Genomic DNA, 115,343 nt, shown 5'->3' on the forward strand with positions numbered 1-115,343 from the left:
GTTTGCCTCATCATCTGAATCTTCTTCAAAAATCAACGATTGACCATCCAACGAATTGTCATCTTGAGTCAGAACGAATTCGCCTTCTTCATCAAATTCTAGATCGAATTCGCTTTCTTCAACAAACTCTAGATCGAATTCACCTTCTTCGACAAACTCTAGATCGAAACCTTCTTCATCAACAGGGTCAAGTTCAATCTCTCCCTCGATTTCAGATGGTTCAACCATCTCTTCTTCATCCTCAATTGTCGAGACAGGAAGAGGTGTCGTTAACTCAAAAATGAGACGGTCCAAATGACCGTGGGACCGAATGCGGCATTCAAAGTCAAGATCTGATTCATCGGACATTCGTTTTGGGAATAGGTCTTCATCAATGACCATAGCCCCGCCATCGCCTGTGATTTCTTCGGGGCGATAATACAAGCCAAATGGCTCATAAAACTTTTGGTCGATTGTTAGGTTTCTTGCAATTGTATCCATCCCTTCCCTTACGCGGTCACGATAATCTACCACTACCAAAGGAATTAGATCAATAAATGCATTAATGCATCCTTTGATTGTTGGAGCATTCAACGGTTTCTCAATATGAAACTTACGCCAGTTTGCGATCCACCAGCCCACCATGCCATTTTGATAAATCTCAGTACATTCAAAGGGATGCTCTTTCTCCTTCACGTATCGTTTCAACCAGGATGGCATCTTACCTTCAAAGTAGATACGGATGACCTTGGAAGGATCTTTCGGGTGGAGCTGGAGCTTGATTGGCTTTGCTTCAAAGTGATGACGGGTCGGAGCCGAGGAAGTTCCCTTCGACTCGTACCACTCAATTACAACAATGCCCGTAGATTTTTCAAAGAAAGGTGCTGCCATTGGCTAAACAACCTCCTTTTGATCTACAAACTCATATCCAACTATCATCCATGTCGTGCCGTTCGTGTATTCTCTTGCTTGATCCATATTCTCGAATGACTGACTATGCTCTTGTCCACCTTGTTTGCATTTGAATGTAACCGTTACATAATATGTTGTCATTGTCTTGTCCTCCTCCTCAAATTAACGAATTCTGTGAGAGCTGCCTTTTCGCGGCAGCCTCACTCTCTCTTGCTGAGCAATATTCGTAAACCCGTTTAATTCCAGAACGGAACGAAACATAGTACCCTCTCCTCTTATCTTTATTAGGCAATTTGCGAACGAGACGTTCCACTCTTGAGCATCTGATGAGCAAACTCCTCCATGTCCATCGACTTTGTAGAAGCAAGTGCATCACCTTCGAACTCGTTCGCGATTTCCTCAAAATCAAGCGACTCCCGATCAATAGCCAAGTTCACACCACTGATCTTCGATAAGCAAAGACCATGCATATTAACATCTATTGTGCCAACATTCATTAGCCACCAGATATCAACGACGTCTCTCTGACCCAAACGTACGGCTCGCGAATAACACTGTTCAATACGCTTGCCGTTGAAGTCTAAATCGAACAAAAAGACACTCTTCCCTTCGGTTAAGGTATACGATTCAGCTCCTGTACGATGGGACAGAATGAGAATCGAAAGCGGATCATTCGGATCCTGGAACCGTTCGATCAACTTCCAACGGTCCTCTTTCTTTACTCCACCATGAATGAATTCCGCCCTCTTCCCAAATACGATATTATCGAGGGACAAAGACAGATACTCAATCGTTTCCTTGTGACCGGAAAAAATGAGCATTTTCTTATTCCTACGAAGGAGGTCAATCGCCTTGGTTTCAAGGAACTGAATTTTAGCCGTCTTAACGCCTTTGGAGGCGTCGTATTCTGGGAAAACCCACGGGCATGAGGCAGCTTGTTGGAGTTTGCGCATCCACGTACAGATTTCAATCGTATTGATGCGGTAAACGTCCCCTCGCCCCACCGCTGCTTGTTTCTTCATGAGCTCCATCTCGTACCAATCGGAGAACTCCTGAACCTTCTTGTCGTATAACTCCTTCTCGGCCGGGAACATATCTACGTGATAGCGATGATGTTCCGGTTTCGGCACAGCAATATGAGCTTGTACATCTGCATCTTGCTTTCTTTTTCTGTACATAATGCTGTCTAGGACTTTCCACAGTTTCTCGTGGTTGGATACTCTTGCTTGCACAGAGTCGATGTCCAATACCGCTCGTTTCTTCCCGCCCCCGTAAAATTCTCTGAAATTTTCATATCCAACCTTCCCATATCCTTGAAACGGACGAGGATTACCGGTTACATTTGCTAGTGGGTCGTCATATCGGGAAGAGAAACCAGTTAACCAGCCGAGGATCCAGAACAAATCCTCTGTTCCGTTTTCAGCCGGTGTACCAGATAGTGCCACTTTAACTCTCGTCTTAACTCGTCGAACTGCAAGAGCCCTACGTGTGTCACCGCTTTTGATATAGTGAGCCTCGTCTACCACGCAAGCATCATAACCGTTGTGATAGAACTGATAGAGCGCTGGCTTCTTCGACTCAATGATTGAATAGCCACAAACGCGCTTCTCCCTCCGACCAATATGCTGTTCGATGACATTGCTGCAAATATGCTGACCAGGTTTCCACTCACATTTGCACTTCGGACACTCTTCCGGCCTATCCTTGTCGCTCCATCGCTCTTCGAGCGGATTAGCTTGCTTCTTGCAAACGGTACAATAACGAAGGTTCCGCTTGAACACCCCGCCAAATGAGATTTGGCAATGCGGGCATTCGGTATGCTCCTTTTGGCGATACACGACCCGTCCTGCATCATTAGCCCACTTCTCGTATGAAACAAGATGGAAACGTTTTGTACTATGCAGGTCACTAGGATTCGAGAGAATGATGTAATCATCTTCGAAACCCAAATTCTTCAACTCCCGTATCCAGTCGTTCAAGTTACGTGACATCGTAATAATGAGGATGCGTTTATTGGATTCATCAGCAGCTACGCCTACGATGGAGGTCCTTGTCTTGCCCAAGCCCATATCCATCGCATTTAGCAGCCGCTTCTTAGCCACAATGTACGAGGCACACTCTATCTGGTAATCATAAAGCTGTGTACCATCCGCAAAAACGACGCCTCCGAACTTGTCTTTGACCTTCTGCTGAGCATCCACAAACCGTTTCGTCATCTTCATCTCCGATAAAGGAATCATATCCAGTTCGTAGTTCTTGCGTTTACGACGGAGAACCGATTGAAGCTTTACCAGCTCCTCCGAATCGGTCTCTATACCCCAATGTTCAAGCTGGCATACAACTCGATGATTGGTCATCGAATCGTTACTTCTTGTCACGAGGTAATGCCATGATAATTCTTTCTCCTGTACTCCCTCGGAAGCGAAGCATTCAGAAATCACAAGCGAATCACGGATATGTTCCCCCCGAAAAACCAAAGCTTTATCGTTATAATTCACTCGAATTAAACTCATCAAAAAGCCTCCGCGAATTAATATCGCGGAGGCACTCACCTCACTTTTTGTGATTTTTTTAAATGCCGGCTGCTACTGCTGCTGACTTCGAAGTCGCAGCAGTAGATGGTGCCGAATTCAACTTCTCTACTTCCGTCACGACAACCGGTAGGACAGTCATGTTTACGCGATCTTGACCATCAAGTCCGATTGTAATCGGCGACCGATAACCACTTACGTAAAGTACAATTTCATCCGAACCGCGATAATGAGGCGATTGGAAGTACGTTGCAGCGATTTCCATGTGTTCTGCATGAATTGCGATTGCAGCAACACCATCACCATCGACAGCACCACCTAAGTCCTGCACCAGGGATCCATCAATCGTCTGAGCCGTTACGCGTCCATTTTTCATGAGCAAAATCGTATACGGCTTGTTGTTTGCGGCTACCTTTCGGACTCGGCGCATGAGCTCAATAAGCTCAAGCCGATCCAGCCTAATCTTGGTTTTTGCCTTGTAGTCGAAGGCTTGGTCCATATAGGCGACTGGAAGTTCCCCGTTGAGCGGCGCTGCAATGCACGTTGCAAGACCAGTATTGAACACGACCAAACCCGATTTCGTGATCCCGACTTGTACTTCTGCGTCCGGTGGCAAAACTTCCGAAACGGCTTGAAGCATTCGAGCATCAAGTGAAAGGTTTTTGTCGAACCAATCCAGCTTCTGTGCCAAACAACGAACATACTTGAAACTGTCCGTTGCACGCAGAAAGACCTCTCCCGTTTCCTCTTTACTGAAATGAATACCGAGAATTGCCGGAAGCGAACTTGCTTTTTCGTGACCCGGCAATGCGCAAAATGGAATCATCATACGAACGATCCCGTGCAGCGCGCCTGGCTTCCAGGAGACAGTGGATTCCGGTGTAGGCGGTTCTAGCATTGGCATTGTCTCCGGCATCAAATCAACTGCGATGTGAGAGTCTCTCCCGCCCCATTTCATCATCAAGCGGGAACCCTGGACTTGTATCAGGATTTCTTCATTTGATGGAAGAGCAGATACCTTCTGATCGATTTCGAATAGCATAGTTGCGACAGCCATTTCAGCCTCAATAGCTACATTTGCCTTTCGTTCCACACTCAGGGCAGCATCTGCGAAATAAAACGAAACACTGCTCTCCTCAGTCGTGGAAATATAAAGTGTTTTGTTGCCAGCTCCGGATTTGCGTGCAGACTTAGCTAACGGACCAATAATGCCTTTAAGCATCTCAGCAGGAATTTTGAACATAAAAATGGGACCCAAAAAAACAGGTCCCTTCACCTCCTCAAAAATATAATTTTGTTTTTAATCAAAAAGCCTTGTTGCCCTCTCCTTGATTTCTTCACCTCCTTGTATTTCGGACAACAAAAAAAGCCCTCAAAAGGAGACTTCTGCTTTAGAAAGAATCTAAAGCTAACAGTCGCCTTTGAGGGCGTTTTTGGGCATATTTATCCCTATCATGAACCAATAGTAAATCAACGGTACACCTTGAGCCGCATGGCAGGTGCATAAGTAAAATGATAGGTATATTTATATTGTATTAAATAGCGCGAAAGAATACAAGATATCCCCTTCCAAAATCGCCTCACTTCCCGCCTTCCCTTATGCTAGAGATAGCAGATTTGAAAGGCGTGATCCAATTGGAGTTGGTAAAGAATCGGTCTCTCGAGGCAGGAGACCGAGTACAAGTTTATCAGAATCTAAATCGATCTTGTTTCTCCATTAGGAGTAAAAAAACAGGATTGGTTGTTGCGTATGCGGATACTGTGACTATTGGAGATGCCCTCTTTAAGGTATCTGATAAGGGAAGAAGCCGGGTTTTGTCGACGGGTGTTCGTAGTGTTCATGCATATGTAGAAGGAACCTTTATAATTGCCAACTCCCCTAATCCGCCCGCTGGCGCCAACCAAATTGCATACTATAACCCCTTCATCACAGAACAATTTATTGTGGAGGGAAGCAAGCTTAATGTTCATCAATCGGAAGTCGCTCATTGCCAGAATCGCAGAGTTTTCTTTGCGAAATGAAAGCAAGCCATAAAAATATCCAGAGGTGAATCTTATGTCCGAAAAGTGTTGCAGAACAGAATGTCTCATCAATTTCAAACCCATATTATCTTCTTTTGATGACGGGAAGGACAAAATTATTCTGTGCCCAAATCATGCTCTTGAATATGTGATCCACATCTCCAATAGTGAGAAACCTGAAGTCCTCCCGCTTCCAACCGAATCAACATTACCAATCGGTCCCTGTGATGCGTGCGGCCAAGTCCATGATACGCTTTTATATCTAACCGAAGATTACAACGAGGTGACGCTAAGAATAAATGTGTGCCGAACACATCTTCACCGACTACTTGCTAGGAGCTTGGAGCCAACTGCGTATAAAGAGATTCTAGCAATGCACGGAGTCTTCTATGAGATTCATGATGATTTTTATGACGATGAGGGAAAAGCAGTTCAACCGCTACATATTAACCTCTAACAAGTATTCATAAATTCATCTACAAGGGTCTGTTTTCACTCACTGTGAAAATAGGCCCTTTCAAAATTCGTCCCCACGTCTCCCCTCCTCTACAATAAATATATAGAGGACGTTGGAGGGAATCTCATGACCCAATTATGTTTCAACCTATATCAGAAATACGGACCCTGGCTCATCACAAACAAAGGCGATCAGGATTGCAGGGAACTCGCCGACCGCCATTATAGTCGTCAGAAAGTAGGCTCGAAACAGTTTACCCGTCCCGGCCGGAACCTCGTGCTGCGGACTGTTGATGCCAAAGCGGTATGGGTTACTTGGAGCGGGATTCGGGACGATGGTCATGTAGCCTTCGAGTGTACGATCTTCAGGAACGAATCCGATCACCTCAGCTCTGAGCTAATCAAATGGGCGATTTTTGCCACCGTCTGTGAATGGGGCGGCCAAATTCCCCGAGACGGCTTTATTACATACGTGAACGAGCAGAAGGTAATCAGTGAAATACCGGGATATTGCTTCAAACGAGCAGGATGGAAGAAGATCGGTAAAAGTAAGCGGCGCGGGCTGGCACTATTTCAAATCTCGATGGAAAAGAACTATTTGGCCATGCAGAAGCTTAATACCGTTAGAGATTTAAAAGATGCTCAAGAATCGATCCAAATCGCATTGGCCTCTGGTGAATGGACGGATGCCCACTGGTTCCATCAGCAGGCCGTTAGTCTACAGAATTACGTCAGCCATGCTGATGAAGCCATGCGAAGGCTCGGCATCGGGCAGCTCCACGATCCGACGATTCATGAATGGGAACTACAAGACATCATTTCCCCTTTCGAATGGTTCGAAGGGGAACGGCATATCAAGAGAGCAGAATACATGTATTCCTAAAGGGGGAGCGAGCAATGCAGGTAGCGCGGAAGATATTTGATATATTGGAGCATGATGAGAAAGACGTGGAAAAAGGTTTAGAAGTGGTTCGCGGCAGCCGGAAGAAAGATCGCATCAAGGAAGGCGCGATCGATAAATTCCTCCAAAGCTATAAACCAGAAGAACGGTTATTGAAGAACGCCCTTGTCTCTCAGATCGAACGTTCGCCTCTATACATAGAGCCGGCGCATGATGTAGCATTAAGCCAACATTTCGGATGGAATCGCGGCATGGCGATGAAACTTGAGACAATAATCCGTGGCCGATGGAGCGCATGGCTTAACATACTGAACAACCAACGTTTCGAATTCACCTCGGATATTATTCCAGATTGCCCGTTCAGTATGTTTGATGGGGCTGAGCAAGTTAAGAAAATGCTAAGCAAGTACATGGATCAAGCTTATAGTAACGGATACAGCGGTCATGATTTCATGGAATGGCTTGGATACGGACTAGGGATCGGTTGGTTCGAAAAACCGAACATCAACGAGAGGACATGGCGACATTGGTACGAAACCTTCGATATCTCCCTTATGCTACTCTATCCAAGCGACTATCTCTCCAATTTTTTAATTGATTACTCGGGGCAGTCCGGAGTTGGCGGATATCCAACGCCATTAAACGTTACAATGGCTATCATGAAAATGTTAGGTGGCAGAGATAGTGGCGATCCTTCTCGGCGAAGCGAATGTGTTTTTGAACCATGCCTTGGAGCGGGAGCGATGCTGCTTACTTCCGACAACTTGAACCTCGTTGGAGCGGACTATAACCCTGCGATGGTGAAAGCCGCGAGCATCCAGGCATTTTTATACCAGCCCTGGCTCCTATATGTACCTCATCCGATTATAGGACTTCATTTTTCCGAGGAAGAAATGCGGATTCACCGCTACTATGAATTTAACACCAACAGCCGTATCTACCTTGGGGACAGTTTGCTTGGAGAATATGTCGCTCCCGCAGATATCTTCTCAGAAAACAAGGAGCGTGTTGAAATCTATGTTCAGCCACTTGATCTGCAGAAGAACAGCGCCCTCAAGTGTGAGTGGGAATTCATGACTATCCCATGGTCGGAGATGCCTGCCGGAATGAAGCTAGAGATCGTGAAAGCCCAGGCTCGGAACCTGAAGTTTGAGGTAGTAGCGTCCAACCCACCGTTCGGTAACATGAACAAATACACAATGGAACAAATCCGAAAATATCAGAAGTCCAACGAAGAATTCCTTGCCCGACGTAAAACATGGTTAGATGAACTCGACAAGTCACCACATCCACATACGGAGGAAATAATAGACCAGGCATTAAGTTTAATCGAAGAAAAGACGGGACAGTTGGCATTTTTCTAAGGAGGGTCACAACCCATGACACGGCTATACGAAGACCTGAAACCGGAAGAACGCCGGCAGTACGGGTTTGTAAAACTTAGCAAGCAGGAAATCAATAGGATTATGTCAATGAAGCCCCACACTGCGGCGTTCGAGAAAATGGAAGTACAGCGCAAGAACCAAAAATAGCAAAAAAGAAGGCGCGCACCTTAGGCGCCTTCTTTTTTCAAAGTTCATATTAGATTGACTTTAAGCTTCTTATTCCAGTATTAAAAGAAGCCGCAGTGTTAATTCCCTTACTTGCCTTCCACTTCTTCATCGTTAATAGTAACAATCTCTTCGCTCGGTTTAGGAGCCAGGCCGTCCATTATACCAATCATCCATTTTTTTGTAGTCCCCTCGTAAGTAATTTTCGTGATAATTGGAACTAACATATCGGATTTACTAGAGATGGCCAATGCTAGCGCTTGCTCAGGTTTTAATTTTGCTTCGCCCGATATCGAAATAGGTAAGACGACAACGCTGCTTGCGGATCCGACGCCAGGGTAGGAGGAATCGATATCTCCTTCCAAAGTAGCCTCTACGTGTTGTCCGATAACAAGGCTGTCGTCGGAGGATCCAAGCCATATGGCCCCGTACATCTCGCTACCGGTCATTTTCGTTTCTGAAGCTACAAGAATTCGATCAGGGGTTTTTTTTGTGATGTAACCCGTGTAAGTAGCTTTTACAGGCTGCGGTTCGACAGCTTCATTCTGTTTGTTACAAGCCGTGATACCAAGCAAACTGATAAACATTAACACGACGACTGAAATTCGCATCTTATCCCCCCCTTTTCTCCAAAAATCTATTAATTTATCCTAATATGGAGTAGCAGATAAGTAAATATTAATCGATGGCCAATAATATGAAAAGTACGATATTTTGCTAGCGGTGGCAAAAGCGTTAGCATCCTGAGTACTTGATTTCCGTGACATAACACCATGTAACACTTCTCCACTCCATAAAGTGGCTCCACTATCTCCTTCATTTTGGAATGTCCAGTTGGGATTAGCTATTTTAATCTGGTCAGGTAGATCAACACCAGTAGTTGGATTCATACTAGTGTATGATGTACTCAGTACAGTACTGCAAGTATAGTTGGTTGCTAAACCAGCTTTGCATACAGTTTGCCCTTGAGTTACAGAACCAGTACTCGTAAACTTCGCGTCATAATCTGTTGCACCATTCTTTAATACCAAACTACTAATTTTTCTCGTAGTATCTGTAATTTGAACGAGACCAATATCTTGGCCGCCATTTACATACGCCGTAGCATAATCAACACCGACAGTAGTAGTGTACTGTTTCACTGTTGAACCGGTTCCTAACATGCAATGACCTGCTGTAATAATATACTTTTTATTATTCCCATCGTACCCAGTAGCTGCTGTCGAACAACCTCCGCTCCTAACAATACCGATTCCTCCACCAAGAACCGTATTATTTCCAGTTCTTGAAGCAACGGTATCAATCATGTCTGAAAATGATTCATCAATTCGAATATCAATTGCATTTCCGAATAACAGTTCAAGAGATTTTTTGGTGGAATCAGGCATTAATTTTGCCTCTACAATTACTTTATCTAGCACCTCATCAATATAACTTGCGACAATATTTGTACCATCTTTCTTTATTTCATCTAAATGATCAAATATATACTTATTGATATTCAATAATTCATTGGTTGAATATTTATGTTTGTCCTTACCCTTAATTTCCAGGATATCTGATGGAATTACATTCTTGAGTTTTTCTTGTATTAATTTTAACTTTTCATCATCTTTGGACAAGGCTAATACAAGTTTAAACCCGTTTTTACGGTCAATATAAAATGATCCACTATCATTAATATCTCCTATTATTTTCTTTGCAGCTGATAAATATGTACCTTCTAATTCTCGATCAGATTGTTCTGCAGACCCTTTGTTTACATCAAATGTTGTCAATGTTAAAACAAAAATTAAAGTTGTAATCAGAAGCAATGTAACTGACTTTTTAAAATTCAAGTATACTCCTCCTAAAATGAATGATAAGCCCTTTGCCTCGCAATGAAAGACTGACTCACCTCGCTATATTTATATTACAAGATTCTTACATATCCACATGCTACCATCCGTGGAGTTATTAGTAAATGGTGGTAAAACGTCATTTTATGTCGATTATTATCGAACATCGCGTAAGATTCTATCAACGTAGCTCTGACTTGCTGCTTAGCCTAATTGACACATTTAGCGATATACCAGTGCGGATCACCGACTCGCAAGTTAGCTCATCTAAATGTATTAAACGAGAAAAACCCCGATCTCCTGTTAAATATCAAAAACTGATTCCTTATAAAAAAAAGTTGACAACATTTTACAATTAACGTTATTATTTGAGGGTTGCGGAAGCAGTGCACAAGTAAGGACAGAGGTAAGCATCCCCGGCCTTTTTCGTGATGCCAATCGTGGATTTTACTCAATATAAAGGAGAGTGTCACATGTTTTTACTCGCTGCAAATGTTAATGTTATCCAGGCATCAACAAATACAAATTGGGTGTGGTCTATTAGTCTGATATTAAGCGCATTAAATCTGGTTGGGTTGATAGGTGGGTTCATCACTGCTGGAGTGACTTGGAGAAAATATATATATGAGAAAAATAGAGATATCTTTATAAGACGTTTGAATGAGGTTTACGCCCCCTTATACGGTTTATTAGTAAAGCAAGAAACCTTAAGAAAGATTCGTCTCGCCCACATAAAGCGCGAAGATGCACCAATAATAACATTAGTAAAAGAGACATCAAAGGAGACTTTGAACTTTTCTGGAGCGACCATGTCCAGTGAAGTAAGAGAAGAGATTGGGGAATTAGATCGTAAGAATTTCTTAAAAGTGCTTAATGATACAAATAGAGGATTGGCACGACCGCAACTATTAAATCTTCTCTTTCAATATGAAATGCTTATTTATCTAGAGGAGTCTACTGTTCATGATGAAGGTTGGAAGAAAGCAGCTATTGAAAAAGTTAGAATTGAAAATATGTTAATTAAAGAAATTGTTCATGGGTATCGTGATACAATTAAAAGTCTTGATATCGATGACAATCATTCAATAACGATGACAGAGGATTTCTTTGAAGGTTTCTAATTGCTGCTTTTCGTCCAACTATCATGAACTATCATCATTACACGAGCATCCATAAAAGGTTGCTTCGTTTGTGAAAACAATTGCACTCACCAGTGCAGTTGACTTATTAAGATAAAAGAAAGCGACGGGAATACATATCCCCGTCGCTTTCTTATTTTCACTTTACGGTGCGGTAGTCATTTCATTTGATTCAAGTGGCTTGCCTTTACCCGACGACGACTTATTCGGATCGCTCTTTTTAGCCTTAACCAATTCATGATACCACTGATATTCAAGCAACATGATGCCTCTCTCCCCTCAATCAGATCGCTTCGGGCAGGATAAATAACACAAGTTGTTCTACTTGCTTCTCTTCTTCCATATTTGCCCGCTCCCTATGTGCCATTGTGATTCGCTCTATGGCTTTTAAGTCCTCTTCAGAAAAGGTGTCCACACCGCAGCCCCACGGGTCCCAGATTGGCGAAAACGATGTTTCAAAATAACCGGGATGAACCAGGAGGAATGCGAACAAAGCATCTTGGAATCTGCCACTTAGCGCGATGCCTTCGGAAAATTCCCGCTGTCGAACCTCCCTGTAAATCTGAAACACTTCCTTCTGAGGAATCTTTAAACCCAAATCATGCATTTTTTCGAGTAACAGTACCCGGACATCCAGCGTCAAATCGCCGAGCCCGCTTGAAAGCAGACCCTGCATATAATAACCGTCAGCTATCGCTTTCGAGCCTTTTCTTTCCCGTTTATAACCGGTCAAAGATCCGTAGCGGATTTCTTGGGCTGCCTTGAGCACCTTCCGCATGATGACGAAAGGCACCAACTGTTCGGGGTAATCCTTAGCCATATTTTCAAGTGAGGTGTCCTGCCGTACCACCGAGCACAAGACGCAGCCCATTCTTGCTGAATTTGAGCTCGTACAGGCTGACACTCCATCGTTTATATCGGACATTGCAGCTCCGATCGGACACTCTTCCCATCCCCCCGCGGCCGAGCCATACAGGTTGATAAGATTGAAATTTCCGTAATCTCCCCAAGGGGCCTCATACCTCACCAAATAGGTAATCACATCACGTGCCGACCAACGCTTTATTGGCGCGCAAGTCTTTATCCCTGAGATTGAATGCTCCCCGAAGAACTCATCGCCGAAGTACTTGGAAACACTTCGGGACCGGTTGCTGCTCTCTTTGCTCCGCGTACCGATAAGCAAAACAATTTGATCACCGGTACTTTCGGCATAGTATGCTGCAAATTCTTCGAGAACTTCATCTGCAGGCGACTTTTTTAGTCGATCCACGCACCAGCGATTCAAGGAACTCGGCGGCGTATAACCCTTACCAAACACGCAAACGTGGAAGGTATCCTCCAAGTCTGGAGTGACAACTCGGAAATCGATGTCGAGTTCTAATGATTCAACCCGCTCCTTCACTTTGTAAACATGTTCAATAAGCAGAGGGTTCTCAATTAGCGTATCGGCACTTATGACGGAAATCTTCGTGCTGCAATCTGGATGTCTCATCTTATATCTGATCGCCATTTGCAGGCACGTGTGGCTGTCCTTGCCGCCGGAGTATGCAATCAATACATGTTCAAACGAATTCATGCAATGTTCGATGACCTCAAACGACTCTTCCAGCATCTCTTCATCCACTTCATCTGCGATCTCAAACGCTTCGCCTTCTGTTACATTCTTAGACGGTTTCGGGAGATCCAAACCAAAATAATCGAAGAGATCCATTTTTACCACTTCCGAACACTCATCCAGCGAAGGCCAAGGAAGCGGTTCACCTACGCCATACGGCGGGAGCGGGAAATCGAAGAAGAATTCTGCCAGAAAATAATCTTTTCCGTCCGTGATCCAGCAGAGGAGCTTGTGTTTTGGCGAAAAACCATGCCAATTACGCTCGATGCCTGGGATCATGCGGGATAAGATAGCGTTGCTCCAATCGTCAATCCAAGCTTGATACGGCAAGCGAATAACATACCCGTTGCTCTCCATGTGGGCGAGAAACTCTCCTGCCGGTTCAGCACATGAGAGGGCCTCATTCCAGAGAATATCAGTCGCGTAACCCATTAGGTCCCCGACTGGCATTTCATTCAAAAAGTGATGCAGAGCCATATAATCCGATCCTTTTGAAAAAATGGCACTGTGCTCCCGCACCACACCTCTGAAATCCCAGGATTCCTCCTTAAGATATGACCATATCCTTCGGGAGACATTATTGGGTTTCCTCAGGTTTTCTTCAATGGCAATTCGGTGGTTAGTCGGAACAAATTCAAATTTTACGTCCATTCCCACTCGCCGTGGCCTTAAAGCAGAAGCGAGAGTTGGCATCGCCAACTCCAGCTCCTACTTACAAAGCCAGAGGGCGATGCCTCCTCTCTATTCTGTTCTATTTACATATCCTCGTGAGATCACCATTCGTTCGTCAGTAGCGATAAACCATTGATAGATTCAATCGAATCGACGCTGATATATACAATTGGATTGTCCTCCACGTCGAAACGAAAGCCTTCCAAATGGTATTCTCCACTAGGTAGCTGCGCCCAACTGCGAAATAAAACCGCCCATTCACTTGTCCTATCAGTGCACTTAATCTCTACCAACTCACCAAGACAAAATGCAGGTAATTGTGCTATGGTTGACGTCATGCTGTCACCCTTTCCTTCTTTGCTCTCTCGAAGTCATTGACTTGATCAGAAGTCAAAAACGTTGGCTTCATTTGCCCGAATTGAGCATTGAAATTGATTACGGAAGCGTAAATGCTCTTGGTATGAAAGAGATTATTCATCACCATGGAAGCAACCTGTGCAGCAAATTGATTGGTCATAATCCGCTGCGGATTTTCAGGCAACAACTCACCGCAGGATTGACCTGGGAAAGCAGTGTGATCGTTTTCTAAAATGTTCGGGTACACCCTGGTCACAGGAGGACAAATTACTTGCCCGCCCCATTTCAGCCCGATTACACATTGTCCGCCAAACCCACTTTCGATCATGATCTTCTTCTCCTCCGAATTCGGACGCTTATATTCCTTCATTCCTTCAATGCCAAGATCGATCCAAACCAAATCTGACACTGCCTCGGAGTGAAAGAACTCATCAAAAAGCTGGCGGGAACGATCGTTATCAACCATTCCAACCAGAATCGGGATAATTTGGCGGCCATTATCGGGTTTTGGGAACAGACGCTTAAGCAAATCCAGTGAGGTAACGTACTCCGTCACACGCTTCGCATCTACGTCATAATGCCCTCCGTAACGATCTGCCAGTGCAATAACCTTCTTCTCAGAAATATCATCCATGGAAAAAAGTTGGTTCCTCAGATTCTTCTTTTCTACTTCGTCACCATCGGCGATCAATATATCAAACGAGGCCTTATTATGCTCAGATAAATTCACAGCCTTGTAAGACGAAATGAGTTGTAGTAAGTTCCGGAAGAAGTAGCCCCCGTTACCACCAGCTCCAATCTGCCGAATCATAAAGTGAACATACTGGTTTTCCTGGAGACAGATCGTCTTCATCTATTCTCCCCCCACAATTTCGAATGTGACATACGCACATCTCCTTCCAATGGTTTTTTATAAAGGCAAAAAAAATCGCCTTTCCAAAAACCCCATTTCGACCCACTTCGGGCGTAAAATGGCGCTTTTTGGAAAAGCGATTTTAAAACAACAGTACTCCCTGAGCCGCGTGGCAGGAGCAATAGAATAGAAAAGAGAGATGGATTCATTATACCAAAATGCAAGGAGAGGTGCTATAGAGCAAACCGTCCCCTCCTAGCTTCTATACCGACGGCTTTTTCTGAGGCTAGTAGTCTATTTGGGCTTAAGGGCACTTTTTTTCAAATGCCGGTTATTATTTTGGGAGGTGAGGTTGCTAAAGGTTTGGTTTAAGCGGGCAATACAATAGAACCACTAAAAATCGGAATCAAAAAGAGCCAGTCGGCTGCCACCGGCTACGGCTCTTTTTTGCGCCACTAAGGAGGTGATACCATGCGTAAATTTAAAAAAGTAGATGTGCTGCTAAAAATTGTTGGACTATTCTCGGTCCATGTTAAGCTCGAAGCTCCTGATCGCCCTGTAAAGAAACGCCGATAATGCACTCATACCGAAAAAAAACAAGGGCAGCTGCTTAGCTGCCCTTCTTCTCACATATCGTATTTTTGTGGCATTATTTGTAAATCAAGAGATCAGTTCACGAAAAGCGTAATTGATGCTAACTTCACCGTCAAAGGAGTACGACCAGATCTGTTCTTCGGAGTCAGCATCGCCAGGAGTGACACGGACAATTTTTGCATAACCATCTTCTGTAGCCAGCTCCTCTTCTCCGAATCCGTTGTCCGCCAAATACCCCTCAATCGCTGATCGAGCCAGCCCCGTTAAACGTATACGGTCCGGTTCAACGATCACTTTCTTGCACTGACCCTTATCCATAATGACAAATACGAAGATCTCCTTCACAGGCTTAAAGCTCTCTTGGGCAGAATCAAGCAGCCGAACGGCATCTTCTACACGCTTGAGCAAAGCCTGATCCTCGTGTGCTCCAACAACAGAAGCGGATCTCGCAAAATCAAGCACAACCCCCCATGCCCATTGAGTAGCACTTGCAATCATCATATCCTTATCCATACTGTTTCCTCCCGTGACGACCCGCTCCACGAGGTCGTCAAGAATTAGACCCCGCGGTGGGTTAGTTACGATGCAGCTATTACATAATGGATTGTTATATCCTTTGAAACCTTGCAACTTCTGCCTTCAAATGGTCCGGCGTAAATTGATATCCAATCTCTTCAAGATGTCCAACGAAGTCCTGGCGGTATTTTAGAGCCAGTCTAATCTTGTATCCATCAGATGAACTAGATCCAAGAAACATGTTTGCGTTTGCTGAAAATAGTGCGAAATTATAGAAACTCAATGCACCAGACAGAATGCATAGGACGAAAGGTATATCCATATTGGCGGTAAAGAATAAAAGCCAAAAAAAGATAGCTGCGCAAAGGAACGATGCAAGTGGCCCAGATCCGCTTATTACGAACTGTTTCATCCATGCGTTCGAGCGATCTCTATTATAGAGTTCCCAATAGAAATCGTCACCAAAAGCAGAAGTGACAAAGAATTTAGTTTTTAATCCTCTTCCACAATAACCGAACCGTGGTTTGCCTCGATAAGACAAAATAGCGAGATAATGGCCAAATTCGTGGAAAAATATTGATACAGCAAACCCAATAACTAAGCCACCGAAAAGCGCCACTACCTCCCATTCGTGTGAGTACATCTCAATTAATCGATCTAACATTCTAACCCCTCCATGATTTCTTATTAATCTATTTATAGACTCTTGCCATTATGAATCACTCCACCTCTTGCAAGTAGGCGTCCCATGCTGGACCGCAATCACGAATGAAGGAATCAAGGTTTGTTATTTTTATTCCTTCAACCATGTCAGCAGCGTGCACTCTCGGAAAATTGTGATTGATCATAGCGTCTTCATAAATCTCCTGCTCACTAGCTTCCGCGATCCAATACTTGTACATGAGTGGAATCATCGTTTCAATATCGTACTTATAGATAGAGGTACACTTATGTACGCGCTGATGCCACTCATTTGGATAAGTAGCAATTTGACATAAATCCGGCTTGTCGAAGATGTAATCGACGGAGAGTGAGATAAACTGACCTCTTACTCCAACCCTCAACTTCATCTCTGGTGTCTCCCCCATCAAATTACCGACCACTGCATACAGCATGTACCCCGTCTCATCGGAGTCGTCCTTAGGAGAGAAGTATGCCGGCATCGCATTATGCGAGTGGATATGAAGTACCTGGACGTAACGTGGATCGTTTAACCGCTGTGTACAATCAGCTTCAATGGCATCCCACCGGACCGTTTGCTTCGGGCAGTCTAGCTCATAATTGCCGGTCTGAAGATCATAATACACTTGTACCATTACTTCATACTGCTCATCTCGGTTGCAATATGCCTTAAAGAAAGAAATGGCGGTAGATAGTAAGTGACTAGGAATCTTCGGCAATTGAAAATCGAATCCCTCTTTGATTTCATCAAGGGAAGGGAAAAGCGGCCTGTGTAACACAAGCCGCCCAAACAAACTGTCCCTAACCTCATATAACCGTCCATCACGTCCGGCGATGATATTGTTAGGCTGACGGTTTTCTGCCTTGAGAAAGTCGCGCAATTTCCAGAAGAGACCCGGCATTAGTAGCACCCCTTTGATGTACCAAACGCATCCAGAAGAAGGAGCTTCTCCGCTTCCTTTTCAAAGTCCCATTTCGCGCGAGCCTCGGTGAGTTCTACATTCCCCTCATCGATTGCAAGCTTCTCGCGGATTTCATTAAGCGTAGCTTCCGTCTTTCCAGTCGCGATTTCCTCTTCAAACAAAGTATTGATGAGGTATGTCTGTCCGCCAAAACGCACAGACCAGGAATCCGGCTCATTCAACGGAACCTTCTCCAATTTCGGCTTTAGCGGAGCGGGAGGTGTTTTTGGAACTGATCCCTTCCCTGCTGCTTTCGATACCGATTTTGTCGTTGCAGCGCCTTTGCCTTTCTTCTCTTCTACAGCACCCGTTACAGGATCCGGACCGAACAAAGAAAGTTGACCATCAGGGTTCAGAACCATATCGAATCCGGTGCTTGATGAGCCAACGTCCAAATCGGATACTTGATCACTTTGATCCTCTTCGGCTATAACTGCATTATCCGATAACAATCCTTGCTCTTCCTCCAACGTATTGTGCTCCATATATTCCATCTTGGGTTTCTCCTCTCAAATTTAAGGTATTTATACAGCGACTGCCGTTTGATTGGCATCATCCTGCAGCATCTCACTGTCGGCGGGTTCAGCAGCCGACTTGAACATCTCAAAGAAATCCTGAACGTTCACATTGAGTGACTTGAGTTCCGAATCATCAAAATCTTTGTTCTGTAGCTTATAGAACCATTCCCGAAGGTTCTCACCTTCAAAGAGGTCGTTATTGGCCGGTGAGTTAAAGAACAACTCTGGCAAATTTTGAAGCTGGAACAGATTTTGAATCTCGATATTCGCTAGATCCGGCCAACAAGCACTGTTGCTCGAACGGACGTTAGAAAATGGATACCGAAACAGTTTTGTCTTTGGTCTAATGGTGACATCTTTAACCGCGACAATTTGGCAATCCACGATCCTACCCTGTTTTACCTTAAAAGCAAACATCAACTTCGGATGACCCACTTGGCTATATGAGGTTGTGTGAAAGATCACATCTCTCCTAGCCCGGTCCCGCTCCAGGACAACGATTTTTGTCCCATCGAATTCTTTCTGATATAACACAGTTCCTTTCGGCAAGATCGGTGTAGAAACCGTCTTTACCTTCGGAATAAACTCAGCAGCGACCCCTCTGAAGAACTCCTTTGCCTCGTCGTTCTCAAATTTCTTTAATGCACCGAGAACGCCACGGATAAGTTCTTCATTACGGTTGCTTGCCAATTTCACTTTAGACAGCAAAAACAAGAACATTTGGGCAAAGACCTCGTCGTTCTTGATTCCTTGCACCCTCATAAAGAGATAGTCGAGGAAGCCCTTAAAACTTCTCTCGTCCAGTACACTAAGATCAAATTTTACTGCAACAGCCTTAAATAGATCAGCGATTAGAGCTAGATCTTCTGTCTTCTCGGCTTTTTCTAAAACCATCTCGAGGGCTTTGGAAAGGCTCTTCCCCGACAAGTTGGAAATTGCCGGCTCAACGATTTCACTCACGACATCATCACTCTTCATGATGAGTTCGGTAAGCTCGAACGGTTCAACCATTGAAAGCATCGCATTTAATAGGTCCCCAATCCGAATTTTCTGATCCTTAACGGTGAACCCTTCCTCCCTGCTGATTACGCGGGCTAGGTTCGTATCCGATTCAGGAAGCAAGATAATACGGCCATTATCAGGCATGCGGTCCATCCACAGCCACTCCTTTCGTCTTCTCATCCAATCTCATTTTGAATTGAATAAACTCTTTCAGCGCCCCGTAGGAATATCCAAACGAGCCTTTGATAACCACCTGTAGTTCCCCATCGCCAAGCGTGGTTTCGAACTCCAGTTCAAACTGATCGCAAAAGATCGACCTCAACGGGGCAACGAGTTCCTGTTGTTCTTCTGGTGTAAGCTCCATTATCGTGGGAACAGGGATAACGAGACGTCGTTCATCCTGATCCACTTCTTCATCCAACTCAAACTCTTCATCGAATAGTAGATTAATACAACGATAGAATAAAGAATCTGTCTGGGAATGAAAGTTGTCGACAGAAAAAATGCACGACCCCGAAAGATGCTTATCGAGGTCATGCATCATTTTTGCCATCACGATGTTATCCATTGTAGGATAATATTCCCATAGAGTGTCAGATCCATAGGCGCAAGATTTACCCATCTTTGCACGAATTCCCCTCTCAAATAAAAGATTTTTTCGGAGGTCGCAAACCATCAACAATTTGCCGAATATGCGCAATCTGATTGATCTGCGTCAGCATGTTGTTGCTATTGACCTCTGCCTCGTTTTCCGATTCATAACAAGCAAACCATCCGACATGTTCAAGAGCGTGTACTGCCTGCTTTAAGGTAAATGAGTCGAAGTCGATCTCACTTAACCTGCTGCAGGTGAGCATGTACTCAATTACAAGCATCGCCCCTTCATCCAACACTGCATCGTCCGGGCTTAGAGTCGCTTCTGAAACCATCTGATCGAAACGTTCTAATGAAACACCCAACACCAGTACCTCCTTCTGTCATTCGAATATGAGTGCAAATAAAAAAACACTCATTCAATGACTAAATGAACGTCAATAGACGTTTCTCTACCAAAATTGGGCAGATTTAGTCACTCAATGAGTGTTTCTTAAAACAACGGAATCCCTTGAGCCGCCTGGCAGGGACAAATAAAAGTAAAATTAGATGGCTTAATAATATCACAAAATCATCGCGAAAAAAACTCCCTATTATTTATCGCGAATGTGAAGCTCTCCCTTGCCGGACTTGCCTACACCTGATGAATAGGGTTTCTTGATGCTCGACTTCCCTACTTGAATTCCTAGTCCCATTCTCTTTAATGAACCTATGACATTCTTTAATTCTTGTTTTGATTTTCTATTAACCACTGTACTGCCCCTCCCAATAGATTTGATAGAATCCATTATTGTCGGTATACAGATGGTTATTCATAAAAACAAAAAAAGAGAACAGTCCGAAGGACCATTCTCATCTCTGTTTAATCTAATTAACAACTAATTCACGTTTATGCTTATTAGAAACGCTTGAATAATAAGGGATCTCAGAGGGCCTCATTCCAGTTGCAGCAACTTGTAAGCCAGCCTCTTTCAATTCCTGCAGTATCTGCGCTTTCGCCTGCGCGAGTGCGTTTGCTTTGATCTGCGTTTGTTTGAGATTATTCCGCCTGCTCATGTTGATCACCTCCTGTATTCTCTTCATTTCTAGTATACACCACTTCAAACCAGTTTTGTAGACCACTCAAAAACCGACTTTGAATCTGATCCAGCTGCTCTTCGGCTGCATGTTCCTCAAGAATATCCGGATCCAGTGTCACCAAGAACACATGGTTTACATCCCAAAGAAAAACCTGACGTGCCATATACAGACGCCCATTCTTTTCTCCAAGTCCAGTATGCGAGAAACGATAGTAGCTATTCTTCAAAAGGATAGCTCGAAGAATTCCAGTCCGTTTTGCCTCGTTTAATCTTACCAGGGTTTCTTCCTGTAGATTAAGGTCAATTTCTACGGAATCATAGAACTCCTCATTAAACCAACCTTCGATTAAATCTACTACAAGCTGGACTAACGCAAATTGCGTTGCTTCTTTCTCAGTTACACTCTCAGGTGTCATTCCGCGAAATCGTGATCTGTGTGTCCGTACAAAATTGAGTAAAGGTTGAATCTCTCCATGCTTGTCCAATTTCGATTTCGCTGAAATAAACTCCTTGTACATCCCTTTATCCAAATGGTAATAGATTTTCACAAGTGCGTTCAGCCCAATACCTTCATGAACGTATCCGTCAACAAACTCTACCTTGACTTCAATTTCACCGAGCTTACGCTTTAAAGAGTATTTATACAACTGAACTGCCTGAACAGCATCTTCGCGCTCAACATACGAAGTAATGAAGCTCTGGAATAAATCCTTCCTTCTGTATGCAGAGAGCTGTTTGTTGGCCTTAATCTGCAACTCCATTTCATTTTTCATGTCTGATTCTAGTGAGCTTATCCTGCTACTATAATACTCTCGTAAAGCAAGAATAGGGATCACGAACCATACAAGTGGGATGGATAGCTTATCGAATATCGGCTCTATGTATTTATCGAAGAAGCTCGATGCAACTTCGGAGTTTTCACCCCAAAGCTGCAGAGCGCCAACAAATAGAGCGGCAATAATATATTTTAGAAACTTTCTCACTTGATCTCTTCAGCGCCCTTCTATTAAGAGAAGTGTTTTGGCATATTATAGCATTAAACATAATTGGCCGTCATTTCCCATCGACATCGGAATCTTAGATTCCTCTTGACCTGTACCTTTTGCTGTAGAGTTCTTCTTTATTTTTGGACTCAACAAAAAGAGCTCAGCTATGGCGTTCGAGAACATTTTTATTACGTTTCCGTCAATTCCTTGTCCTAGCATTTCATACTGTCTTGATAGTGGTGTAATACTAGGGAACTCAAACCATTCCGGCACCGAGAATATCCGCCTCAACTCCGAAATTGTGAGGAAACGGAATTGCTTCTCATCATCCGACAAAACGTATGAATTGGAACTAGACTGGGAACGATAGCGTTTAGGAATAGTTTGTAATTCCGTGGCATCAGGCTTCACAAAAGTCTTAGTAATGCTCCGATTTGCCCACGAATTCCCCTTTTCTGCCTTAGACCTGAAGCTTTCAAGCCAACGCTCGACCGGTTTCCATTCAAACGCAGATTCATTCCCCTTGTTCTTACCATCTAAGAAATCACGAAGTTTCTTGCGTAGGAAGCGGGGTTTACGCGGAACTTGGAATGCAAACATATCCTCCTCACTTTTAAATGCGAGAGAATATGCACGCGGCCGGTGAGCGATAGAGCCCCAGTCGTAGCTGTCGATCTCAATTGGGGCCAACCAATACGGATACATATCCCGTAGAGCCAATTGAAGCTTCGAGTATGCAGATGACTTGTAAAAGGATGGAACGTTCTCAATAAAAATAGTTCGACTATCAGCTGCTCTCAGAATGCGTGCTGCACCGATAATCAGGTTATTAAATACCCCTTCTCCCCCATTGCCTAAGTTCGAGAACTCGTTACACGGGAGTGTAACAAGCGAAACATCGGCTTTTACTACGGTTTGCAAATCTCGTAAATCACCGATATAGAGTAGAGAATTGGGGTAATTATGCTTCAGCACTTCGGCGGAATCATCCTCAAATTCTACCTCCATGACTGGGCGGAAATATTCCGACGCTAAAAAAGAGGCTGTTCCAAAACCTGCGCCTGCGCATAGAGACAGTAACTTCAAGCGTTCATCACTTTGCGTGGTTATCGTTGTCGCTGCGTGAACATTGAATTTAAGCGGACGAACAACAACATTGGAAAGGCTCCCATCCCGGTATACCGTGATTTCAACTTTGTCTTCTATACTAATAATAGACGCATATTTCGCGCCGGCCGTATCGACAAGTGGCCGATATTTGCCGGACAGCTTGTTCATTCGCCCAGAAACATGCACTGATGCAATAGCATCCTCTACAGGTTTGCTTGATATATGAATCTCTTGTTCATGTTCGAGTACCCGAACAAACAACTCCTGACCCTTCGAAAAATTCGCTGCCTCGCAAATTAGTGACTGCAAAAAAACTCTTGGTGCAGACTCTTTTCGACTCACTCGGTACACCTTTTTCAATGTCATGTTCATCTAATACGTCCTCCCTGATATGTCATGCGAACAATTCGCATACCATTTCTTCTTCTTTGGGTTGCGACCCCAATATTCTCCTTACAGCTGCCCAAAAGGTAGCTGCCCTCGTCTTTTCGTCGGCTTGAACGCCGGCTAATCGCATCGCCTCAAATTTCGATTCCAGTTCCTCAAGATAGCTGTCTTTGAGAATGCTATATCCGATCAATCTTTCAGCTCTCTTCGCTTTCTCCCATACATCCCGGCGCCTGCAGTAAACGACATACCAATGCTGTTTACCCGCTCGTAAGCATCCAGTGCAATTGGCGTGCTTCCAGATCTGATATGTCTCTGGAGGAGCAACACCAATTTCCCCTGTGCTTCGAATGGTATCCTTCCATTCCGCCAAAGGGTACGCACTCCGGTAGCCCTTGTCTTGGAGTATGCTGCGACGACGCTCGATCCGCTCCGTCTCCCCTGCTTCAAAACCATAATAAATGATGATTTCGTCGCTTCGTCCCGTTTTGGGATCCATGGGGAAGTTATCATTTAGCCATTTATGGAATGGAGCAGTCTTCAACCGATTCGTGCAGAGCGGATGAACACCGGCCTTAAATGCCCTAGCCTCCACGCATACATCGAATTGATCCTTTTCATTCCATCCCGGCATATTTGCATATGTGATCTCCACACCAAGGAGTGCAGCCAACTCCAACTTGTACCTCTTGATGTCCCAATGCTCTACCCATGGATTAATATCGTGATTGATCAAAATGACTTTCTCGGCGCCATAACGACGAACTACTTCATAAGCAACAATGCCCGATGTCTCCCCTCCGCTGTAGCAAACAACGTGCTTAACGTCAAGGTTCACTTCTGGTGCATCATCCTGCTTATCGAGTACGTCTGGAGCCTGGTGCTCCATAATGCCGCCATATAATAGATCAAACTGCAGCTGCTGCACCATGACTTTTCCTCCCAACAAAAAAGGCAGGCTCGAAATACGCCCACCTCTCTTGTATTTGATTTAGATGATGCTTCAGTACCGCCACAATACGACGCGGTTGCCGTTGAAACCAGCAACATAACGATCCTCGCACAAAGTAGCAAGTTCCTTTACTTCATCTTCACTCAGATCATCCATATGGAGCGTAAAAAGCTGCCCCTTTCCATATGAATAATATCGATCAAAATCTTTACTAATCGCTTCTTCGTAAGCGCGCTTGTCATTGATATCGAAAACATATGCAGCCTGCATGGTTTTCGGTTGGTCCAACAGATAATCATCGATGGCACCAGTAATCACGTCCAGAAGTGTATCGTTCAAATCTTTGTTGTTCGTGAGCTTTTGGGCAATATCTTCATACTCTTCGGAAGAAAGTGAGAGGTTGTGCTTTTTGCAATACCCCTCAATCTCTAACTTCAAAGCCGAAATAAAGCACCCGGGGCCATACACACAATCTTTGAGCTCCAACTCAATCATCTCAGTCGCATGAAGGTTATGCGAGGCACGGTAATCGGTATATTCGGTATGGACGCGACTAACTTCGGCCAACAAAAATCGAATATCCGAAAAAAGATCCGTAACAGTATCCTCACTAACGACATGCTTATACCCCGGTTCAGCTTTCTCCCGTATTGCTGCAAGGCGATCAGTTAATACCTGATGCATCATAAACAACTCCTCAGAAATGATGTTTAATTTACTTTAGATTCAAAGCACCGATAACTGTGCATTCTTTCAACTTTCTCAGAGACTCAATTTTGCGTTGCATCGCCATTAATTGAACTTTGCTCATGTTATTCGCCCCGATAAAATGAAAAAGGAAAAATCCCCTTTCATTCACCCTGAAAGGGGCTTCCCTCCTTCACCATCATTTGATTTTTTGTTCGTCAGAAAAATGACAAATACTCACTGCAAAAATAGATGCCGTTCCGCCACGAGAAACCTCATGGACCTCAAAAAGAGTGATCCTCCTCCGAATCGTTATGTGGGCGCAAAAAAAAAGCGTCCCTCACACGGTCGATTCCGAAAAGTAGGCATACGTATCCTACATTTCATCAATCGGTCGTCTGAGCGACGCCTTTTCGCTGTAAAGCCACGGGACTCCTTAGGCCGCTTGGCAGGAGCAAAAATGAAAAAATAATATAATCATATTATACCATACACCTAATTGGGAAAAAAGCAGCTGAGCAGAACTTGTTTCAAATTGCAAAACTGTCATGCTCTGAAAACAAGTATTAGACTGGCCCCTAAAACGGAACAGCAGCAGCCATGGACCAGAAAATAAAGTCCTAGACTGCTGCTGTTTTATTGAACTAACGTTCCCCGTTATCCATTTAATGCATCTCTTCTTTGCACCACAGAGCATGAAAGTAAATTCGTTCTTTCATGGTAGTTGAATGTAAGGCAGCAGTTCATTTTGGGCTGCCGTTATCGTGATTACGATCCTTTTTGCCCATCACAGCAAACATTGAAGGTAAATTGTCTACTGCATTAGTGTCCCTTTCCAATTCATCGACTCGAGTTATTATGAATCCTGAAGTAAGAAAATCATTTAAGTATTGTGAAAGCGGTCGATGAAAAGCACCTAAAGTAGAGCGAATTGTACCCACGCCTTCCGACTTCCAAAACTGCGAGTCATATCGAATAATCTTTCTAGAACCGTCACCTAGCGGATAACTAAATGGTGATTGAAAACAAGGGTGCATTATTACCCATATCATCATCCCATTTGGTTTTAAGACTCGATATACAGCATCAAACACCTTCTTATGGTCCTGAACATCCATCAGCATTACGCTAGATATTACATAATCAAAAGCACTATCTTCCAATTTATGTAGCGACATAGCATCATCTTGCACCCAAGTAACCTGATTTGTATGATTTTCTGCGTACTCCAGAAGCTTTTCACTTAAATCGACACCAGTTACCTTTACTCCAAGCAGAGACAGTTGATAAGCTAATTCACCTTGTCCACAACCGATATCACATACATTTAGACCGGCAAGATCAGATTTATCTTTTAAGTACTGCAAAATATATCTGTATGAGACACTAGGTCCCCCGGAGGTCACCATGTCGTTATATTGCTTTGCAAAGTCATTATAGCTCCCCATCTTCGCCCTCCTTTTATACATGTTATGTATATCAAAGCCCTTTACCAATACAAGATATTCCACTGAATCTAAAATTATCCTGCCCGTTAGCCATTCATGCATCTCTTCTTTGCACCACAGAGCATGAAAGTTAATTCGTTCTTTCATGGTAGTTGAGAAATGGCAGCCCTTATGCCAGATACCGTCTCTTGATGGTTATGGTTATTGAGCTATCGTGCCCCAGATTTTTCCCGGTGTTCCTCGTTTGGGAAAGCTCATGAATAAAGGCAAAGTTCTTAAAAAGATAGTATTATTAAAAAAATTCCTCTCTTACTGAACCTTTTTCCTTATAGGAGCGAATTAAGAGTTGTAACACGTTCAGGAGGGGCCCCTATGAATGATAAAGAATTAATTCCATTGCTTGAAAACGCGACGTTGGGCGACGAGTCGGCTTTTCAGCTTGTCTATCAGGCGACTCACCAAGATGTCTATCGGACGGTTGCTTTTCTCGTCTACAACAAACAGGACATTGAGGACATAGTGAATGAGGTTTATCTGCGAATGTGGCGGTCGTTTCACACATACGACTCGAGCCGGCCTTTCAAATTTTGGTTGCACGGTATCGCTATACATCAGGTCCAGGATTGGAAGAGAAAGGCTTGGCGGCGAATTCGACTCATTGAACGTAACCGCCAGACGACTGGCGAATATTTCGACTGGACAGACAAAACTGTCCTGCAGTCCGAAATGCAGCATGAGCTGTTCAGCCTAGTCCGCCAGTTATCTTACAAACTACGAGTGGTCATCATCCTGCGTTATTTGTACGACTATACGATGGAAGAAATCGCAGATATGCTGCAAATCCCCGTTGGCACAGTGAAATCCAGGCAGCACCTGGCACTGAAAGAACTACGAAAACGATTCAAAATGACGGGAGGAGACGCGTATGTCTATTGACAAGCAGTTACGAGACGAGCTTCGTCAGGTGGCAGATTCGATGCAATGCCCTCCCGATTTGTATGGACGTGTCCGACAGTCATATCAACACTATGCGAACGAAAAGAGAGGTAAATCTCCCATGAAAAAACGTATTCTCATTGGAATTGCCGCAATAGTCATCTTAATTCCATCCGCCGCATTTGCTGGTTCCTATCTGGCTAATGATATTTTCGGTTCTTCTACGACCATTGAAGAGCACGGCGGTACGCAGGAAGATTATAAAGAGATTGAGGGTATGCTTCAGACAGCAAAAGGAAAGCTCACGGAAGACGAGTTTAAGGAGTATACGGCACTGACCAAGCAGCTTGTGCAATTAAAGCTGAAAATCACCGATGAAAATGGGGTAGTACATGAAGAGAGACTGACTAAAGAAGAACAGCAGCAGTTTAAGCAGCTCGCCTCCAAGCTAGCCCCGTACTTCGAGAAGATTAACGAGACCTCCAAACCGTAAGAAAAAGAAGCAGGGGCCTCGTCCGATGTGGATTCGGTCCCTTTTTTCTGGTCAAGGGAGCTTACTTTCTGCGCTTCACGCAGCTCAATGGAGGTAAGGTCTACGAAGGTATACTCTTATCACTTAACAAGAAAGGAACCCGACGTATTCGTCGCCCTGCCCTAATGTATTCGCAAAATAAGTTACGTTAACCTGCCCGTTAGCGTAATGAAGGCTGCCGAATCAATAGTTCGACAGCCTCGTTGATGTTTATTAAACTATCGTTCCCGGTTAGCTTAATCATAGTATAATTTAGATAAGGTTTAGGTTAAGTGTATGGTAAAGCATATTGATACAAGTGACCTTCTGGAAGAAATAGAGGGGAGTCAGGATCGTCTTGGAAAGCGCCATGGATTTTATTCTCGCCTTCATTAGCTACGATTACGTAGGTCGTTTCATCTCCCCTCTTTTTAACCCAATCTCCTATCTTTAAGGTGGACAAATTAGGGTCGGTAACAGCTATGTTTACTAATTCATCTGTCCAAGTTTCCCCTTGATCCCTACTAACCATAAATAATATCATACGGGGCTCGTGACGACGGTCATTTATATAGGAGAACACTGCGTCCAGAATGACTTGTGCATCACTTTTGTCTATTTCGTAACTATTACTGAGAGCCGCCCTCCGTTTTTGCCTGCGTACTTTCCTTCTATCTATTTTGTCTTTACTCATCTCGGTCTCAACTCCAATAAATTCATAAATGTTTTTAAGCCAGCCACTCCATTTACAGGCAGCCTCGGCTTGTGGTGTGATTGAGCTATCGTACCCGTTAGCTTAACGTATTCGTCGGCTGACTTCACCACAATGATGTTATAGTTTACCGTTCTTCCCCATTATCATGTCAACGACTTGTTTCGCGAACGCAGAAAAGGATTCAATATGGACTGGACTACAATTAATTGCCCATCTAAGGTTATCAAAAGCCTTCAATAACAGAAAATGTCTTATTTCAGTAAAGTTTTCTTCGCTCAACCCGTACCCTTCAAGAAACGCTTTAAATTCTTCCATAGTTGGAGCTTCTGCTAATCCGAGTATTTGATAATGCATTAATTGAGCAACAGCTCCATGGGGTACTACGGTCACTGTTGCATTGCCCCAATCCAGCAAGCTAACTTGGTTTGTTTCATTGACAACAATATTCTTTAGAGATATATCACCATGAATTAATCCAAACCGAAACGACTCATTCTTCAGGTTTTCAAATAGCTTTTTTACTTCCTGCGATTCCGCTTGAGAGATGACTCCTAGCTCAATCAAGCGATCTCCATCTGTCAGACTATTGATATTATGTTGTAAATAACCTTGCCAACTACCGTCTGACCCTTCATGCGGCGGAGAAAAAAACACACCTTGCACTGGATCTAACAGTTTTTCTCCATACCCTTCTACTGGAATCGAAGAAATAAGCTCTGCATATTCGCCAAGCTGTCTCCATGCATATAGCTTAGAAACTGAACTTTCCACTCCGTTGTTACCAATTACAAAAGATTGAATCATGTACGCAGTTTCAGTTTCATTATCAACACCTACAGACAAGACTCTAGGGCTAGGAATCCCTACTTTAGTCGCTTGCTCGATACACCATTTTCCCTTGATATAGCTTGAATAAGTATCTTTGTTATTCATACGTACAACAACTTTATGATTGTCCGTTTCAACCACGCATATCTGATTCATGATACCTTTATCTACAATCGGATATGATGTTTTTACTTGCTCCTTTAGAAAATGGCTTGCAATTTTTTCTGCTTGTAAAACTGTAGTCTCATTCATCAATTTCTTTCCCCTCAGTTTCTTATGTTTAACGAAATTAAAGTAATAACCCTAAAACCACTTGTAAAGTAATTCACCATATATACGGTAGATAATGAGTTTTGTTGTGGTATTTATTGTAGTAAACTACCCGTTAGCTTAACGCCAGTGACAGTCTACAACTTTATTTTCACGGGCTAATACTTTTTTCAATCTAATACTTTATTTTCACTGAACAATAGCGAACGAATTACGGAAACGCCGGAGATCCTGTGAAGCACAAACGATTTTGGTTATGGTAAAAGAAAAACCGCCTCATGATCAGGGGCGGTTAATTCGTTCTCTTTGATCTCAAAAAAAAAAGAACTAATTAGTGATTTTAAGCACTAATCAGTCCTTTACAAAATACTCTTCTATGTTATTCCACTGTGATAACGCTTGGCTTCGGTGCATCCTCAAGATTAGTATCTAAATATGAACTCTGTGCGTGCTTCGAAAGTGCATTGAAAATGAAAAGTTTGACTGCCTCTTCATCGATCTCTTGATCAAATGTTATATTAACGGTAACAGTCCGAGATGACTCTTCCTTCATATTGAGGAGATTTCTCCAGGTTAACTGTGATTTAGTTGTATTATCCAAAGATAAGCCCCCCTTTATAATTGTAAATATCCAATTGTTCTCATTATAATACTCGTAATTAGAAAAGTCATCGACTATTCGACCTTACAAATGGCCCTTGACAATTTTTGATAGAGCTGTATCATAGATAATTTTACCACAGTATTAATTAATTCGCCATAGTTCGACATATTACGACTGAATTACTTATTTTTTCGACAAAATATGTCATAAGTGATAGGTAAGTAAGTTTGCTAGTTTCTCCATACTGGCTTAACATAAAAGTAAGTAAGCTACACAATTCTGTATCGAGGTGACCAACTTGAAGGAAGCGGGAAAACAAATTCTTTCTATATGCTCTAAACTCATTCTTTTGGCACTCATTGCATTCCCCGTTCTCGCGGGTATAGATTATTTCACCGACGGGCTGTTTTCTCCATACGAGCAGTACAAGAAATTGATCAGTGCAGCATGGACCTTATTTACGGCTCACTGGGTATGGGTAACGGTAGCCTTCACAACGCCGATTCTTTGCAAGGGAGCCTATTCTATATATGCACCATTAGCTGAAGAAATTCGGCAAAAGTTGTTTGAAAAGGAGATAATCCGGTGGTTTAATACGCCTTACATCTCTCCTTTACACCATTTTTATATGCTACGTCCCCCGCGGTGGATTCGGTGGGAAAACAACAATCCGTTCCGAAACACCTTTTACCCGTTTGTAGTCCAAGCATACCGGGATTTGATCTATAGACGATATGAATATAAGGTGTTCACCCCGGCGGGAAAACGGCCGACGATCTGGCAAGTTGTACCTCGCAAAGCCTGGCTCAGTTTAACCATCTTCACGATGATCCCCTTACTAATTCTGGCCAATAACATAAAACAGAATGGTACAAATCTTTTCGACGGTTATTATGCGCTGACCTTTCCGGTTCTTCTTGCTTTCTTGTCTAGAGCTGCTGTTTTGGCTCTCGCAATTAAGGATCACTCAAACTGGAAACAAATCGATAAGCTAGTGAAGGAAACATTTGGTGAGGTTGAACCAAAAACCCGATGGATGGAACTATACCCGAATCGAAAAGCAGGTAAAATTATCTTGGAGACATGGAAGGCAGAGTGTCGCCTCCGTCAGGACCGTGATTATCAATACAGAGCAACTCGAAAACTGGATACGAGCTCACCACTTCATTATCCGGTGACCGGACAGATGAATTATGCATACGATAACCCTTCCCTGCCTACTTGCCCATATCCTGAAGAGCACATTCCTGATTGGGCAGAAAATTACGACTCCATGTATCAGGGACTTCAAGAGGAACACCAGGAGAAACAGCGTGAGGAGATCAGAGAGGTTGCTAGAGCGTCAGGTGGCAAGGTAGTAGCATTAGAGATGAAACGCCGACGAAAATAAGGCAATAAGAAAAACACCCCTTCGGAAGTCCGTTGGGGTGTTTTTCTTATTGGAGTAGTGCAAAAAAATGAACTAGCTTTATAATTCCCAAAACAGTAACTATTAGACCCGTTACCTTTCGGTATGTTTTTCGAACTAGGAAAACCGTGATCATTAATGCAACAACCAATACTAGCGGATTGTTCAAAAATGAATTTACATCTATCATTCTTATACACCATCCTATCAGAATAATGAAAACTGAAGGTTTCTTCTGGAGTATTTGGGGAGGATCGGCAGCTGCATCTCATGTCCTGCATATTCCTCTTCAAAACGGTTAAGATAGCTCAAGTTATAGGCAAAACAATCTTCTCCACTCCAATCCGTATTTACCTTATCTGCCGGTACTTGACCGTTCTCCGTAATTAAAAATCGCTTCCGGTGACTCCAAATCGGGGCAGTAGAATCGGCGGAGAAAACGGGGTAGCGCAGAATCTCCGGAGACGAAAAGCCGAGGATATGGAAATTACAATTAGGGTGTCTCTCGAATACTCGGTCTAACACCTCTATTCGTTCATCAGCTGAAGCTTTTGCCAAACCTCCGATACAGATAAAGTCTACTTCAGACTCATACTGGTGCACGATACGATCGAGCTCATCCAAAGGACTATGAGCGTGCCAGACAGGGATCGGTATTACTCCCGCCCTCTCCATCACGAGTTGGTGCACCTTCGTCGCTACCGGGCTTTTGAGGTCATCCAGGTTAATCCAACCATATAATATGTCACGGTGACGCTTGATAAAGTGGATTAGATGCCTTACATTAATTGGCTCAACTCTTCTACCTCTCTCCTGGGCGCTGAATAGTGACCAAGCGCCTGAATCAAGAAGAATCTTCACTCCAAACTTTCTGCAATATGAACGAAAATTCTCGTTTAGGTCATCTCGCAAATGAAAATACGAACATAGAATTACTGATGTGCCCATTTCCTTTGCTAACCCGATTTTCCGAGGATCCCGGTCCATGCCGGCCGGTATGAAACGAAAACCGCGCATGCTTAACCGCAAACCTTTTGGAGTGAAACTTAACTTGGATACCTGAACAAAGATCAGTCGAAGCAGTCCCATGAGAAACGAATTAAAATGCGAGAATTGCTCCAGCTGCTTCCGCATCGTCGTCCTTCGAAAGAGAAGGAACGAAATGGCTTTCCTTACTTTTTCGCGAGGTATGCTATAAGAAGCTTTCTCCGCAGCAGTTTTGAAGCAGAAAGTCATCTGCGTCACCTTTTCAATAACGTTCGTTTTGCCGGTTCCCGTCATGCATACCATATCACCAGAGGAAAGCCGCTTGATGAAGCGGCGTTCCCATTCCCGGGCCTTGATGTCAAAATAATTCAATTGACTTCCACTGCCTTTCACTCAAAAATATGAATACTCTTCTGATTAATCTACAAAGTAAACTAGTTTACCTAGTAGACTATCTCGCTCCAACTGTAATCGCCACTAGCGGCGGCCATTCTAGTCCGTAATCTCGAAGAACGAGCGTATGACCAGATGGCAACGTTATGGCGACATGAGAGGCATGATCACTCGGTTCAAATCCATTCTGCATCAAGATATCCAGGATAGTGCCGGCATCCACTCGCTCGACATATACAGCTCTAAGGCTGCCACTTCCCTGTTCCGGATCACTTCGAGAAATCAGGAGTGCATTTCTCTTATTTTCGGGCGTCTCATAATAACACTTCTTATGCCACGCGGAGATCCCCGACATCGCGAAAGCCCCTAGCTCTCTGCTGGAGTCAGGCATCGCTTCCGAACGTTCGATTTTTTGTTGACTATTTGGATTCGCTGGACTCGGGTGGCGAAAAACCGGGTTTCCGACAATACGGCCGTACCCGTTATATTCCCCTTCCGCTTGACCAAACAATTGGCCATGACGGACATGCTGCAAGACACACCATTCGCCGTGTTTTCCATCAAACCGAATGTTTTTACCGCATCGGTTGCAAATATAGCTTAAATTCCCCATCTCTGTTCTCATCGTTCTTAAGCCATGTTCCGCAGCTGCGGAAACATATCCCATCTCTCAAAACGATTGGCATAACCCTCGTTATAAGGTTTTGCAGGAACGAGAACGTTAACTAAATCTATTAAGCGATCAATTTCGTGTGGAGCATCATCCGCCATAAATATAGGCTTGTACTGTTGAATGACTGAGCGTTTATCTGATGTGCAGATTATTATCCCATCTGGAAAGCCATTCAGACGAAGCCAATGTCTGGTGAGAGATTCAAACCACGCTGATCGAGCGGTAATGTATATGATCTTTGAACCAGCTTTGTAAAGGCTTTGGAGGGCGTCTGCAGCACCGTCAATTGCATCGGCACCTGCAAACACAACCGGGTTCATCTCAAAAAAATTAGATTCTAGCGGGAAGGGGTAAATTTTCTCCGAGAAATCTGTAACCCGCTTCTTAATTTCACTAGCCGTATCAGCCAGCGTGTTATCGATGTCAAACGCAAATAGTGGCATCACTCTTCTCCTCCTTAAATTCTGTAAAGACAAATGTTGAACGGGGATTGGTAAATGAAGCATTCGACTTGAGGTAGCCGGTTACATCAGATTCAACCCATTCTTTCACCTTCTGGGAGTTGGCTGTAATAACGTCATCCACATTAAGGCCGTGGTCTTCAGCAAACTGCCGCAGAATATCAAGCGGAATTTTTGGAGTCGGATCGCTCAATTTAAACTCCCATCGTCCCATCGGTAAATCTATTGGCGACTTGACGCTCTTCGCATAAGATTTGAGCCCATCTTTCATCTTTTTCAGTGCCTGCTCCTGAAACAGCAGATATTGGCCTATGAGTGCGGCTTCAGCATCATTTATTGGTATGCCATTTCCAGGCAAGCCATCAACAAAACCTGCAGCGCAAAGAGAAGAAAACGGACAAAATTCACATGTTTTTCGGTTGTTGGTCATCGGATAATTGTTCATATCCGTCCCGGCAGCCTCTATTTTTTGTACCAGACTCACTACCCATTCTCGCGTTTGTTCTAGCATTTCATCGGTGAAGAAGATCTCCGAGTCCGCATTTGCTACCCGTGGGAAGATCAGCATCCCTTTGAATGAGGTCGGAACAAATCCACCGCGCATCTCCTTGAAAAGAAGCCCGTAGAGAGGTAATTGTTTCGTTGAAGAAGCCTCAAACGGAGCCCAACTCGTTTTCAGATCCGCGATAATGACTTCATCGTTAGCAGGATCTTCGATAATCAAATCGAGGTAGGCCTGAACAATGATTCCGGGTGCAATTTCGATCTTCAGGTGAGTCTCTGAAGTAATGTCGGAGAACTCCCCCTGAATCGCTGAAATGCGTCGGAATGCGTACTCAATCATTCGGATCAAATCCGATGCTCGCTCTCCTTCCGGCAGACCACCGTGTTCGTGGATGCTGAACATGACGGAATCCTCAGGACTATGTCCCTCGTTTATGAGATTGCTAAAAGCGAAGTGAAATATCTTCCCTATAAGAGCAGGGAGCCCCGACGGGTCTGGACGGCCTTCGATATATTTGTGGTAGCCCATTCTCATGCAGCTCTCGTATGTCGTAAGACGCGAATGGCTGTAGACTTTTGTGCTCATACACACTCTCCTCTCAAATAAAAAAAGGAGCCTTCCCCATCTGGAAAAGGGAAAGACTCCTACACAATCCAATTATGGTTTTTGCGCCACCATTCGAACTGGGGCAATTTCGGAATGCGAATCGCATCGTAAATCGTGACGATTCCTACATTGTTCTTTCAATTCTAAGTAGATCGTACTTAGTGCTTCGTCGTGCTGGTGAATGGAATCAACATCAGGACGGGCCCTAAGCTTCTCTATCTTGGAATTGAGTTTGGCTATTTCAGCCTGCAATGTGGTAACGTGACAATCTGCACAATAAACAAGGGCTGTCTTTCCATGGTTACAATGCATCGTTTTTATTCCTCCCTCTGATTACACTTCGCCACTATCAAAATGGCAAATCATCTTCAGTGATATCGATCGGACGCCCATCATCAGAGAATGGATCGCGATTACTGTTCCGAGACGCACCTTCAGAACGGCCTCCATAGCTGCTACTACTGCCATGGTTTGCCGCACCTTCATCACTTGAACCACTTTCGCGGTTACTCGATTCCAAAAAACGAACGTTGTCGGCAATGATTTCCGTCACATAGACGCGCTTGCCTTCGTTGTTCTCGTAATTCCGTACCTGAATACGACCTTCAACCGCCGTTAAGCGGCCTTTACGCAAGTAGTTCGCGCAAGTTTCAGCCAACTGCCGCCAAGTGACGATCGGGATAAAATCCGCTTCTCGTTCACTTTGACCGCCGCTCGTAAACTGGCGATCTACCGCAAGCGTAAATTGCGTGACGGCGATTCCGGTCGAAGTATATCTCATTTCAGGCTGCTTAGTTAATCTCCCTATTAAAATAACTCGGTTCATACTTTAATAGACAACTCCTTCTAGTAAATGAATTAGAATATTTAGATAGCCACAGGGGTACGTACTTGTGTGCGGGGATTTACCTCAATCGGCAGTTTGCCTTTAGAGAGGATATCATCCAAACCTTTTCCGTCCGCGATGTTCCAGATCCAGAAGACCAGTTCGATTCCATCGTTTTCGAGGATTTCCTTTGCGAACTTAATGAGGTTTTTGAATACCTCTTCGTTTTTTTTCTTCTGCCCGTCCTTCTCTTTCGCTACAAATGCATCAGCATCATAAGCGACGATCACTTTTTTAACTCCCCACTTTTTCAAAGCGGGTAGAACATCACGATAATTGCCGACACCAGGCACGCCGACAACTGGTTTCTTCAGGATGTTCGCCGAGATGAATGACTTGTGTTCTCCCTCGGTTATAACGACTGAATCAAATCCGATGATATCGGTGATTTCGTCTCCTGGTTCCCAATGAGCCAGCTGCTGGTATGGCGGAACGACATTGATGTGATGACTCGAAGACGCTCCACCCCAACACATCTTATGCGGTTCAGCATTAATGTCGAGGGTACGGTCCAGTACCTTCAATTCTGTAATTTGGCCATCAGGATTGCGAACAGGAAGAATGTTCGGACCGGAAGAAAACCATGTATATTTCTTCTTGTCTTGACCTGTTGCCATCCGAAGACGGACAATGTAGCCGGAATCATCACGCACTGGTATGAAATACTTCCCGTAGGCGTTGATGGTCCAGTACCAGTCCTTTTCGTTGAGCCGATTACCGTCTTTGCGGATCCGCTTTGTAAACCCTGGAATTCGCTCGAGCGAAAATCCTTCTTTTAGCAGCGTGTCCACAATGAGTTTGGTTTCCTGCCAAGTGACTGGAATGGAGCGAAGACCAAAGGCAGTTATCTGATCCTTCGTGTACTTACGCTTCGTAGCCCATTCCTGTACGTGCTCTCGGTAAATCGGGCATAATTCAAGAAAGCGCCGATATACACGGTCACATAGTTGGGCTGGCTGTGCCGGAACGTCCTCAAAAACAGTGCTAGGTTCTGCAGGAGTCTGCATTGCAGGCTGCCTTTTCTTTCGCGAAGTTTCTTGATTCGTAACGTCATAATCTATGGGAATACCCATGAGTTCGCAAACATCGATTACGGCATCTACAAAATGAGTTCTTGGATCCCAACAGCCCCATGTAGCCCACGCGTAATACTGAAGTGCTTTTCCCTTCGCTCCACATCCGCCGCCACCATAACACATGAAAATACCTGTCGATTTTTTGATGTACGTATCGGGGGTTCTTTCAACGTGACTTGGATTTGGACAGCGAACTTGAATAGAGCCACTTTGCGCCTTCGTCCAATGTCCCATCTGCATGGCGAGGTCATACGTATGTACGCGCTCTACTGCATCAATGGTGCTTTGAGATATTTTTGGCATTTGCCAACCTCCTTCTTCGTCGTAAAATTAGGTCAAAAAAACAAAATGACCTCGTTAGCCATCGACGTTTTTGCACACAAAAATAAGGTGTGTGCTAGTCAATACCTAACGAGGTCATTCTGGGTCTTAATAATACCCACACATAACATCCTGAGCCGCTTGGCGGATGCAATTAAAACATAAAATGAAGTATGCTCTCATTTTATCATGTTTAGCCATTTTCTTTCAAGTTAAGATAATAAGGCTAAGCCTGATTAGATGTATATATGATTTAAGATTAGTACCTACTAAAACAAAACCTATTAGGACCGGTTATCAACTCTTTTATCTCATATGGGACAAGGGATTCGAAGGATGCTGTGAATATTAATTTAGACATCCGGCAGTATTATGATATTAATTTAGACTCTTTGAGATAGTGGTTAAGAAAATAGAAAAATACCGCAAATTTAGATTTTCAACGAGCTTAGTCTACTTCCATTGTCCACAAATCCAGAGTAATTAGTCACAATACACAGGAACTGTCTAAAAAAATAACCAATATCACCAAAATGACTAGTGCACGGGGGAATGAATTTCTTAAATAATAACTTTTAATAAAAAGTCAAAGGGCAGTCGTCGTCAGATTTACTGAAACTTGGCTGCCCTTTGGTTGAAATAATGGTTTAACCCTATGTTTTATCTAATAGATAAACGATCTGGATTTTGTAGATTGCCATATACTATACGACAAATAGCCCCCCATTTTACAGGGGAGCGGATTAAGACGCGATGTGCGATTTATTATTCATTTTGGATTTCAACTCTATTAGGAAATCTTCCAGATAGAATTCATCATCTGCCGGTGTTCCAGGTCGAATTTTCCTGAGTGAATAATGTGGATCATCAATTTCCAGCTGGCGGCCGAATCGTTTGCGAAGAAGCGGGATAGCAGTGGCACAAACAGATTTGAATTCACTAACCGTGAACGCCTCTTTTACAGTTCTAAAGAACTGCAGCGGACGAGCATCAGCATAATCTTCCTCGATACCCAGGTAACGATCAGCGCCTGTCTCCTTCAAGATTTCCGAGAAAGCAATGAATGTGCGATCTTTCAATTCTGTCTCAAGCGCACTAACCAGGTTGTAAGGCCCGCCGAAGTTGTTCTGCAGCATTTCTTTAATCCGGATCACAGCAAATCGAAGCGTTTTGATGCTGGCATTACTGAGAAGCCGGACCAAGTCTAAAAAGAGTACCCCTTGATCCAATTGTTCGACTTCACCTATTTTGTACTGGGCAAAGAGAATCCGAAGGCGCGCGACAGTCTTGCTGTACGGAATCTTAGCTTTGGGTACCAGACGGTAATGTGCTCCCTCTTCATGCTTAATGATGAATGCAGGATTAAGGGTACAACGAAGTGACCACCGGCCTAAATCATCTTTCTCCACTGCACTTTGGATGATTAGCGGTTGTCTATTAACTGGTTCTAGTTTTGCCAATGAATTCATGAGCTCACGAATTTGAATTGGACGTGATTTGTGAGTGAGTGTATAGATCCATGAATTCTTATCCAGGTTGATTTTGAACTCTGACCCAACCCGGTCACCGTTACGCGAAACAATATACATATATAGCTTTTGCGATGCGATCGGTAGATCAGTGAAAGCTTTTGAAAATACAACTGGGGAGAAAAGCACAAAACGCCCTGTATCGCGCTTGAAGGGTTCCAGCTTCCATGTGTCAACGACGCCATCTTGAGAAAGCGTAAGGATTCCAAGCTCCTTGAACTTATGGATTTCGGCATAGAACTGTTCTTTCGAACACGGATCCTCGTACTCTTCAACCATCAAACTATACAGTTTGTGTGTGGGGCACCCCGTCAGCGTTCCTTGAGAGTTAAAACGCCGAGAGATCACGATCATCAGTCGAATAGTTGTCTCCGTTACATGGAATTTACGAAGCGGGTGGCTGTTACGGCGGAACATAACTACCTCATCGCTTGCATACATTTTCTCAAGATTGAATATATCAGAAAGAAAGGTATAGTCCACTGAGACAGGGTAAGTTGCACCTTGGACTTTATTGTTCAATTGCATGAAACGCTGCGAGTAGGTTTCGAGTTTGCGTTTGGCTTCTCCCATCGTCTGGTGGACCTCCTTTCTTCACGATTTATATATGGTGGATCTCTTTACGGGCTTGTGAATTCGTTATATAATGAAGCTCAAACTGAATGAAGGCAAAATTAAAGTAGACCTTCATAATCGCAATTTTTGCGAGAAGGCAATTTTATCTTCTGGTTCGCTGCTACTTTCTGTTGGCGCAGATTGTAGCGGGTTAGAAAACTAACATCTTGGGGAAACAAAATCGATGACCGGTTGGCGCCGGGCATTATATCGCAAAATCCGACCTCCGTTGAAGCGGAGGTTTTTGCATTTATTTTCCTTGCTTTTTCGACATTAACATCTATTTCTAAATGGCGCAAACTGGAACTAATGTAGAAAATATCGGGGTTTATTGTAGAGAATATCGGGGTTTAATGTAGAATTCGGGGTTTAATGTATAGGATCTCGGGGTTTAATGTAGATCTCGGGGTTTAATGTAGATTTCGGGGTTTAATGTAGAGAATTTCGGGGTTTATTGTATAAGATTTCGGGGTTTAATGTATAAAATCTCGGGGTTTATTGTAGAAAAGCCGATAAAGATCAAAAAAAATATTTATATCCGTTAAATAAAAATGAAAAACCCCCCTATCAAATGAGAATGAGTTGGGGGGCTTTTTGGTTGGGCTGAGTTATTCAGATCCAGCAGCTACTTCATTAAGAAATCGAAACGATTGCTGAACCGGTCCTGTTCTACCCAATTCACCTATCGGATCCATATCACGATTTTTTGCTGCATACTGCAGTTGAGCTGTATTAGGTCTGACATAGTACATCCAATTACCTGTACCGATCTTAACATCATCAAAATTGCTGATAATGCCAGAAGCACATAACTCTTGGAATGCTTTTTTGATCGACTGGTTCGCACGATGGTCATTGCTGCGGTCCACATCTATGTGGGCTCTTAAAGTCTTGAATTCGAATTCGTAAACTTCCTTCTCTTCTTTACTATACTCATTCAGGATGACTTTATATAAGCTCCGGGCTGTATCCATCGTGAGGTCGTTCATTAGGTACATGTTGATGCTAATAAAATCGCCCTGCTTTAAGGCAGCATGTATGTAATCCTGGAATAGCACCTTGAAACTGGTAAACTTCTTACCGTTTGCCGAAAGCGCTTGGAAAATTCGATGGTATTCGAATGAACTGCTATCGTCAAAATCTTCTGTATTCGAATCCTCGAAAACGATCGAGGTATTATAGATATCAGTCAGACTATTACGAATACTTTCATAGTCTTTTCCGCCAGGCGAAGGTACCTTCATTTCCTCGATTATTTCGCCTACCCCAACATGCATCTCTTTTGGGAATCCACGATCAAGGCAAATCTTGCACAGTGAAGCGAAGACTTTATGATCATAGTCAGTAAGGAACATGCCGTTAGCATTTCTAAAAGTGAGTTGACGGAAGCCCCCTTCTCGCTTCTCTATGATAACCCCATTGTTTTTCTGCAACTTTTCAAGGGTAGTGCGGCGAGGATTATCTACGCTGAAGACAGGATAATCAAGATGTTTATGTAGAACAGGGTGTTCACCCTTTTTAGCGCGGGCTTCTTTCCGAACAACGACAGCTGTATCAATAATCATCATTTTGAGTTCAAGAATAGCTAAATCATAAATCTCGCCGTCATCTAAGTCCGATCCGGACTCCATTGCTTTTATTTGCTTTTCTTTGAGCGTGTTGATACTACGTCCAATGGCAATATAAGCTTTATCCAAATCACCAGAGGTATAATTTACGACTCTACTATATCTATCATTTAGCATGTGTTTAATCATATCTTCGGCCGAGTTTGAAAGAGTTTTATTGGAACTGATAACCTTGTAATTCTCCATTGCTATCTCATCCAATAAGCTCATAAGTTTTTTGCTCATTTGATTCTTGCCTCCTTCCACCAAAGGCTCCTCCTTTCATTCTATCTGTTTGATTCAAACAAGACAATCGCAAAAAGATCCAACAAAAAAACCGCCGGACATGGCTATGCCATGACCCGACGGTGCTTCCGTGAGTTGATATGTAATGAAATTACCATAATCGTACATCTTTCGACACTAGATTGCAACAAGGACTCATACATGTCGAAACCTAGTATCTTCTCATAGAAGGCACGCTGTGACTCACTATATGGAATACTCCAAAGATAATGTCGTGTAGCTTATATTGTGATGGAGGCAGTAAAAAAGTGGGGGACGGAAAATCCATCCCCCACTTTTCGCTAAACATTCTCCAGATTTTGATCCAACTTATTGCGCAGCTCCCTCAGCTCCTGGTGATACATGGAAGCAAGGAGATGAACAGCTTCTTCAGTAGTTTTACAGAACCGGATTGACTCAGCAATTGCCGAGTTGTATCCCGCGCTGTATCTGCAGACAAACAATGTGTTGTCATCGATCTTTTTATAGCGTACGACCTTCATCACCCCGCTGGTGGTTACAAGATAGCTCTTCGTTCCGAAGCAGTACGTCAACTGCAGAACCCGATTCCGAATCATTTCTTGCCAAGCGGTTGGAATTTTCTCGACTATGATCCGCGGCTGAAATTGTACAACTGCAAGAGCAAGCGTCATGCCGGCAAACATGTATTGTCCTGTCAAAATGAATGCTGAGCACATCAGGATATTAACCCAGAATGCTATTTCTATTCTCTTCTCAAAATAGCGGCCAAACTTCGCAATGTTCTTCATTCAGAAGCAACTCCTCTTCATGATTATTGGATTAGTAAACGAAGGTCTATATTGACTCTGACGGTATTGAGCAATGAGCTTATACCGTACGTAACGATTATTCATCAGCCCCGTACTCCATCTCATGCAACTTTACAGCTTGGACAACAGCCTCGATGATTTGATCGTCACCTATATCCTCGGTATCGACATCGAAGACGACATCCTGCAAGATATCTTTGACGAAGATCAGCGTTGTATTGAAGATCTCATCAATGCTGTTCCAATTCATTTCGGTGCCTTCGTCATTGATGGTGAGTTGCTGCGTGGCCATGACCTGGGCAGTGAGTTCATAACGGCTCCAATCGATCGAGCTGCTCGCTCGAGCTTCGAAAGAAACAGGTTCGTTATCATCTACAGCCGGCTCAAAGATGGAGTAACCAATCAAATTAGAGCCGTGGCTGCTGATTAGCCCGCCTTCATGTGTCAGGCTCCACTTACCTTCTCCCGGTTCCCCGTTCAATTTTGCTGCTAAGATGATTGAACCGTCTTCCTCCGGATTGTAATCGCTCTTGCTCCAAACGGTCCTTACATCGCGGATCGCCAGCTCCTCCGTAGGATGGAGACTGATATTCGTATCCGCACCGAAAGAGAACAGGTGGGCAAAGACTTGCGAGTCACCGGATAAGAGAGTTATAGCTCGGGTAATTTCATCCTGGCGGTTTTTTTCTTCATGGGATAAGGAGTTTGATCGCTCTTCCAGCCGATAGTATTCCGCTTTAAGCGTTTCGATTGCACCGGTAAACTGAGTTTTAATAGGGTTCATATATTCTTCGTCTCCTTGTTATTGGATTGGATAACTCTTTAAAGCATAGGAAAGGGAAGCACATGGTGTGCTTCCCTAGTCTAAGACTATCTTCTTTTGCGAATAATTCGCTTTACGTGGCGGGAAAGATCCCGGGCAAGATTCTTGCCGACGTTAATTGCGCCGCCCGGATACATGTGCTGAACCAACTCAAGGATGTCCTGCTGTTCCGGTCCGCAATAAAGGCAAAGAACATCGATGCCCTGCTTCTCCGCCTGTTGCACCATGAGCCTCATGGTATTCTCGTCCTCATGCCGTTCAAAACACGGCATTCCGTCAGAAATCATGATCACCAGCCGAATGCCCTCATTGTACTTGGACATTTCGTTAATCATGTGTTGGAGCGCTAACGTATCCCGATTTCCGTTTTCAGCCTCTATGCCGCCAAGGAATCCTTTCTCTATACTACCGAAACGACCACTTGGTTTTAACGGGAAGATCACGGTATCGTTGTAGTCTGTAAACGCATAAGCCGCATTAGGGATGCCGGCCTTCTCACATGCTGCCGTCATCATAATGAGGGCTTTACGAATTTCGTCAATTACCTTAGAGGTAGTCCCTCTGAAGCTACTGTTAGTTGAGCCCGAGATATCGGCCATCATAGCGATCCGAACCTCTGTACCAGGCGTGCCATTGAGCTTACGTGCAAAGAAGTTTGTTTCGCCAAGGGCCTGGCTGCGCCACATTCTGTTTACCATCACTTTCCCGCTCCGTTGGTTTAACAGCAGCTCGTCGGGTGTTGGTTCACACAATTCCTTCAGAACCTTCGAGGTAAGATCAATATCCCGCTTCATCGTCCGCTCAACGGACTGGTAAAGATGAAGATTCTGGTATTTGTAAGGCATAGACTTAACGGTTGCTGCGAATGACGGTCTTTTCATGCCAGGGTCAATCTCGATCGTAATCTCGATCTCCCCATAGGGACCAATCTCTTCTTCCGCATCGTTTTCGTCTGACTCCGCTTCTTTCGCAGCAGCGCTTAGAGCGCCTGAACAATCGGGAGCCTCAGAAGAGTCTTCGGACTCCTCCTCCCCTTCCGAATCAGTGCCAGATCCGCCGTCAACGTCTTCTGAGTCTTGACCGCCGTCAGGTTCAGATTCATCAGGTTTTTCAGTCGTTTTGATACGAACCTTGACGCGAATGACGTTCTGTTCCACTTCATCCCGATCCCCCCAAGAAACATTGGGGTCGTCATCATCGCTTGGAAAACCGAACATCGGCTCAGCTGGAGATTGCCCATCCGCCTCCATCCACTCCATCAGTGTTGGCCATGTCGCCCGAACGATGTCTGTGGCGCATTCCATACACTCTTTTGTTGTGGATTCGAAGCGGGCTTTTTCGATTAAAGATTGTACCGAGTCGATTAATGCGACTGAATCAGGGTCGAGACCTTCGGGATCAAGCATGCCAAGGGAGCGAGTCATATACAGCAGCCGAAAATCTTGGACGCGGTTTTGTGGGATCATCGGTGCACACTTCCAGTTGTAATTCTTGAACTGAAGGTATTCGTCTACTTCAGGGTGATCGATGATCGTAAAGTTCTCCATGCGACCATCTAAAATGACATTACCGAAAAATTTCGTCCAGTCGCTAGGATACTTGAGATTTGATTCCCAATCCGAACGATTAGGGCTCGAGTATTCTTTTAACCAGTTGATATAATCCTCAATGACATCGTACTCAATATGTCCCCGCTCATGGACGGAAGTTCCCTTCCGGATCACCCGTTTTTCGTCCTCGGTAAACTCTGGTCCCCCACCCGGTCGAACGATATCGTACTTGGAAAAAACGTCCTTGCCATCGGTGTACGATGTAGGCGCATCCGTCCATTGGAAACCGAATTTTCGGCCGCCGAACAGGATATGAAGCCAACGTTTGACGCGAACTCTTTCTCGTTCCTTAATCACTTGTACTTTGTTTATCAAAGCGGTTGCCGTTCTTGACATACCGAATCACTCTCCTTAAATAAATGGGAAAGAGGGACGCTCTCACTAGGAGGTCCCTCAATCATCTCAGGCTACGCCAGTTTCGTAGTCTTCCTCTTCCTTTGTCTTCGGAAGTGCTTTCCAAACCGACATGCGAAGTTGGCTACGAATGGCGAAACGTTCATCTCGATCTTCGCACTTGTTGATTACAAAGTCCTCGATCGCTTCAATCTTGGTCATATCATTGATGCCAAACTCCTTTAGGTACCTGGCAGCATCAATGTAACCACGAACAGTCCGGGATTCATCACCTGCGCCTTCAGTTGCGTAGAGGAGATCAATTTGACTCTTGATGTCCTCAAGCCACTGAAGAACATGACGATCGGTGAGCCCGGATTTTTTCTCTATCAGGAACTTAAAGTCCGCTGTATACGACAGATGGAGAACCGCAAGACGGTCCTTCAGAGCCGCATTAAGCGCCTTAACTCCCGCGTAATGCTCTCCGACGTTGATCGATGCAATAAACAGGTGCTCCGGGTGGCCAGGCACAGTGCCAAGCGGTGTGGAGAGCTGTTTATTGTCGTCATAGACGGAATGAAAGATTGAGGTGGCATCTGGCATCAGCATGTTCAGCTCGGCGAAATGAACCAAACCGCCGTTCATGACGCATGTTGCGTATGCAGTATACTTAAATGCCACTTCAAGTCCTTTGCCAGTCGGCATGTTCTCGCCAACAATTGTCTCGGAGGTATATCCCTTGTGTCCTGTTTGCAGATACAGAGGATACCCCAAAATCCAAGCAATTGTGTTGATGAGCGTATCCTTCCCCGCACCTTTGTCCCCTACAAGTAATAAGGACTTGCCCATGATGATGTGGCGTAGTGCACGCTCCAGCATCTGACCTTGGTATGGTGTCGGCGGAGCTAGAGGCTCAATAGACATAGGCGTAGTGGCAGCTAGATCGCAAACAGCTTTACGCTTTTCTTGAATCTTTACGAGTAGGCGACGATCAACGCTCTGACTATGCAAGTATGTTTCGATTTCCGTCCATCCCACTTTCCAATCTCGCTTTACTTTTGGGTTTGCTACAGAAGCGGGAGTTGGTACAGATGGTGCAGAAGCGGGAGTTGCAGCTGTTACGGTCGGAGCCTCTTCCACTTCTTCAGCGAATGAAGGGATTCCGAAGACATCAGAAACATCTTCGAATTCGGAATCAGGAATAGCTGAAATGAATGTGTTCAGTTCAGCCGGATCTTTTGGGAGAGCGAAGCGATCGATTTGGCTCTTGGCCATATCAGCAACTGCAACAGCACATCCAAGGTGTGGGCACGGGCGTCCACCGGCGAAGGATTCGCAGAAATGTACGTAATCCGACTTACCATTTTTACTGACCCACAAGCTCTTACTGCCGTCTAGGAAATCGATTTTCACGTAGGAAGCGACCTCGCCAGCCTCTAAAATTTCAGCTCGTTTGACCCGAGATACGTAGTCGATCTTTTTTTCCATATATTGCTTTGTTACGATCTCCGGCAACTTGTTTTTCGAAAATTTCATGGTTATGTCTCCTTCCGAATTTGGGGAAATAATCAAAAAGCCAAAGAACCCAGCGGTGCTGAGCTCCTTGGCATTTCTACACGGGGCGTAATTGCCCGAAATTATGCAGCAGTTTCTACTTCGATCTTGCCGTCCTTAGTGGCCAGCGTGACCTTCTGCTGATCTTCACGATACCACCCGTTCGTCTTGACGACGTGGTTAGGCTGGATCTTTCTCACTTCGTCTGCAAGCGCTTTGCCGGCAATGACGGTGACTTCCTTGTTGTTCTCCAATTTCGCACGGAACGTAGCCGATCCATCCGGATTGAACTTTGGTGCATCAAGCACCTTCATACGGATGAGAGTCGGTTTGCTAGCGCCGCTACTAGAAGTGCTGCTGCGGGAACCGCTAGTTGCGGAACCGCTGCCGCCTCCTCTGCCCCCAGTAGATCGGGATGAAGAGCCGCCGTTCCCTTTGCCTGAAGATGTTCCGGTTTGTTGTTCATCCGGAAGGATCGATGTAGGCTCTGAGGATTCGGAGTTTCCCTTATTACTGATGGATGCGCCAGTATCGCCTTGGTTACTGGTAAATAAAGCTCTGATATCCGATTGGAAGATACCTTCCCATCCCTTATCCCTGTAATAATCCCGGTAAGAATCCGGCAGGATTGGGATGCCGTACTTGTGGGCCCCATATTGCTCAACAATTCCATGGGCTGAAACAAGACGGTGATACAAAGGGTTGTTTCCATTATCGAATTTCTTTGGCTTGATTACATCGATAAAGCCTTTAAAGACATCAGAGGCAACACCGAACCAGCAAGCGCACTTTTTGAGCGAATCCGAAACAGCAGACTTCTTACAGTCCATTCGGTCTTGAGCGGTAGGGACTTGGGCTTCACGCATAATGGTCATGGTGTCATTACCGTAATTTACGCGTTCCATCCATTCTTGTCTCGACTCGTTCCAGATCGAAAGACGCCCTAGCAACTCAACGGAGAAATCATCCATGCTTTCGTTCACATCGAAGAACTCATGCCTCCAATCTAGCGGGCCGATGACGTCGTTGAGTCGATCGACCACCCATTGGACACTGACATATGCTTGTCCTTCATAGTTCACTCCATATGCACGATATGGAAATGGTGCATTAAGCTGAAAGCTCAGATTGGTTGTGTGGGACATGTGTAACTCGCTCCTTTGTGTGAGGGGATTTGGATTTTTTTCGGATTAAATGCTTATCCTCAATCAAATCAATTACGTCTTCCAGGTACAGAATGCCGTCCGCCATTTCTTTGAAGAGTCGAGCAGGCTGCTTTCGCCCAACTACAGCAACGACTTTAGATCGAAGCTTCGCTCGCTGGATGGCAGGGACAAGATCAGAATCCCCGGAAAAAACAAAAAGGAGATCGAAATCGTTCAGGCTAAACTCAAACAAGTCTAGTCCAATCGACATATCGACTCCCTTCTCCATCAGGCTGCCGGCGCGGTCCGTAATACAAAATCCTTCATGAACCTGTATCTTATCGCGCTCGAGTGCCTGAAAAAACCGTTTCCGATCGAAATACCTCGTACCGGCTACATCTTTTGGTGGCAGGCTTCCGTAGAAATGGTACCCTACTTCTGCTTGGCCAAAATCTTTCGTGAGCACTTGATGGATCGCACGGTAAAACTCAACCCATGGGCGGATTCCGTGAATGCCAATATCGTGCATTTGAATCATTGCATTGATCTCATCAACCAGGATCGCAGCTTTCATGAGGCAATCACATCCACTTCAAGAGGAATTGTGAGTTGCACTTCATACTTTCCGCTACTGGTTAGAAAATCAAGACGGGCAGCATCGCTAAGAACACCGCGGCCAGAGCGTTTCATGACCTCCAGAATCCATGAGTTAGTAGATTCAATGCGGATCGCTGAAATACGGTATTCGGGATGCGATTTGTTCCAAATGCGGCTCTCCCCATGACTTAGCGTAAATCCGAGAGCCTTAAGCTCAGAACAGGGATACTCTCCATCAAAAATGAATTGCAGATCCAAGCAACGTCCTTGAAGCAAGCTTTGCAGCTCAGCGAACAATTTCGGAACGGTTGCTATGTTTGCAGATTCGATCTCGTGATGTACAATCGTGGTATTGTACCGATTAACCCGAAACTCCGGTATATTCGGTGGCTTAACCTCGACGTGATCCCACATTGTCTTGACTCGTTTCAGATTCCATTCCACATACTCTCTCTCCCTTCAGCTTTTAATTAGTCGGTAAAAATCAACAAAAAAAGAACCGACTCTTCAGCAGCAGATAGAATCTTGAAATCCAAGTGGACTTCATAATCTGCGTCTCAAGAGACGGTTCTTTGAAATTGGGCATGGTAAACCCGTAGATCAATTAATAGAAAGGTGAATCTGACGGTACTCCCTGGGCCGCTTGGCAGGAGCAAGAAATGATAATTAAAGAATGTCCCTATTATACCATGCTGGAGGCTGAGTTGGAAAGAATAGCTGTCATATTTTAAGGTATTTGAGACAACTGCTGTGAAAGTAAAGAAATAGCTTGGTTGAGCCGCGCAGGGTCAACCTACGCACGGCTCGACTCCTTACAGATGAATAACAGAACTCAAATATAAAATAGCTGAGGCAGCCTTACTGCTAGTTTATAAGACATCTCGAAGAGACAGGTTATCCAAAATAAAAACAGTGGCAGCCTTGGACTAGTCCTAGATTGCCACTGTTTATTGGATTATTCAAACTTATAAGAGTAGCAGAGTGGTAATTATTCCGAACTCTACTCCTCAAATGTGGCCATCATAAATCATGCGTTCACCAATTAAAGACTGAAAGTGATTATATATAATAGCTTTGTGATCCTGCGGTACTTCTACTAATTTTGGAGTTTCACTGTAAGGATCTCTTATTCGTAAGATGTGTATCATTTCATTGGTGTCCTCAAATGCAACATACATATTGCCGTCATAATCAAACAGCTTCCTAAAGGAGCATTTTATTGTCTCGTTATTTTCATTTGCTAGAATAAAGTCGACCGTCACTTTTCTCCGTATATTCTCATCGATGCGCGTATTCATTGGTTCACCTATCTTCGGAGAAGAATTCCTGCTAAAAAAGGCTTGATGACTAGAATCCAAACCTTTTTCAGCAATATGTTTTAATCTTCAAAAGCGTCATCATCCGTCTTGTTCAATTCCGAGAAATACGCGGAGGCCTTCATGCCAGGTGCGTCTTCCAGTAGGAACGAAATGGTGCTTGCCGTCATCTTCTTCTCGGAATTGTTATATTCGAGGAAGGTGTCCCGACTGATGCCCGCAAGCAGCCGCTCATCCGTTGTGAAACGGAGCGGGACTTCTGGCATATATTGTTCAGCAATTCGGCTTAGAAGAGGGATCCGGCTTTCGCCGTCGGCGATCAACATGATACGAGCCGGTCGGTTGTGATCCGGAAGTTTGAGATAAACTTGCCGCAAACGAGCAAAGCGTTCAGCTGTTTTTCGGATAAAGTCTTTGCTCGGCCGGAACACTTCTACCCAGAATTGAAGAAAGTCGTTGCGGTCCCGAATTACCTCGAAAGCGGCAACTGGGATATGAAATACCTTTTGATCGACGCGGATTACCGGCCGACGCTGCCATGATATGAGGCGTTCAATTCGGACGAGCTCAGCATATAATTCATTCGCCGCAAGATCAACGAAATATGATGTCATTTCTGGTCCTTGACCTGGTCCGTACTCAACCGGTCGTGCCCACTGTTCCTCGTTTAATTTGCGGTGAAAGAGAATCTCGGCCGCATCGGCACCAACCTTGGTCAGTATGTACGCAAGCGGCTTTTTCCGATCTTCCTTGAGCGGGGTAGCCCATCGGTAGGCACATATAATGCCGCGGCTTCGGCATCGCTTGATGAATTCAATACCGGTCCGGTCGCCAGGTTGGAGATCAGAGAAGAGTACTCTCTCCAGCTGCTTTCTAGTCATCGTTCTGTTTGAGGAAAGCACATCGACTAGCTTTAGGTCGTTCTTCGAAACATCAGCGCCATTCAATTGAGCATCCAGCCAATATCGACCATTCTGCAAACCGAACTTTGGATCGTGGTACTCGATGGTGGCATACGGGTCGGAAAACATCCCGAACCTCTTTCCGTCCGGAAGCAAGAGTTCGGAAATATCCCTCGGGCATACGGAGTCGGTATAGGGGTTCAGGTGCTCAGGCACCATCGGTGAGTTAAAGGGGATCGGTGTCTCCCGCTCCCCCGCTCCTCCCTTCGGACTCTCTTCGAAACTGGTAAGATTACCTTGAACCATAAGAACCGAACTGACCGTAGCGGGCGGTATCCCGCTTCTTGGAGTTTTGGGGAACGAAAGCGACTGCCTTCATGCGCCGACCCGCTGCATCAATTTTCGCAATCCGAACCCGAATGCTTTCTCCCTTTTTGAAAATATGATTCCCACTATAAGGAGGGAAATTTGTCCGGACGACAAGGCCAGGTGAATCAATAAGTTCAACGAACATACCGTGTTCAGGATGAATCTTTGTGATTTCCCCTACGTAGATCCCGTTTACTTGGTAGTTGATGATATTTGTCCATGGATCGACCTGCAGCGTCCGGGAGTCAATCAAAATCTTGCCTTTCTGTTCTTTCGTTGGACGGTTAATACTTGTGACTTTTACAGGAAGCGTATCACCGATTTCGAACGCCTCAGTAAGGTCCTCGTAGAAGACGTAGCCAACTTCAGAGCGGTTCAACTCACATGGAACGCCCTCAACTAGCAAGAACAAAGTATATTGATCGACGCCGCGAACAAACCCTTCGAAAACATGTCCTTCCTGAGCTTCTTTCCAGAAACGCTCCGCCTTCTTTTCAAGAGCTTTCGCACGGTTTGCTAGGAAAATGCCAACTGTTGCTGCTTTGTCGATAATAACTTCATCGATGACAAACTCCAGTTCCCGATCCAAGTAATGTTGGATGCCTCGCAGATTGTAGTTATCTACGCGAGATTTCGGTAGGTAGCCGTATACACCGTTAAAATCGATCTTTAAAACTTCTTCTTTGCTGCCACCAAGCGCTTTGGTTTCAATACCGATCGTGTGGCCAACCATGATTCGGCCTGTACGTTGTGCTTCCTTGATATCTGCCCAGGAGCGCATTGCAGGAGTAATGTCGAACTCCTGCTCAAATTGACTCGACATGCAAAATCACCTTTCCTTCGTGTTGATATAGAGTTAGGTCCGGAAACGCAAAAAAGCACCAGCGCATGGGGGGTCCCCAAATCGCAGGTGCTTCCTGAGATAATCCGGAAATATTTACTTGTGTCCATTGTAAAGCGAACCTATCTCAACTGTCAATTAATTGATTTAATTGTCGTGAGAAAATATAGTCTTTGAAGACCTCATAAAACTTAAACAACAGTCATGGATGGATGAGAAAATAAAAGTTCAGACTACTGCTGTTTTATGAAACCTTTATTTCGAGCTTGATGTGCTTGTTTATTCGGATAGGCAACTTCTCACCCTGAACCGATAGAAGACAAATTTGGTTTCCTTCCATATTGATTACAGACCTTTGTGATAATGGACATAGGAGTGATGGTGGGAGCACAAACAAAGGGCATTTGAATAATGGTCCAACGTCTCGACGTCGAAAGCCGTCTCAGCTGTTCCGAGCGGAGTCACGTGATGGACTTCACAATAATATGTGCCATCATCCTTTTCGATGCGTGGTATGAGAGGATAACCCGTTCCGCAAATTTGGCAATGGTAGTCATACAGTTTTTTGAGCAAAGTCACCATTTTTTTGTTTCTTGCAATCCGTTCAGTTGGACTCGTAACATATTGAGGAGCCGACTGCAATTCTTCTAACTTCTCTAAAATTGCGCCTGTAATCCCAAAACGAGACTGGTATTCTTCTTTATCCAGCCGCTCAAGACCGATTCTATCTAAAAACGTTTGAATGGTTTCGTTGCGACCCCGTAAAAAATAGTATAAAGACCTATACAATCCCTCTTCCGTAGGTAAGTAAACAAACCCGTCAAACGATTGTTCCCGCACAAGTTCCTCATACCTCACCATACGCCGTTGATGTTCTGAAGCAAAATCGCGCTGTCTCCACTGAAATCCGAGCATTTCTGCATATTCCTGAGCACTCTTATCAAACATTTTTGCACGCCGCACCAAACCTGTTTGAACAGTAGACTGGTGAGGGACGCGAAGCACCCCATCGCTTTCTACAAAGGGATACAACTTATTAAACCACTCTTCATCTGTTAACGTTCTTCCATCCATAATCGGGTGAATACTAAGATGATTTAAATACTCATCATAATCAAGTCCACGGACGCTGCAGTAATGTCTTATGTTCATGGTGTTCTCTCCCGATTTTGGCCGATAAAACATCTGGCCTCCGACGTAGACTTGTTCAAAAACACGGCGATGGGCATAATTTATTTCACTAAGCCGATCTCTATCTTTTGATGCAAGGAATTGAAGTGTTTCGAGATCAAAATTGAAATGAAACCTAATAGACCCACCATTTCGATGCAAAAACACCGGACCCATTGGCGCAGCGGTCAATATCGCCATGCTGTCGTCATCATATTCAAAAACAAAAAGGTTCTCCTCGACCATGCTTTTCACAATAAGGCTTTCTTCATCCGTAAGACCAGATACCCTCCAATCTCTTCCTCCCTGTGTAGCTTCAGATAGACGTTGAGAAACTCGCTGCCGAGAAATGCCAAGGAACTGAGCGAGTATAGTTTGGTTGACATCATCGAAATGATTAGTAAGATAATGAACCGAGCTAAAGTCAAAATCCCCCACCACGTTATTTCCTGTGGCCCTACGTATGTAATCAAACCCAAGAGAGCGGATATATTCCTCTATACCAACATCTGGATGATTTTCCCTGAGATACCCGTATATCACACTGTAAAGAGATCGATCCTTTGTGCTTAGCCCTTCAACGATTTTATTAGGATACAAATACGTGAGCCGATCACGTATTATTTGCGAATCACGGTCCATTTTTTCACCCCACTGAGATGATTACTTAGGATTTCTGCATGCTCCTGCGCCGATACAGCCCTTATTGGGAGTATGAAATTAATAAATTACTCTCGGAATAATTCTTGGAATTATGAGTCTCTTATTGCGGTGGGGTTGCCATAGTGGACATACATAGCTGATCGATGGATGTGCCAATACCGTCCGGACTGAAAGACTAAGCCTGCTTCAATATATGGTTGTAAAACAGCGTGGCGTGGGTGACAATCTTGACGGATTGTACCCTTCGAAAGCCCCCACTCATCCTCGGCCTGCTGTGTATTGATCACGCCATTGATCGTCGATTTGTAGGCATCGCACATGACGATAGAGCCGACCATCGTAGGTATGCCCTCTGTCTTGATCCAACCGGAACAATAGCTGCATTGATATGGGAGCTTGCCCATCGTAAAGCGTTCCAACCGCATTTGAGCGTCCCTTATCTGCTGGTCCGTAACCAGTTTCAAAAAGGAGAGTTCCGGTGTTCCGTCAGGCAAGGATTGTAACGCCCGCTTAGAATTCTCCAAATCCTCTAGCTTCTTCTGATATTCGGAGATAAGATCCATAATCGCCCTCCGAACTAAAAACACGAAATCGTGTAATGACTGTTTGATATCGTGTATTGTACCATAAATAACCAGTTTTTGACTTCCCTATTTTGAGTTGAGGTAGGTGAGAAACCGCATGAAATAAGGCGTTTTAGCGCAATATCAGCTGATTTAGAGAAAAGTTATACGATTAGGTAGCGTGAATTTTCCAGCAAAGAGAGACAGAAAAACCGTGCCTCATGGACACGGTTCTCTCATTTACAAATCCTCTTTGTAATCATCGACCTTTGAGATGTTGACATTTGCATATTGTTTTTGCTTGTCAGTGTCAGTGTTCTGCCTATCAGATGCAGCGAGATCATCGAGGTGATCACCAAAAGGATTGACTCTCGGTTTCTCTGGTTGTTGTGCTGAAGCTGGATCAACCGGATGATTCTCTGCAGCTGGAGTGGGAGCACGTCCGCTAGATGATGAGCCGGTACCAACAAGATTATCGTGGACCGACTTTACCAGAGCATCAATATCATCCGGAATGGAATGGATATGCTGCGGTATTACATCTTCCTGCTCATTCTCATTGTTGATCGGATGCTCTGCAAGGATGGGATCAGCTAAAATTCCGGAGTCCTCTGACGCCCCAACTTCTACCTGTTGAGTAGATTCACCTGCCGCGAAGTTCGCTGCGTCCGGATCTGGCCAGTCGAAATTGCCATCTTCATCGTTTGATTCCGGCCACTCTATTAACGAGTCATCATCCTCATCCACAGTATTTGGTTGTGGTGGAGCAGAAGCCGCGGCAGTTTGATTATTTCCATCCTTGATTTCCTTAACTGCTTCCGCCTGAGATTGAGTGGTGGGCTGCTTCGCATTCGGTGTTTCAGATGATACTCCCGCTTCTGCAATGCTATCATCTTGGTTGTTGTCATCGAGCTGACGAACCAAGTAGGAAAGTTGATTGATATTCCCTTTGAACGAAAGCGCCTTATAGTTTTTAGTGGCAAGCTCAATTTTGCCTATATCGATGAATCGTTTTAAAAACTTCGTTTCATTCACGAATTTTCCGTATGACTGAGTAGCCGGCTTAATACTTTCGTCTCTGCCTACTAATTCAACGATAAAATGTTTGAACGGCTGCTCTTTGATCTGTGTTGGCGTAAATCGTGGCTGGAGCGTGCGGGCCGTATTGTATCGGAGTCCACGAGATTGATTAGGCATACTCATTGGAGTCACCGACTCGTTCATGGATTCCTCAATGATAGGTTCTTCCCCGAAACTCTTACTGAAATACTCGTTATCCTTTAACTCACCGCGTCCAAATACCGTCTTGTTGGAGGCATTGGCGAGAATGGTTTCATCATAACCCGGTTTGACATCTCGAAGTTGCGCCAAGTTTTGAATTGCAATGAGTGTTCCGACCAAGTAAGAACGCCCGAGCGTGAGGAAGCGTTGAAATGCTTCGTTAACGTATAACGGGAACTCATCGATCGTGAAGAAGATAGGAATCCGTTTATAGCCATCTTCTTGCTTTGGACGACGGAATACAGCGGATTGCATTTGCCGAATGATGAACTGTCCAAATATAAGGCTGAGTTCTTCGAGCTCCGCAAGCGCACTATTGAACAAGAGGATACCCCCATCATTGAGGAAGGAATCAAGGTCAAGGGTTTCCTCTCCCTCCTTCGCCATAAGGAGTTGGCTAAGCATAGCGTTCAAGCTAATATCCGTTATGTATTTTTTCGCACCGCCGATAAACTTGTCCTTCTTATTCAAAACAACCTGTTTACCAGCATACTTATGACCCTGCGGATAGAGAACCGGAAGTTGACCGCTGTCCTTGCTATTAGTAACCGTATATTCGAGCACGTCGTTTTCGAAGAAGCCGCAGACACGATCATACCTTTCGAGCAAGCTGCGCTCTTCAGGAGTAATGGCTGGGTTTGCCAAATTGTTTTCGATCCACTTACGTACATCTTCAGTCATATCCGCTAAGAAACGTGGCTCGGAATACATGCGCTGCAAATGGGTTATGAAGCTGAATTGATTACCGTAGCGAATTTTACCTAGCATGACATACGCGGCAGCGGTTTCCCCTTGCTGATCCTTGAAGAAAGGATCCTGGTCGCCTGTTAAAGCATCAAGTGTACCGCGCCATGTTTCAGCTGCCGCTTCTAACGGGCCGGCCACTGGATTAAATCGGATCGACTTTACCAGGTCCGTAGGATCAACTACCTTGATCTTACTCTTAGGAATTCCGAGTTTATCGGCAAGCTTCTCTACATCACGGATCAAATCGGATTTCGGTTCGAGAACTACTATACCCATTTTGTGACCTCTGGCTATCCGGATTAAGTCCTGTACGATCCGGATGAGGATGGTGGTACTCGTTTTCCCGCTTCCTGTCGCACCAACAACAAGCTCGTGGAGGAAGCGGGATTTTTCGGACAATACAATAGGCTTGTTCGTTTTCTTATCCCAACCGACAACTATATCGCACATCTTGTTTCTCAATGAGAACGACTGATCCGATAAGAAGGAGAATTCCCACGTATAGAAACGCTTCCTGAAGTCCTCGTTCTTATAGAACTCCTTGGCCACGAAAAAAGCAACGATAAGGCAAATGATAATCGGTATGACCATCAGAAAATCAACAAACCCCTCCATGGTCGTTATTTTCAAATGGGGCTTGTCTTCTACACGAATCTTCGAAAAGTAATCGAAGGTGAACGTGTGGATATACCAAGCGAATAATCCGCAGTACATGAGCGACATTTGTACAAAGGTAATGACCAAGGTGTACTTGCGGCCTCGCTCTGATGTGTAGGATAGAATCGTTTTGTGCCCGCGTTGGATCGGCTGCGTTATGGTGGAATAGCACCATACAAAATAGCAAATGAAGATGCAGCATAGCCATACAAGCGGACGTTGATGGATAGGAAGGTACAGAATACCGAGTCCCTTTGCGATCCAATCCAATTTATCCGGAAGCAATTGAGCGATGGCGTCGGGACCGTTTGCAGCCTGATTAAATTGCATGATGCACAGCATTGCAGAAGAAATGGCTATCGCCGTGTTAACCAGTATGAAAAGGGATACCAAACCGGTGTGAAAATAGAGTCGGTATAGCTCTAGCAACCCCTCTCGCAAGTCTACCCAAATCTTCTGTCCATACGCTGGCAGCAACCCTTTGCCGAAATGATGTTCATCATTCATATAAACTTCTTTAGCCAATAAGCTTCGTCTCCTTCCTCTCTCTCGTACTTGCGATCTCAAATACGACCATCATCCTTTGGGACGACCATATAGTTTAACTCAATATTAGCCGGCAGAAGGACGAGAAACTTGAGCGCCATCATCATTTCGATAAACTCCCTCCTCTCCTTAACCACAAAAAAAAGCACATACTTAGGCCAATGGCCCAAGTAAGTGCTTCTTACTCGCGTGTTGGTTATGAAATTATATACCCCGATTATAACCGAAAGACCCGTGAAGGAACAATCTCCCTTTCGGAAAAATGGAGCGTGACGCTCGACTGACAAGTTGGGTACCTGCAAAAATGCCTCGAGCCGCAGCCTGTACTATACTAAAGATACAAGAAGAAAGGAGTTGAGGGACGATGGTGTTTTTCCTCGTAGTGGCATGTATTTTCGGCATGATATCAGCTGTAGACAACTAAATTATTGGAGGTAGACGATGCGTCTCACTTACTGGCGCAAGAACAAGGAAGACGATCTTCCCTTGCGCTAGCACTGGTACCCTCTCCACTATCCAGTACGTGTACATTACTCAGCCTGAAGGTTGTTAATGATATGTTGAATTACTTTTGCGTCATTTCCAGATCGAAGTTGGGCGATAAAATCCATTGTCAGTATGGAAATGAGTTCCTCAAGGGACATATGAAACTTTGGCTCAATTAACGATAGATCCAATAGGAATCCTTCACCTCGGAAAGCGACATGCCGAGCAACCTCCAAACGAATGATTACCCACTTCACCTTCCTTGCGACCACACGTTCACTGAGTTTCCAATGATTCGGCGATACTTTCAAAAATTCCTCGACTTTTTGATACTGCCGCAGATACCTCTCCCGCTTCTGTGCTAATTTTGCGGCAAGTTGCTTCTGGTTGACTCCCTTTACAATTGTGACTAGGAAATCTTGATACAAGATTGCGATCAGTTCATCGACACGAAGGTAAACATCATCACCGGCCATATCTATGATATCCCCAACGAACATCTCAGCTCTCACATAATCATGTTGCGGTAGCCGCACATTAAGCTCTACTTTGGCATTTCGATGATTCTCAGACGATCCAAGGAGCGCATCTAAAAAGCCGCCGAGTATCCCTTTTCGCGGTGAGGATAATTCTTGGAGGCGTCTAGAGATGAGATTCAACTTACTAAGAGGTTTCAATCGAAACCACCACGCTGCCGTAATCCATGCATAACAAGCCGTGTTGCCGCTTCCCGCTCCGACACATCGTTGGTAACCGCAAAATCGAACACCTTCTGATAATCAAGCTGAGTTGGTTTTACGTGTACGTAGATCTTTGTATCGTGATAATCGTATTCGGGTAGGATTCTGCATGAAGATAAAGATGATACCAATAATTTGGTCGCATACTTCGTTGAGGCTAACTTCGATTCTTTGGCTAATCGGCGAATTAGAGCTTTTTGGTTTAGAGTGACGCAGATCCGGATATCATGGGTTTTATCGCTCCGCGGTTTCCTTTGTCTTGGTTGTTCCTTTAACTCTACCGGGTTCTCGGGTTGCAAGTTAGGTTTGCCCAAGAGTTGCTTATTCGCTGAAGCGGGAGTGGGCTCTCGAAAAATTGGGTTAAGGTTCACAGTACATCTCTCCTCCCTATCGTCATTATGACCCTCTTACCTCCATTAGCTCTAGGGCCACTCGTCCGTTTGTCCATTTGTCCATCATTACTAGACAAGATATGAGAGCAGCCGGGGGAATATGCTTAAACCTCAAGAGTTATGGCAATAATGGATTAATAGAATTGGACCAGGGAGGGGATTTTTATGGCAAAATCATCATCGATCACAAAAGAACAAGCAAGGATATTTGCTGAACTAGCAAAAAAAGCTGCTCATAGCACCGGGATCAGGATAAAAGCAAAGCCGGTTAAGTAATCGGTCTGAAGCGAAAAAATGGATCGTTCTCGCGCTGCTGCTGAGGAAACGGGTGTTGATGTGTTCATAATGTTCCCCGTGCCTGACCAGATAGGGGCATATTCATTATGAGCAAAACAAAAGACGGTGCTAAGAATTGAATCTTAACACACGTCTTGGTTTTATATCTTCAGATGAAGTCCATAGGTGAGCGGGTTTATCACTGATTCACTGATCATCGGCTTAAGAGATTCATCGTACCAGGTTCCTTGTTCCGTACCATACCATATCGATCTGGCTAATACAGCTTTTTCCTCGTTTGAGCATCCATCAATTTGTTTAGGAACCCCGATAGGCGAGCCGTCCTTGAAATAAAAGACTGGCACGATTTCCTTAACCCGCTTTATCTCATCCGGGAATTGTGACCATTTACTGAGAAAGTCTAGTACTCGGCATAATCCCTGTGATTCATATCCATCGAACTTTTGAAACAGATAAATCTGGACCCTATTGGGATTGTTCTCGGTGATTACAAAATGTGGGATCCAACCAAGCACATCACTAGCCATCACTTGTAAAGGTGTGATAGGATCCTGATCTTGATCGTTATTCCTGCCATTCCCCATATGTACCGTCCCCAAAAACCCCATATCAGGCTTAGCGGCTCCCTCTACCCGCTGCTTCATCTTTAGAAGCATACCGTTCCTCTCGGTAAAGGAACTAAGCGTCTGAAACAAATTCTCCGAATTGCAAACAAGCATATTCATGTAAGAGCTGTAATTCATCAAGTTGGCTTGATAGGCATTGAAGAGAGAAATCCACCTTCTGCCGATCTTCGTTGTGGCATTAGTGAACACAAGGATAATTGGTGGCTTGGATGATTTCGTTGCTGTTGCTTGCGCCAGGTAACCTCTGTAGTTCTCAAACTTGAGCGACAATTCGTTTGTGTTCTCCGTAGACCGATCAATCTCGATCCACGAATGGAACCCTGGAGTTGGATTCTTTTTCTCCTGCCGGAATCCGTAGATCTTTAGCTCGCCGTCCGGCCTGAACTTTATTGAGTCACCACTTTCGAGGTTATAAGTTTGAGCAGCGTACACATTGTCTACATAGTCGATCTCATTCATGAACGTGAATTGAGGGCTTAGGAACTGCATTCGAATGAAAAAATTAACGGAGTCCAAATGATGCTCGAACCGTTTTGGAAAATCGAAAAAGTCGATGGATAGATCGCCAAAGTCATCATCCCAACCTGTTCCAAAGTGGAGCGGGTCAATATCAAGATGATCCTTAACGACGCTTAGCTTCTCGGTATCCAGTGTGTAGACGGATAACTTGCGAGCAGTGACCTTGTATAATTGCGATCTTATAAAGTTGAACCGTTCGAGTCGAAGTATTTCCTTTCGAATACGAGAATACTTTGCGGTGTAGTTTTTCCTCCAAGCTGAATCGTTTTTAGGGTTAAGCGGAAACGTGTTTGTCACCAGCTCAGGATAGATAAGAAAAAGGATCTGCTCAGTCGTAAGGAGCCGGAACCGATATAAATTTTGGAGGATTGAGTCCTCGATTTTATTAAGTTCAAAATTACCATCCAAATAGAACCGCATTATTTAACCTCTACTTTCAAGTCAATGTAAGTACAAACTAACTCTGGTTAGGAGTAGCGTCTCACCATTGTCGTTTTCATTGTCATTTACGTTATCACGATAAAAGCCTTGAAGTATATGGTATTTATGTACCTATGGCTCATGTGACAACTATTGTGACAACAGGTTCAACAATCCAGATGATAATGTATAACTCATTGTTGTCATGACCATTGTACCTATCCATTGTCATATCTAAAGTAACTTCAATTGGGTGGAGCTATTGTTATGAACGTTGTGACTTCAATTGTAATTAATCAGAGCTATCTCCATAAAATCATCATAGGCTAAGTATTCATCACATGGGGATAGCTTCTTTACCTCAGCAGCTTCTACCAAAGAGATTAAAACGGGCCTTGTCCTTTTGACGAATGACGACTCACGTTGGGTCTCATTTGGGCTGCGTTCTACCACCACCACTCTATTTTTGTTCCTATTAAAATCGAATTAAGTTAATTCAGATCCCATTAATTCTTATCAAAAATTATAAATTTTTATCAAAATGCCCTTCTTCATATAGATTCTTTCGTAATCTGCTTTCAACCACCAACTGGAATCAATTCGAGCGTTTTTAGCCCTAGAACGATGCCTGATAGACTGAAGGTGACCAAAAGTTAAGTTGACAGATATGATATTAGTTCAAAACTATTCTGTTGCCTAACGCAACGTAATATAAATGCAATATACCCTATTATATATAGGGTAAGAGGAAAACGAGCATAGATTACGCGGCGTAACGCAACGTAATTTAATCAACATAAAAGCCTTGAAACATAAGGGGTTTGGCTTCATCGTAAGTAGATTAAGCGTCGTAACGCAACATAACGCGACGTTAATAATTGCTTCTATAGAAATTTTAAGTTGCGTTACGCAACGCTAATTAAGATAATAATCATAGAAATATGGCTACATATGGCTATCCTATTATTGACAGGCTGAGAGATGATAGCCCATAATTATAATCACGAAGCGTAACGCAACACTAATGCTGAACAATTGTTTGCTCTGGCTCCTCGAATACGGTGCCTAACGCAACAATAAGGAGGTGCAATTCTTGCATAACGATTTTCTTGAGTTTCCGCCAGAGATCGTGGACTTTATGGGTAAACGGATACCGCGGGAAATGATCGAGGTTTTTAGAGTCATATGGAACAATAGGACTGATGGGATTAACTGGACTGATCTTGTTAAGGAGATCGGGGATAGATACAAGGTGGAGAAGGCTTTACTCGTCTTGGAAACTGTAGGATTTGTATCGGTAGGGGCTACCATGAACAAACGTGAGAAAAAATACGTCCCTCATGAGTTGCGTGGCATCCAGTTAGCGGAATACATACGAGATAATTCTTAATTTATTTAGGAGGCGTGCGAAATTATGGATCTTAATCTTGGATTTATTTCTCTTGAAGGATTTACTAGCAGAACTGATGGTAATAGCCGCAAACTAAAGTTTTGTTTCATCTCATGCGGACAATACGGTGGTCGACAAGGGGATGAAATGGCCAGACTGAAGCATGATGTTATTGCCATCAACACTTCTGAGTCTGACTTATCCGATCTGAAAGTCGTCCAAAATATCATTAAGCTTGACGGCTACAACGGGGCTATTAAAGACATTGAACGTGGACAAGCTGCGATTAAAGATAACCGCGATAAAGTAATCAGTGTTTTGCAATCGCCAGAAGTCGTTGATGCAGATTTCGTATTTGTAATCGCAGGTATGGGCGGCGGTACTGGGAACGCAGCAGTTCCTATTTTGCTTAACAACCTCTCGCGTGTCCGGGAACCATTCAACGGTAAGCCATCATTCGGAGCAATCGTTTCCGTACCAGGTGCATGGGAAAAGCGTGGTATTAAGAAAAACGCCAGCTGGGGTCTTTCTCATATTCATGAAATGATCCAGAATGAGAGCTGCGGATCGGTTCAGATTATTGACAATGAAAAATTATTTCAGATGACTGAAGGTATATTCAGCGATACCGAAACTAAACTGGAATGGACGGATTTTGGGAACTCGATGTTAGCAGCCTTGTTAACAGAGGTCGCCTTCTTAACCTCCCTCCCCTCTGGGAAAACATTTGACGAGGACGAGCTTCTCGATGTTCTTAGTACACCAGGATACCTCTCACTCGGAAAATGCTATATCCAAGAAGGGGATTCTCTTGAAGTTAATAACATGAGTCAGTTGATCGAAAAGAGCTTCCGAGAAGCTCCAACTGCGAGTGATTATGACTATGAGCTGGATGCAACTAATGGTTTTATCGCAGTAGTGCACCCTAAAAGTAAGAATCAGATCATTACTGACTCAGATTTCCGGATACTTGAAGAGAGATTCGGTAAATTTGCCGCCAATGCGGAGAAGCCTCACTCTGGTCTGATCGAGAATGCAAAATGGGGAACAATTACAAGCAAAAATAAGCTCGTTGATGAAAAGCCTAAGGCAATTCTCTATGCCGGCGTCGTATCCTCCCAGCTCCCACTAAGGATTGCAAAGATGCTAAGTGAGATCGAGCAGGAAGAACGCGAGTTAGAAACCAAACGAGAACAGCGCAGCAACCGCCCTGTAATTGATCTTTCCGGATTCAAAGAAGTGAAGAAAAAAGAAGCGGTTGCCGTTAAGGGCATTGTAAATGACGACTTTGATCTGTTTAGCCCTAAACAAGAGGAAAAGACTAAGAGGAACTCCAATTTCGACCTATAAAAAGGATACGAAAAGCGACAGCCATGGACGAGTATGAGTCCAAATCTGTCGCTTTTTTATTGATCTTATTATTCGTAAAATAATCTGAATTCTATGGTCTGGTCATTTCGTAATACATTTACATCAAGTGGTTTATAACCAGCAATATGAGTAGCAATGTCTTCTTATATCATCCCAGTTGTTATGAGTTTAGAAATGTCCGGGAAGGCCGCCCTCCCCCATCGCAGTACTCCTGGGGTAGGGGTAAACAAGGGCAAGTGTGATCACGCGGCGTTATGCAGCGTAACGCCGCGTTAAGTCGCTGAAATGAGAGAACACTAGAATTAATAAGAACATAGTGCTGTATATAAAAATTTATAAGATTTTATGGGACACTCATAGGAATCATAAAACCCGGGAGTAACGGTGAGCTCGTCCAGATAATAGAATCGGTATTCCTGAAAAGGATTTTGGTCTGAAGGCTTACGAATAAACGCGCGCGTTCAGGGTTGGTACATATCGCCATACTATCTCATTTCTGTTGAGGTTCCAGTCATTTCAAAATGTTCTCTTGGCACGGAGGTCACATCTACCGGGCTATTTGGCATGTTCGCAGTTATTACACCTAAGTTTTTTGAAATCAGTGTATGTCCCCTCTTCTTTGAGTGGTTTTATGAAAATTTATATGATTTTATGACTCGAAACGGGATGGGTTAGGGCCGGACGCCCCTTTCCAACGGAATTTATGAAAATTTATTCGAATTTATGAACATAAAATTTAATAAATTTGTTTAAAAAAATCAAAATAAGTTTAAACAAAAGAAGAAAAGTGAAAATAAATTTAAATTATTATAAATGAGGACAAATATAAGTCAAATATACTAAAAGAGAATAAAATATCTGAAAATTTACATTGATAAATTCTTATGAAATCTTATAAAATGATAGTAGAAGTTACCGGATTTAGATCGGGGGCAAATTTTGTGCTGGTTGAACAAATAACAAGAGAGCGGCTTGAAGCGGAGTTTGGTAATGATCCGCTGTTTGATGCCGTTCAGCGGATGAATCTAATAGATGAATTATTTGACCATGAAACCCTCTCTGTCCTTGTTGAGCGGCATGAGTATACTACAACGGATTTCGAAAAGTGGTTTTGTGTTGAAGCAGATACCACCCGTTATCTATCAACACCAGGGATAATGCGAGCGTTTGTAAAAGAGCTAGCTAACTACTTACAAACAAGAAGCATTGGACGGACAATTATCATTGACTATCAAGCTGTTATAAAACTCAAAATGGCACTGCTATTAAGAAAGTATGGAATGAAACCAGCACTAATTTATGAGACAGCAGGGGCAAAGGCTTACAGTCCATCAGTGAGTCAAAGGCCACCGATCAGCGTTCAGCCTCATACGCCGGCAGCGCCGAGGACACAAAAGGATGTTTTATATCAACAACTCATGGAATCATTATTCACGCAATTGACAGCTGCAGGCGCTATTTCACAAGGGACCGATGGTAAGCTTCATGTTGATTTGCGGATGCTGATAGAGAAACAAGTTGAAGAAATGGCTCCATCACTACTGCTACCAGCTGATTCAGAGGAAACAAAACAAAAGCTTGAACAACTGGGTGACGAAATCATCCAACTCAAGGGTCAAGGTGAACGGAACCGCGAGGTTCTTGATGACATCCAGCAAAAATATGAAAATGTTGTAGGCGTTTCCGAAAGTGTTACGGAAATTAAAAAGAGAATAGACTCTGAAACGACAGAAAATAAAAAAGCGCAAGAGATGAGAAATGAGTGTCGGAGTAAAGCGGGAGCAATCTACGACTTGATTAAAACGGCTTCAAGCACTTCGGAAATGGAAGAGATGGCCATTCAAATCCGGAAGTTGGAGCATGAATATCCATCGGAGTTACTTTATATTATTCGTGATTATGGAGATAAGGCCGATGATATGATTGTTAAGGTAAAGCTAGAAGAAAAACAGCAAAGAGAACGACTTATAAAAGAAGAGTGCCAACGTTTATACAATGTAATGATTGATCCGACTGCAGCGAAATCAGAAGTAGAGGATGCGAAGAATAATCTGTTAAAGCTTCAGGAAGACAATAGTGATATTGCCTTTGAAATACGGTCGTTCATCGCTGCGGCGAATAACGTAGCTGATAAAAACAAAGAAAAAGGCAGCGGCGGGTTCATGAGTTGGTTTAAAAGGGCGCCTAAACATTGACACCAATAGTTTCCAGCAGTAATATAAGAAATGTCTTTGTTTAATTAAACAAACCGAATAGAAACATATTGTAGGCGAAGCACGCCGAGATACCCGAAAGGGTTACTCGGCGTGCTTTTTTGCTTTCGAAGAAAGGAGATATAAGCAAAAGTGGATCTACATCCAGGTGAAGTGATGAAACTTTGCAGAGTCCGGAAAAAGATGAGCCAGGAAAAACTAGCAATGGCCATTAATGAGACAAATCCGAAGCAGCTCACATACCAAATGCAGATAAGTCGAATCGAAGCAGGCTTAGAATATCCAGACGAGCAATTAAAATCTGCAATTGAGCGATCGTTAGGATATAAAATCTGGAATTTGAATAGTAAGGAAGCTCAGTAGTGGAAGGGGGGAGTTAATGTGGAAGAAAGCGGAGCGCCCGCAAAAAACGTCATCATAGCAAGCCAAGATCTCAAGTTTGCCGAGCAATTGAAGAAAAAGTTTGAGCTTAGAGGATTAAAGGTGATTGAAATCGTCGTAGTCCTCGAACATTTGCTTTCAACAATTGAGGAGAAAATCGCCCAAGGGACACACATTTATGGACTGATCATCTCCAGCTCAATTGGAAAAAACAATCTTGGTAAACGTTTAGAGCTCCTTTCGGATACGATTTTGACGATCCGTGAACGCCAAACTGACATTAGTTTCATTTTCCTTAGTGACGAAAACGAAGGACACCCTTTACTAGCCGACCTTGTATCATTTGGCATTTATAACATTTTCACTCGAAACACTTCATCTAATGTTAGCATCGACGAATTCGTTGTATTAATGGAACAACCTAAAACGTTTTCCGATGTTAAGCATTTGCGCGAAGTTGATCCTGACATTCAATGGCGAAATCGAACTGTAGCAGTGGAAGGTGCGAGAAGCATTAATGTAGCCGTAGAGACAACGACTAAACCGGTTGTAATTGAAAAGGAAAAAATCGTTGAGCGGGAACGGATTATTGAAAGGCAAGTAGTTCAGTACGTAGAGAAAGTAAGAGAAATAAAAGTTCAGCCAAAGCTTTTTGCAATTGGTAGCGCATATTCTGGATCCGGCTCGACTTTCGTGACAATGGCGATCTCCCGAATACTCCATCACATAGGCATTAGCAACGCAGTTGTGGAGCATCCTGCAGGTGATCCGGTCCTATATTCATTATTATTTGGCGAACAAAAATGTCCCAAGGATTATAAATTTTTATCGGAGCAAGTTCAACAAAATGGGGTTATCGTAAATCGCAACGAGGAGTGGAGAGACGGGAATACGACCTGGTATCCAATTCATCCGGAAGGGCTGAAAAAGGCAAATGATTGGTCTGCCGACGATACCCTTAAGATGCTTTATCACGTTAAGGAACCAATCGTACTTCTTGATGTATCGCACAATTGGAACGACCCATCTGTTCGAGACATTTGTCTTAGCGCCGATGAGTTACTGATAACAGTTGACCCACTGCTTCCGGTTCGCTTTTATAAGCAAGAAACTAAGAAGAACACAGACGTAATTTTCGAAATTCGGAATCTAGGTAAGCCGGCAAACATAATCGCCAACCGGGATGTAAAGGTAGCCAACAGAAACGAATGGTTACGTTCGTTACCACTTACTCCGATATCAGTGATTCCAGAGTTACCGTATAGTTCTGTGATTGATTCGATCTGGAACAGCAAATTACTTGCCGATGACGAGATCATTCGTGACGAATTAATTTATGCCTTATATGGAGTGATCAAGCGGATTGTTCCAAAAGATTACCCGATCAGTCATCTTAGAAAACGGCGTAGTGGAATTATCAGCAAATTGTTTGGCGGTTGAGGGAGGGGACTTGAATGGAACTGCTTGTACTGCTCATAGAGGAAGACCCGACCACCGCTGCCGTGATAGCAGAAATCCTATCAGATGGCGGGTTAACGCCGATCATAAAACCTTCTTTAGAAGAAGCAATTAAATGCTTAAGCACAATGAGTATAAAAGCAATACTCTTATCATATGACGGTCCAAACGAAGATCATCTTGATTTTATTGCTAGCTTGAAAGGTCAGCAAGAAACAAAATGGCTGCCTCTGATCATCCTGTCTCGGAATAACCAAGATGTATTTCGGATCGAATGTTTCAATAAAGGAGCCGATGACTTCCTTCTTCACCCAGTAAACCATAAGGAATTGCTGGCGAGAGTCAAGGGTTGGATCAAGCGCATTGGAAGCTTCGAAGAGTTGGCATTTCGGGATCCGCTAACCAAAGCGTATAACAGACGTTACTTTGATCATCAGATCATGCTGGAACTGCAAAGATCGCAAAGAAATGGATATCCAATTTCGTTAGCGTTTATCGATGCAGATAAATTTAAATCGATCAATGATAACTACGGACATCACATAGGGGATTTAGTCCTTCAAGGTATGAGTGCTGCATTACAGGAGCAGATACGTTCCTCGGATATTGTAGCACGTTATGGAGGAGAGGAGTTTGTCGTACTTCTTCCTAATGCGAATGGTAAACAAGCTTCCGAAAGGATGCATTCAATCTTGGAGTATGTAAGAAAGACAGCAATTTCCAAGCATGAAGGAAAGGAATACTTCATTACATTCTCTTGCGGAGTTTGCGAGTGGAAAACCGGTATGACCATCACGGAATGGATCAAATCCGCTGATGATGGAGTGTATACAGCAAAAGAGCAAGGCCGTAACAGAGTAATTCTTTCAAACATCAACATGTCCGTGGAAGTGGAAGAAATTAAACCCATCAACGCAGTGTTGATCGGAAACACGGGAATAACTCCTATGCTGCTGAACAACACAATGGGGTTAACAATCGAAGTCGTCGAGTTTAAAGGTTTTGATGATGTCGGACCTCTGCATTCTGATTTGTGCATCATCGCTTTGAATGAGCACTTAGACCGTTTGAAATTTGAGCAGTTTCGATCTGATAAGTTATCAATCGGCTGCAAAGTGCTATGGATCACTGAGAGAAAGTCTGAAGATGAAATCCTTCAAAGCATCATTGCCGGTATCGATGGGTATATCAGGGCCCCGTACTCGGATGTTGACGTAGAAATCGGGGTAAAACAGGTGCTTAATTAACAAATCGGAAGGATGAATGACTTGAGAAATTGGTTTTTCAAATTACCGCAATTGGTGAGGTTGCTTATTGCGTTGATTATCTACGCGGTGGTCTTCATAGGGCATATAGCGGGGGTTAATTATTACGTAGAGAATTATTCGGAAAAGGTTGATTCAAAAGAAGTGGTTGTCACAGTTAGTGAAATCCCGATTCATACGGTCATTCGATCGGAGGACTTAACGATTAAACGAGTTAGATTAAGCGATCTGGTTACCGGTGTTTTAGTGAATCCTGAAGAAATCATCGGAAAGGAAGCACAAGCTCCGATGGGGATAAACGAGCAATTTACAGCAGATAAGATTAATACGGTAGTAAAGAAAGATGGGGAAATGATTATCGAAATTCCGACAGAATGGGTTATGTCGTTCCCGAAATCCCTCCGTCGCTTGGATAAGGTGTCACTGTTGCCTATAGTCGATATGTCAAAAAGTGCAAGGGTTGATTTCACGGCAACCGCGAACCAGCAAGATAACAGTGTGCAAGGGAGCGCTAACGTAAATGCAGGAATCAAAGAAGATCCGAACGCACCATTACTGGCTGTTGCAAGAGAGAAACTTCTAGGGATAACAGTTGCTTACTTCAAAGACAACACGGCAAACGAAATCACTGACTCACTTCCCCCGAACTCGACTGCACTAAGTGATTCGACTCCGAGGATTAACTCTTCCAACTTGGGAGCTCGACTGGAAGTCGCCGTTAATCCGGAACAATGGGCAATGATAAACAAGCTGGTACAGAACAATTATAAGTTCGTCATCAGTTATCAGTAATAGGAGGCAACTCAATGAAAAAGATACTGTTTATCGGCGAAGATACAAATCTTCGTAGGGAATATCAGCATTTTGATCCGGAATCCGATTTTATTACCGCAAAAGCTTCAGAGGCATCTCGGAATGAGGAATATGATATTCTGATTATTTCAGATCGGGAAGTACAGCCACTAACCTTAACCGCATTTGCACAAGATTTTAAGTCAACTCAAACATATTATCTGATTTCGAATAGTCCAAAGACATCAATCATCGAGAACAAAATAGCCCTCTGTAAGCAGCATGGAATAAAGCCGATCCATCCTAGGCAATCGACCTCTCAAATCATCCAACGGATTTTGGGGATATCAAGCAAGGCTAGAGGGCTCAGAAACGTATGCGCGGTTTTAGGGACACATCCGCAAGTTGGAGGTACAACCGTAGCTTTAAGCCTTGCGAAGAAACTGGCAGAAAGTAATGAACAATCCGTTTGTGTTCTCGGGCTAAACCAATTTAATCCAGGTACTGCCTTTGTTGACAATTATGTTGGAAACACCTTTGACGAGATGTACGCAGCAATCGTTGATAACCGGCAAAGAATTAAGCCGAGTGAACTGATAAATTATATGCATTATGATGACTCAAGAAAATTCCATTACCTTGCGGGGAACCAAGATTTCACGAAACGGGGTTATTTTAGAACTGAGGAAGTCGAGCATGTTATTACAGCGGCTGCTGAACAGTTTGATATTGTCATTCTCGATGTCGGGTTCTCGCCATGCAATAACGTAACCCTGCAAGGCCTGATTAAATCCGAAGTTAAATTACTCGTAGGTAATCAGCAGCCGGTATCGGCCAAAATGTGGAGTCAAATGAATAACGACATTCTCCGACTATTAGGAATTACATCAGATGAGTTCCTTTTGGTTGTAAACAGAAATAATTTGGATCTCCCAATTGATTCAAAGGCTCTCCAAAACAGCATGGAGGTGCCGGTAATTGCAACAATATCTGACTTCGGCGTTGAAGGGATGATTTGTGAGATTGAGAAGAAATTGCTCTGCGAGAGTCGGAATAAAGGCGTGAAAAAGAAGGCAAATGATGTTTTCGATGCTCTCGGTGAAATTGTAGTTGGGCGACTGATGGGTAATCAAGGAAGAAAGACAGCGAAGGAGAAAACGGGGTTATGGAAGAAGCTACTGTCGTCGTAAAAAGTTGGGACTGGAGTGAAGAAAGGTTTAGCATCCGTGACTACCTACAGGAACAGCAAATTCTTGAAGAGGAAGAACGAAAAGCTGATCCGAGCCCTCGCGTTGAATCCGATTCCTTGTTCAATAAGATTAAGCGTTCAATTATTGACCATTTTACGGATCGGTTCGAAAAAAGTAAGGATCACGAAAAGACCTCATGGCTCACCAAACAACATGAAGCCATCATCGGTTCCAAGACAGCAATTGACTGGTTCAAGCGTGAAATTGAAGAGTATTTGCGAAGAAATAACCTACTTGGAAGTTCTTACCCATCTTATTACACCGACATTGTGGAGGCATTCTATCAAGAAACATATGGTCTTGGACCGATCTCGACATGGTGGAAACACGAAAGATACCAAGACTCACAGGCGGCTAGTATAATTGGGACCAACATTTTCTTCGAGATTCCTGGCCAACTTGATGAGTTGCAGGACATCTCATATGCTTCTGAATCTGATGTATTGAGGGTTGCGAAGCAATTGAGCCTACGAAACCCAATTACTTCTCTGAACCAGCATAATCCTTCACTCCAAATCGACATGGCAGACGGTACTCGTGTGACGATCATAATTCCGCCTTGGACTAGACGTCCGACGATCATTTTCAGGCATTATACGATCAAACGAGTGAGTTTGGAGGATATTGCAGAATACGGAACCTTTCCTAATGAAATGGTGGACATTCTTAGGGCAATCTCAAAGGGCCGTGGCACAACAAAGATCTGTGGACCTGTTAAGAGTGGGAAGAGTACTTTGCTCTCGGCAATGATTGCCGAACGAAAGAGCTACGACAAGATGCTCATAATTCAAAAAGACTTTGATGAATTGAAGATATCCGAGCATTATCCGAAGCACAAAGTCATGGAGTTCATCTTGACTGAGGAGAATAAAACTAAGATTTTCGATTTGGTTCTCCGAAGCGATTATGAGTATATCATTGTCGGGGAGCTGCGCTCCCTGGAAGCCGAAATATTCTTGAAAGCATGTGAGCGGGGATTACCGGGCGCGCTTACCACCTATCACACTCCCGATCCCGATAATATTCCTTCGCAGCTGGCAGACGTTATCTTGGACGAGCATCCGAATAAAGCATATCAAGCTCAATACGAACGAGCATCCAGAAACATTCACTTTGCAATCGTTATGGAAGAGTTGAAGGACCGGAGCAAACGTCTTGTAAAACTATCTGTATTCGACTGGAATCCGAACACGAAAGAGTTCAAAACGCACGACTTGGTGGAATGGGATCGTAAAGACAGCACTTGGAGATATTCCAGCTACATACCTGAACGAATCCTATCAATTATGGAGAAATACGCTCCTTCGGAAACCGTGCAAATGGTAAAGCTTCTTGAAAAGCTTTCAATGAATAATCCGTTTAAGCGGTGAGGTGAACAATGAATCCACATTCAATAATGGAAAAAATTAAGGTGATTCTTGATCCTGTCATACGATCTGTTTTGATCGCGGGAGTCCCGTTAGTAACGGCATATTTGTTAGCCAAATTGGTCTTTCCTGTTACAAAGGCTTTAAGGGTGGTTCGGTTCAGAGGCCTTCCTGCATCTCTTGAAAAGAGCAAAACTAATAAACCTGCTGCAAAATGGGCGAGGCACCTGGTACTACTATCTCGTTCGATCAAGACTGGCGAAGAAAGCGATGAGGAGCGGCTACAGCAATTCATCCTCATGACGATAGGTTCGTTCGTGGCGACATACCTTGTATATGGTTTTTGGACGGGATTGTTTAATAGGACTACCTTTCAGTACTCGGACTTTGTTGATAGATGGTTGATCTTAATATCAATAATGGCCAGTTCTCTACCGTATTGCTTTATGCGAATGAGATTGCACCGGGTTCGGGTCAAGAATAGTTACGATCTTGTTCCTGCTGTAAACACGTTGATTCTTAAATACTCCGAATATCGAGGAAACCTGTATTACGCGGTCTTTGAAACCACAAAAGGTCTGAATGGCGATATCTTAAATGCCTTTGTTGGGCTGCTACCTGCTCTGCAAGGCTCGGCCAATGCAGAAATTGAGGATTCGATCGAGCTTTTCATATTCCGAATAAAGACAACTTGGGCAATTCAACTTGGAATACTGATCCACAAATCGGAAGAGCAGGGCGACAACATTGAGCAAGGTCTTAGATGGCTCGTTACCGATATGAGTGAAGTGGCCAAGATAACAGAGGAAATCAAATCCGAGAACAGGGAAACGATCCAACTAGCATACATGCCAGCATTTCTATTCCCAGCAGTAATCTATCTCAACCAATACCCGTCACTAGGAAAATCCTGGCACTATTACTTTCACACGACACCGGGCATAAGAATGATCGTGTTTACACTACTATTCACGCTAATCTGCGCCTTAGTTGCTTATATTATCCAAAAACCACGGAATGAGGTGTGAGGACATGGATGTAAATACCATAATCCTTTTATGTTTGTATATCCTGCCTCTCATATTCGTCTCATATGTACTTCAGCTTGCCCGACTGAGCATTGCCCCCGGAAGGCTGTCGATTTGGACTCAAATGCGGCATTACTTCGACGTTCAGAAAGAAGGAGTTGTCGAGTTCTATAAAAGGCCAGATATGCTGCAGCAGTTCGAAGAAGCGGGATTGCTCGCAGCAGGCTTTTCGCCAACCAAGTACCGTTTATTTCGAGATATTACGTTACTAATTCTAGCGGCAATTCTCAATATCCGATTCCTGATGAATATGGACCAACGTTATCCTGTGTTCGGACTTTTCATTCTGGTACTTATGTACATTGCATTACAGCTCCGTGAATCCTTTCCGATCGAATACCTGCTGAAAGCAGTAAAGGTACAGTTTCAGCGAAAAAAGAATTCTGAGATTTTCATTCTTCAGCAGCTCATCTCAAATGAGTACGCTGATAAGAATACAACAAAGCAAACTGTCTATCACATGTTTCTGTATATGCGTCGTTTCTTGAACTATGTTAAACCTGCCGTTGATCGGTTCCTTGAAGAATATCCGCTGGATCCGTACAACAAGGAAAAGGCATTTCAGAGCTTCGCAAAAATAGTAGGCACACCGGAAGCGGAATCCCTTGCAGAAATTCTTTACCAAGTGGAGCAATCTTCTCCGGATGAAGTTGCTGATCTATTAGAAAAAAAGTACGAGGAACTTAAAAAGAAACGACAGGAAGCTTACCGAGGGGCCATGAAAGACAGAGGCGTTATCGCTTATGTGTTGACCTTCTCGGGAGTAATGATGGTCATTATATGTGGGATGTATGTCTATTACCTGGAATACAAGGACATGATGGGCGCCACATATAACATGAACTAATCAAGGGAGGTTTAGGATGAAACCCGTCATCATGAAGGTATTACTGATCGCCGTCGCTCTCTCGGCAATTGTCGTTTACGCTGCAAGCGAAACGGGACTTTGGGGAGACAGCAAGACGATCCGCGATCGTTCGCATACAAGGGTTACGAACAGCTTGGCGCCTCCTCCTTAGCGCTGGTTTCAAAATATTAATATATACATCTTATAGAAGGGGGGATATTCCCATGAAAGAAGTAATTATTAAAGTTCTACTTATTGCAATCGCATTAAGTGCATTCACTTTTTTCGTTGCTTTAGGGCTTTGGGGAGATAGCGGCGCGGTAGATGGTCGCAAAGACACTCAGGTTACACGCGCTACAATTCCCCAAAATTAATGTTCTGAACAAAGGCGCTTTCCTGTGTTAACTGAATATATCGAACCATTATGAGTGAGGAGACTAAATCCATGAAAGAAGTAATCGTTAAAGTTCTACTTATTGCAATCGCATTGTCCGCATTTGTATTCTTTATAGCAACCGGTCTTTGGGCTGATAGTGGCACTACGGATACCAGAAAAGATAACGAAGTGACCCGATCCGTTATTCCGCAAAGCTAATGACATTTAGGGGGCAGCAGAATTGCCCCCAATCAATAAGCTGATGAAAGGACGATTCTACTCATGAAAGAAGTAATTATAAAAGTTCTACTTATCGCCATTGCTTTATCCGCATTCACATTTTTCGTAGCAGCCGGACTTTGGGGCGATAGCAATGCCGTCGATGGACGTAAGGACGCACAAGTAACACGCGCCACGATACCGCAAAACTAATCGGTGGGGTGATCCTACAATGAAGGAAATCATTGTAAAGATACTTGTTATCGGTCTTGTATGCTCAGCTTTTACAGCCTTTATCTTTTTGAGTTTATTCCCGACAGCAAAGACATCGGAAACCAATCTATCAACAAAGCTTTCGGAGAAAAATGTCCCACGGTAACGCAATTAGAAAGGGCGTTGGAGTATGAAGGAAATCATTGTAAAAATACTTTTAATCGCACTTGCCCTGAGTTGCCTGGTCGCAATTGCATTCCCTGCGGTCTGGCAGGATGGAAAGGATACAAAGAACCGGGCACAACAGCATTACCAAACTATTTTCCAGTAGGAGGTGAAGGAGGAGAAGTGAAATACTTTTCCTCCGAAATCTTGTGAAGCAAGCCATAACCTTACTGCTTGTGTTTCCTTTTATGGTATTCTTCATGTTCCAACCATTCATGAATGAAGTAGTCCATATGAGGGGCGTAGTATTAGAAAACACGACACACAAATATGTTAAACTCGCAGCCAGGGATGGATATTTGTCGCCTACACTCATCAATAACATGAAGAATGAGCTACAGTCACTTAATTTTAAAACCGCAAATCTCGTAGTAACTGGAACAACATCAGGTAGGGTAGCCCGAGGCACAGACGTAAATGTTTCTGTTCAATACCCAATTGGATCGATGTTTATATTAATGAATTGGTTCGGTTCGGATTCACCTTCGGGCAACTATAAATTTAGCGCTACCGAAATGTCGGAATACATTCCGTAAAGAGGCGAAGTAACCATGAAATGGGCAATATTTTTACTATTCACATCAGCAATAAGTACAATGCTTTGGATATGGCAAATGGATAATCATACGACTGCAACAGCATATAATCGACTGAAAAACACACTCGATCTTGCGACCCATGATGCTTCATTGCAAATCGACAAGAACGAACTTGCACAGAACGGGAAGATTGTTTTTTCTGCAAATACACAGAACGTACTTATGGCAACCCTTCAAAAGAATTTGAAGTTAAATACGAGCAATCTTCCGATCGCACCAAACATGTTTCGCTCAACCGATCAAGTAAAATTGTTGGTATTTGATAAGCTTGAAACCGGATGCCCTGGAAGTCCTGCAGGATTCCCATGCACATACAATAACGCGACCTATGGCTATGTTGATATAATTGATGGTCCAGCTGTTGTTGCTATTATCTCTATGAGGCATCCGCGGCCGTTTGCTATTTCAGCGGATCGGAGTTTTATAGTGGGAAGTTCTCATGAATATAAAGGGTACTAGCAGTCTTTTTACGAGCCAGTCTCTTTCAAATAAATGGGGCCATAAGCGGCTATATGTTTCCGACGAGTATGTCGGACGAAATAGCCCACATGAAAGAAGTTTCCGTGATGGAGTATATGATGGAACAGTAGTTCTGAAAAACGGAAATTCTACATATTCAAGATTTTTCCGGAATGGTCGATATATAAATTAATGGTAGCTTATATTTGCTGCCGATCGGTTTAAGGCCATCAAGAATGGGACATAAACAATGTCTTCAATGATGAAAAATAGCAATTGAATTTTCATTCAACAAAATACTAAAATAAAAAAAGTTCAAATTGAAGGAAGCTGCGGAAGCACCGTCAGCGTATGGGACAACCATGCCTGTCGGTGCTTTTTGCGCGAAGGCGAGAATAGGTGGGTCCAAAAATGAAGGACCCACGAAACGATGTTATAGTTAAATTAAGGATATAAAATAACTAAATATCGTGCTTGGCCAGCAACCAAGGGAGAACGATGGGTCACTTGAGTATCCGAGCAACGTGTATTCAGAAATATCATCATCCATTCAATTATAGAAGGGGATTGTTTTCTATGAAAAAGAAATTACTAGCAACCGTATTGGCTCTTTCGCTGACTGTACCACTTGGTTCTACTTCTGTAACGCAAGCAGCTACAAGCATAGTTAAGTCGGATTTAAGTATCGAAGTTCTATACAACGCTAGGAAAATTGTTTTCGATGTAAAGCCTAAAATGGTGGACGGTACTGTGCTGATCCCTGTTCGGTATGTTTCTGAGAAATTACAAGCGACCGTGGCCCAACAGGGAAATACGATCCTTGTTACCAAAGGTAGTAAGACTATCAAGCTAACTATCGGATCGAATGTGGCAGTAATAAATGGGAAAAGCGTATCACTGTCACAGGCAGCTATTGTTGAAAAAGGACGCACACTTGTACCGATTCGAGTGATCAGTGAAGGACTTGGTGTGGCGATTGAGTGGGATTCTGAATTGAGATTTGTTTGGATTGGAAGTAAGGAAGTCCCAGAGCTAAATGATATTATTTCCCCAGTTAATATAAAGCCATATTTAGCATATTTCAAAGGTGGGGAATACCTTTTAGATGATGGGTTAGGAGACTACACCAAAGCATCGATTGTTAGAAATGCAGACTTTCCATTTAAAATAGGCGTGGTTACTTACTTTAAACTTGATCTTGCATATGATTCTACTGAAAATGTATATCTTCGGACAATAATAAAAACAAATTTTGAGAGGAGTTCAGATCTCTTTTACTTGAAGAAAAATACTGCTCCTAAAAAGGGAGTTGCATTAAATTATTTAAGAGATCATGTTTCGAAAGGGATTCATATTAATTTTAATGATGTATCAGTGCTAGGCAATTCCAAAAGCTTTGAAGAAAACAAGGTTGAATATATTGGAATTCGCACTTCTAATCGGCTTAAAGACGGTACGGGTAGTGTGATTTTGATAGATAATCCGTGGGGGTAATTTCATTGAAAAGAAAAAAGATACTTCAAAAAATTATATCCTATGTTGTAATTGTTTCACTAGTATTTTCCATGTTCCCTTTAATATCCATTCAAAGAGCTTCTGCTTCTAGTGCAAACCCTAGTGTTACTCCAGTAAGGGAAAAGGACGCTAACGGAGAATATCTTAATTCCAACAAACGATTTGCAGTTGGGTTCGTGTATGTAGATATTTGGTCAGATTCGACTGGTGGCAATTGGGACCCGTACTCTAAGGGCCAGTTAGACGTTACTATCACCAATCCATACACCTTCACGTTCGCTGGTAGAACCGTGAAAAATGTAACAGTTTCAAGGTTTGACCAAAACTCCGGAATGCAACAGACCGTCTTTTCGGAATCAAGGGCAGGAGAGTCGTGGTTAAACTATAAGGATTATGTAGGAAATAATCCATCTAGTCCGAGTAAATCAACCGTGTCTGGGTATGGAACAAGTTCAGTATCCTTTTCAGTTTCAATATCTGGAGATCTAACTACAAGCGATCCATATGATATTCGTTTGCAGGATGGAGCATGTAGCGGTTGTTCTCCTAATGTAAAGGGTTATCGCTATTTCTTTCCTGTACTGTTTACATTTGAATTGAATGGATATATGGAAGTCCACCACAAAACCACTGATGGAACCAATATTGACAGTTTGTTTGTGGACCAGTCTACTAATTTAGGTGGTAGCCCATATACTCTAGTTCCTGCAACCAATGCAGAATACGAATATAAAGGTTATAAAAAGAGCACTGTCTCTTCACCATCTGGAGGCGTAATCACACCAGGTAATCCGCCTACAGTGACATATGATGCAACTTATGATGCCTATTATCTCAATCTTTATTATGAGAAGAAGCCCGAAGGGGGAGGAGAGGCAATTGTAAAGCACTACTCAACCGATGGGCAGAGTTTGGATTCCGTTTTTCATGATCATACAGATATTCTCGAAAAGAATAAAAATTATAATCCGATTCATCCAACTGAAACTGGTTTCAATTACGCTGGATATAAGAAAAAAATCGAATCAGGTGCCCCAGATCTCTTGCCGCCATATACAGCAGGAGATTATTCCATTAACCCATACTTAGGTGATTTTGAAACCGTAAATTTAACTTACTTCTACGATGTAGTCAGTGCCGGTAAAATTCACGTACGTCATATGGTGCGAACAGGTCCTACCGGTACCTATAGCCAGCAGGGCAGTGAAGAGCTAATTCCGGTGACAACCTTGCCGCACTCTAGGTCGATTGCAGCTGACAGTTCGTATGGAACGGTCAAGGGGAAAAACGTATCTTATGTCTCCTTTTCTAGTACTGTTACGACGGGATCGACCGCAAGCGTGAATTTGACCACGGCGCTGCCGGAAGTGTATATAACCTTTTTCTATGAGCAAGCCATCATTGCCCCTCCTGGTGAGAATCATCCGCCAGAATTTATAATCGGTTTTGTTGATCCTTATAACAGAAAGGTACCGTTACATAAAGTTGTTGAAGGGACAACCTTGGATCTGATTTATATCGATGATCCATCAGTGCCAACCCCGAATGATATCGATGGAGATACTTTGTATTTTGAGGGGTTTGACTTTGATGCAGGAAACACCTTTGTAAAATCGATTCCATCAAAGAGTACTGATTATGTTGACGGACAGCATGGTCTAACGATGGATACGATTGGCTACCACAATGTGTGTGCCAAAATGAGTGATGAACACGGAGCAACGGTAACTGCGTGTACCTATATTGAAGTTGTTTCGAAGAATCCAGTACCAGTTATTGAATGCCCACCGTCGGTCATTGCCAATCATCCGCTGGCAGCTGGTGCGATAAATAGCACGGGCAGCTACAGCCCAATGGGCCGTACAATTGACCATACGAAAGACGAGTGGTCCAATAAACAGAATGTCTACACGAATCCTACGACTTCTGATATCACGGTTACGGTATCATTGCATGTCTACGATAGCGCGGGACTGAAATCTCTAGCTCCTGCTACCTGTACAATCATTGTAAAGCCGGATCTGCCGCCGATCGCAAAGCTAATCGTGCCGGCACTATCGATTCGCGGAACGCACCTGGATATTGTAAACAAATCCACTAGCCAAGATGGCGATACTATTACAGTCGCAGAATATAAGTACAAGTATGATGCGAACAATAACGGATTTGCTGACGAAGCTTGGATTGCCGCTACTGGGACAATGGCAAAGATGCAGATCACGCCAACCAAAGTGGGTAAATACTTATTCTACCTTAAGGTCACGGAGGAATATGGCGCATGGGATGACACCTTATCAGATGCTCAAGCCACATTGACGCTTGATGTCGTTAATAACGCGCCGGAAGTGTCATTTGAGATGGAAGGGAATAACCCGCAGCCAGATCTTGATCCGTACACACGAATAAAACCTGTTGATATGCTGAATTGGCCCGTATATGTACCAGGCACAAACACACTCGTGAATAATAAGAAAAACTTGTGGAGCGCCGAAGGAGCCGATCTCGTAAGTGGAGAGGGACGCAATTTCGGAAAGCAAATTGTAGATACATATGATTACAATGTCACTCGTTTTAACACCACAATGCAGCGATGGGATTCCTATCCGTTACAAAATAACGGATACGGATCGAATGAGCTTTCACCATGGAGAGCCGCATTACAGTCTTCCGTGGTAGCAAATATTCACGATGAGTACGGTAAGAGGTTGGATTGGCCTAATCTTAACGCTGGGCTTCCGTATCCGATAATAAGATCATCTAAGAAGCTCATTTACTTTGATAAGCACGATACGACTTATTATTATGATTACGATAAGCAAAAAGGAACTTACACCTACAACGATCGTATTTACGCGCTAGACCCATCTAAATTATCAAATATCAAAGATGTAATCGATCAGTACGGGTCCGTTTCCCAAAAGTATGAGAGTGGGCAGCATCCATATAAATTTATCTTAAAAGCTGATAAATCAAGACAAGCGAATGTTGAGTATAATGGGTCAACCTATAATAATGTTACGCTTAGTCTGCAGCAATTAAGAGAATACGAAATGTCTGATGGATATTTATATGTCCGTCGGTATTGGAGCGGATATGTCGCCAGTAAAACACGTGATTTTTACGATATTGGGGTCTATGATGCTGCTACGGGGCAGGAGCTCTATAGTTCTTTTGATTTTCCTGACTTTATACAAGCCTTGACAGATAACGGGACAAACGTAACTTCTATGCAATTTATCAGCTCAGAGGGCCGCAATTTACTTGTAGCGGGTAGTACTGATTCGTATGTTGGTTATGCTGCAGCACTTAAAGTCGGTCAATCCTACCAAAATATGTACTACTTATCACCGGACTTTAAGCTGACGAAGATACCATCAACTTTTATCATGCCGGCTCCAAATTCGCAGTATAACAAAGATAAGTTTGCGAGTGCGACAGAAGCAGAGAAGAAGCAATGGGGTTATGGTTATCTTGAGGAAATGAGAGATGCAACGGGTGCTATCTATCGGTATGAAGCTCTAACTTATAGCGGGAGTATCTACGAACTAAACGTTGCGAAATATAATGCAGACTATTCGCTCGCTTGGAGGAAGTATATCGGAGATACTTTGTCTGGAAGCAATCTAGGAATTACGAACGCGAAGTCGTTCTCATCAGCGTACTATTATCCTGAAATTAAAGGTGGTTTCTTTTTCAACCCGACGAAAAAGGAATTATACGCTAAAGTCTACTACGATCACGTAGCAGAAGGTAATGTCTGGCCGGATACGTATGAAGCCGTTTATGTGCTGAACTCAGGGACTGGAAGTCTTAAGAAAATGGTTGATGCACAGGCAGGCGATGAAGTAATGCTTTATCATTATGGCGATTCTGGTTACTCTGGATCGATGACGCAGTTTTCAACTGATTTTGGAGGAAATATCATCCCGAAAAGCAGGCAGTCGTTCACGATTGACGGCTACCGAACAAGCAATTCACTCGGTGACGGATCGACATGTGACGACTATCCATTGATGTACACCAGGTTTGGCACGAATACGGTGTATGATGCAGCTGGAAATCCGGTTGGGAACGTGCAAAAGGGATGTAACTACTCTGATGCAGAATATGGGCAGTACGTAGGAGATGGAGTATATTTATCGCTTTCACAAGCATATCCCAACAATGGAGGTTATTCGTATGCATCTACAATGCGAATGACGATCTCCGTTGGTACACCAACGACAAATCCAGCTGTAATCCGTTCATTCACAAACGGTCAGTTTTACTCACCAACCTCTCAATCTGACACTGAATATAAGTTCAGTTTCAAGATAGATGATGTTGATTATGACAAAGAATGGTTCGGATTCTCATTCCGTATGCAGGACAGGCAAAATGGTTATGCGCTAGAAACGGACGCGAATAAAATTGATCTTGTTATGTACAAGAATGGCGTTCGTACAGTGATTAAAACACAGAATTATTCCTTGCTAAGCCAGAAGACGTACTCCGTTAAACTGCAGGCGAGTGGCGAGCATATAGCGGTATATTTAGACAACACACCACTGTTTGAAGCCGATGACGCTACTTATTCCAGTGGTCGATACGGATATTTTTCGAACAAGTCCTACATGACATTTGGAACACTTGCTTATAAGCCGCTTGTGACAAATAATGTATGGTCGGATCAATATGCGATTTGGGAATCGGGATCTGCGTCTGCAGAAGTGCAGTACAATAATATTCTGTATACCGATCCCGAGAATGACCCAGCTGCAGGTGGTTTGTACGATTGGACAGTGCAGCATACGGTACGATTCATTCATAACCAAGGTTTATCGGCTCTGAACAATAAGACGTTTAATAATGCTCAATTAAAATTTGATAAGGTCGGGAACTATCTAGTAAAGCTTAAGGCGAAGGATGATCCAAATCCGAGTTACCTTTATCCAGATATGACTTTCGACTCGTACCGTAAATCGTCCAATGAATTTACGAAAACGATCACGGTTCACCGCAGGCCAGTTGCTAGTTTTACACTTTCAGCTGCGACAAATGGCACAATCACCTGGACGGACAAGAGCAACGATCCAGATAGGTATTTCAGCAGTACCGATTACTCCACCGAGGCAACAGGGATCGACTACAAAACTACTAAGGGCGTACTTGAGAAAAAATTTTACTATATCTCACCAAGCGGAGTGTATTCGGATAAGAAGCTCGTATCGCCGCAAGAGATCGGTACGTACGAAGTTGGGCTTGCCGTCAAAGATGAGTATGACGCATGGAGTGACTGGACTGTGGTCATGCTGCCAATTACAACATTAGCTCCACCGAACTCGCCTCCTGATCCTGGCTTTACTAGCAGCCATATCAATACATTCCGTGGTGTTACTGTTACCTTCGATTCGTTTGCAAGTGATCTTGAGGACGGGGATCGGACGAAGCTAGCGCATGAGTACTACGTGAAGAATGATACAACTGGTAGTTCCGAAACCTTTGCAAGCAATTCGCGGACAACCTGGACGAAAGCCTTCAGTAGCTTGGGTACGTTTAACATTCGTCAGATTGTAGAAGATTCAGAAGGTGCAGAAGCGCAATTTAGTTTGAAGGTCAACATTTTTAACCAGCTGCCAAGTGCAAACATAACGATGCCGTCTAGCACGGATCAGAATAATCCGACCAAATTAACGACTCTCCGGCCGGATTTTACATGGACATACTTCGATGCAGATGCAGATCTCCAAACTCAGTACCAAATGAAGGTTTATAGATATGGTGGTGTACTGGTACATGATTCGGGGATTAAGAGCAGCGGGGCATACATCTGGACCCCGGGCATAGATTTGCCGGAAAAGGTAAATATGTATGTCATCGTCCGAGTCTTTGATGGGTATGAATGGAGCAACTATAGCGACCCGAAGTTCTTTTACATAGAAACGAACCGGCCGCCAGTCTCATCATTTTCATGTACTCCTAATCCGGGGTACGAAGGAGACGTAATAAGATGTACAAATACGAGCGTTGATCCAGACTCCGATGCGATGACTTTTGAATGGAAAGTCGTATACGTACCGAATCCAAGTAAACCTGGAGCTGCTTATAGTACATCATTTACGACAACAGACATCAGTTTGCCTCGATCTGTCACTGAAAATCGAGTTGGTACTTTTAAGGTTACGCTAAGGGCGACAGATGTAAAAGGACTAGTTAATCTGACGGACGCTTCAGAAGATGTAATTGTTCAACCATTGGGGATTGCGGGACAAGTAAATCATACCCCTCAATGGGAACAAAACCGTCTAAAGTGGAATATTGCAAATCCAACTGCACAAAGGCCTGCAAATACGTTCTGGGGAGGAGAGCAATTTGATTTAGTCGGTTTACCGACTGTAACATCAAGCGCTGGAGGAAGTGCGACAACGACTTCTAGTATATCTGTAGTTGCCGCCAGTATCGGAACGGCATCCTTGACCAAACAAAGCGCATCAACATGGAAAGGATATATTGGGCAGGATACAACGACAACGATCCTGGAAGATCTCGCAGATGGAGCGTACAATTTCACGTTCACAGTGACGTATTCAAATGGAGTTCAAAGATCGACATCAGTCACGATTTACATCTTAGGCAATTGGAATGATTACTTCCGATTCCATCGGAAATATTAGGAGCCGAGAAGGGGGAGCTACAGCTCCTCCTTCTTGCTATTGAAAAGGTGTTGTAGTCCGGTGAGCCTACAGAGAAGCAATCGACATATAGAGCTGCGTCCTCTAACGACGCCTAACCATTGATCTCTTGATTTAACGCATACTATAATAAGGATAATAAATCAAAGTGAAGCTGCGGAAGCACCGTCAGCGTATGGGAAAACCATGCCTGCCGGTGCTTTTTTTGCGAGGAGGATCTCATGGAATATAAGAACATACATCTGGAACGAGAAATGATAATGGGCAATGTGGTAGACGGAAATCAGGTCGGACCGTCAATTCGCTGGGATTGGATGAACCCGGACTACGCAACGATTGCTTTTGTAGGGGACGATCTTAAATCGGCCCGCAAGAGCATTGTCAGTAAAGTTGCCGGGAATGTACATCAATATGATGAAAAGGCGGTATTTTGGATCACTTCGGATCAATACGGGGAGAGCTATCCTTCCGAAACAAACGACTCTATTACGTGGCTCGAAGAGAAACCAGATCTGTCAACCGAGTACGATCCAGATCATATCTTTCGCGATCGCCGCGGCATTTTCCCAGCTATGTTTTTTAATCTCGTTGCTCGAGGAAAAGGGGGCTTCAACTTCCGAGATTATGTGCCCTCTGTAACGTATAGATCACATATAGAAGGTCCAACGCATGGGTATCACCGCATATTCGAGGCGATAGACAATTTTAACGCTAGGGAAATGTTGCTTGAGGCGTTGGAGCAGACGAGTAATGTGAAGTGGCATCTAACACAAGAGGGACGGAAATTCATTATTCCTACCGGCGTATCCGCATATGAGAAAGCAGCTGCGATGGTACTCGCGATGTGGAACTTTTGGTCCCAAATTTGCCGTCTTGATAGTCCTCAGCAATTCATGTTGATCATTGAGCCTGATAAGGACGTAATGCTCGGTGATCACGAATCTGAGTTGAAGAATTATATTTTCCGAACACTTGATGTCATGCGGAGCTTGTCCGAAGAAATCACGATGAGCCTCGTATTATCTCTGGAATCAATGTTTCCAATCCCGGAGCTTGGGATCAGGACGCGTGTTCTTCTTCAAACCCACCAATCCGACATCGATATGTTTTCCCCAGAGCATAAATCGTTCTTCGGCCCGCTTCTTTACGAGGAGTGGGGGAGAGGGAACACTCATGCTGCCTACATCCAGGATTCTTATTCCGGTGAGAGCTGCATTGGGGAATTGAACCCGAAGCAGATTGAATTTTGTGGAACACCAAACAACCTATGAGTAACCGGATCCTTCTATACCCAGCCAACAGGCTGCCACGAATAACGTAACGATGAAATCCTAGTTTTCGCCAAGAATTATTTGATGAGGGAAAATAAAGTTTGTTAGTGGAAAATAGAGTGCGTTAGTGGAAAATAAAGTGTGTTAGTCGAACCGGAAATCAAGTCAAAATCAACATATCATAGGAAAATAAGGTTTGTTAGTCAGAAGGAAAGGGAAGAGTAGTTGCTGTAGTTAAAGCTCAATATTATTGATAGGAGTGGGCATTCAAAGGATATGACGACTGATAATTTCACACAAAAGGATTATACAATTTTTACGTGCATCGATTCATATTCAGGGATGATATTATGCATGTAGGTCAAATTGAACAATGGAACGTGGTATAAATATAAACCAAAAGGTGACTTCTTATGAAGTCACCTTTTGGTCTATATGAGGTGGTACTCTTATTAATTAAGGGATGCTGTTTTTTTTACCCCAAATAACCTTGGTTTTTATGATATCACTGTTTGAAAGGTTGTTAACTCTTTGTTTGTTGGTATTCCATAAGTCAATGTTTGTGTAATAAAACAATCAAGAACCTCAATTTTAAGTGAATCAACGATATCCCGAGATGTAGAAGTTATAGCGAAAGACGAAGTAATCAGAAAAAACACGATTCGACATCTTAAATCGACAACAATTAATGTATACATCTAATATACTTACTGTGTTTGTAAAATCTTAGAAAAAATGGAGGTGTCAAGTACTACATTGGTCCTTAGCTTACGTGCTTCAATTCATGAGGTCAACCGTACTAACATAAGTTGAAACTAACTTAAAAAGGATGTGAGGGCAATGTTTAAAAAAAGCTCGTTCTTTGTTGGTATCATTTTGTTGATTTTTGCAGTTGTGGTGAGTGGTAGCTTAGCAGTTTCGCCCGATTCTGATCTATCTTTAAACGGAGTCAACTCGGAAAATACTGTGGATGTGGAGCAACCACCTTTAGAGTTTGAGACTCTAGAAGATACAGATGTCAGTGATTATACAAAGAACGTAAAGTTTGAGCAAGTAGAGAAGCGAACTCATAATAGTAAGACATTTAAGCTTAGTGATGGAACCTACCAAACTGTGATTAATAATGTTGATACCCACTATCTTGATGTGAATGGTAACTGGGAAGAGATTAAGACAAACTTAGTAGACGAAATGGACATTGATATCAATAATGTTCCATTATCACAAGAATTACTCATCAATGATTCAGCTAACAGAGGAGATAGTCTTCCTGTAAAAGACCGGAAAAATACTGCGCTTCGCGCACTACAAGTGCCATACGATGTTAAGTTACCGAAAGAATTTAGTGAAGGTTATCTGTTTGGAAAAGGGGAGAGCCACTTGTTTTTTACTCCAGTAGAATCCCAAACTTCGGAAGGATTTATATTTGAAAACTCAATAACTTATACGGATGCATGGCCAAACACTGATGTTAAACTTGAAGCTCGTAGCAATGAGCTAAAAGAGTCTATTATTTTAAAATCCGACGAATCACCTGACTCATTTACATTTAAAGTAGAAGGGGATATTGATGATAATCTTCAAGCAGGGGATATTGGTATTTTACCTGCTTGGCTAGTGGATAGTAGCGGAACAACTCGTGAGGTTGAACAACATCTCAGAAGAGAAGGTGATCAAACTTACCTTGACATAACTCCCCAACTAGAAAACTTAGTTTATCCTGTAATAATTGATCCAACAGTAACAGGAATTACCAGCAATGCTGCAACTACCTCACAAAACTCACCGAATACCTCCGATGGTAATTATTTTATTAAAATTAATCAAGGTACAGGTAATAATAAAAAAGGATACATCAGTTTTAACTTACCAGTTTTTCCATCTTCCTTTACTATTAGTAGCGCGAGTTTATCCATTTATCAATATGGTCCAGCAGCTGGTGGTGGAGGTAGTTGGAACCTTAATTTTTATCGGGTAACGTCTCCTTGGAGTAGCCCAACCTGGAATAATTCTCCTACATATGCAGCATCTCCACTCGTATCTTCCAGTGGCACCGTACTCGGAGCCCTTCCAAGTGGTTCGAATTCATTAAGAACCTTTAATTTGGATACAACTGTAGTTGCGAATTGGATAAACGGTTCCATGCCCAACTACGGTATGATGATTGATTTGCCGTACGGAGGATTTGAAGTAACATTAGAGGCTCAGACAGCTAGTTTAATTATCAACTACACAAGTAGTACCCCGTTTACACCTACTCAATTGACTCCTGGTTCACTTGTTTCGACTGCACCAACTTTAATCGGTACAAAAACTCCATCACTACGTTGGCTTTACAATGATCCAAGCTACACTCAAGGTAAATTTCAAATACAGATCTATGATCTTTCGAACAACTTAGTTCAGGACACGGGACAAGTAACATCATCCTCAAATTCATACACTGTTCCTTCAAATATACTCAACTATAATATGAGTTATAAATGGCAAGTAAAAGTGTGGAATTCATTAGGTTTTGCAACACCATTTTCAAGTCCTGTATATATCAGCGTAATTCAAGATATAACCCCACCAACGATACCAACAGGGCTTCGAGTAACTGCATCAACGGCTTCTGATATTACCATATCTTGGAATGAATCAACTGATAATGTTGGTGTGTCTTTTTATAGTATCTATAAAAATGGCAGCTTTTTAGGGAATTCAACTAGTACATCGAGGAATATCTCTGGGATTACATCTGACACTGCATATAATTTCACAGTAAAAGCAGTAGACACGGCAGGAAATACTTCTCAAGCTAGTAGTCCTTTAAATAAATCGGTCTATATTTATATACTTAATCGATTAGATAGAGTTATTTTATCGAATGGTACAATAATTACATTTCATTATGATGCAAATGGAAATCTTATGAGTACAACTTAAGAGGTATAACAGTAAACTTTCCCCAAACGGTCCTAATAACTATGTGGATCAATTTATATTAATACAACCTGTAGGGGAGTCAATTTAAACTATATCGCTGTATAGGAGGAAATATTGAATGAAGAGGTTACTTAGTATCTTTATGATGCTAGTTATGATTTGGAGCAATACGATCACAATCTATGCTAATGATGTTAAAACAGCCAATAATAAATCTTCGGTCAGTGTGAAGAAAAGTTTTAACCCCTCAAATAAAGGATATCTTATAAAATTTAAAGATGCAGGTGCAGGGAAGAAAAAACATAAAACACTTAAAATTAAAAAAGAACTGAAACTAAATAAACTTGTGGATGCAGAATTAACGAAGGCTGAATTTGACAGTTTAATTATTGACACCAATGTCGAATATGTGGAGGAGAATTATTCTATCGCAATAAGCAGCGAAGAAGAAACACCAGTGAACATTACACAAATCAAGGCTTCTTTTGCACAAGATGATGGACTAACCGGTCATGGAGTAAAAGTCGCGATTTTGGATACTGGTATTGATACGGAATCCACAGAACTCCGAATTCAAGGTGGTAAGAGCTTTGTTAGTTCAGAAACCACTTATGATGATCTCAATGGTCACGGAACACATGTTGCTGGTATTGTTGCTGCTTTGCGTGATGATCATGGAATTGTCGGTGTTGCTCCAGGTGTTGATTTATTTTCGTTCAAAGTACTAGACAAGCAAGGTTTAGGTACGTATAGCAATGTGATACAAGCTCTGGAATATGCAGTAGAACAAAAAATGGATATCGTATCGATGAGCTTTACCGGAAACTACTATTCTAGAGCCTTACAGGACGCTGTCGATCTAGCAGCAAATGCGAATATTATCCTAATTGCTGCAGCAGGAAATAATGGATCAGATTCCGTTGGTTATCCCGCCCAGTTTTCATCCGTTGTATCGGTAGGTGCCGTAGACTCCAATAATGAAATTGCAGACTTTTCAAATCGCGGTAAGATAGATATTGTAGCACCAGGCGTAGCGATCAGCAGCCTGTCCTTAGATGGTTCTTATGTTGTTAAGAGTGGTACGTCTATGGCAGCTCCTCATGTTGCCGGCGTAGCTGCATTATTAATAGAACACAGTAGTTCGCTTACAAGTAATCAAATAATTAACCGACTTGTTAGCGGTACTTTACCGTTAGGTATTGCCAAAGAATACGGAAGCGGTTTAATCGATGCATGGAAAGTAATTCACCTAAGTGATGAAGTAGATCATTCAACAAACCTAAATCCTACATTGGTTGAAGAAGCCTACATCTCAGATGTACAGCCTACGCTAAGTCCTTCTACTTTGATTGAAGATGAAACTAACTATCCCGTAATCGCAGCAGATAATCCCACCCCTGATCCAAGTATATTAAATGCCCTATCACATCTAAGCGCGAAGAGTGCAGAAGCACCCTATTTATTACAAACCCAACAAGATTCGGTCTCTACGATGACTGGGAATTTAAACGTACAGGCGACAGACCTTACTTTACCGGGAAGAAATGGGTTATCTTTTTCGTTATCGAGAGTATATGACAGCTCAAATTCAGATTTTTATAAGAAAGACTACGAATACTTGCCCTATTGCTTCTGTAAGCTTACGTTCAGTGGGACTCAATATGAGGAAAGAAAAGATTCAAGCGGACAGATCTATCAGAATCCAACAACCATTGTTAATGGCAGTTTCTATATTGATGCCGCTCATGTAACAAATTCTTTTACAATGTTAAACTGGATTGATGCCGGTGGTTGGCTTGGTTATGTTGAGCAAAATAGAGGGCAACGAGCCTTCATTACCAATTGGTCAGCACCGGATCAATTTGGCGTTTCTACTCGGTCTGTCACTGAAGTTGCAACTGTTTCGAATGCTAATTTGATCGATATAGATACAAACCCAATTAAACCACTTTCTTGGAGGAGCAAGTCGAGAGACAAAACCTACGAAGAAAGGCTGTTTCCGATTGGTAAAGGTTGGTCCTGGAATATACCAAATATTAAAATTGAGGAAGGGAAATCTTACTTAAACCTTAGCGACCGAGGGAGCTATGAAATATCTGGAACAACGTTAAAAGGTTATCCATTCAAAGATTTGACAGTGAGCTACAATACACCTCCTATTACTGTCAATGGAGAACAATCAAGTACGGTTGTAAGCACTCTTGAGAAGAAGAACTATTTCTTTACGAGTAAAGGATACCTCATTCAAATTTCAGATGCTTATGATAACACCATTCAATTTAAGTATAGTGACGATCCTACCTATGGGAAAGTTCTCACAACGATAACCGATGTAATAGGCAATTCTATTGGCATTGTCTATAGCCCTACATCTGTTGTGTTAACTCAAGGCACCAAGACGGTTACATACTACAAACATGACAACATTCAATATAACCCTTTGCCGCCTTTTCAAGCACTTAAAACAGAAATATTGGATTCTGTAACCGATGTGATGGGCAGAAATACTTCTTATTCCTATTCATACTTGGATAGTAAATTCGATTTATTCTCATCAACACCTTCCCAAGTTCAAAAGGTGGCATTACTGACCAACATCTACCATCCGACAGGAGCAACTACTTCTTTTACGTATGAAACATCTGCTGTAAATCGGATGATTGGGTCAAATGCAGTCAATCAGAATTATCGGGTTTCTGAACGAAAAGATAATGCTGCTGGACTCATCTATAATTCAGTTGCCTTTACGTATACGAACACATCCGGCCAAAATACGGATTATGCTAGCAGTTATAATCAAGATATTCCCCATTATTATGTGAACACGAACGATGGGCTCAAGACGACAACCTATGATTATAAAAAAGATTTCATCAGTGATACTGAACCAGCCGTTTACTATCTGAACATGATTACAGCTGTGGCAGGTGATGAGAAAAAAAATACAATTTTTCAGTATGATGAAGTAAATAAAATTACGAATCCCCTTAAAACATCTTCAGCCTCAATGAAAGGAAGTACATCTTCTTCCCTGGAGGAAACCACCGTTACCTATGACGATTATGGGCATGTGTTAACTTCCATCAATCCCAAAGGTACCTTAACAACGTATAATTACGATGCTGCCTCTCATTTGCTAAGTAATATGACAGAAAAGGTAAACGATTCAACTAGTAAATTTACAGCATTGACCTATAACTCACAAGGAAGTCTGACAAGTGTAACGGTTAAGAAAGATAACACAAATGGTGTCATTCTTGGCCAGACCAGATACGAAAATTTTGATTCGCATGGTAACCCCCAGAATATTGTGGTTAAGGATACGAATCGAGACATCACATACGTTAACGAGTACGCCTCCACTTATAATGGGGCATATGCAACAAAACAAACCGTTTCTGTAGCCAATGTGGATCTAATAAAAACTGATGTAGTAAATACCTTAGAATACTATCCGGACTCCGGTCTAGTAAAATCACTAACGGATGATAATGGGGTAAAGACCACGTATACCTATGATAAGCTAGGAAGGTTAACTATTATTACGAACAATAGCGATGCTTCTTATTCGTCGTTGACCTACAATGACACTTTAAATCAAGTGGAAATTCGAGATGAAACAGGGGTAAAGAACCGAATTGACTGGGATCCAATCGGTCATAAGGTTGAAGAAGCGGTTTTGGATGGCAGCTATCGAGTTTTAAAAAGCTACAGCTACGATAAATACAGTCGATTGAAGTGGTCTAGAGATGCAGGTTTATCTACGCAGGAGACGAGTTACCTATATGACAGTTGGGGCCGTCTGACTACCAGAACAATGCCTGATGGTTTTGCATATATAACGCAATATGATGATATTAACCGCCAAATTACGAATATTGACCCGGAAACCTATACAACCAGGACTTCTTTAGATATTTTAGGTAGGGTAGTATCGAACGAAGAGTGGAGGGCCGGTCAATACCAATTATTAAGTGCGTATCAATATGATTATGCCGGGAATATGGTAAATGTGTCAGATGGCAGTAATAGCAGCATTTACGAGTACAATGCGTTAGGACAATTGCTGGCTGTAAAGGATCCATTCCTAAATAAGACTCAATATGAGTACTCCTTGGCTGGTCAACTAACAAAAACTATTTTTCCAGATTTAAAAAGTAAAAGCACCTCATTCGATGAGTTGGGCCGTCCTATTCAGAAGTTTGATGAGGCGGGAAATGATGAAAAGTTCTATTACGAGAAGTTGGCTGGTAAATATCAAGAGCGTTATATAGATAGAAATAAAAAAGTATTTACAAAAGTGTATAATAACCGTAATCGCATAGAATCAGTAAGTTCACCAGATGGAATTGTGTCGTACACTTATGATTTGGCTGGCAGAAGAAAAACGATGCTAGATTCAATAGGAACGACCACGAATAATTATAAGCCTTCCACAGGTGAGTTGTTACAGGTGATCTATCCAGATTTGAAATATATACAATACACCTATAATAATCTTGGACTCCGAGATACTATGACGGACCCGTTTGGGTACAAAATCGTTTACACCTATGATAAACGGAATCGATTAACAGGTGTAGGTGCTACCACAACAGATCAGGAGGCTACGTATAACTATTATAAAAATGACTTGCTTCAACAAATCTCATTAAAAAATAATATTAAGTCAGTTTATACGTATAAAGGTTTACAGTTAGATACGCTAACGCAATCAAAGTCGGATGGTACGATAATTAATACATTTGACTACGACTTTGATGCAAAAGGCAATATTGAACGTATTATAAGTGCACTTGGAAAAGACGGAAGCACGCCTACGAACTCTACTCAGGTATTGACCTATGATCCGCTTAATCGAATTAAGACGGATACTACTTCAGGTACAACCTACGAGTATGATAAACGTGGAAATAGAAAATCTGTTTTTAGCGACTCGACTTTAGCCATGGATTTAACTAACAAAAGTTATCAGTACGATTCATATAATCGATTGAAAAAGTCCACATCAACAAAAGGCGTCGTCGATTATGCGTATAATGGAGATGGGCAACTCTATGAACGTACGGAGAATGGAGTTACGACAAGATACTACAATGATGGTCCAAATGTTATTGCAGAGGCTACTGTACAGAATGGCATCGTAACGAGTAGTACTCGGTACGTACGTGGTCTAGGGTTAGTCGCTACTCAGAAGGGAAGTGCTGCCAAAGGCTATTATCTCTCAAACGGACACGGAGATATTATTGAGCTCAGGGACAGTGTAGGTAATTTGCTGAACAAATACACCTATGATACGTGGGGAAAACCACTTACAGCAGTAGAACAGATAACAAACCCATTCCGATATAGTGGGGAGTACTGGGATAGTACATCCGATCTTCAATATTTAAGAGCCCGTTGGTACAATCCCCAGTTAGGTCAATTTATTACTGAGGATACGTATGAGGGGCAGATTGATAATCCGCTGAGTATGAATTTGTATACGTATGTGGGGAATAATCCATTGGTTTACACTGATCCCTCAGGGCACAAATGGTATCACAAAGTCTTAGGATTTGCTAGTGGGTTTGCCGACAACATTTCTTTCGGTGGTTACAGTTATGTTATGGAAGAAGTCGGTGGTACCATCCATAATTCTGATTATTATCTTGGAAGACTTTATTACGACAGTTTCATGGTTACAGTATCTGCTTATGTATTGGCAGCAACAATTGCTGGCGAAGGTGGGGGTATGGCATCGTGTCTGTTTACTGCCGGCGGTGGATGTGCTTTAGCTCTCGTCAGCGGAGGTGTGATGGTTGCTGCTGGGAGTGAGGGAACATATGCAGCTTTAATGGCGGATAAAGACAGCGGGTTATATAATTATTATAAAAATGAAGATCGCTATAACGATAGAAATAAAATAGTTAAGGCCGATAGAGGGGCTATCAAAAATACACTCACGAAATTGACCAACTGGATGACAGACCAAGGTATGAAGAAAGTTAAGAACAACAGTCGAGCCACATGGGTGGATGAAAATGGATATTACTGGCAATGGGATAGTAAGCGTGGGACACTCGAAAAATGGGATAGTAAGAGGAAAAATCACTTAGGAGAATATGATCCTGTTACAGGTGTCAGACTGAATGATGGTATTTCAAGTAGGAAATTTGATGAGTAGGAGGAAACTAAATGCTACATGGACAAAAATTTATTGATGAGTTTCCTGAGTATGGGTTAGTACTTAAAAAACTATACCTAACTAGAGAACTCGATGATTGGTATAAGAAACAATGTGTATCGGTGTATAATTTACCTGAAGGTCTTGAGAGTGTAGAATCTGTTATAGAAGTGGACGTCAGGGATAGAAATTGGCCCTCTGTTGATATCTATTTTCGATTAAAGGAATGTATAAATGGATCATTCGTTTTAAGGCAGGAAATTCAAATAACACTATCAAAGATCATTCCATTCTACAATATTGATTTACTATATGAAATAGAGCATGAATCCCTTGTTGGTGAGATAAGTCTGTGGGGGCCTCCACAAACTTTTGAGTTAATGGAAGCGGTCGAGGTCGTAAAGGAAAGATTATCTCAATCAGGTTATACTAGTTTAAGTCAATTATATGACTTATATGATACTGTTTTCGAATGGAATCAGCTTGAAGATTTTGAAAAAGTAAATCGACGATTAACTATAAAGGATGCAATATTTACCGACATATTAGGATTATGTGATTAATAAAAATGGAACAATGGTATTGGCCACATGTGAGTGTACAACTCCGTGTGGTTTTCTTTTTTTTGACGCGCCATTTTTGAGTATAACAACTTTATGATGTTATTTTTATTGGGGATAGACCCAGTTGACCCGAATATATTAAGTGGCCGAAAGACAGCAGTTTTACTTGTGTTGTCTTGCTACAGTTTATGGTCTCATGTTCATTGACTACTAACAAACTTTAATTTCCTCATTTGTATTCTGATTTCAGTTTCAGTTCTCTCCACTAACAAACTTACCCCATGTTTTATTACATATAAGTAACCCTAATAAGCCGCATAAATACAGTGGTTCCACTAACAAACTTTAATTTCCCTCATCAAGAATAACAGGAAGGCTCGAGCGTATAAGAAGGTGTTCGAGCACAATTGGAAAGAAAATAGAACTTACTTCAAACAACAGAAGCGGGAAACGGGTCGCTGAGCGATCCGTTTTTTCTATTATATTGGCTTTTTGACTCTATTAATTAGTTGTAAGATACCTATAAAATATAGGCATACTTTTACTCACTTTTCTGCTCCCGCCAAGCGGCCTAGGGAGTACCGTTGCTAGACTATTACTGGCCAATCGCCTACCTATAGGTGCCAAAGTCTGTCCTTTTTTAGGAAGATGAAGCTCCTTTAGGTAGGCTTTTTTGCGTCCAAAAGGAGGTGTTCAAGGGATGAGGATATCATGTTCATGTCCAGAATTATGTGCTCATAAGGCGTTGATCCACCGCGAGAACCAAGAGAAATTTTTGAGTAATGCTCAAGACCGTCTGGATAAATTCCAAGAAATCTTGATGCAAAACGTGAATGCTTTGGTAAAGAGCAGACACGGTGACTGGCGACAATTCGACCGGTCTTTTTCGATCAACCAGATCAGTTTCTTCAGAATTGGGGATGAAGAGAAAGAAATTAAGGTGACGGAATTTCCGGCTCATAATTGCGCAATGTGTGGAAACACAACGATAAGCATTGGTCTAGCCGCAGAAATTGAAAGCATGATAGAGGAGATCGTCAGCGAGCGAATTAATCGCCCAGCTGCGATGCCGCTTCCGGATAATGTTTCGTTTAACTCATTGTTGAACGGAGTAGCAATTGCATGAGAAGCTGGGAGTCATTCCTGGCTTCTTTTTCTTTATCTTGGTATGGAGAAGGGACGATTAGTAAAGGAACGATCGATATCTATTCAAAAGACTGGGATGAAGAATCTCTTCATGTACGACGCTTCGCGGATCGGCTGGTCGCTTATAATACTCCACCATCCGCAGGTACTTCGAATTCGGCGGATATGAGGTGCTGGAAAATACCTTATTGATACAGATGCTTTCTTTGTTGTCGGGCCCGATATTTGTGGATCGGCTTTTTATTTTTACTCAGTTAGAAAATTCCATTGATTCGCTCCCTAATATATAAGATTGAACAGCATGTTACGAGTTTGGTTAGAAGCAATGCCAGCGCTTGAGAGAAATCAGACAAGCTCTGCTTTGTGGATAATAGGGACTTCTATTTTTTGCCTAGTAAACCGGTTGGATGTAATATGAAGAAAGACGTTGCGTAAGGTGATCTTAGACCATGCCTGCCGGCTTTAGTCGTATTTGGCGAAGCAGTCTCCATTCTTTTGAATATTCACTCGCACAGTATACAAACTAGACAGGAGAAATTATCATGCTTAGAGATATCGATCAAATGGAAACTGGAATTCTGCTAGCGAAAATGAGCTTGGTTCTGGCTAAGCTGAATTTTGGGAAACCGGAGGAAAGAAAGGCTGCCCGGGAAGAGTGTGAAAGGTTATCGATGGTTCTTGCGAATCACGTTGATCCGCATGCATTTAAGCTAGCGGCTCTTAACCTTGGATTTAACAAAGAGGAGATGAGATTTCTTGAGCCGGCCGCTGTTTAAGCCTCCGTCCCGAGCATTGGGGTGGACGCTCTACGCCGTCGCAACGATAATTCTTGCGGCAAATGTCATGTTCCTAATCCAGAACATCCGTAAAGGTGAATTAAGCAGTACGGAGCGGTTATCATTCGCGGTAGTGTTTTCCTTCATGGTGGCATCCTGGTATGTGCTTTTCGGATATCATTTCCTGAGATGGGCGGCATTAAAGAAGGCGGAGCTCTACGGGATTGCAAAGCAGAATCGCCACGTCCTATTTGAACGATACAACAGAATATTTATAGATGGCGATGAGTGTTCTAAGCAGAGGGTGAACCCGATTCGTTTCAAGCGATTAAGACAAGCTGATCTAAGAGAGGTCATGCGGAAGCTCATAGGTGAGTACTAGCCGGCTAGAGAGATAAGCTTGTTTCTGATAAACAGAAGAAACTCTGCTAAATAATAAGATGCAAAGTATAGAGACATCGTAGACTTAGTCGCAACTCGGATGATAGTATACAAAAGTTCTGTGAGTGCCCATACGAGCGCATCAAGACGGTCTCGCGACTTCATGCCCTTGTTCCCATTAACAACTTAAACACTGATCTAAACAACAAAGAAAAGAACACTATCAAAAACGAACAAACTGGCGTGATATTGTAAGTACAAATCGGAAAGCATCCATAAAAAAGAGCCCTCAGGAAAAGCATTCTGAAGGCTTTTTTTGATATTTAGGTTTTTTATGATTACAACATCCTCGTCCAACCCGCATCCGCAATTGATTTGGATTTGCGAATCTTACCAAATCTCAAACTAAAGCTTGCAGTGAATGAATCATGTGCGATTCTTCGGTATTTATGTTCGACATTTATTCCCACTTTTCACTTACGATTTACGACAAATTCATTCTCTACTATTTGTTAATATTAGGTATATTCTATTTATTTTGGGAGGTTATTAGATGTTCAAGGAAAAGAAGCATACGAACAACAAATTTCCGACTTCCGGGTGATCAGCTCGGTAATGCGCCGCCGCACCTCCGGCATGTCGATGTCGGCGTGAAATTTCATGATCGCAAGACTGGAGCCGAAGAAGAGCAGCACCCAGGCGCCCGCCGCGGTTTCACCTTGCCTTCCGGTGAAATCTCGAGCAATACGTGCGGTTCCGTGATGCTGCTCTTCTTCAATCGGCTCATCAGCAAGCGGCTGAGCGACGAACCGAACCCGCCGAATCGCCCAGACGACCTACAGCATGTTGATGACGAGCAGGCTGCCGTCATCCGGGCGGACGCCGTGTAGCGGGTATCTTTCAACGAAGGATTCGAATCGAGCGAAAAAGAGGAACGAATTGGAATCATGCCGAATTGGGGGAATTGATTTTGCCAGATTTACGGTCTTCATTCAGAAGTAATGCCTCGTTCACCGCCGTACAGACGTTCATGCCAAGACAGCTCACGAAGCCGTTGCAGGAACTGAATATCGCCGATCCGGTCGATTTGGGGGTCGATATCGAGATTCCGTTCGAGAAGCTGTCGATATTCGCCCGGTCGATGGTCGACAGCCTTCCCGTGACCCGCATGCCGTTGTCCGCGGTCGCTGTGATCGGAGTCTCCGAGGAAAGCGTGCGTCAGTTTTTCGGGGGGAACGATCCCAGGATTGTTCTCGAATACCCGCTTGGCGTTGTCGGAACCGACCACATCGGATATGCCTCCTACGACTTGTGGGTGCTGCGGCATATGCGGATTGCGCAAACGCTCGTTCAAGCGTTGACAAAGCAGGGCTTTGAACTGGATAAGGTCAACCGACCGAAATTCGTCGTGAAGCACCTCTTCGTCCATCCGTTCAAGGACGCGAAGTTCGCGTTCGATGCGATGAAGGAAGGCGATGTCGGTCCGGATTTAATCGTGCTCCAGATCGAAATGGACGAGGCGATGCTGAACGGGCGCGGCACGTGGCCTCCGATGCCGTCGATGCAGACGCCGGACGTGATGGATTGGCGGCAGTCGCCGGGCTCCTTCTCGATGACCGGAGCGCTACTCATCGGTGAGGACGGCTGCGAGACGCTGCTTCCCGCCAATCTGTCTTCGCAGCTAATTCGCTTCCATCAGGCGGTACGTACGACGGTCGGGTTCGATATCACTCCGCCGAGAGGATATAATAACATCTTGGATCCCAGGAACCAGCTGCTTCGGCACGGTGAAGCGAAGCCGACCTTCTCCGCCTTACTCGGCTTCCAGATCGAATACCAGACGGAGTGGACGCCGCTTGGTCACTCGCTCGGTCGGATCGTCTACAGCCTGCCGCTCGCGCCGGGCGAGAAGGTGCAGATCGCCGTCATCGATTGGGCTCGGCAAGACAGCGGGAAGCGCGACGAGAACACGAGCGTACGCGACCAGTTGAACAACGACACTCTGCGCGACCGTACTGTCGGCGAAACGGTGGACATGATCGTGAAGGAGAGCCAATCGGGCAGTTCGTCGATGGGCGGCATCGGGGTCAGCCTGGGAGGTGGCGGATCGTCCGGAATGTACAGTCTCGCCGCCGGTATCGCGGGCGGTTACGGCGAAGCGGAAACGAGCTCGTCGGGCATTCGCGATCTTGCCGGCCATACGACACAGACGCTCGCCGACGCGTTCAGCCAATCCGCGACTTCATTGCGGGACCTGCAATCGACGATTGTCGTTCAAACCCAGCAGAACGAAAAGGCCGAGGCTCGCACCCGTACGATCGCCAACTATAACCACAGCCACGCGCTCACGATGCTCTATTACGAAGTGCTTCAGCATCAACGCCTGATCACGCGGCCTGTATCGTGCAAACCGCTCATCCTCATTCAACACGATGCTCAGTTGTTCGACTTTATCAACATCGAGATGAATCGGGAATCGCTAGAGCGCGCGCTGCTGGATGAGAAGGTAAGAAGCGGCTTCGACGTCGTATCGAAGCGGGCTTATCTATCCGCCAACTTGGAACGAGCCAAGAAGAAGCTAAAACAATTGGGCGATCCGCTGGACGATCGGTTGGCCGGGACGATGACGTTGACATTCCACACCGGAGCGGTAGGTCCGTCGGAGAACGTCGCGGTCAGCTTGATTTCGAAAGCCGGAGGAACCCCGGTTGCTTGCCGATTGGCCGACTTGGCGTTCGCGTACGTCGATCCTTTCAACCACGAAACGTATCCGGAGCTCATTAAAAATAAACCGATCTTGACGGAAGAAATCCGCATCAAGCCGAACGAAGAATTTATTGTGGAATTGATACCGGTCAAACCGATTCGTTGGAAAAATATATCGGCGATTGAGATCAAGCAGAAGGGCCAGCAAGACACCAACTTATTCGAGGCGAATCCTACCGGCTCGCCGTGGATCCTCCAAGAGGTGAGAGCGACGACGATGAGCGGCTTGGACAAGTGGGTCATGTTCTCCGGAGCGCCGAATCCGAATACGATCAAGTTCAACGGTTCAACAAGCTTACCCGTAAACGGCTTCGATCCGCCGGTCGATTCCGTCGATGATCTGCTGTCGGACGAAGAGTTGTTCGCACTTGGCCGATTGGTCAACCATTTGAACCAACACCAGAACTACTATTGGAACGCCATCTTAGCCGAGGAGCAACCGGCCGACCGGGCGAGGCGGCTTGACGGATGGACGGTAAACGGGCAAAATCTGTTCACGATCGCGGATAACCGAACCGTCATGGTTCAAGACAACTGGTTGGTACTGCCTCTCGCAGGAGGATTGGAAGGGCGATTGAAGGATGCTCTCGGTCTTAGAAAGGACATCGACATTAGCCAATTCCCTTCTGGAGATTACGTCGAGCAGTTGCTGACATTCCCCACGCGCGGCGTTTTCGGCGAAGCGAAGCTGGGTCATTGCAACGCTTCGGAGTTGATCGATCCGAACCGATTCTGGGATTGGAAGACGTCGCCGATTCCGGACAACGCGCCGCCGATAGCTGCCGTCAGCACCGATTCTCGCCATGAGGAGAACAAGGGATTGACGCCTTCGGCGTTCCCGGCCGCCATCATCAACATGCAGACGCCGACAGCCGCGCCTGATCCGACTGGCTTCGGTTCGGCGGCGACGATTCTGAGCGCGCTCGGACCGTTCCGCGATATGTCAGGCATGGAGCAGCTCGGCAGCTACCTGGAGACGCTGTCGAACAACGCGACGAAGCTAGCGTCGCAAGCGCTGGGGGGCAATCCGAGCACGCAAACCGCGAGCATGGCCAACCAGATCCGCAGTTCCAAGGAACTCAGCGACGATCAGAAGAAGGATCTGCTGAACCAGCTGTATTCGGGTCAAGTGAAGAACATGAACGGCGGTCAAAACTCCAGCAAGAACGGCGCTTCTCCGTCGGACGCAGCACCAGGAGCGCAGGACAAGCCATCGGGTGGTGGCAGCAGCTCCAAAACGCCGAGCAATGCCGCGCAGCCGTCCAAATCGACGCCGGCCGCGCCGAAAACGCCGGCCAAGATATCTCCGACGACGTCTCCTAAGACGAAGGAGCTGCCGATCTCCTTCGCGCTCGACAACGGCGACCAGTTGCTCGGGAACTGGAAGGCGACCCTCTCAAATGGGGTCGAACAGTTCACGCAGAATATCATGGGCAACAAGTTGACCGGGGAAACCGGCTTGCAGTTCGGCGACGAGCTCAAACTGACGATTCCCGCCAGCTTCGCGGACAAGGGCGACGTGAAAATCGAGCTCGAGGGTACCGTCGTCGGAATGCCCACGACGTTCTCGACGTCCAAGGTCGACTACAACGTCAGCCATTGGATGCTTGGCAAGTCGGACGTTCCATCCGTGACCGTGCCCGCAGGGAAGTTAGCGTCTCTTAGTAAGGTCCAGGTCGTGCTGCCGACGGAAGACGCCAGCTTTACGCTGTCGACGAAGAAGATCGACACGGCGCCGGTCACGACGGTGCTCGGCAACTCTGTCGGTGTCGAGGTCGGAGCCGAAAACGCTCAGACGGTCGCCGCCGCAGAAGGCGAAGCGGTTGCCAAGCCGACGGTCAACGTATCGGCTAGCGGTATGATCCATTCGCTAACGCTGATCAAGCAGGTCGACCAACTCGTAGACGAACATGCCGAAGAGATCTCATTCGTCGGTAAGCGCGTGTCGAGCACCTCTCCAACTGTTAGTTTGATTACTCGAACTTAACACGCAAAAAAAACCGGCTGCCAATAATCGGCAGCCGGTTCTCTTTTGGCAGAAATGACTTAAATCTTCGGCAGCTTGCCTAACACGAGCGAGATGAATTGCCCCTTCACCCGCTCCGTCGTCTCGCACATACACGTTCGAATGGGACTAGTATGTGCGTTTTTGCGTCTGAGAGCGAGAATGTTGAAACGGAAAGTAGGCGGATGGATCAAGTGAATCTCTACGCTAGAGTGGGGCATGGATTTGAAAAGTTAGTCCACCAAGAGTAGAGGAAGCAGGGGGAATCCAGTAAAATAGACATAGAAGGGGGCTCATCGTATGTCAGATATTTCACTAATTTCCGCTGCATGGCGGTTGATCGTATTATTTGCTCTATTAAAAATAATCCTACTTTTGTGGGAGTTGTCTTTATTTGTCCCCCGTATGCCGCGACAGAGGAATAACCTTTTGCCCCCGGACATGATTGAAACCAAGAAGTCGCTTTCTACTAATATGGTATACGATGTGTTGGCTACATATCTGGAAACAGGGCATTCACTCGCTGTCGATGCCCAATTCTTATTAAAGTACCATGAGCAGATATTCAACTACCTGCACCTGATTTTTCAAAATGACGGTGGGAAAATGCTGGTCAGCGAGCCGGTAATGAAGGAGCTAGATGATCTCCGGAAGAAACCACATACCGGCATCGCAGCCAACACCTTAATCCAAAGCATTCATGACGCGCAAATAAACTATCCGAAGCGCCTGGAAATCATACCAGTAGACGAGATACAGCTGAACTCGTTTGGTATCGACGGAAAATCGAAGGTGGAGCGGGATTTAGCCCCGTACGTTTTAACCCAGCATTACCGTTTAACTAATGTCGTGCTGATGTCCCAAGACCCAGAATGGAGAAACAGAGGGTCAAGGCTTGGATTATTGCTACATCCGTATTAAATTGGGGATTCTAGGAGGATTGCTCAGTTTGGGAGATTACTATTAATACTTCCTGAAAGTTTCGTTCATTGGTATAATAAAAGAAAATACAAACAATTTATCGTGTCGAAGCACGTACACGTTCCAATGGGACAGGTACGTGCATTTTTGCGTTCAAGGAGGGAAGATATTGAAACGGATTGCTGTGATTGCAGTAGGGATCGCCCTTGTTGCAGCAAGTTATACACTCTATTTTCCGTCTGGTGGTGCGGGTAAAGCAGACGAGCAACTAGCGAGCAGCGCTAAGCTAAATTCGGTCAAAAAAGCGATAGTGGACAGTTCCAGTAAGAACCCTGCACAGTCCGCCGTGGTGAATTCAGGAGCAGTGGACGATACTTTTCAAAAGGTCGATACTCCCATTTATTTGAATGGTAAGCGGGTAAAGTTGTCGAAGCGATCGGTTATTAAGAACGGATCCACGTTGGTCCCGCTCCGATCCGTCTTAGAGGCTATGGGGATTACGGTGAAATGGGATGCGGAACATGAAACAGTTCTCGCAGAAAAGAAAGGAACACGCCTGATAATGAAGCCGGGCGAGAATAGGGCAGTATTGAATGGAAAACACATAATGATGGAATCAGCCGGCCAGATAATTGAAGAGAGCACCTACATCCCGCTCCGATTTGTAAGCGAAAGCTTTGGTACCCTTATTGGCTACGACAAGAATACCCAGACAATTTCGATTAGCACTAAGCCCTACCAGAAGGGGAAGGTAAAGTATTGCGCCGATGGGGATACTTGCGATGTCCAATTCGAATCTGGAGCAACGAAGAGGGTAAGGCTTATTGGAGTGAATACTCCGGAGTCCACGAAAGAGGCTGGAATCGAGCCGGGCGGGAAGGCGGCTTCCGCATTCACTAAGAGCCGTTTACTTGGCCAGACAGTCTACGTGACTCACGATAAAACAGATGATCCATATGGGAGGATGTTGGCGTATGTTCACCTTGTAAACGGGGAGTTTTTCAACGCAACTCTGGCTTCAGAGGGGTACGCGCGCGTCATGACAATTGCTCCGAACACCACCTGGGCACCGTACTTTGAAGAACTGCAGCGAGAAGCACAAAAGGCGAAACGACATGTATGGAACCCCGAAACATATGCCGGATTGGAACCTGCAGTTGCTGACAGCATGATAAAGAACTTAGCAGAAGCGGGAATTACGAAGACATCTTCCCAGTTAGCAGTGCCTACCACAGAAGGAGAATTTGCTAAACTACTTCTTTTCACGCTATATCCAGAAGCGCGATTGCTGATGACGGGATATAAAATCTATGAAGTCAGCAAGGATGAGAATACGCAGCAGATCATACAGGCTCTAATGAATAGAGAGCCGAATGGTGAATTAATAAACAACGAACAGATTCACAGCTTGACCCTACTTGCCCTCGGTGTAGAGGAAGATTCATATATTGCGCGGAAAGTGGATGAAATTGGTCTTATCCCAAACTTGGATCGTCCTATAACAGTCGGGGAATCCATCAAGATTGTGCAAGGGATAAAGTCGCTTGTTCCCTCAACGGAAGAACTCAAACAGAAAGTGGCAGCACTAAAACCTGATGTCGATGTACGGAAGGGTTTAACAGAAGCGAATAAGGTCGTGGGAAACGCGGCTCAGAAAGCTGGAGATATATCTAAGAAAATTTCGGAAGATGCTTATCGATTATTTGACCATGAATAAACGGACCAACTGCTCAGAGATTTGTCCAGAAAGGGGAAGACATGTGGGATACAGCATTAAAGATTATCCTCTGGAGCGGAGCCTGCTATTTGGTATGGGGATTCATGCTATCTTGGAAGTGGTTGATTGAAGCTCGCATCAAATGCGTGGACGCAAGGGATCAAGCCTGGTCAGAATTTCTAAATTCTTTGCAAGGAATAGTAAGCTTCACGATCTTGGCCACTCTATTTTGGCTTCCGGCCATTATATCAAACCTCATAATCCGACGTCGTAAGAAGATTGCTAGAAGCCGGTTCGCAATGACATGGATACAATCGTTTCAAAGGGCAATTGAGTTGTACCAGCAGATCCAAGCTTGGCGGAGGAATGAAATCGAATAAACATAGAACCACTAGAGTTGTATTTAAATAAATCTTGAATGCTAAAAGAGAGAGGGGAACATGTTGCCAAGGAAAGTGATACTTTATACGTTATTTGCAATTCTGCTATATCTCTTAGTAGACGGATTATATTTACTGGTTTAGCGTTATTTTGGTTACCTCACATTTAATGCACCATTTGCTCCTATAAGTAAAACAACGTTGCTGCTTGTAGTCCTTTCTATCTTCTTAATTAGATCCCGACTACTGAGTTTAAACAATTTCGGAAAGAAAGTACTACGAACTTTTATACTGGCAACAGCCGTCATATTCGTTAGTTCGTTCTTCTTCTTTACAGCAACGAATGAGTCGGGTGTCATCCGTGTAAAGCCCTGGATGCATCAAAGTATCAGTTGGGAGAGGGCGGAAAGGATAACGACGGGCGGCCATTATAAAGTGACTTATGGAAAAGTAAGCCATGCAAAAGTCGTTATGGAGTACATGGTTCACTTTAACAATGGAGTCTCAGTAAATGTATGGGATGATATACGATCACTGGCGAAACTAGATCGATACGCAAAGTCAAAAGGTGTCCGAATCGAACACGGCAAGGTAACTGAAAGTATAGCAAATAGACTATCCCGCTATGTAAAAGGTGACGTGAATCAAGCAAGACATATACTTGATTTGTAGCATCGCTAGAATTGAACATTTTATAGCTTGGTTAACCAATTGATACATATGACGCGGCGTTGTGGAGGCTGAAGTAGATAAAACTCATGGAGGAGGTACATTATGACGGAGGACAAATTACCGAAATTCACCAAGGCAACGGAAGAGTTTAACCAAAAGGCAGACGGTTTGACGAGGACAATAAAGGATATAAGGCGGGCTGTATCTGAGCTGAAAAATAAAATGCAGACGGTTAAGAAACAATGAGTAATAAATAAAATTTGGAAAGGATATGGGGAAAGAGTCAATCGAGGGAGTGCACTGCAGCAAATGCTTAAGAAAATAGGCGGGCGAGCTGCTGAAGAAATTCGTGACATGGGATGCGATAATTACACAGGCTACACCATCGCCGTCACGGTCTAACTGGGTACTATAGCCAGGCTGACCTTTGTATAACGGTGCCTTGCCCGCGGCTTTTTACGGCAGCGCAATTCGCAGAAAATAAACCGGTTTAGGTGTCGTCGGTAGCAGCCTCATTTCATGCGGGATAGAAACAAGAGAACCCGCGCCACGACTGAATAAACCACAATAATGTTGCGTTACGTGGAATAACGTTGCGTAACGCGGCATCATTCAGCGTTACGCAACAAACCTCCAAATCGCAGTCCGAACCCGCTCCTATATTCCACACAACAAACAACGTGTTAAGTGGAACAACGCATCGTTCCTATCCATGCTGCCTTCTCCTTTCCTGCCATCCGGATGCTTCTTTCGATCGCACTTTTACGTAATTTGCCTGTGTGTTTTTCGGTTACCCTTTCCAACCCGGGTTTAGATTCCGTTGCAGAATTCTTCTATTTTTAGTCGGACCGCCGGCATCCTCTCGTCGCGCCGCGCGCGCCCACCCCCACCAACGAAATGCAGAACTAGACTCGGATCTAGGAGGAGATCTGAAGGGAGTAACTAGACACGGACTTAGCGCAATCAGGACCAAAACCGGGTAAAAGGGGAAGGAAAGGGCGGTCGGCCGACGAAGTGAGGGAGGAGCGGGACACATTGTTCCACTTAACACGTTGTGTGATGGGAGGAATTCGAGTTGAGTGGAGGCTGTTGATAAGCATGCGAACCTCGTGTTTTTTTGAGCGTAGCGACTAGTGCTCTACACCGCTTATAGTCCTTCAGCAGTTGTACAGCCTCTACCCCATCTGATACAAAGAGGCTACAAATAGATGGATGGTCAGTATGTTTAATGAAAATAAAAAGCAGCCTTGTAGGCTGCTAAAGATTATACGTTTGCTTATAGTTGCGAATTTCTTGAAAGAAATTTTCGTAAAAACCAAGCATAGTATCAATTACTTCATCAGAGAATTCTTCAACGAAAAATATTCGTCCAGAAGCAGGGAAGACATCCACATAATCCAAATTATTAATTGCAATTATAGCTTTATCTGCTGGATCTGAAGGATTATTAATGATCCCACCATTATGAACTATGTTGTTCCTAATGTCTTTATAAAGTAATATTCTATCCCACTCTACCCCACTTGGGAATGGAAAGGAGATGTCCGTAAAACACTTCTTCATTTTTTCAATAATGCTAACATTCATACTCTTAATTGAACTACTCTTTAAATTCGTTACATTTGGAAAAAGGGCAGCTGCAGTAACAGCACCTGCTAGCATTTCATGATTTTCGATTAACGCTTTCTCGAAGTAACTGTAAGCGCTGGTTAAAGTATTGCTTCTTAACAAAATCGGGTACTCTTGATTAATGTCATTGTGATCACCAATATGGAAGGCCCAGAACTCATCTATTTCTTGTTGAGTTAATTGTACCTTCATTTCTTCATATTCCATCATTTTTATTTCTTTATCTCTTATGGAATTTTCCATATCAGCGGTGAACCTTCTAATAATATCAAACTGTCCATTAACAAATAGATGAGATAAACCAATAATATTAAGACTAAGATAAGACATATAAGACTCCTCCAATGAAAGTGAATTCTTGTGCTATGCATCCGTTTTCGCTGTAAGGCAGGTTTTTCCTCCTTATTTGATTATTATCATTCCAGTACCATGCTATGGGCTATTTTTCAGAAGTTCATATTAAAAACAGGGGTGTTTCAAACTTGCCGGCCGTACGCCAGTTCCTCGACAATATAGGGGAGAGGTGAGATATGATGAGAAACCAGCAACCGCGTAGAGCGGTAGTAAATTACGGCGGCCGCGGGATGGCTTTTGAAGAGTTGATCGAGTGGGTGAATCAAACCTATGAAGCGAAAGGAATTGCCACCATCGAGAAGATTCCGACGCCGGTTACGGTCCTCCGTATGGAGGGATCACGAATTAAAGACGGTTATTACGCAAAAAAAAGCTCAGTGGATTACACCGGGACCTACCGAGGGTCCCCGATCTGGTTCGACGCAAAATCAACCAAGATAAGTACGTCTCTTCCGTTGAACATTGTGGAAGAGCACCAGGTAGAGCGGCTGATACGGCATGAGAGTAACGGTGCAATCTGTTTCTTCCTGTTCTGGTTTACCGAATTGGACCAATTCTATTTGATGCCGATCAATACGTTTCTAGTTTATTGGAATCGGAGAGAAACGGGCTTGCGTGGATCGAAAAGTATTCCATTATCCGAACTCGAGGCACATGCCATTCGCATCGAGAAGAGTAGACGAGGACCGTTTGATTACCTTGCTGCAGTCGAAAACCTTATCGATGCTGCTGCAGATCCGTCTTCTTCGTAAAACATCACATTCTTTATGTTCTATACCGCCGGTTGACTAGGTAGAAGTATGCCAATCCATGTACACCTTATCCTATCTGCTGGTAATATAGACGTAGGGTTTATAGGGAGAGGGGAGCGGGAGCGATGAGTGCTGAACAAAAAAATGACGGCATTCTCCGTTTTTCAGGCTGGAGGGAAGTGCCGGAGGAAAACGCGAGTAAAACGACACTGCGAAGCCAAGGGCTCTCTCCAGGAACGCTCCGCGCCACCGTTTATCAAAGATCGAGTAATTCAATCATAGAGCTTTACAATGTTCATGAGGCTACTCCGCGCAAGAAGGCTACTGATAAGCAAATGGCTGCCATTGAGAAAGCAAGAGCCGCTCAAATCGCCAATCGGACCTGCACAAGCTGTAAATCAGTAATGGGCAGTAAGTGGGATCTTTCAGACGGATTATGCTCTTATTGCTGCCATGAAATCTTCCTCAATAACACAAAGATCCAGGCTATACAGAGGATGTCCGATTGGCTCCATCATAAAAATGAATATATCGTTATCGACGTTGAAACGAATATCTTCGGCGATGGTGCGGAAATCATCGAGATCGCCATCATTGACCTGGACGAAACCATTCTCTTCGAGTCACTCGTAAAGCCCCTCGATCCGGTATTAGCTGAAGCAAATAATGTCCACGGAATTTCTGATGAGATGTTAATTAATGCCCCAGGATGGGCCGAAGTATGGCGGGCCATACAACCCCTTCTCGAAGGGAAAACACTACTGATCTATAATGAAGTATTTGATCGTAACCGGATTATCGCCGATTGCATTCGTCATGGATTATCGATGCCGCACCTGATGTCCGAATGCGTCATGGAGACGTTTGCTCGTGTGATGATGAGCTACAATCATTATCATAAAGACTTTACTTGGATCAGCCTGCGCGATGCAATGCATGCTTACGATGTAGATCGAGTAGGCGCACATCGTGCATCTGCGGACTGTATCAATGTGGTCCGACTCATCCAGAATGTCGTTACACGGGAGGATGGCCATGCTGAAAATCAGAGCTGAGGGAACACCCGAGGAAGTGGAGCGGTTCCTAAATCACTTCAAAGATTACTACCGGGTCATTGAACAATCTACGCCATACCCTAGCCGGACGGGGAACGACATTCGAGTGTATTAAAAAGTTGGTACAGAAGAGAATGCCACAGCAAGAGAGGAATTAGGAAAATGCCGATCAAGAAAAATGCGATAAATGCCCCGGATCGCCTTGGAATCAGCAAGGTGGACTTGTTATATCTCATCGTCTTTCACCAACTTGAAAAGGGTGAAATCGGCAGCAAAGACCTTATCGATGCGATGAACGCTGAATTGGCCTCGTTCGACCAGAAACGGGCTTTATCTCATATGTACGATGTTCTGAAGTCCATGGAGTCTTTCGGCTGGATCGCTAACCTAGAATCCCGCGAGCGCAACAAAACATTCGGGCTAACGGATTCCGGCCGGCAGAAATTGAAATGGTTCGAAACCACATACCTTGAGACGGTGAACAAAATGTACGAGATGACTAAGCATTTCGTACTTTATCTTCAGGGAGACCCTACACATCCCGCTCCGGTGTTGGATGACGAGGAAATTAAGCTACTGAACCGTATGATCAGCGTTAAGCATACAGTGAGATATTTATTCATGGACATGCTGGAACACCAGGAAAACATGACTGGCAAACAGTTCCTAGATACGATGGAACAGGTACACCGATGGAAGCTGAATGACGCGTACTTGTACCAGCTCCTGCGGGCTATCGAAGGGCCTGAAGGATGGGTTATAGGGGCTTGGGATGATCCTCGCCGCCGTAACGCCTTTTATTATCGTCTCACCACAGAAGGTAAACGGATTAAGCCGATCGAAGGGGAGAATACGGGCTCGTTAATGAAGGATGTAATGAGATATACGGGCAATATTCTGCATTTGTTCGGTAAACGCGCTGTTTAGATTTAAAACATTAACTTGTTTAGAAGAAGGGAGAACGCTGATAATTATGGCTCAATTTGTAACGTCAGTGACGCATCAACTATATTACCGGACAAGAGATAAAATCTATCGTATCTATGAGAGCATGCCTTGGTTTGAAATTAGCCAAGACGAGCTAGCGGAAGAACTCCGAATGTTCCAAGTAACCGGTGAAAAGTATATGATCATCTACGATTACCAGATCATGAACAAACAAGATTATTGGCACGCAAACCCAGATAAAATCACTAGAGATGAGTTGGATTTCTGGCAGCTATACGGAATGCTTAATGAGGAGCAGTATCTTCATTTTCTCAATCTCATCGCCTATTAATACAACGACGGCAATACGCCATTATTCCGATGGGAAACAGCGCGTAAAAGGTTGTTTATCATATCCAGAACGTCAACAGCTACCGTAGCCGTCTGAAGAAATGGATGGACCGTTTCAACGGGGTGGCAACCAAATATTTGGAACATTATTTGGCGTGGTTCCGATATATCGACGCCAAGCAGTATGAGAACACAGCGTCGAATAAGAAAAACATGTTGGTGTCTTCATGCTTGTTTTCTGTGAAGGATACGAACGCCCGACTTCGACTGATGGCTTACTGTTGAGCTAACGGGCAGCATAGTGGAATCACTTTGCTATTCCATAAATTAATTGGGTATTATAAAATATTCTTAAAAGGTATGCGGGGGATTATCGTTGAAACTATCCGAGTCTGATTATATAAAGCACTTATCTGAGCAACTTTATTTTCTTCGGCGTTCAAGCGAAGGTTTTGATAAGGGGTTTGCGATTGAAGCTAAGCAAATGGCTGTGACAATTAGAGTGTTGTTACATGATACTACAAGTTCTACATCTTTACTGACCCACTTAGGCACAAAGGACAAAATTTACTATTTTAATACTGTAATACCAAACAGTCCTTTTGGCTTAACTGGGAGGAGAACGACAACAGACGGTGGAGGACGTACAGAATACTATGCTCCTCTTGATAATTTAAGTGATAAAAGAAAGGAAAGACCGTGGGTTACATTCAATACTTGGTGGGAAGGTATCAATGTGTTAACTGATGGGAAAAACCAATTCACACGAAAGAAACTGATTACAACTGTAGCTAACCAAGACGGTGGAGCTCACGTTGATTCTAAATTAAGTACCCCTTATTCTGAGTTCACCAGAGGAAACTCATTAAATGTTTATCACGAAGGTAAAGATGTATATGGAGTAGAACTGGCAAGTATTCGTCAGATTACCTTCGAATTATTAAAGTCTTTAGAAAGTAAATATGGGTTTTTATTCAGTTAATGTTGGATCGATAAATTAGAAAAACTGACGAAAGTATGGACTAACGGAGAACAAGAGCGTTATTAACAGCTGCCAGCATTAACGGCAGCCTGTTGAGCTAACGGAGAACGATAGCTCAAAAGACATAAAGAAGGCTGCCGGGCAAGTTTGATCCAGCAGCCTGTTTTTACGTTTTTTTGTTGAATAGCTTTTTGTTTAATTAATTTTCACAGGCTACACCATCGCCGTCACGGTCCAACTGGGTACTATATCCGGGCTGACCTTTGTATAGCGGTGCCTTGCCCGCGGCTTTTACGGCAGCACAATTCGCGTAATAGACCGGTTTAGAAGGTGTCGCGGGGGTGGTTGGCGGATTAGTGACAGTTCCTGCTGCACCGTCAATTACGAACAGAATGCGTGTTTGGAGGTACTCTAAAGCGGATACAAAATGCTAATAGTTACGATACTGTATTTTGCCCTGGCATGTGTAATGGGATAATTGCAACATATTTTGCATGTTTAGAAGTGGATAAATTAGTGGAGCTAAATCCTCCAGGTATGGTCTCTTTCACTTTACCTGAGACAAAGTACGTCAAAATATTATGTACGAATAATTCAATAGGGGAGGGCTATGAGGAGTTGTTCAGATGGATGGAAGAGAACAATTATAGTCATAGACTATATGGAGCATGCCAGATAGAAATCTACTATAACTTCTTCAGTAATGGGGAAGAACCAGCAGAGGTATTAATACCGATTGAAAAAAAATCATGAATATGAGGGGATGTACAAAGATACTTTACAGTGAAACGTCCCATAGGTAAGAGTTCGGATTATTCCACTAACGAGGAACGATAGCTTAATAAAACCGCCCTTTACGAGGCGGTTTTATTTTTGGCTGAAAATCAACATTAAGAATTAACATAGCCATAATTAAAAGAGTGAGCACGTTCTTCGCGAGCTCACTCTTCTTTACTTACCTAATTTGCTGAATATAATTTTCTCAAGATCAGAGAGAGAGAGGATATCTGGGGAACATGCCCGCACCAAGGTATTATTTCAGAATCAATATCGATAACTTCAAGGCCCTCAGCAAATTGCTCGGTGATCTTCCTTTTCTGCACGAAATGATTCATATTCTCTTCCTCCTTCAACGGCGTAAATTGAAGCAGCTTGAATTCCGATCGCCATCATTTTTTTAGATGAATCGCTCCCCGTCTTTTCCATCATCCTTTGGATGTGGTTTCTTACGGTTCTTTCGCTTATATCCAACGTATCCGCTATCTCTTTATTGGAATAACCGTTCATGATCAGAATATTGTAGATTTCCGATTCTCGCTGCGTAAAGTCATAACACCTTGAAACGTACAGGGTTACTGGTAAAACGATAGCTGGTGCGCCCATTGATTTCCTCCTATAGTTAATGAGATTAATAAAAAAAGTCACAGGATTTCCCTGTGACTTCGGCGGTGCTTCCGCGAAGGTGCTAAACTTTAAATTAGGTCAATTATACCATACAAGACTCATAATGTGCTATAATTACTGGAAAGATAATACATAGTCAGGGATGGAGAAGCACTTCACCGTAACCACGGGTGAAGTGTTTTTTCTGTTTAAAGGAGGCAAAATATGAAACTCGTCATCGCAGAAAAGAGAGATCAAGCAAGCAAGTTGGCAGCGCCTTTCCCACATAGAGAGAAAGACGGCTGCTTCGAAATCGAACCATGCCCAGAATTCCCGAAAGGAGGATTCGTAGCATGGGCGGCCGGCCATTTGGTAGAGCTGAACAATCCGGAGAAGTACGATCCGAAATTCGAGAAGTGGCAGTTTGAAGACCTTCCTATCATTCCGGAACAATTCCAATATACGGTTACAAAAGAGAAGGCGAAGCTGTTTAGCAAAATCAAGTCATTGGTCCATGACACGCAAGTAACCGATCTGATTAACGCCTGCGATCCCGCTAGGGAGGGATCTCTTATTTTTCACACCATTACAAAGTTAGCCGGAAATCGAAAGCCTGTGAAGCGCCTTTGGGCGAAGTCACTCACAAAGACAGGCGTTAAAAAAGCGTTCAGCGAGCTGCTGCCCGAGGAAGCCAAAATCGGACTATATTATGAAGCTGATGCGCGGCAAAAAGCGGATTGGCTTGTCGGGATGAATCTCTCCCGGGCCTACACCATTAAAATGAAGGAGAAAAAATACAACGGTCACGTATTCAGCGTCGGCCGGGTACAAACTTCTTTGCTCAGTTTGATTGTCAAGCTTGAACTGGAGCGGGAAAACTTCGTTTCAAAGCCATTTTGGGAAGTGTATGCAGACTTTAATATTCAAGGCACAAATTATCGGGGCAAGTGGTACTCTGGTGATCGAGATCGGCTCGAGGACCAGGATAAAGCGCACGCGCTTGCACAACACTGTATGGGCAAGCAGGCAAAAGTTGAACGCATTGAAATCAATCAGGTAGAGGTATTGCCTCCACAACTCTTCAGCATGTCGTCAATCCAGACTGAAGCGAACAAGTTGTTCAAGTATTCTCCGAAGCAAACGGATGCAGCGCTGCAATCGCTCTATCTTGCCGAATTCATCACCTATCCACGAACCGATTCGAATTATATCACGGAAGATGACGCCATTCCGCTTCAGAACATCCTGGAACAACTGGGACAACTTGAACCGTATCGGAACTTCGTACCAGCACCCATAAAATCTCTAATCGGTAACAAGCGATTCGTAAATGCAGAAAAGGTATCGGATCACTATGCCTTACTGCCTACTGAAAAGATACCGGATCTGAAATCGTTAACCGAGGATGAGCGAAATATATATGACTTGATCGTTCGAAGAGTGATAGCCGCTCATTACGAGGTAGCAATTGACGAAAAGACGACACTGCACACATACATAGACGATCGGTTCTCCTTCAAAACAAATGGGAAGCGAGTCATTCGCGATGGCTGGCGAGCAGTTTACAACTATTC

General features: G+C 43.7%; 94 protein-coding genes and 2 pseudogenes (1 of these 96 running past the window's edge). 47 read left to right on the forward strand and 49 right to left on the reverse strand.

The window, feature by feature from the left end:
- From AC0YN4_RS27100 to AC0YN4_RS27115, 4 genes are all read right to left on the reverse strand, one after another.
- Nucleotides 1-870, reverse strand: an 870-nt coding sequence (locus AC0YN4_RS27100; RefSeq protein WP_475837286.1) for a hypothetical protein, incomplete at its 3' end; no start/stop codon positions are given.
- A 3-nt stretch (nt 871-873) separates the two neighbouring features.
- Nucleotides 874-1,032, reverse strand: coding sequence for a hypothetical protein (locus tag AC0YN4_RS27105; RefSeq protein WP_475783876.1), 159 nt, complete (start codon nt 1,030-1,032; stop codon nt 874-876).
- Nucleotides 1,033-1,175: 143 nt separating this feature from the next.
- Entirely contained in the window at nt 1,176-3,269 is a 2,094-nt protein-coding gene (locus AC0YN4_RS27110; protein ID WP_475837287.1) for an SNF2-related protein, read from the reverse strand.
- A 193-nt stretch (nt 3,270-3,462) separates the two neighbouring features.
- Nucleotides 3,463-4,665, reverse strand: a complete 1,203-nt coding sequence (locus AC0YN4_RS27115) for a hypothetical protein (RefSeq protein ID WP_475783874.1) — start codon at nt 4,663-4,665, stop codon at nt 3,463-3,465.
- 356 nt (nt 4,666-5,021) lie between these two features.
- Between AC0YN4_RS27115 and AC0YN4_RS27120 the strand changes: the two genes are divergently transcribed.
- The 4 genes from AC0YN4_RS27120 (at nt 5,022) to AC0YN4_RS27135 (ending at nt 8,333) form a co-directional block, all read left to right on the forward strand.
- Nucleotides 5,022-5,444 carry a hypothetical protein gene (locus tag AC0YN4_RS27120; protein WP_475783873.1) on the forward strand — a complete coding sequence of 141 codons (423 nt, stop codon included), beginning with the start codon at nt 5,022-5,024 and terminating at the stop codon, nt 5,442-5,444.
- Nucleotides 5,445-6,027: 583 nt separating this feature from the next.
- The gene (locus tag AC0YN4_RS27125; RefSeq protein WP_475783872.1) at nt 6,028-6,783 is read left to right on the forward strand and encodes a hypothetical protein; all 756 of its coding nucleotides are present in this window, start codon (nt 6,028-6,030) and stop codon (nt 6,781-6,783) included.
- 14 nt (nt 6,784-6,797) lie between these two features.
- A complete protein-coding gene (locus AC0YN4_RS27130) occupies nt 6,798-8,165 on the forward strand; it encodes a hypothetical protein (RefSeq protein WP_475837288.1) in 1,368 nt (455 codons plus the stop codon).
- A 15-nt stretch (nt 8,166-8,180) separates the two neighbouring features.
- Nucleotides 8,181-8,333, forward strand: coding sequence for a hypothetical protein (locus AC0YN4_RS27135; protein ID WP_475783870.1), 153 nt, complete (start codon nt 8,181-8,183; stop codon nt 8,331-8,333).
- A 107-nt stretch (nt 8,334-8,440) separates the two neighbouring features.
- Here AC0YN4_RS27135 and AC0YN4_RS27140 read toward each other — a convergent pair whose 3' ends face one another.
- Together AC0YN4_RS27140 and AC0YN4_RS27145 are read right to left on the reverse strand one after the other, a co-directional pair.
- Nucleotides 8,441-8,962 (reverse strand): DUF3221 domain-containing protein, encoded by a 522-nt coding sequence (locus AC0YN4_RS27140; protein ID WP_475783869.1) that lies wholly within the window; start codon nt 8,960-8,962, stop codon nt 8,441-8,443.
- A 39-nt stretch (nt 8,963-9,001) separates the two neighbouring features.
- The gene (locus AC0YN4_RS27145; RefSeq protein ID WP_475783868.1) at nt 9,002-10,189 is read right to left on the reverse strand and encodes a S1 family peptidase; all 1,188 of its coding nucleotides are present in this window, start codon (nt 10,187-10,189) and stop codon (nt 9,002-9,004) included.
- Between the two features lie 473 nt (nt 10,190-10,662).
- On the opposite strand from AC0YN4_RS27145, the gene AC0YN4_RS27150 reads away from it, so the two are divergent.
- A complete protein-coding gene (locus tag AC0YN4_RS27150; protein WP_475783867.1) occupies nt 10,663-11,310 on the forward strand; it encodes a hypothetical protein in 648 nt (215 codons plus the stop codon).
- Nucleotides 11,311-11,611: 301 nt separating this feature from the next.
- Here the strand turns inward: AC0YN4_RS27150 and AC0YN4_RS27155 are convergent, their stop codons facing one another.
- The 15 genes from AC0YN4_RS27155 to AC0YN4_RS27225 form a co-directional block, all read right to left on the reverse strand.
- The gene (locus AC0YN4_RS27155; RefSeq protein WP_475784037.1) at nt 11,612-13,636 is read right to left on the reverse strand and encodes a phosphoadenosine phosphosulfate reductase domain-containing protein; all 2,025 of its coding nucleotides are present in this window, start codon (nt 13,634-13,636) and stop codon (nt 11,612-11,614) included.
- A 313-nt stretch (nt 13,637-13,949) separates the two neighbouring features.
- A complete protein-coding gene (locus AC0YN4_RS27160; RefSeq protein ID WP_475783866.1) occupies nt 13,950-14,825 on the reverse strand; it encodes a ubiquitin-activating E1 family protein in 876 nt (291 codons plus the stop codon).
- Between the two features lie 660 nt (nt 14,826-15,485).
- Nucleotides 15,486-15,932, reverse strand: coding sequence for a hypothetical protein (locus AC0YN4_RS27165; protein WP_475783865.1), 447 nt, complete (start codon nt 15,930-15,932; stop codon nt 15,486-15,488).
- A 94-nt stretch (nt 15,933-16,026) separates the two neighbouring features.
- Nucleotides 16,027-16,599: a M50 family metallopeptidase gene (locus AC0YN4_RS27170; RefSeq protein WP_475783864.1), complete on the reverse strand. Its 573-nt coding sequence runs from the start codon at nt 16,597-16,599 to the stop codon at nt 16,027-16,029.
- Nucleotides 16,600-16,654: 55 nt separating this feature from the next.
- Nucleotides 16,655-17,518 (reverse strand): hypothetical protein, encoded by an 864-nt coding sequence (locus tag AC0YN4_RS27175; protein WP_475783863.1) that lies wholly within the window; start codon nt 17,516-17,518, stop codon nt 16,655-16,657.
- Complete coding sequence (locus AC0YN4_RS27180) at nt 17,518-18,072, reverse strand: hypothetical protein (protein WP_475783862.1); 555 nt, start codon at nt 18,070-18,072, stop codon at nt 17,518-17,520. The genes AC0YN4_RS27175 and AC0YN4_RS27180 overlap by 1 nt, the downstream gene beginning before the upstream one ends.
- Nucleotides 18,073-18,102: 30 nt before the next feature.
- Entirely contained in the window at nt 18,103-19,251 is a 1,149-nt protein-coding gene (locus AC0YN4_RS27185) for a hypothetical protein (protein WP_475783861.1), read from the reverse strand.
- A complete protein-coding gene (locus tag AC0YN4_RS27190) occupies nt 19,235-19,666 on the reverse strand; it encodes a hypothetical protein (protein ID WP_475783860.1) in 432 nt (143 codons plus the stop codon). The genes AC0YN4_RS27185 and AC0YN4_RS27190 overlap by 17 nt, the downstream gene beginning before the upstream one ends.
- A gap of 73 nt (nt 19,667-19,739) precedes the next feature.
- Nucleotides 19,740-20,057, reverse strand: coding sequence for a hypothetical protein (locus AC0YN4_RS27195; RefSeq protein WP_475783859.1), 318 nt, complete (start codon nt 20,055-20,057; stop codon nt 19,740-19,742).
- Nucleotides 20,058-20,559: 502 nt separating this feature from the next.
- The gene (locus AC0YN4_RS27200; RefSeq protein WP_475783857.1) at nt 20,560-20,748 is read right to left on the reverse strand and encodes a hypothetical protein; all 189 of its coding nucleotides are present in this window, start codon (nt 20,746-20,748) and stop codon (nt 20,560-20,562) included.
- The gene (locus tag AC0YN4_RS27205; protein ID WP_475783856.1) at nt 20,732-21,754 is read right to left on the reverse strand and encodes a hypothetical protein; all 1,023 of its coding nucleotides are present in this window, start codon (nt 21,752-21,754) and stop codon (nt 20,732-20,734) included. The genes AC0YN4_RS27200 and AC0YN4_RS27205 overlap by 17 nt, the downstream gene beginning before the upstream one ends.
- Nucleotides 21,755-21,799: 45 nt before the next feature.
- Complete coding sequence (locus tag AC0YN4_RS27210; RefSeq protein ID WP_475783855.1) at nt 21,800-23,239, reverse strand: DNA cytosine methyltransferase; 1,440 nt, start codon at nt 23,237-23,239, stop codon at nt 21,800-21,802.
- Between the two features lie 22 nt (nt 23,240-23,261).
- Complete coding sequence (locus tag AC0YN4_RS27215) at nt 23,262-24,185, reverse strand: hypothetical protein (RefSeq protein WP_475783854.1); 924 nt, start codon at nt 24,183-24,185, stop codon at nt 23,262-23,264.
- Nucleotides 24,186-24,257: 72 nt separating this feature from the next.
- Nucleotides 24,258-24,893: a hypothetical protein gene (locus tag AC0YN4_RS27220; protein WP_475783853.1), complete on the reverse strand. Its 636-nt coding sequence runs from the start codon at nt 24,891-24,893 to the stop codon at nt 24,258-24,260.
- Nucleotides 24,894-25,636: 743 nt separating this feature from the next.
- On the reverse strand, nt 25,637-26,488 hold the full coding sequence (locus tag AC0YN4_RS27225) for a class I SAM-dependent methyltransferase (protein ID WP_475837289.1): 852 nt from the start codon (nt 26,486-26,488) through the stop codon (nt 25,637-25,639).
- A 225-nt stretch (nt 26,489-26,713) separates the two neighbouring features.
- Between AC0YN4_RS27225 and AC0YN4_RS27230 the strand changes: the two genes are divergently transcribed.
- Together AC0YN4_RS27230 and AC0YN4_RS27235 are read left to right on the forward strand one after the other, a co-directional pair.
- Entirely contained in the window at nt 26,714-27,277 is a 564-nt protein-coding gene (locus AC0YN4_RS27230; protein ID WP_475784035.1) for a sigma-70 family RNA polymerase sigma factor, read from the forward strand.
- A 121-nt stretch (nt 27,278-27,398) separates the two neighbouring features.
- Entirely contained in the window at nt 27,399-27,770 is a 372-nt protein-coding gene (locus AC0YN4_RS27235; protein ID WP_475784034.1) for a DUF3600 domain-containing protein, read from the forward strand.
- A gap of 307 nt (nt 27,771-28,077) precedes the next feature.
- Here AC0YN4_RS27235 and AC0YN4_RS27240 read toward each other — a convergent pair whose 3' ends face one another.
- Nucleotides 28,078-28,482 carry a hypothetical protein gene (locus tag AC0YN4_RS27240; protein WP_475784033.1) on the reverse strand — a complete coding sequence of 135 codons (405 nt, stop codon included), beginning with the start codon at nt 28,480-28,482 and terminating at the stop codon, nt 28,078-28,080.
- Between the two features lie 138 nt (nt 28,483-28,620).
- Nucleotides 28,621-29,583: a phosphotransferase gene (locus AC0YN4_RS27245; protein WP_475784032.1), complete on the reverse strand. Its 963-nt coding sequence runs from the start codon at nt 29,581-29,583 to the stop codon at nt 28,621-28,623.
- Nucleotides 29,584-30,554: 971 nt separating this feature from the next.
- Between AC0YN4_RS27245 and AC0YN4_RS27250 the strand changes: the two genes are divergently transcribed.
- On the forward strand, nt 30,555-31,595 hold the full coding sequence (locus tag AC0YN4_RS27250) for a hypothetical protein (RefSeq protein ID WP_475837290.1): 1,041 nt from the start codon (nt 30,555-30,557) through the stop codon (nt 31,593-31,595).
- Between the two features lie 225 nt (nt 31,596-31,820).
- Here the strand turns inward: AC0YN4_RS27250 and AC0YN4_RS27255 are convergent, their stop codons facing one another.
- The 22 genes from AC0YN4_RS27255 to AC0YN4_RS27360 all read right to left on the reverse strand — a co-directional run bounded on the left by AC0YN4_RS27255 (nt 31,821) and on the right by AC0YN4_RS27360 (nt 60,465).
- Nucleotides 31,821-32,972: a hypothetical protein gene (locus tag AC0YN4_RS27255; protein ID WP_475784030.1), complete on the reverse strand. Its 1,152-nt coding sequence runs from the start codon at nt 32,970-32,972 to the stop codon at nt 31,821-31,823.
- A 79-nt stretch (nt 32,973-33,051) separates the two neighbouring features.
- Nucleotides 33,052-33,618: a hypothetical protein gene (locus tag AC0YN4_RS27260; RefSeq protein ID WP_475837291.1), complete on the reverse strand. Its 567-nt coding sequence runs from the start codon at nt 33,616-33,618 to the stop codon at nt 33,052-33,054.
- A 5-nt stretch (nt 33,619-33,623) separates the two neighbouring features.
- Nucleotides 33,624-34,109 carry an LNS2 domain-containing protein gene (locus AC0YN4_RS27265; RefSeq protein ID WP_475784028.1) on the reverse strand — a complete coding sequence of 162 codons (486 nt, stop codon included), beginning with the start codon at nt 34,107-34,109 and terminating at the stop codon, nt 33,624-33,626.
- Nucleotides 34,090-35,217, reverse strand: coding sequence for a RecB family exonuclease (locus tag AC0YN4_RS27270; protein WP_475784027.1), 1,128 nt, complete (start codon nt 35,215-35,217; stop codon nt 34,090-34,092). Before AC0YN4_RS27270 ends, AC0YN4_RS27265 begins: the two co-directional genes overlap by 20 nt.
- 370 nt (nt 35,218-35,587) lie before the next feature.
- Nucleotides 35,588-36,019: a single-stranded DNA-binding protein gene (gene ssb, locus AC0YN4_RS27275; RefSeq protein WP_475784026.1), complete on the reverse strand. Its 432-nt coding sequence runs from the start codon at nt 36,017-36,019 to the stop codon at nt 35,588-35,590.
- A gap of 86 nt (nt 36,020-36,105) precedes the next feature.
- Nucleotides 36,106-37,503, reverse strand: coding sequence for a toprim domain-containing protein (locus AC0YN4_RS27280; protein WP_475784025.1), 1,398 nt, complete (start codon nt 37,501-37,503; stop codon nt 36,106-36,108).
- 761 nt (nt 37,504-38,264) lie between these two features.
- Entirely contained in the window at nt 38,265-39,623 is a 1,359-nt protein-coding gene (locus AC0YN4_RS27285; protein ID WP_475784024.1) for a hypothetical protein, read from the reverse strand.
- Nucleotides 39,624-40,273: 650 nt separating this feature from the next.
- Nucleotides 40,274-41,518, reverse strand: a complete 1,245-nt coding sequence (locus AC0YN4_RS27290) for a hypothetical protein (RefSeq protein ID WP_475784023.1) — start codon at nt 41,516-41,518, stop codon at nt 40,274-40,276.
- Nucleotides 41,519-41,859: 341 nt separating this feature from the next.
- Entirely contained in the window at nt 41,860-42,327 is a 468-nt protein-coding gene (locus AC0YN4_RS27295) for a hypothetical protein (protein WP_475784022.1), read from the reverse strand.
- A 97-nt stretch (nt 42,328-42,424) separates the two neighbouring features.
- Nucleotides 42,425-43,132, reverse strand: coding sequence for a hypothetical protein (locus tag AC0YN4_RS27300; RefSeq protein WP_475784021.1), 708 nt, complete (start codon nt 43,130-43,132; stop codon nt 42,425-42,427).
- Between the two features lie 86 nt (nt 43,133-43,218).
- Nucleotides 43,219-45,117: a vWA domain-containing protein gene (locus AC0YN4_RS27305; RefSeq protein ID WP_475784020.1), complete on the reverse strand. Its 1,899-nt coding sequence runs from the start codon at nt 45,115-45,117 to the stop codon at nt 43,219-43,221.
- A gap of 66 nt (nt 45,118-45,183) precedes the next feature.
- A complete protein-coding gene (locus tag AC0YN4_RS27310) occupies nt 45,184-46,650 on the reverse strand; it encodes an AAA family ATPase (protein WP_475784019.1) in 1,467 nt (488 codons plus the stop codon).
- A gap of 101 nt (nt 46,651-46,751) precedes the next feature.
- Nucleotides 46,752-47,750 carry a Rad52/Rad22 family DNA repair protein gene (locus tag AC0YN4_RS27315; protein WP_475837292.1) on the reverse strand — a complete coding sequence of 333 codons (999 nt, stop codon included), beginning with the start codon at nt 47,748-47,750 and terminating at the stop codon, nt 46,752-46,754.
- Nucleotides 47,751-47,778: 28 nt separating this feature from the next.
- Nucleotides 47,779-48,387, reverse strand: coding sequence for an NYN domain-containing protein (locus AC0YN4_RS27320; RefSeq protein ID WP_475784017.1), 609 nt, complete (start codon nt 48,385-48,387; stop codon nt 47,779-47,781).
- Complete coding sequence (locus AC0YN4_RS27325) at nt 48,384-48,854, reverse strand: hypothetical protein (RefSeq protein ID WP_475784016.1); 471 nt, start codon at nt 48,852-48,854, stop codon at nt 48,384-48,386. The genes AC0YN4_RS27320 and AC0YN4_RS27325 overlap by 4 nt, the downstream gene beginning before the upstream one ends.
- A 934-nt stretch (nt 48,855-49,788) precedes the next feature.
- Entirely contained in the window at nt 49,789-50,934 is a 1,146-nt protein-coding gene (locus AC0YN4_RS27330; protein ID WP_475837293.1) for a replication-relaxation family protein, read from the reverse strand.
- A complete protein-coding gene (locus AC0YN4_RS27335) occupies nt 50,921-51,820 on the reverse strand; it encodes a 30S ribosomal protein S1 (RefSeq protein WP_475784014.1) in 900 nt (299 codons plus the stop codon). The genes AC0YN4_RS27330 and AC0YN4_RS27335 overlap by 14 nt, the downstream gene beginning before the upstream one ends.
- Nucleotides 51,821-52,183: 363 nt before the next feature.
- Entirely contained in the window at nt 52,184-53,650 is a 1,467-nt protein-coding gene (locus AC0YN4_RS27340) for an HNH endonuclease (protein WP_475784013.1), read from the reverse strand.
- A 110-nt stretch (nt 53,651-53,760) separates the two neighbouring features.
- Entirely contained in the window at nt 53,761-54,234 is a 474-nt protein-coding gene (locus tag AC0YN4_RS27345) for a helix-turn-helix domain-containing protein (RefSeq protein ID WP_475784012.1), read from the reverse strand.
- Between the two features lie 240 nt (nt 54,235-54,474).
- A complete protein-coding gene (locus AC0YN4_RS27350; RefSeq protein WP_475837294.1) occupies nt 54,475-56,985 on the reverse strand; it encodes a type IV secretory system conjugative DNA transfer family protein in 2,511 nt (836 codons plus the stop codon).
- A gap of 1,010 nt (nt 56,986-57,995) precedes the next feature.
- A complete protein-coding gene (locus AC0YN4_RS27355) occupies nt 57,996-58,628 on the reverse strand; it encodes a hypothetical protein (protein ID WP_475784010.1) in 633 nt (210 codons plus the stop codon).
- A gap of 892 nt (nt 58,629-59,520) precedes the next feature.
- On the reverse strand, nt 59,521-60,465 hold the full coding sequence (locus tag AC0YN4_RS27360) for a hypothetical protein (protein ID WP_475837295.1): 945 nt from the start codon (nt 60,463-60,465) through the stop codon (nt 59,521-59,523).
- Nucleotides 60,466-62,038: 1,573 nt separating this feature from the next.
- On the opposite strand from AC0YN4_RS27360, the gene AC0YN4_RS27365 reads away from it, so the two are divergent.
- The 31 genes from AC0YN4_RS27365 to AC0YN4_RS27515 all read left to right on the forward strand — a co-directional run bounded on the left by AC0YN4_RS27365 (nt 62,039) and on the right by AC0YN4_RS27515 (nt 106,582).
- Nucleotides 62,039-62,335 (forward strand): hypothetical protein, encoded by a 297-nt coding sequence (locus tag AC0YN4_RS27365; protein ID WP_475784008.1) that lies wholly within the window; start codon nt 62,039-62,041, stop codon nt 62,333-62,335.
- A 24-nt stretch (nt 62,336-62,359) separates the two neighbouring features.
- Nucleotides 62,360-63,685 (forward strand): FtsZ/tubulin family protein, encoded by a 1,326-nt coding sequence (locus AC0YN4_RS27370; protein WP_475784007.1) that lies wholly within the window; start codon nt 62,360-62,362, stop codon nt 63,683-63,685.
- A gap of 905 nt (nt 63,686-64,590) precedes the next feature.
- Nucleotides 64,591-65,901 (forward strand): hypothetical protein, encoded by a 1,311-nt coding sequence (locus AC0YN4_RS27375; protein ID WP_475837296.1) that lies wholly within the window; start codon nt 64,591-64,593, stop codon nt 65,899-65,901.
- A 150-nt stretch (nt 65,902-66,051) separates the two neighbouring features.
- Nucleotides 66,052-66,282, forward strand: a complete 231-nt coding sequence (locus AC0YN4_RS27380; RefSeq protein ID WP_475837297.1) for a helix-turn-helix domain-containing protein — start codon at nt 66,052-66,054, stop codon at nt 66,280-66,282.
- 18 nt (nt 66,283-66,300) lie between these two features.
- Nucleotides 66,301-67,740: a hypothetical protein gene (locus AC0YN4_RS27385; RefSeq protein ID WP_475784005.1), complete on the forward strand. Its 1,440-nt coding sequence runs from the start codon at nt 66,301-66,303 to the stop codon at nt 67,738-67,740.
- A 14-nt stretch (nt 67,741-67,754) separates the two neighbouring features.
- Nucleotides 67,755-69,005, forward strand: a complete 1,251-nt coding sequence (locus AC0YN4_RS27390; protein WP_475784004.1) for a GGDEF domain-containing response regulator — start codon at nt 67,755-67,757, stop codon at nt 69,003-69,005.
- A 12-nt stretch (nt 69,006-69,017) separates the two neighbouring features.
- The gene (locus AC0YN4_RS27395; protein WP_475837298.1) at nt 69,018-69,815 is read left to right on the forward strand and encodes an SAF domain-containing protein; all 798 of its coding nucleotides are present in this window, start codon (nt 69,018-69,020) and stop codon (nt 69,813-69,815) included.
- A 14-nt stretch (nt 69,816-69,829) separates the two neighbouring features.
- Entirely contained in the window at nt 69,830-71,005 is a 1,176-nt protein-coding gene (locus tag AC0YN4_RS27400; protein ID WP_475784002.1) for a CpaE/TadZ family protein, read from the forward strand.
- A complete protein-coding gene (locus AC0YN4_RS27405; RefSeq protein ID WP_475784001.1) occupies nt 70,981-72,435 on the forward strand; it encodes an ATPase, T2SS/T4P/T4SS family in 1,455 nt (484 codons plus the stop codon). The genes AC0YN4_RS27400 and AC0YN4_RS27405 overlap by 25 nt, the downstream gene beginning before the upstream one ends.
- 26 nt (nt 72,436-72,461) lie before the next feature.
- A complete protein-coding gene (locus AC0YN4_RS27410) occupies nt 72,462-73,460 on the forward strand; it encodes a hypothetical protein (protein WP_475837299.1) in 999 nt (332 codons plus the stop codon).
- Nucleotides 73,461-73,644: 184 nt separating this feature from the next.
- A complete protein-coding gene (locus AC0YN4_RS27415) occupies nt 73,645-74,367 on the forward strand; it encodes a hypothetical protein (RefSeq protein ID WP_475837300.1) in 723 nt (240 codons plus the stop codon).
- A 16-nt stretch (nt 74,368-74,383) separates the two neighbouring features.
- The gene (locus tag AC0YN4_RS27420; RefSeq protein ID WP_475783998.1) at nt 74,384-74,539 is read left to right on the forward strand and encodes a hypothetical protein; all 156 of its coding nucleotides are present in this window, start codon (nt 74,384-74,386) and stop codon (nt 74,537-74,539) included.
- Nucleotides 74,540-74,591: 52 nt separating this feature from the next.
- Nucleotides 74,592-74,741, forward strand: a complete 150-nt coding sequence (locus AC0YN4_RS27425; RefSeq protein ID WP_475783997.1) for a hypothetical protein — start codon at nt 74,592-74,594, stop codon at nt 74,739-74,741.
- A gap of 71 nt (nt 74,742-74,812) precedes the next feature.
- Nucleotides 74,813-74,962, forward strand: a complete 150-nt coding sequence (locus tag AC0YN4_RS27430; RefSeq protein WP_475783996.1) for a hypothetical protein — start codon at nt 74,813-74,815, stop codon at nt 74,960-74,962.
- A 63-nt stretch (nt 74,963-75,025) separates the two neighbouring features.
- Entirely contained in the window at nt 75,026-75,175 is a 150-nt protein-coding gene (locus AC0YN4_RS27435; protein WP_475783995.1) for a hypothetical protein, read from the forward strand.
- A 60-nt stretch (nt 75,176-75,235) separates the two neighbouring features.
- On the forward strand, nt 75,236-75,553 hold the full coding sequence (locus AC0YN4_RS27440; protein ID WP_475837301.1) for a hypothetical protein: 318 nt from the start codon (nt 75,236-75,238) through the stop codon (nt 75,551-75,553).
- Between the two features lie 398 nt (nt 75,554-75,951).
- Complete coding sequence (locus AC0YN4_RS27445; RefSeq protein WP_475783994.1) at nt 75,952-76,458, forward strand: hypothetical protein; 507 nt, start codon at nt 75,952-75,954, stop codon at nt 76,456-76,458.
- A 576-nt stretch (nt 76,459-77,034) separates the two neighbouring features.
- Entirely contained in the window at nt 77,035-77,952 is a 918-nt protein-coding gene (locus AC0YN4_RS27450) for a copper amine oxidase N-terminal domain-containing protein (protein WP_475783993.1), read from the forward strand.
- 5 nt (nt 77,953-77,957) lie between these two features.
- Nucleotides 77,958-84,626 (forward strand): glycoside hydrolase family 78 protein, encoded by a 6,669-nt coding sequence (locus AC0YN4_RS27455; RefSeq protein ID WP_475783992.1) that lies wholly within the window; start codon nt 77,958-77,960, stop codon nt 84,624-84,626.
- Nucleotides 84,627-84,865: 239 nt separating this feature from the next.
- Nucleotides 84,866-85,915 (forward strand): hypothetical protein, encoded by a 1,050-nt coding sequence (locus AC0YN4_RS27460; RefSeq protein WP_475783991.1) that lies wholly within the window; start codon nt 84,866-84,868, stop codon nt 85,913-85,915.
- 840 nt (nt 85,916-86,755) lie between these two features.
- Nucleotides 86,756-88,843 carry a DNRLRE domain-containing protein gene (locus AC0YN4_RS27465; protein ID WP_475783990.1) on the forward strand — a complete coding sequence of 696 codons (2,088 nt, stop codon included), beginning with the start codon at nt 86,756-86,758 and terminating at the stop codon, nt 88,841-88,843.
- A 118-nt stretch (nt 88,844-88,961) separates the two neighbouring features.
- The gene (locus tag AC0YN4_RS27470) at nt 88,962-95,009 is read left to right on the forward strand and encodes a S8 family serine peptidase (RefSeq protein WP_475783989.1); all 6,048 of its coding nucleotides are present in this window, start codon (nt 88,962-88,964) and stop codon (nt 95,007-95,009) included.
- Between the two features lie 11 nt (nt 95,010-95,020).
- Nucleotides 95,021-95,572, forward strand: coding sequence for a hypothetical protein (locus AC0YN4_RS27475; protein WP_475783988.1), 552 nt, complete (start codon nt 95,021-95,023; stop codon nt 95,570-95,572).
- Nucleotides 95,573-96,272: 700 nt separating this feature from the next.
- The gene (locus tag AC0YN4_RS27480) at nt 96,273-96,698 is read left to right on the forward strand and encodes a hypothetical protein (protein ID WP_475783987.1); all 426 of its coding nucleotides are present in this window, start codon (nt 96,273-96,275) and stop codon (nt 96,696-96,698) included.
- 562 nt (nt 96,699-97,260) lie between these two features.
- Nucleotides 97,261-97,494 carry a hypothetical protein gene (locus tag AC0YN4_RS27485; protein WP_475783986.1) on the forward strand — a complete coding sequence of 78 codons (234 nt, stop codon included), beginning with the start codon at nt 97,261-97,263 and terminating at the stop codon, nt 97,492-97,494.
- Nucleotides 97,475-97,876 carry a hypothetical protein gene (locus AC0YN4_RS27490; RefSeq protein ID WP_475783985.1) on the forward strand — a complete coding sequence of 134 codons (402 nt, stop codon included), beginning with the start codon at nt 97,475-97,477 and terminating at the stop codon, nt 97,874-97,876. The genes AC0YN4_RS27485 and AC0YN4_RS27490 overlap by 20 nt, the downstream gene beginning before the upstream one ends.
- Before the next feature lie 427 nt (nt 97,877-98,303).
- Nucleotides 98,304-98,765 (forward strand): hypothetical protein, encoded by a 462-nt coding sequence (locus AC0YN4_RS27495; RefSeq protein WP_475783984.1) that lies wholly within the window; start codon nt 98,304-98,306, stop codon nt 98,763-98,765.
- 80 nt (nt 98,766-98,845) lie between these two features.
- Entirely contained in the window at nt 98,846-102,628 is a 3,783-nt protein-coding gene (locus tag AC0YN4_RS27500; RefSeq protein WP_475783983.1) for a hypothetical protein, read from the forward strand.
- 318 nt (nt 102,629-102,946) lie between these two features.
- On the forward strand, nt 102,947-103,567 hold the full coding sequence (locus tag AC0YN4_RS27505) for a hypothetical protein (RefSeq protein WP_475783982.1): 621 nt from the start codon (nt 102,947-102,949) through the stop codon (nt 103,565-103,567).
- Nucleotides 103,568-103,736: 169 nt separating this feature from the next.
- Entirely contained in the window at nt 103,737-105,284 is a 1,548-nt protein-coding gene (locus AC0YN4_RS27510) for a stalk domain-containing protein (protein ID WP_475783981.1), read from the forward strand.
- Nucleotides 105,285-106,438: 1,154 nt separating this feature from the next.
- Nucleotides 106,439-106,582 carry a hypothetical protein gene (locus AC0YN4_RS27515; protein WP_475783980.1) on the forward strand — a complete coding sequence of 48 codons (144 nt, stop codon included), beginning with the start codon at nt 106,439-106,441 and terminating at the stop codon, nt 106,580-106,582.
- 126 nt (nt 106,583-106,708) lie between these two features.
- Here AC0YN4_RS27515 and AC0YN4_RS27520 read toward each other — a convergent pair.
- Together AC0YN4_RS27520 and AC0YN4_RS27525 are read right to left on the reverse strand one after the other, a co-directional pair.
- A pseudogene (locus tag AC0YN4_RS27520) lies at nt 106,709-106,808 on the reverse strand (excalibur calcium-binding domain-containing protein); the annotation flags it as partial.
- Between the two features lie 785 nt (nt 106,809-107,593).
- Nucleotides 107,594-108,295, reverse strand: coding sequence for a hypothetical protein (locus AC0YN4_RS27525; RefSeq protein WP_475783979.1), 702 nt, complete (start codon nt 108,293-108,295; stop codon nt 107,594-107,596).
- 200 nt (nt 108,296-108,495) lie between these two features.
- Here AC0YN4_RS27525 and AC0YN4_RS27530 point away from each other — a divergent pair, with 200 nt between their 5' ends.
- The 6 genes from AC0YN4_RS27530 to AC0YN4_RS27555 all read left to right on the forward strand — a co-directional run bounded on the left by AC0YN4_RS27530 (nt 108,496) and on the right by AC0YN4_RS27555 (nt 112,386).
- Entirely contained in the window at nt 108,496-109,071 is a 576-nt protein-coding gene (locus tag AC0YN4_RS27530; protein WP_475783978.1) for a Holliday junction resolvase RecU, read from the forward strand.
- Between the two features lie 125 nt (nt 109,072-109,196).
- Nucleotides 109,197-110,126: an exonuclease domain-containing protein gene (locus AC0YN4_RS27535; protein WP_475783977.1), complete on the forward strand. Its 930-nt coding sequence runs from the start codon at nt 109,197-109,199 to the stop codon at nt 110,124-110,126.
- Complete coding sequence (locus AC0YN4_RS27540) at nt 110,107-110,241, forward strand: DUF3970 family protein (protein WP_475783976.1); 135 nt, start codon at nt 110,107-110,109, stop codon at nt 110,239-110,241. The genes AC0YN4_RS27535 and AC0YN4_RS27540 overlap by 20 nt, the downstream gene beginning before the upstream one ends.
- A 47-nt stretch (nt 110,242-110,288) precedes the next feature.
- On the forward strand, nt 110,289-111,053 hold the full coding sequence (locus tag AC0YN4_RS27545; protein ID WP_475783975.1) for a hypothetical protein: 765 nt from the start codon (nt 110,289-110,291) through the stop codon (nt 111,051-111,053).
- 67 nt (nt 111,054-111,120) lie between these two features.
- The gene (locus tag AC0YN4_RS27550) at nt 111,121-111,405 is read left to right on the forward strand and encodes a hypothetical protein (RefSeq protein ID WP_475837302.1); all 285 of its coding nucleotides are present in this window, start codon (nt 111,121-111,123) and stop codon (nt 111,403-111,405) included.
- Nucleotides 111,406-111,780: 375 nt separating this feature from the next.
- Nucleotides 111,781-112,386 carry a hypothetical protein gene (locus tag AC0YN4_RS27555; protein ID WP_475783973.1) on the forward strand — a complete coding sequence of 202 codons (606 nt, stop codon included), beginning with the start codon at nt 111,781-111,783 and terminating at the stop codon, nt 112,384-112,386.
- A gap of 199 nt (nt 112,387-112,585) precedes the next feature.
- Here the strand turns inward: AC0YN4_RS27555 and AC0YN4_RS27560 are convergent.
- Nucleotides 112,586-112,702: pseudogene (locus AC0YN4_RS27560) on the reverse strand (excalibur calcium-binding domain-containing protein); the annotation flags it as partial.
- A gap of 146 nt (nt 112,703-112,848) precedes the next feature.
- Between AC0YN4_RS27560 and AC0YN4_RS27565 the strand changes: the two are divergent.
- The gene (locus AC0YN4_RS27565; RefSeq protein WP_475784040.1) at nt 112,849-113,139 is read left to right on the forward strand and encodes a GyrI-like domain-containing protein; all 291 of its coding nucleotides are present in this window, start codon (nt 112,849-112,851) and stop codon (nt 113,137-113,139) included.
- Nucleotides 113,140-113,454: 315 nt separating this feature from the next.
- Here AC0YN4_RS27565 and AC0YN4_RS27570 read toward each other — a convergent pair whose 3' ends face one another.
- Complete coding sequence (locus tag AC0YN4_RS27570) at nt 113,455-113,769, reverse strand: helix-turn-helix domain-containing protein (protein ID WP_475783972.1); 315 nt, start codon at nt 113,767-113,769, stop codon at nt 113,455-113,457.
- 225 nt (nt 113,770-113,994) lie between these two features.
- Between AC0YN4_RS27570 and AC0YN4_RS27575 the strand changes: the two genes are divergently transcribed.
- Nucleotides 113,995-115,343, forward strand: partial view of a DNA topoisomerase 3 gene (locus AC0YN4_RS27575; RefSeq protein WP_475783971.1) — the 5' portion only. 2,173 nt of this gene lie beyond the right edge of the window; 1,349 of the gene's 3,522 nt are visible here — the first part of the coding sequence; its start codon is at nt 113,995-113,997; its stop codon lies off the right edge, out of view.

The organism is Paenibacillus sp. J22R3 (assembly GCF_056269305.1).

What these genes read in the sequence shown, in the direction of transcription:
- AC0YN4_RS27105 (WP_475783876.1), bottom strand. Translation starts at nt 1,032, where the DNA reads ATGACAACATATTATGTAACGGTTACATTCAAATGCAAACAAGGTGGA.
- AC0YN4_RS27115 (WP_475783874.1), bottom strand. Translation starts at nt 4,665, where the DNA reads ATGTTCAAAATTCCTGCTGAGATGCTTAAAGGCATTATTGGTCCGTTA.
- AC0YN4_RS27120 (WP_475783873.1), top strand. Translation starts at nt 5,022, where the DNA reads ATGCTAGAGATAGCAGATTTGAAAGGCGTGATCCAATTGGAGTTGGTA.
- AC0YN4_RS27125 (WP_475783872.1), top strand. Translation starts at nt 6,028, where the DNA reads ATGACCCAATTATGTTTCAACCTATATCAGAAATACGGACCCTGGCTC.
- AC0YN4_RS27130 (WP_475837288.1), top strand. Translation starts at nt 6,798, where the DNA reads ATGCAGGTAGCGCGGAAGATATTTGATATATTGGAGCATGATGAGAAA.
- AC0YN4_RS27135 (WP_475783870.1), top strand. Translation starts at nt 8,181, where the DNA reads ATGACACGGCTATACGAAGACCTGAAACCGGAAGAACGCCGGCAGTAC.
- AC0YN4_RS27140 (WP_475783869.1), bottom strand. Translation starts at nt 8,962, where the DNA reads ATGCGAATTTCAGTCGTCGTGTTAATGTTTATCAGTTTGCTTGGTATC.
- AC0YN4_RS27150 (WP_475783867.1), top strand. Translation starts at nt 10,663, where the DNA reads ATGTTTTTACTCGCTGCAAATGTTAATGTTATCCAGGCATCAACAAAT.
- AC0YN4_RS27155 (WP_475784037.1), bottom strand. Translation starts at nt 13,636, where the DNA reads ATGCCAACTCTCGCTTCTGCTTTAAGGCCACGGCGAGTGGGAATGGAC.
- AC0YN4_RS27160 (WP_475783866.1), bottom strand. Translation starts at nt 14,825, where the DNA reads ATGAAGACGATCTGTCTCCAGGAAAACCAGTATGTTCACTTTATGATT.
- AC0YN4_RS27165 (WP_475783865.1), bottom strand. Translation starts at nt 15,932, where the DNA reads ATGGATAAGGATATGATGATTGCAAGTGCTACTCAATGGGCATGGGGG.
- AC0YN4_RS27170 (WP_475783864.1), bottom strand. Translation starts at nt 16,599, where the DNA reads ATGTTAGATCGATTAATTGAGATGTACTCACACGAATGGGAGGTAGTG.
- AC0YN4_RS27175 (WP_475783863.1), bottom strand. Translation starts at nt 17,518, where the DNA reads ATGCCGGGTCTCTTCTGGAAATTGCGCGACTTTCTCAAGGCAGAAAAC.
- AC0YN4_RS27180 (WP_475783862.1), bottom strand. Translation starts at nt 18,072, where the DNA reads ATGGAATATATGGAGCACAATACGTTGGAGGAAGAGCAAGGATTGTTA.
- AC0YN4_RS27185 (WP_475783861.1), bottom strand. Translation starts at nt 19,251, where the DNA reads ATGGACCGCATGCCTGATAATGGCCGTATTATCTTGCTTCCTGAATCG.
- AC0YN4_RS27190 (WP_475783860.1), bottom strand. Translation starts at nt 19,666, where the DNA reads ATGGATAACATCGTGATGGCAAAAATGATGCATGACCTCGATAAGCAT.
- AC0YN4_RS27200 (WP_475783857.1), bottom strand. Translation starts at nt 20,748, where the DNA reads ATGAGCAGGCGGAATAATCTCAAACAAACGCAGATCAAAGCAAACGCA.
- AC0YN4_RS27210 (WP_475783855.1), bottom strand. Translation starts at nt 23,239, where the DNA reads ATGAACATGACATTGAAAAAGGTGTACCGAGTGAGTCGAAAAGAGTCT.
- AC0YN4_RS27215 (WP_475783854.1), bottom strand. Translation starts at nt 24,185, where the DNA reads ATGGTGCAGCAGCTGCAGTTTGATCTATTATATGGCGGCATTATGGAG.
- AC0YN4_RS27220 (WP_475783853.1), bottom strand. Translation starts at nt 24,893, where the DNA reads ATGATGCATCAGGTATTAACTGATCGCCTTGCAGCAATACGGGAGAAA.
- AC0YN4_RS27225 (WP_475837289.1), bottom strand. Translation starts at nt 26,488, where the DNA reads ATGAAAGAACGAATTAACTTTCATGCTCTGTGGTGCAAAGAAGAGATG.
- AC0YN4_RS27230 (WP_475784035.1), top strand. Translation starts at nt 26,714, where the DNA reads ATGAATGATAAAGAATTAATTCCATTGCTTGAAAACGCGACGTTGGGC.
- AC0YN4_RS27235 (WP_475784034.1), top strand. Translation starts at nt 27,399, where the DNA reads ATGAAAAAACGTATTCTCATTGGAATTGCCGCAATAGTCATCTTAATT.
- AC0YN4_RS27240 (WP_475784033.1), bottom strand. Translation starts at nt 28,482, where the DNA reads ATGAGTAAAGACAAAATAGATAGAAGGAAAGTACGCAGGCAAAAACGG.
- AC0YN4_RS27245 (WP_475784032.1), bottom strand. Translation starts at nt 29,583, where the DNA reads ATGAATGAGACTACAGTTTTACAAGCAGAAAAAATTGCAAGCCATTTT.
- AC0YN4_RS27260 (WP_475837291.1), bottom strand. Translation starts at nt 33,618, where the DNA reads ATGAGAACAGAGATGGGGAATTTAAGCTATATTTGCAACCGATGCGGT.
- AC0YN4_RS27265 (WP_475784028.1), bottom strand. Translation starts at nt 34,109, where the DNA reads ATGCCACTATTTGCGTTTGACATCGATAACACGCTGGCTGATACGGCT.
- AC0YN4_RS27270 (WP_475784027.1), bottom strand. Translation starts at nt 35,217, where the DNA reads ATGAGCACAAAAGTCTACAGCCATTCGCGTCTTACGACATACGAGAGC.
- ssb (WP_475784026.1), bottom strand. Translation starts at nt 36,019, where the DNA reads ATGAGATATACTTCGACCGGAATCGCCGTCACGCAATTTACGCTTGCG.
- AC0YN4_RS27280 (WP_475784025.1), bottom strand. Translation starts at nt 37,503, where the DNA reads ATGCCAAAAATATCTCAAAGCACCATTGATGCAGTAGAGCGCGTACAT.
- AC0YN4_RS27285 (WP_475784024.1), bottom strand. Translation starts at nt 39,623, where the DNA reads ATGGGAGAAGCCAAACGCAAACTCGAAACCTACTCGCAGCGTTTCATG.
- AC0YN4_RS27290 (WP_475784023.1), bottom strand. Translation starts at nt 41,518, where the DNA reads ATGAGCAAAAAACTTATGAGCTTATTGGATGAGATAGCAATGGAGAAT.
- AC0YN4_RS27295 (WP_475784022.1), bottom strand. Translation starts at nt 42,327, where the DNA reads ATGAAGAACATTGCGAAGTTTGGCCGCTATTTTGAGAAGAGAATAGAA.
- AC0YN4_RS27300 (WP_475784021.1), bottom strand. Translation starts at nt 43,132, where the DNA reads ATGAACCCTATTAAAACTCAGTTTACCGGTGCAATCGAAACGCTTAAA.
- AC0YN4_RS27305 (WP_475784020.1), bottom strand. Translation starts at nt 45,117, where the DNA reads ATGTCAAGAACGGCAACCGCTTTGATAAACAAAGTACAAGTGATTAAG.
- AC0YN4_RS27310 (WP_475784019.1), bottom strand. Translation starts at nt 46,650, where the DNA reads ATGAAATTTTCGAAAAACAAGTTGCCGGAGATCGTAACAAAGCAATAT.
- AC0YN4_RS27320 (WP_475784017.1), bottom strand. Translation starts at nt 48,387, where the DNA reads ATGAAAGCTGCGATCCTGGTTGATGAGATCAATGCAATGATTCAAATG.
- AC0YN4_RS27330 (WP_475837293.1), bottom strand. Translation starts at nt 50,934, where the DNA reads ATGGTTCAAGGTAATCTTACCAGTTTCGAAGAGAGTCCGAAGGGAGGA.
- AC0YN4_RS27335 (WP_475784014.1), bottom strand. Translation starts at nt 51,820, where the DNA reads ATGTCGAGTCAATTTGAGCAGGAGTTCGACATTACTCCTGCAATGCGC.
- AC0YN4_RS27340 (WP_475784013.1), bottom strand. Translation starts at nt 53,650, where the DNA reads ATGGACCGTGATTCGCAAATAATACGTGATCGGCTCACGTATTTGTAT.
- AC0YN4_RS27345 (WP_475784012.1), bottom strand. Translation starts at nt 54,234, where the DNA reads ATGGATCTTATCTCCGAATATCAGAAGAAGCTAGAGGATTTGGAGAAT.
- AC0YN4_RS27350 (WP_475837294.1), bottom strand. Translation starts at nt 56,985, where the DNA reads ATGTCGCTCATGTACTGCGGATTATTCGCTTGGTATATCCACACGTTC.
- AC0YN4_RS27360 (WP_475837295.1), bottom strand. Translation starts at nt 60,465, where the DNA reads ATGAATGAGATCGACTATGTAGACAATGTGTACGCTGCTCAAACTTAT.
- AC0YN4_RS27370 (WP_475784007.1), top strand. Translation starts at nt 62,360, where the DNA reads ATGGATCTTAATCTTGGATTTATTTCTCTTGAAGGATTTACTAGCAGA.
- AC0YN4_RS27375 (WP_475837296.1), top strand. Translation starts at nt 64,591, where the DNA reads ATGAAATCTTATAAAATGATAGTAGAAGTTACCGGATTTAGATCGGGG.
- AC0YN4_RS27390 (WP_475784004.1), top strand. Translation starts at nt 67,755, where the DNA reads ATGGAACTGCTTGTACTGCTCATAGAGGAAGACCCGACCACCGCTGCC.
- AC0YN4_RS27395 (WP_475837298.1), top strand. Translation starts at nt 69,018, where the DNA reads ATGAATGACTTGAGAAATTGGTTTTTCAAATTACCGCAATTGGTGAGG.
- AC0YN4_RS27400 (WP_475784002.1), top strand. Translation starts at nt 69,830, where the DNA reads ATGAAAAAGATACTGTTTATCGGCGAAGATACAAATCTTCGTAGGGAA.
- AC0YN4_RS27405 (WP_475784001.1), top strand. Translation starts at nt 70,981, where the DNA reads ATGGAAGAAGCTACTGTCGTCGTAAAAAGTTGGGACTGGAGTGAAGAA.
- AC0YN4_RS27410 (WP_475837299.1), top strand. Translation starts at nt 72,462, where the DNA reads ATGGAAAAAATTAAGGTGATTCTTGATCCTGTCATACGATCTGTTTTG.
- AC0YN4_RS27415 (WP_475837300.1), top strand. Translation starts at nt 73,645, where the DNA reads ATGCTGCAGCAGTTCGAAGAAGCGGGATTGCTCGCAGCAGGCTTTTCG.
- AC0YN4_RS27420 (WP_475783998.1), top strand. Translation starts at nt 74,384, where the DNA reads ATGAAACCCGTCATCATGAAGGTATTACTGATCGCCGTCGCTCTCTCG.
- AC0YN4_RS27425 (WP_475783997.1), top strand. Translation starts at nt 74,592, where the DNA reads ATGAAAGAAGTAATTATTAAAGTTCTACTTATTGCAATCGCATTAAGT.
- AC0YN4_RS27430 (WP_475783996.1), top strand. Translation starts at nt 74,813, where the DNA reads ATGAAAGAAGTAATCGTTAAAGTTCTACTTATTGCAATCGCATTGTCC.
- AC0YN4_RS27435 (WP_475783995.1), top strand. Translation starts at nt 75,026, where the DNA reads ATGAAAGAAGTAATTATAAAAGTTCTACTTATCGCCATTGCTTTATCC.
- AC0YN4_RS27440 (WP_475837301.1), top strand. Translation starts at nt 75,236, where the DNA reads ATGCTCAGCTTTTACAGCCTTTATCTTTTTGAGTTTATTCCCGACAGC.
- AC0YN4_RS27445 (WP_475783994.1), top strand. Translation starts at nt 75,952, where the DNA reads ATGAAATGGGCAATATTTTTACTATTCACATCAGCAATAAGTACAATG.
- AC0YN4_RS27450 (WP_475783993.1), top strand. Translation starts at nt 77,035, where the DNA reads ATGAAAAAGAAATTACTAGCAACCGTATTGGCTCTTTCGCTGACTGTA.
- AC0YN4_RS27460 (WP_475783991.1), top strand. Translation starts at nt 84,866, where the DNA reads ATGGAATATAAGAACATACATCTGGAACGAGAAATGATAATGGGCAAT.
- AC0YN4_RS27465 (WP_475783990.1), top strand. Translation starts at nt 86,756, where the DNA reads ATGTTTAAAAAAAGCTCGTTCTTTGTTGGTATCATTTTGTTGATTTTT.
- AC0YN4_RS27470 (WP_475783989.1), top strand. Translation starts at nt 88,962, where the DNA reads ATGAAGAGGTTACTTAGTATCTTTATGATGCTAGTTATGATTTGGAGC.
- AC0YN4_RS27475 (WP_475783988.1), top strand. Translation starts at nt 95,021, where the DNA reads ATGCTACATGGACAAAAATTTATTGATGAGTTTCCTGAGTATGGGTTA.
- AC0YN4_RS27480 (WP_475783987.1), top strand. Translation starts at nt 96,273, where the DNA reads ATGAGGATATCATGTTCATGTCCAGAATTATGTGCTCATAAGGCGTTG.
- AC0YN4_RS27485 (WP_475783986.1), top strand. Translation starts at nt 97,261, where the DNA reads ATGCTTAGAGATATCGATCAAATGGAAACTGGAATTCTGCTAGCGAAA.
- AC0YN4_RS27495 (WP_475783984.1), top strand. Translation starts at nt 98,304, where the DNA reads ATGTGCGATTCTTCGGTATTTATGTTCGACATTTATTCCCACTTTTCA.
- AC0YN4_RS27505 (WP_475783982.1), top strand. Translation starts at nt 102,947, where the DNA reads ATGTCAGATATTTCACTAATTTCCGCTGCATGGCGGTTGATCGTATTA.
- AC0YN4_RS27515 (WP_475783980.1), top strand. Translation starts at nt 106,439, where the DNA reads ATGACGGAGGACAAATTACCGAAATTCACCAAGGCAACGGAAGAGTTT.
- AC0YN4_RS27525 (WP_475783979.1), bottom strand. Translation starts at nt 108,295, where the DNA reads ATGTCTTATCTTAGTCTTAATATTATTGGTTTATCTCATCTATTTGTT.
- AC0YN4_RS27530 (WP_475783978.1), top strand. Translation starts at nt 108,496, where the DNA reads ATGATGAGAAACCAGCAACCGCGTAGAGCGGTAGTAAATTACGGCGGC.
- AC0YN4_RS27535 (WP_475783977.1), top strand. Translation starts at nt 109,197, where the DNA reads ATGAGTGCTGAACAAAAAAATGACGGCATTCTCCGTTTTTCAGGCTGG.
- AC0YN4_RS27540 (WP_475783976.1), top strand. Translation starts at nt 110,107, where the DNA reads ATGCTGAAAATCAGAGCTGAGGGAACACCCGAGGAAGTGGAGCGGTTC.
- AC0YN4_RS27545 (WP_475783975.1), top strand. Translation starts at nt 110,289, where the DNA reads ATGCCGATCAAGAAAAATGCGATAAATGCCCCGGATCGCCTTGGAATC.
- AC0YN4_RS27565 (WP_475784040.1), top strand. Translation starts at nt 112,849, where the DNA reads ATGTGTAATGGGATAATTGCAACATATTTTGCATGTTTAGAAGTGGAT.
- AC0YN4_RS27570 (WP_475783972.1), bottom strand. Translation starts at nt 113,769, where the DNA reads ATGGGCGCACCAGCTATCGTTTTACCAGTAACCCTGTACGTTTCAAGG.